At 63.7% G+C, this 115,343-nt stretch carries 95 protein-coding genes, 9 tRNA genes, 1 other RNA gene and 1 pseudogene (2 of these 106 only partly in view); 45 read left to right on the forward strand and 61 right to left on the reverse strand.

Going from position 1 to position 115,343, the window contains the following annotated elements; all coding sequences use genetic code 11:
* The 8 genes from AOG28_RS05660 to AOG28_RS18115 form a co-directional block, all read left to right on the forward strand.
* A protein-coding gene (locus AOG28_RS05660) for an NAD(P)/FAD-dependent oxidoreductase (protein ID WP_082388326.1) crosses the window boundary here: on the forward strand, positions 1-912 show its 3' portion. It extends 480 nt beyond the left edge of the window; the window shows 912 of its 1,392 coding nt (coding positions 481-1,392); the start codon falls outside the window, past its left edge; it ends in the stop codon at positions 910-912.
* Positions 913-921: 9 nt separating this feature from the next.
* Positions 922-1,674, forward strand: coding sequence for a DUF3261 domain-containing protein (locus AOG28_RS05665; protein ID WP_082388328.1), 753 nt, complete (start codon positions 922-924; stop codon positions 1,672-1,674).
* A complete protein-coding gene (locus AOG28_RS05670; RefSeq protein ID WP_082388330.1) occupies positions 1,667-2,986 on the forward strand; it encodes a beta-ketoacyl-ACP synthase in 1,320 nt (439 codons plus the stop codon). Before AOG28_RS05665 ends, AOG28_RS05670 begins: the two co-directional genes overlap by 8 nt.
* Positions 2,980-3,588: an ApeP family dehydratase gene (locus AOG28_RS05675; protein WP_200906739.1), complete on the forward strand. Its 609-nt coding sequence runs from the start codon at positions 2,980-2,982 to the stop codon at positions 3,586-3,588. The genes AOG28_RS05670 and AOG28_RS05675 overlap by 7 nt, the downstream gene beginning before the upstream one ends.
* Entirely contained in the window at positions 3,588-4,361 is a 774-nt protein-coding gene (fabG, locus tag AOG28_RS05680; RefSeq protein ID WP_054555606.1) for a 3-oxoacyl-ACP reductase FabG, read from the forward strand. Before AOG28_RS05675 ends, fabG begins: the two co-directional genes overlap by 1 nt.
* A complete protein-coding gene (locus AOG28_RS05685) occupies positions 4,361-5,620 on the forward strand; it encodes a beta-ketoacyl-ACP synthase (RefSeq protein ID WP_054555607.1) in 1,260 nt (419 codons plus the stop codon). The genes fabG and AOG28_RS05685 overlap by 1 nt, the downstream gene beginning before the upstream one ends.
* Positions 5,621-5,834: 214 nt before the next feature.
* A complete protein-coding gene (locus tag AOG28_RS05690; RefSeq protein ID WP_235506954.1) occupies positions 5,835-6,374 on the forward strand; it encodes a heavy metal-binding domain-containing protein in 540 nt (179 codons plus the stop codon).
* 9 nt (positions 6,375-6,383) lie between these two features.
* A complete protein-coding gene (locus AOG28_RS18115; RefSeq protein ID WP_152965340.1) occupies positions 6,384-7,280 on the forward strand; it encodes a 4'-phosphopantetheinyl transferase family protein in 897 nt (298 codons plus the stop codon).
* 27 nt (positions 7,281-7,307) lie between these two features.
* Here the strand turns inward: AOG28_RS18115 and AOG28_RS17620 are convergent, their stop codons facing one another.
* From AOG28_RS17620 to AOG28_RS05745, 11 genes are all read right to left on the reverse strand, one after another.
* The gene (locus AOG28_RS17620) at positions 7,308-8,219 is read right to left on the reverse strand and encodes a Kiwa anti-phage protein KwaB-like domain-containing protein (RefSeq protein ID WP_082388332.1); all 912 of its coding nucleotides are present in this window, start codon (positions 8,217-8,219) and stop codon (positions 7,308-7,310) included.
* A gap of 691 nt (positions 8,220-8,910) precedes the next feature.
* A complete protein-coding gene (locus tag AOG28_RS05695; protein ID WP_043331456.1) occupies positions 8,911-9,267 on the reverse strand; it encodes a RidA family protein in 357 nt (118 codons plus the stop codon).
* Between the two features lie 408 nt (positions 9,268-9,675).
* Entirely contained in the window at positions 9,676-10,566 is an 891-nt protein-coding gene (locus tag AOG28_RS05705) for a universal stress protein (RefSeq protein WP_054555609.1), read from the reverse strand.
* Positions 10,567-10,745: 179 nt separating this feature from the next.
* A complete protein-coding gene (locus AOG28_RS05710; RefSeq protein WP_054555610.1) occupies positions 10,746-12,233 on the reverse strand; it encodes a SulP family inorganic anion transporter in 1,488 nt (495 codons plus the stop codon).
* Between the two features lie 264 nt (positions 12,234-12,497).
* Positions 12,498-13,547: a DMT family transporter gene (locus tag AOG28_RS05715; protein WP_082388336.1), complete on the reverse strand. Its 1,050-nt coding sequence runs from the start codon at positions 13,545-13,547 to the stop codon at positions 12,498-12,500.
* A gap of 6 nt (positions 13,548-13,553) precedes the next feature.
* Positions 13,554-14,414, reverse strand: coding sequence for an HAD family hydrolase (locus AOG28_RS05720; protein WP_054555611.1), 861 nt, complete (start codon positions 14,412-14,414; stop codon positions 13,554-13,556).
* Positions 14,415-14,548: 134 nt separating this feature from the next.
* A complete protein-coding gene (locus AOG28_RS05725; RefSeq protein WP_235506955.1) occupies positions 14,549-15,562 on the reverse strand; it encodes a cyclodeaminase in 1,014 nt (337 codons plus the stop codon).
* Positions 15,563-15,619: 57 nt separating this feature from the next.
* Complete coding sequence (locus tag AOG28_RS05730; protein WP_235506956.1) at positions 15,620-16,723, reverse strand: pyridoxal-phosphate dependent enzyme; 1,104 nt, start codon at positions 16,721-16,723, stop codon at positions 15,620-15,622.
* A 9-nt stretch (positions 16,724-16,732) separates the two neighbouring features.
* A complete protein-coding gene (locus tag AOG28_RS05735) occupies positions 16,733-18,223 on the reverse strand; it encodes an aminotransferase (RefSeq protein ID WP_054555613.1) in 1,491 nt (496 codons plus the stop codon).
* 96 nt (positions 18,224-18,319) lie between these two features.
* Positions 18,320-19,873, reverse strand: coding sequence for an NAD-dependent succinate-semialdehyde dehydrogenase (locus tag AOG28_RS05740; protein ID WP_082388338.1), 1,554 nt, complete (start codon positions 19,871-19,873; stop codon positions 18,320-18,322).
* Positions 19,874-20,155: 282 nt separating this feature from the next.
* Positions 20,156-20,704 carry a hemerythrin domain-containing protein gene (locus AOG28_RS05745; protein ID WP_043331576.1) on the reverse strand — a complete coding sequence of 183 codons (549 nt, stop codon included), beginning with the start codon at positions 20,702-20,704 and terminating at the stop codon, positions 20,156-20,158.
* Positions 20,705-21,016: 312 nt separating this feature from the next.
* Between AOG28_RS05745 and AOG28_RS05750 the strand changes: the two genes are divergently transcribed.
* A complete protein-coding gene (locus AOG28_RS05750; RefSeq protein ID WP_054555614.1) occupies positions 21,017-22,384 on the forward strand; it encodes a replication-associated recombination protein A in 1,368 nt (455 codons plus the stop codon).
* A gap of 131 nt (positions 22,385-22,515) precedes the next feature.
* On the opposite strand, the gene lolA is transcribed toward AOG28_RS05750, so the two are convergent.
* Together lolA and AOG28_RS18860 are read right to left on the reverse strand one after the other, a co-directional pair.
* Positions 22,516-23,184: an outer membrane lipoprotein chaperone LolA gene (gene lolA, locus AOG28_RS05755; protein ID WP_054555615.1), complete on the reverse strand. Its 669-nt coding sequence runs from the start codon at positions 23,182-23,184 to the stop codon at positions 22,516-22,518.
* A gap of 200 nt (positions 23,185-23,384) precedes the next feature.
* Positions 23,385-27,455: a DNA translocase FtsK gene (locus AOG28_RS18860; RefSeq protein WP_326998954.1), complete on the reverse strand. Its 4,071-nt coding sequence runs from the start codon at positions 27,453-27,455 to the stop codon at positions 23,385-23,387.
* A 170-nt stretch (positions 27,456-27,625) separates the two neighbouring features.
* Here AOG28_RS18860 and aat point away from each other — a divergent pair, with 170 nt between their 5' ends.
* From aat to infA, 3 genes are all read left to right on the forward strand, one after another.
* Positions 27,626-28,342, forward strand: coding sequence for a leucyl/phenylalanyl-tRNA--protein transferase (aat, locus tag AOG28_RS05765; protein WP_043333849.1), 717 nt, complete (start codon positions 27,626-27,628; stop codon positions 28,340-28,342).
* Between the two features lie 36 nt (positions 28,343-28,378).
* A complete protein-coding gene (locus AOG28_RS05770; RefSeq protein WP_054555616.1) occupies positions 28,379-29,182 on the forward strand; it encodes an arginyltransferase in 804 nt (267 codons plus the stop codon).
* Positions 29,183-29,550: 368 nt separating this feature from the next.
* Entirely contained in the window at positions 29,551-29,769 is a 219-nt protein-coding gene (gene infA / locus AOG28_RS05775; RefSeq protein ID WP_024953359.1) for a translation initiation factor IF-1, read from the forward strand.
* A gap of 574 nt (positions 29,770-30,343) precedes the next feature.
* Here the strand turns inward: infA and clpA are convergent.
* The 3 genes from clpA to icd all read right to left on the reverse strand — a co-directional run bounded on the left by clpA (position 30,344) and on the right by icd (position 34,804).
* Entirely contained in the window at positions 30,344-32,608 is a 2,265-nt protein-coding gene (gene clpA / locus AOG28_RS05780; RefSeq protein WP_043333850.1) for an ATP-dependent Clp protease ATP-binding subunit ClpA, read from the reverse strand.
* 33 nt (positions 32,609-32,641) lie between these two features.
* Complete coding sequence (gene clpS, locus AOG28_RS05785) at positions 32,642-33,043, reverse strand: ATP-dependent Clp protease adapter ClpS (RefSeq protein ID WP_082388342.1); 402 nt, start codon at positions 33,041-33,043, stop codon at positions 32,642-32,644.
* A gap of 498 nt (positions 33,044-33,541) precedes the next feature.
* Positions 33,542-34,804 carry an NADP-dependent isocitrate dehydrogenase gene (gene icd / locus AOG28_RS05790; RefSeq protein ID WP_043333852.1) on the reverse strand — a complete coding sequence of 421 codons (1,263 nt, stop codon included), beginning with the start codon at positions 34,802-34,804 and terminating at the stop codon, positions 33,542-33,544.
* A gap of 100 nt (positions 34,805-34,904) precedes the next feature.
* Between icd and AOG28_RS05795 the strand changes: the two are divergent.
* The 12 genes and pseudogenes from AOG28_RS05795 to AOG28_RS05845 form a co-directional block, all read left to right on the forward strand.
* Positions 34,905-35,519: pseudogene (locus AOG28_RS05795) on the forward strand (pseudouridine synthase); the annotation flags it as partial.
* Between the two features lie 188 nt (positions 35,520-35,707).
* On the forward strand, positions 35,708-36,157 hold the full coding sequence (locus AOG28_RS05800) for an NUDIX domain-containing protein (RefSeq protein ID WP_043333853.1): 450 nt from the start codon (positions 35,708-35,710) through the stop codon (positions 36,155-36,157).
* A gap of 201 nt (positions 36,158-36,358) precedes the next feature.
* Positions 36,359-37,540, forward strand: a complete 1,182-nt coding sequence (gene mnmA, locus AOG28_RS05805) for a tRNA 2-thiouridine(34) synthase MnmA (protein WP_054555617.1) — start codon at positions 36,359-36,361, stop codon at positions 37,538-37,540.
* Positions 37,537-38,172 (forward strand): high frequency lysogenization protein HflD, encoded by a 636-nt coding sequence (hflD, locus tag AOG28_RS05810; protein ID WP_043333854.1) that lies wholly within the window; start codon positions 37,537-37,539, stop codon positions 38,170-38,172. Before mnmA ends, hflD begins: the two co-directional genes overlap by 4 nt.
* A gap of 143 nt (positions 38,173-38,315) precedes the next feature.
* Positions 38,316-39,683 (forward strand): adenylosuccinate lyase, encoded by a 1,368-nt coding sequence (gene purB, locus AOG28_RS05815; protein ID WP_054555753.1) that lies wholly within the window; start codon positions 38,316-38,318, stop codon positions 39,681-39,683.
* 270 nt (positions 39,684-39,953) lie between these two features.
* Positions 39,954-41,198 (forward strand): cupin domain-containing protein, encoded by a 1,245-nt coding sequence (locus AOG28_RS05820; RefSeq protein ID WP_054555618.1) that lies wholly within the window; start codon positions 39,954-39,956, stop codon positions 41,196-41,198.
* Positions 41,195-41,626 (forward strand): GNAT family N-acetyltransferase, encoded by a 432-nt coding sequence (locus tag AOG28_RS05825; RefSeq protein ID WP_054555619.1) that lies wholly within the window; start codon positions 41,195-41,197, stop codon positions 41,624-41,626. Before AOG28_RS05820 ends, AOG28_RS05825 begins: the two co-directional genes overlap by 4 nt.
* A 337-nt stretch (positions 41,627-41,963) precedes the next feature.
* On the forward strand, positions 41,964-42,734 hold the full coding sequence (locus AOG28_RS05830) for a hypothetical protein (RefSeq protein ID WP_054555620.1): 771 nt from the start codon (positions 41,964-41,966) through the stop codon (positions 42,732-42,734).
* A gap of 197 nt (positions 42,735-42,931) precedes the next feature.
* On the forward strand, positions 42,932-44,242 hold the full coding sequence (aceA, locus tag AOG28_RS05835; RefSeq protein ID WP_054555621.1) for an isocitrate lyase: 1,311 nt from the start codon (positions 42,932-42,934) through the stop codon (positions 44,240-44,242).
* A gap of 332 nt (positions 44,243-44,574) precedes the next feature.
* A complete protein-coding gene (locus AOG28_RS18415; RefSeq protein WP_153636430.1) occupies positions 44,575-44,748 on the forward strand; it encodes a hypothetical protein in 174 nt (57 codons plus the stop codon).
* Complete coding sequence (locus AOG28_RS05840) at positions 44,745-45,248, forward strand: glycine zipper 2TM domain-containing protein (RefSeq protein ID WP_052384587.1); 504 nt, start codon at positions 44,745-44,747, stop codon at positions 45,246-45,248. Before AOG28_RS18415 ends, AOG28_RS05840 begins: the two co-directional genes overlap by 4 nt.
* Before the next feature lie 564 nt (positions 45,249-45,812).
* Positions 45,813-46,790: a lipid A deacylase LpxR family protein gene (locus AOG28_RS05845; protein ID WP_107336769.1), complete on the forward strand. Its 978-nt coding sequence runs from the start codon at positions 45,813-45,815 to the stop codon at positions 46,788-46,790.
* A 172-nt stretch (positions 46,791-46,962) separates the two neighbouring features.
* On the opposite strand, the gene AOG28_RS05850 is transcribed toward AOG28_RS05845, so the two are convergent.
* Positions 46,963-47,247 (reverse strand): hypothetical protein, encoded by a 285-nt coding sequence (locus AOG28_RS05850; RefSeq protein ID WP_043333859.1) that lies wholly within the window; start codon positions 47,245-47,247, stop codon positions 46,963-46,965.
* A 493-nt stretch (positions 47,248-47,740) separates the two neighbouring features.
* Here AOG28_RS05850 and AOG28_RS05855 point away from each other — a divergent pair, with 493 nt between their 5' ends.
* The gene (locus AOG28_RS05855) at positions 47,741-48,223 is read left to right on the forward strand and encodes an FKBP-type peptidyl-prolyl cis-trans isomerase (protein ID WP_043333860.1); all 483 of its coding nucleotides are present in this window, start codon (positions 47,741-47,743) and stop codon (positions 48,221-48,223) included.
* 190 nt (positions 48,224-48,413) lie between these two features.
* Here the strand turns inward: AOG28_RS05855 and AOG28_RS05860 are convergent, their stop codons facing one another.
* From AOG28_RS05860 to AOG28_RS05880, 5 genes are all read right to left on the reverse strand, one after another.
* Positions 48,414-49,112: a DUF3047 domain-containing protein gene (locus AOG28_RS05860; RefSeq protein ID WP_054555623.1), complete on the reverse strand. Its 699-nt coding sequence runs from the start codon at positions 49,110-49,112 to the stop codon at positions 48,414-48,416.
* 95 nt (positions 49,113-49,207) lie between these two features.
* The gene (locus AOG28_RS05865; RefSeq protein ID WP_054555624.1) at positions 49,208-49,855 is read right to left on the reverse strand and encodes a CDP-alcohol phosphatidyltransferase family protein; all 648 of its coding nucleotides are present in this window, start codon (positions 49,853-49,855) and stop codon (positions 49,208-49,210) included.
* A gap of 59 nt (positions 49,856-49,914) precedes the next feature.
* Positions 49,915-51,678, reverse strand: a complete 1,764-nt coding sequence (locus AOG28_RS05870) for an ABC transporter permease (RefSeq protein WP_054555625.1) — start codon at positions 51,676-51,678, stop codon at positions 49,915-49,917.
* On the reverse strand, positions 51,654-52,937 hold the full coding sequence (locus AOG28_RS05875) for an ABC transporter substrate-binding protein (protein WP_054555626.1): 1,284 nt from the start codon (positions 52,935-52,937) through the stop codon (positions 51,654-51,656). Before AOG28_RS05875 ends, AOG28_RS05870 begins: the two co-directional genes overlap by 25 nt.
* 67 nt (positions 52,938-53,004) lie before the next feature.
* Positions 53,005-55,227: an FAD-dependent oxidoreductase gene (locus AOG28_RS05880; RefSeq protein ID WP_054555627.1), complete on the reverse strand. Its 2,223-nt coding sequence runs from the start codon at positions 55,225-55,227 to the stop codon at positions 53,005-53,007.
* A gap of 297 nt (positions 55,228-55,524) precedes the next feature.
* Here AOG28_RS05880 and msrA point away from each other — a divergent pair, with 297 nt between their 5' ends.
* Positions 55,525-56,202, forward strand: coding sequence for a peptide-methionine (S)-S-oxide reductase MsrA (gene msrA, locus AOG28_RS05885; RefSeq protein ID WP_054555628.1), 678 nt, complete (start codon positions 55,525-55,527; stop codon positions 56,200-56,202).
* A gap of 88 nt (positions 56,203-56,290) precedes the next feature.
* Here the strand turns inward: msrA and AOG28_RS05890 are convergent, their stop codons facing one another.
* Positions 56,291-57,610 (reverse strand): MFS transporter, encoded by a 1,320-nt coding sequence (locus tag AOG28_RS05890; protein WP_082388346.1) that lies wholly within the window; start codon positions 57,608-57,610, stop codon positions 56,291-56,293.
* 225 nt (positions 57,611-57,835) lie between these two features.
* On the opposite strand from AOG28_RS05890, the gene AOG28_RS05895 reads away from it, so the two are divergent.
* Entirely contained in the window at positions 57,836-58,810 is a 975-nt protein-coding gene (locus AOG28_RS05895; protein ID WP_082388348.1) for a LysR family transcriptional regulator, read from the forward strand.
* A gap of 103 nt (positions 58,811-58,913) precedes the next feature.
* Here AOG28_RS05895 and AOG28_RS05900 read toward each other — a convergent pair whose 3' ends face one another.
* The 13 genes from AOG28_RS05900 to AOG28_RS05955 form a co-directional block, all read right to left on the reverse strand.
* Positions 58,914-59,513 (reverse strand): C40 family peptidase, encoded by a 600-nt coding sequence (locus tag AOG28_RS05900; protein WP_082388350.1) that lies wholly within the window; start codon positions 59,511-59,513, stop codon positions 58,914-58,916.
* Between the two features lie 308 nt (positions 59,514-59,821).
* The gene (locus AOG28_RS05905; protein ID WP_054555629.1) at positions 59,822-62,449 is read right to left on the reverse strand and encodes a DUF1266 domain-containing protein; all 2,628 of its coding nucleotides are present in this window, start codon (positions 62,447-62,449) and stop codon (positions 59,822-59,824) included.
* A gap of 228 nt (positions 62,450-62,677) precedes the next feature.
* Positions 62,678-65,761: an efflux RND transporter permease subunit gene (locus tag AOG28_RS05910; protein ID WP_054555630.1), complete on the reverse strand. Its 3,084-nt coding sequence runs from the start codon at positions 65,759-65,761 to the stop codon at positions 62,678-62,680.
* Between the two features lie 3 nt (positions 65,762-65,764).
* Positions 65,765-67,033 (reverse strand): efflux RND transporter periplasmic adaptor subunit, encoded by a 1,269-nt coding sequence (locus AOG28_RS05915; RefSeq protein ID WP_054555631.1) that lies wholly within the window; start codon positions 67,031-67,033, stop codon positions 65,765-65,767.
* An 84-nt stretch (positions 67,034-67,117) separates the two neighbouring features.
* The gene (locus tag AOG28_RS05920; RefSeq protein WP_054555632.1) at positions 67,118-67,744 is read right to left on the reverse strand and encodes a TetR/AcrR family transcriptional regulator; all 627 of its coding nucleotides are present in this window, start codon (positions 67,742-67,744) and stop codon (positions 67,118-67,120) included.
* A gap of 451 nt (positions 67,745-68,195) precedes the next feature.
* Positions 68,196-68,675 carry a YcgN family cysteine cluster protein gene (locus AOG28_RS05925; protein WP_054555633.1) on the reverse strand — a complete coding sequence of 160 codons (480 nt, stop codon included), beginning with the start codon at positions 68,673-68,675 and terminating at the stop codon, positions 68,196-68,198.
* A gap of 69 nt (positions 68,676-68,744) precedes the next feature.
* A complete protein-coding gene (locus AOG28_RS05930; RefSeq protein ID WP_235506957.1) occupies positions 68,745-69,101 on the reverse strand; it encodes a YcgL domain-containing protein in 357 nt (118 codons plus the stop codon).
* 116 nt (positions 69,102-69,217) lie between these two features.
* Complete coding sequence (gene rnd, locus AOG28_RS05935; RefSeq protein WP_054555756.1) at positions 69,218-70,399, reverse strand: ribonuclease D; 1,182 nt, start codon at positions 70,397-70,399, stop codon at positions 69,218-69,220.
* A gap of 217 nt (positions 70,400-70,616) precedes the next feature.
* A complete protein-coding gene (recR, locus tag AOG28_RS05940; RefSeq protein ID WP_043333870.1) occupies positions 70,617-71,243 on the reverse strand; it encodes a recombination mediator RecR in 627 nt (208 codons plus the stop codon).
* Positions 71,243-71,575, reverse strand: coding sequence for a YbaB/EbfC family nucleoid-associated protein (locus AOG28_RS05945; protein ID WP_043333871.1), 333 nt, complete (start codon positions 71,573-71,575; stop codon positions 71,243-71,245). Before AOG28_RS05945 ends, recR begins: the two co-directional genes overlap by 1 nt.
* A 181-nt stretch (positions 71,576-71,756) precedes the next feature.
* On the reverse strand, positions 71,757-73,898 hold the full coding sequence (gene dnaX / locus AOG28_RS05950) for a DNA polymerase III subunit gamma/tau (RefSeq protein ID WP_054555634.1): 2,142 nt from the start codon (positions 73,896-73,898) through the stop codon (positions 71,757-71,759).
* Between the two features lie 425 nt (positions 73,899-74,323).
* An RNA gene (ffs, locus tag AOG28_RS17530) (signal recognition particle sRNA small type) lies at positions 74,324-74,420 on the reverse strand.
* A 129-nt stretch (positions 74,421-74,549) separates the two neighbouring features.
* The gene (locus AOG28_RS05955; protein ID WP_082388408.1) at positions 74,550-75,659 is read right to left on the reverse strand and encodes an AbrB family transcriptional regulator; all 1,110 of its coding nucleotides are present in this window, start codon (positions 75,657-75,659) and stop codon (positions 74,550-74,552) included.
* 179 nt (positions 75,660-75,838) lie between these two features.
* On the opposite strand from AOG28_RS05955, the gene AOG28_RS05960 reads away from it, so the two are divergent.
* The 3 genes from AOG28_RS05960 to AOG28_RS05970 all read left to right on the forward strand — a co-directional run bounded on the left by AOG28_RS05960 (position 75,839) and on the right by AOG28_RS05970 (position 79,745).
* Complete coding sequence (locus AOG28_RS05960; RefSeq protein ID WP_082388352.1) at positions 75,839-76,657, forward strand: response regulator transcription factor; 819 nt, start codon at positions 75,839-75,841, stop codon at positions 76,655-76,657.
* Positions 76,654-78,378, forward strand: coding sequence for a sensor histidine kinase (locus tag AOG28_RS05965; RefSeq protein WP_235506958.1), 1,725 nt, complete (start codon positions 76,654-76,656; stop codon positions 78,376-78,378). Before AOG28_RS05960 ends, AOG28_RS05965 begins: the two co-directional genes overlap by 4 nt.
* A 128-nt stretch (positions 78,379-78,506) precedes the next feature.
* Positions 78,507-79,745 (forward strand): ABC transporter substrate-binding protein, encoded by a 1,239-nt coding sequence (locus tag AOG28_RS05970; RefSeq protein ID WP_054555635.1) that lies wholly within the window; start codon positions 78,507-78,509, stop codon positions 79,743-79,745.
* A gap of 136 nt (positions 79,746-79,881) precedes the next feature.
* Here the strand turns inward: AOG28_RS05970 and mscK are convergent, their stop codons facing one another.
* Positions 79,882-83,427, reverse strand: a complete 3,546-nt coding sequence (gene mscK, locus AOG28_RS05975) for a mechanosensitive channel MscK (RefSeq protein ID WP_235506959.1) — start codon at positions 83,425-83,427, stop codon at positions 79,882-79,884.
* 425 nt (positions 83,428-83,852) lie between these two features.
* Between mscK and AOG28_RS05980 the strand changes: the two genes are divergently transcribed.
* The 4 genes from AOG28_RS05980 (at position 83,853) to AOG28_RS05995 (ending at position 86,669) form a co-directional block, all read left to right on the forward strand.
* Positions 83,853-85,067, forward strand: coding sequence for a phospholipase A (locus AOG28_RS05980; RefSeq protein WP_234368106.1), 1,215 nt, complete (start codon positions 83,853-83,855; stop codon positions 85,065-85,067).
* A gap of 456 nt (positions 85,068-85,523) precedes the next feature.
* Positions 85,524-85,862, forward strand: a complete 339-nt coding sequence (locus AOG28_RS05985; protein WP_082388358.1) for a DUF883 family protein — start codon at positions 85,524-85,526, stop codon at positions 85,860-85,862.
* On the forward strand, positions 85,862-86,284 hold the full coding sequence (locus AOG28_RS05990) for a phage holin family protein (protein ID WP_043333873.1): 423 nt from the start codon (positions 85,862-85,864) through the stop codon (positions 86,282-86,284). Before AOG28_RS05985 ends, AOG28_RS05990 begins: the two co-directional genes overlap by 1 nt.
* Positions 86,285-86,318: 34 nt before the next feature.
* The gene (locus AOG28_RS05995; RefSeq protein WP_054555637.1) at positions 86,319-86,669 is read left to right on the forward strand and encodes a YqjK-like family protein; all 351 of its coding nucleotides are present in this window, start codon (positions 86,319-86,321) and stop codon (positions 86,667-86,669) included.
* A 94-nt stretch (positions 86,670-86,763) separates the two neighbouring features.
* Here the strand turns inward: AOG28_RS05995 and AOG28_RS06000 are convergent, their stop codons facing one another.
* Positions 86,764-87,960, reverse strand: a complete 1,197-nt coding sequence (locus AOG28_RS06000) for an MFS transporter (protein WP_082388362.1) — start codon at positions 87,958-87,960, stop codon at positions 86,764-86,766.
* Between the two features lie 262 nt (positions 87,961-88,222).
* Between AOG28_RS06000 and AOG28_RS06005 the strand changes: the two genes are divergently transcribed.
* Positions 88,223-89,131, forward strand: a complete 909-nt coding sequence (locus AOG28_RS06005; protein WP_054555638.1) for a LysR family transcriptional regulator — start codon at positions 88,223-88,225, stop codon at positions 89,129-89,131.
* Between the two features lie 27 nt (positions 89,132-89,158).
* Here the strand turns inward: AOG28_RS06005 and AOG28_RS06010 are convergent, their stop codons facing one another.
* The 17 genes from AOG28_RS06010 to AOG28_RS06090 all read right to left on the reverse strand — a co-directional run bounded on the left by AOG28_RS06010 (position 89,159) and on the right by AOG28_RS06090 (position 98,591).
* Positions 89,159-90,355 (reverse strand): NAD(P)/FAD-dependent oxidoreductase, encoded by a 1,197-nt coding sequence (locus tag AOG28_RS06010; protein ID WP_054555639.1) that lies wholly within the window; start codon positions 90,353-90,355, stop codon positions 89,159-89,161.
* A gap of 181 nt (positions 90,356-90,536) precedes the next feature.
* A complete protein-coding gene (locus AOG28_RS06015; RefSeq protein ID WP_043333876.1) occupies positions 90,537-92,126 on the reverse strand; it encodes an ABC-F family ATPase in 1,590 nt (529 codons plus the stop codon).
* 94 nt (positions 92,127-92,220) lie between these two features.
* Complete coding sequence (locus tag AOG28_RS06020) at positions 92,221-92,502, reverse strand: peptidylprolyl isomerase (protein WP_043333877.1); 282 nt, start codon at positions 92,500-92,502, stop codon at positions 92,221-92,223.
* A 276-nt stretch (positions 92,503-92,778) separates the two neighbouring features.
* Positions 92,779-92,866 (reverse strand) — tRNA-Ser (locus AOG28_RS06025).
* Between the two features lie 189 nt (positions 92,867-93,055).
* Positions 93,056-93,643, reverse strand: coding sequence for a YiiD C-terminal domain-containing protein (locus tag AOG28_RS06030; RefSeq protein ID WP_235506960.1), 588 nt, complete (start codon positions 93,641-93,643; stop codon positions 93,056-93,058).
* Positions 93,644-93,737: 94 nt separating this feature from the next.
* Positions 93,738-94,298: an NAD(P)H nitroreductase gene (locus AOG28_RS06035; protein ID WP_054555640.1), complete on the reverse strand. Its 561-nt coding sequence runs from the start codon at positions 94,296-94,298 to the stop codon at positions 93,738-93,740.
* Between the two features lie 131 nt (positions 94,299-94,429).
* Entirely contained in the window at positions 94,430-95,308 is an 879-nt protein-coding gene (queF, locus tag AOG28_RS06040; protein ID WP_054555641.1) for an NADPH-dependent 7-cyano-7-deazaguanine reductase QueF, read from the reverse strand.
* A 133-nt stretch (positions 95,309-95,441) separates the two neighbouring features.
* Positions 95,442-96,215, reverse strand: a complete 774-nt coding sequence (locus AOG28_RS06045) for an ABC transporter permease (RefSeq protein WP_043333883.1) — start codon at positions 96,213-96,215, stop codon at positions 95,442-95,444.
* Complete coding sequence (locus tag AOG28_RS06050; protein ID WP_054555642.1) at positions 96,212-97,180, reverse strand: ABC transporter ATP-binding protein; 969 nt, start codon at positions 97,178-97,180, stop codon at positions 96,212-96,214. The genes AOG28_RS06045 and AOG28_RS06050 overlap by 4 nt, the downstream gene beginning before the upstream one ends.
* 435 nt (positions 97,181-97,615) lie before the next feature.
* A tRNA-Gly gene (locus tag AOG28_RS06055) sits at positions 97,616-97,690 on the reverse strand.
* 35 nt (positions 97,691-97,725) lie between these two features.
* Positions 97,726-97,801: transfer RNA gene (locus AOG28_RS06060), tRNA-Glu, on the reverse strand.
* Positions 97,802-97,970: 169 nt separating this feature from the next.
* Positions 97,971-98,045: transfer RNA gene (locus AOG28_RS06065), tRNA-Gly, on the reverse strand.
* A gap of 70 nt (positions 98,046-98,115) precedes the next feature.
* Positions 98,116-98,191, reverse strand: a tRNA-Glu gene (locus AOG28_RS06070).
* A 4-nt stretch (positions 98,192-98,195) separates the two neighbouring features.
* A tRNA-Gly gene (locus tag AOG28_RS06075) sits at positions 98,196-98,270 on the reverse strand.
* 37 nt (positions 98,271-98,307) lie between these two features.
* Positions 98,308-98,383: transfer RNA gene (locus tag AOG28_RS06080), tRNA-Glu, on the reverse strand.
* Between the two features lie 31 nt (positions 98,384-98,414).
* Positions 98,415-98,489: transfer RNA gene (locus AOG28_RS06085), tRNA-Gly, on the reverse strand.
* A 26-nt stretch (positions 98,490-98,515) separates the two neighbouring features.
* Positions 98,516-98,591: transfer RNA gene (locus AOG28_RS06090), tRNA-Glu, on the reverse strand.
* Between the two features lie 268 nt (positions 98,592-98,859).
* Between AOG28_RS06090 and msrB the strand changes: the two genes are divergently transcribed.
* The 4 genes from msrB (at position 98,860) to htpX (ending at position 103,064) form a co-directional block, all read left to right on the forward strand.
* Entirely contained in the window at positions 98,860-99,282 is a 423-nt protein-coding gene (gene msrB, locus AOG28_RS06095) for a peptide-methionine (R)-S-oxide reductase MsrB (RefSeq protein WP_043334292.1), read from the forward strand.
* A 232-nt stretch (positions 99,283-99,514) separates the two neighbouring features.
* Entirely contained in the window at positions 99,515-100,492 is a 978-nt protein-coding gene (gene ylqF / locus AOG28_RS06100; RefSeq protein WP_043334293.1) for a ribosome biogenesis GTPase YlqF, read from the forward strand.
* Between the two features lie 238 nt (positions 100,493-100,730).
* Entirely contained in the window at positions 100,731-101,969 is a 1,239-nt protein-coding gene (locus AOG28_RS06105) for a pyridoxal phosphate-dependent aminotransferase (RefSeq protein ID WP_043334294.1), read from the forward strand.
* A 195-nt stretch (positions 101,970-102,164) separates the two neighbouring features.
* Positions 102,165-103,064, forward strand: a complete 900-nt coding sequence (gene htpX, locus AOG28_RS06110; RefSeq protein ID WP_054555643.1) for a protease HtpX — start codon at positions 102,165-102,167, stop codon at positions 103,062-103,064.
* Between the two features lie 111 nt (positions 103,065-103,175).
* Here the strand turns inward: htpX and AOG28_RS06115 are convergent, their stop codons facing one another.
* Both AOG28_RS06115 and AOG28_RS06120 read right to left on the reverse strand, forming a co-directional pair.
* Entirely contained in the window at positions 103,176-103,799 is a 624-nt protein-coding gene (locus tag AOG28_RS06115; protein WP_043334296.1) for a TetR/AcrR family transcriptional regulator, read from the reverse strand.
* 10 nt (positions 103,800-103,809) lie between these two features.
* A complete protein-coding gene (locus AOG28_RS06120) occupies positions 103,810-104,703 on the reverse strand; it encodes a dimethylarginine dimethylaminohydrolase family protein (protein ID WP_082388364.1) in 894 nt (297 codons plus the stop codon).
* A gap of 189 nt (positions 104,704-104,892) precedes the next feature.
* Here AOG28_RS06120 and AOG28_RS06125 point away from each other — a divergent pair, with 189 nt between their 5' ends.
* The 5 genes from AOG28_RS06125 (at position 104,893) to argE (ending at position 109,158) form a co-directional block, all read left to right on the forward strand.
* Positions 104,893-105,669 (forward strand): ATP-binding cassette domain-containing protein, encoded by a 777-nt coding sequence (locus AOG28_RS06125; protein ID WP_054555644.1) that lies wholly within the window; start codon positions 104,893-104,895, stop codon positions 105,667-105,669.
* An 18-nt stretch (positions 105,670-105,687) separates the two neighbouring features.
* Complete coding sequence (locus tag AOG28_RS06130) at positions 105,688-106,461, forward strand: transporter substrate-binding domain-containing protein (RefSeq protein ID WP_054555645.1); 774 nt, start codon at positions 105,688-105,690, stop codon at positions 106,459-106,461.
* Between the two features lie 44 nt (positions 106,462-106,505).
* A complete protein-coding gene (locus AOG28_RS06135) occupies positions 106,506-107,231 on the forward strand; it encodes an ABC transporter permease (RefSeq protein ID WP_043334300.1) in 726 nt (241 codons plus the stop codon).
* On the forward strand, positions 107,224-107,988 hold the full coding sequence (locus AOG28_RS06140) for an ABC transporter permease (RefSeq protein ID WP_054555646.1): 765 nt from the start codon (positions 107,224-107,226) through the stop codon (positions 107,986-107,988). The genes AOG28_RS06135 and AOG28_RS06140 overlap by 8 nt, the downstream gene beginning before the upstream one ends.
* Before the next feature lie 141 nt (positions 107,989-108,129).
* Positions 108,130-109,158 (forward strand): acetylornithine deacetylase, encoded by a 1,029-nt coding sequence (gene argE / locus AOG28_RS06145; protein ID WP_054555647.1) that lies wholly within the window; start codon positions 108,130-108,132, stop codon positions 109,156-109,158.
* Positions 109,159-109,256: 98 nt separating this feature from the next.
* Here argE and nhaC read toward each other — a convergent pair whose 3' ends face one another.
* Positions 109,257-110,813, reverse strand: coding sequence for a Na+/H+ antiporter NhaC (nhaC, locus tag AOG28_RS06150; RefSeq protein ID WP_082388366.1), 1,557 nt, complete (start codon positions 110,811-110,813; stop codon positions 109,257-109,259).
* 302 nt (positions 110,814-111,115) lie between these two features.
* A complete protein-coding gene (pdxB, locus tag AOG28_RS06155) occupies positions 111,116-112,294 on the reverse strand; it encodes a 4-phosphoerythronate dehydrogenase PdxB (protein WP_043334303.1) in 1,179 nt (392 codons plus the stop codon).
* Positions 112,295-112,505: 211 nt separating this feature from the next.
* Between pdxB and AOG28_RS06160 the strand changes: the two genes are divergently transcribed.
* Positions 112,506-112,784: a WGR domain-containing protein gene (locus AOG28_RS06160; protein WP_043334304.1), complete on the forward strand. Its 279-nt coding sequence runs from the start codon at positions 112,506-112,508 to the stop codon at positions 112,782-112,784.
* Positions 112,785-112,877: 93 nt separating this feature from the next.
* Here the strand turns inward: AOG28_RS06160 and AOG28_RS06165 are convergent, their stop codons facing one another.
* Positions 112,878-113,228, reverse strand: a complete 351-nt coding sequence (locus AOG28_RS06165) for a glutaredoxin family protein (RefSeq protein ID WP_054555648.1) — start codon at positions 113,226-113,228, stop codon at positions 112,878-112,880.
* A gap of 3 nt (positions 113,229-113,231) precedes the next feature.
* Positions 113,232-115,343: the 3' portion of a bifunctional 23S rRNA (guanine(2069)-N(7))-methyltransferase RlmK/23S rRNA (guanine(2445)-N(2))-methyltransferase RlmL gene (gene rlmKL / locus AOG28_RS06170; RefSeq protein ID WP_054555649.1), read on the reverse strand. 105 nt of this gene lie beyond the right edge of the window; only the last 2,112 of its 2,217 coding nucleotides appear in the window; its start codon lies off the right edge, out of view; the stop codon is at positions 113,232-113,234.

Genomic DNA, 115,343 nt, shown 5'->3' on the forward strand with positions numbered 1-115,343 from the left:
GCCGATGGCCGCGAGCTTCAGGCCGCCTTCGTGCTGGATGCCAGCGGCTATGGCCGCGTGCTGGCACGGCTCGAGGCGCTTGAGCGTGACCCGCGTCTGGAGCCGCGCATGGCGCTGTTCGGCCATGTCCACGATGGCATCGCCGACCTCGCGCCGCCCGCCGAGGGCTATCGTCGCGACACTATCCTGATCGCCTCGCACCCGGGGCATCCGGATGTCTGGTACTGGCTGATTCCCTTCGCCAATGGCCGCGCCTCGCTGGGCGTGGTCGGCCCTCGGGAGCTGATCGAGCCTGCCGCCGAGGACGATGTGCAGACACGCCTGTGGCAGTGGGTGATGGAAGAACCGCGCCTGGCGGAGCTGCTGCGCGATGCCACTCCCGCCAATGCCGTGCAGTCGCTGGGCGGTTACAGCGCCGATGTCAGCCGCCTGCACGGCCCGGGCTATGCGCTGCTCGGCAATGCCGGCGAGTTTCTGGACCCGGTGTTCTCCTCCGGCGTGACCATCGCGCTGGAATCCGCCCTGCGCGCCGCGCCGCTGGTCGCGCGCGAACTGACCGCGACCCGTGATGAGCAGCGCCCGGACTGGGCCAGCGAATACGAGCAGCCGCTGCGCCGTGGCATCGAGGTCTTCCGCGAATTCGTCACCGCCTGGTACGACAGCCGTCTGGCCGACATCATCTATCATCCCGAGCCGCATGCGCGGATTCGCCAGATGATCAGCGCGGTGCTCGCCGGTTACGCCTGGGACACGGCCAACCCCTTCGTCAGCGCCAGTCGCCGCCGCCTGACGGCCCTTGCCAGACTGACCGCGCCCGAGCAGACACTCGCGCCTGACGCGGTGCAGGAAAGCGACTCGGTCGCTGGCCTCAGCGCCTTCGGCCGCGCAGCAAGCGTCGGCGAGAACAGGTAAAGTAGCGTCATGAAAAACATGTCTTTCGCCTCTCACGCTGATTCTACTGGGCTGCGCAGCCGCCTCAGGCTGGCCAGCCTCACCGTGGCCGCCACGCTGCTGTTGAGCGGCTGCAGCCTGCTCGCCCCAAAGCCGCTGGAGGCTGCCAGCCCGATGCCGGCGCTTGCGAATCTCGAGCAGACCAGTACCCAACGTCTGATTCTGCGTGTGGCGCGTATAGAGAGTGATGACAGCGCACAGCGTGTTGCCAATGTTGATGCCAGTGCCAGGGCCGAGGCTGACGAGAGTGCGCAGGAGCACAACCTGCCGCCTCTCATCGGCGTGCTGCGCCAATCGCCCGAGGCCATGCGGCTGGTCATGCTCAGCGTTCAGGGCCAACGCCTGCTGACGCTGGTGCATGACGCCGACGGCAGCCGTTTCGAGAAGGCACGCCCCGAGGTGCTCGAGAAGCTGCCCTTCAGCGCCGACTGGCTGGCGCGGCGTATCGCCTGGGTGCACTGGCCGCAGGGAGCGATCGATACCGCCTTTGCGAACACAGGCTGGCAGCTGGTACAACGCGGCGACTGGCAACAAGGTCGCCAGCCCGCGCAGCGCATCATCACGCAAGATGGTGTCACCATCGCCGAACTGACCCGCGATGCCAGCGGCCGCGTGACCCTGCGCGACCCGGCAGCCGACATGCAGCTGACGCTGGAACCGCTGGCAGCGCCCAGCACACAGAACGCCCCTGACGACTCACCGGAAGCTCCCGCGCATGACTGAATCTGTTGCAACCGTGGCCACCGCTACCCCCAAGGGCCGCGACACTGGCAACGCCTGTCGCCTGTCACGCCCCGGCATCGTCTGTCCGCTGGGCGCAGACCACGGCCTGATCAGCAGTGCGCTGTTCAGCGCCAGCCGTGGCCTGCGTGTCAGTGATGACTTCAGCCCCGGCACGCCGCTGTCACTGGGGCGCGTCACCGCGCGGCTGGTGGATGACAGCGACTGGCCGGCCCCGCTGCGCTCACGCAACAACCGCCTGCTGGCCACCGCGCTGGAGCAGCTGGCACCGGAGCTTGAAGCCCTCAAGCGCCAGGGCATCGCGCCGGAGCGCATCGGCGTGGTGCTCGGCACCAGCACCTCCGGCATCGGGGAAACGGAAGCCGCGATGGACGCCCAGCGCGCCGCCGTCGCCCAGGGCACGCCGAGCGCCGACAGCTGGCCGCAAAGCTTTGAATATCGTCGTCAGGAACTGGGCGCACCCGCCGAGTGTGTCGCCTGGCTGAGCGGCGCGCGTGGGCCGATCTACACCCTCTCCACCGCCTGCACCTCCAGCGCCAAGGCCCTGGCCAGTGCACGTCGTCTGCTGGCCTCCGGCCAGTGCGATGCGGTGATCGCCGGTGGCGCCGACAGCCTGTGCCACATGACGGTGAAAGGGTTCATGAGTCTGGAGGCCGTCAGCCGCAAGCAGAGCCAGCCGCTGGGGGCCGAGCGCGATGGCATCAATCTGGGCGAGGCCGCGGTGCTGTTCGTGGTCACGCCGGAGCGCGGCGGCGTACAGCTGACCGGCGTCGGTGAATCCAGCGATGCCCACCATATTTCCGCGCCCTGCCCCGATGGCAGCGGCGCCGAGGCCGCCATGCGCGGCGCGCTCGCCAGTGCCGGCCGCGCCCCCGGCGAGATCGACTACATCAACCTGCACGGCACCGCCACGCCGCTGAATGATGCGATGGAAAGCCTCGCCATCAGCCGCCTGTTCGGTACAGTTGCCGGTTCTGATGCCGGTGCTGATACCGACGAGCCCCGTCTGCCCGCCGTCAGCTCGACCAAGGCACTCACCGGCCATACGCTGGGGGCCTGCGGGGCACTGGAAGCCGCCTTCTGCTGGCTGGCGCTGGAACATGGCCGCCTGCCGCCGCATGCCACGCCGCGTGAAGCGCTGGACCCGGCGCTGCCTGCGCTCAACATCGTCTATCGTGACCGCCCCGAGACCCCGCCGCTGCGGGTGATGAGCAATGCCTTCGCCTTCGGCGGCAACAACATCTCGCTGGTGCTGGAGCGCCACACCACCGACCCGGAGTCCTCTGCATGCTGACCCCGAGCACCGACTCAGTTTCCCCTGCTGGCGCTGAGGTGCAGCCCCGTGAGGCGCGCTATCCCGCCATGCCCTGTGCCATCGGCCCCTATGTGCCCCATGATGCGGGCATGTGTCTGCTGGATAGCGTGCTGCGCTGTGACGAGCATTCGCTGAGCGCCGACATCACCCCGACGCCAGACAATCTGTTCGCCGAGCCGGACGCCGACGGCCAGGCCGTGATTCCCGCCTGGGTCGGGCTTGAGTGGATGGCGCAGGCCATCGCCGCCTGGTCGGGCCTGCAGGCCGCGCGCAGCGGCCAGCCGCCACGGGTCGGCTTTCTGCTCGGGAGTCGCCGCTATGAGAGCGAAGTCGCCGCCTTTTCCTGCGATTGTCGCTGGCAGATTCATGTTCAGCTCGACTATCGCGCCGACAACGGTCTGGGCGCCTTCGAGGCCACCATCAGCGACGAGCACGGCGCCACTGTCGCGCGTGCCGGCGTCAATGTCTTCGAGCCGGCGCCCGAGGCGCTGCCCTCCGCGGCGTCTACCCAAGAGACCGCACAAGAATCCTCACCCGGACAGCAGGATGCTGCCGGTGCCTCATCGCAAGGTAATGTCTGATGTCTGTCACACCCCCCGCTACTGAAACTGCCACCGCCGCCCCTGAAGCGCGCGAGTGGATTCTGGTCACCGGCTCCAGCCGTGGTATCGGCCGCGCCATCGCGCTGCGTCTGGCCCGCGAAGGCTACAACCTGGTGCTGCATTGTCGCTCGCGCCGTGACGCCGCCGAGGAAGTCGCGCGCGAGATCAGCGCCCTGGGCGGCGAATCGCGCATCCTGAGCTTCGATGTCGCCGACCGTGAGGCCGCACGCAGTGCACTGGAAGCCGATATCGAGGCCCACGGCTGCTACTACGGGGTGGTCTGCAATGCCGGTATCCATGCCGACAACGCCTTCCCGGCGCTCACCGATGAAGACTGGGACAGCGTGATCCGCACCAACCTCGATGGCTTCTACAACGTCATCAAGCCGCTTTCCATGCCGCTGGTACGCCGCCGCAAGCCGGGGCGCATCATCGTGATGTCCTCGGTGTCGGGCATGATGGGCAATCGGGGGCAGGTCAACTATTCCGCCGCCAAGGCGGGGTTGATCGGCGCGGTCAAGGCGCTGGCGGTGGAGCTGGCCAAGCGCCGTATCACCGTCAATGCCGTCGCACCGGGCGTCATCGCCACCGAGATGACCGAAGGCGTCGAGATGGAAGATGCGCTGAAGATGATTCCCATGCGTCGCGCGGGGGAAGCCGAGGAAGTCGCCGCCACCGTGGCTTTCCTGTGCTCGAAGGACGCCGGCTACATCACCCGCCAGACCATCGCGGTGAACGGGGGGATGTTCTGATGACGACTTCCTCTCACGCACTGCGCGGCAGACGTGTCGTGGTCACCGGCATGCATGGCTTCTCGCCCATCGGCAATGACTGGCCGACCCTGCGCGCCAACCTGGCCGCCGGGCGCACCGGCATCCGCTATATCGAGGACTGGGACAAGTACGACGGCCTCAACACCCGCCTCGGCGCGCCGGTCAACGATTTCGAGCTGCCCAGTCACTACAACCGTCGCGCGCTGCGCAGCATGGGCCGTGTGGCGCAGCTGGCAACCCGCTCCAGCGAGCTGGCGCTGGAAGCGGCTGGCCTGAGTGACAGCCCGCTCAAGGCGAGCGGCCAGATGGGCATCGCCTACGGTGCCTCGGCCGGTGAGCCGGACGCGGTGGCCGACTTCGGCAACATGCTGATCAACCACTCTACCGACGGGCTCAGCGCCAACTCCTATATCCGCATGATGGCGCACACCGCGCCGGTCAATATCGGCGTCTTCCTCGGCATCAAGGGGCGAATCCACACCACCTCCAGCGCCTGCACCTCAGGCAGTCAGGGCATCGGTTACGCCTATGAGGCGATCCGCTTCGGCCGCCAGACCGCGATGGTCGCCGGTGGCTGCGAGGAGCTGTCCGCCGCCGATGCCGCCGTGTTCGATACCCTGTTCGCCACCAGTACCTGCAATGAGCGCCCGGACCTGTCACCGCGGCCCTTCGATGCCGAACGTGATGGCCTGGTGATCGGTGAAGGCGCCGGCACGCTGATTCTGGAAGAGCTGGAGCACGCCCTGGCGCGCGGCGCGACCATCCACGCCGAGATTCTCGGCTTCGGCACCAACTCCGATGGCCGTCACGTCACCCAGCCGGACGCCAACATGATGGAGGCCGCGATGCGCATGGCGCTGGAGGATGCCGGTGTCGAGGCCTCAGAGATCGGCTATGTCAGCGCCCATGGCACCGCCACCGAGCGCGGCGATATCGCCGAGAGCCACGCCACCCATGCGGTGTTTGGCGATTCCACGCCGATCAGCGCCTTCAAGAGTTACACCGGCCATACCCTGGGCGCCTGTGGCGCGCTGGAGGCCTGGATCGCCATCGAGATGATGCGCGATGGCTGGTTCCACGGTACCGCCAATCTCACCAGTCTCGACCCACGCTGTGCGCAGCTCGACTATCTCACCGGCGCAGGCCGCGAGATCGAGACGGACACAGTGATGAGCAACAACTTCGCCTTCGGTGGCATCAATACCTCGCTGATTCTGCGTCGCTGGCAGGGTGAGTGAGTCACTGGCAATCTGATCTGGCGCCAGTCACCACGCTTCGCGCTGACGCCTTTGCAGGGTGTCGCCAACGTACGACTTTGCAGCGGGTCGGATCTGGCGCAAGATACGCGCCCGCTGCATGGTCTATGGTGTGATTGGCTCACGCCCCTGGCTGGCTGACGGCGATATTCACTGGCGTCGCGCCAGTCAATCACCCTGTTAGGAGAGGTCTCAGATGGCGTCATGTTCTGCTCAGTCGCTCGCATCCTCGAAACGTTCCGCGGCACCTGCCACGCGCGCTCACTCGGGTCGCGCTTCGCGTGTGCTGACTCTGGTATCTGCGCTGCTGCTCGGCTCTGCGGGGCTTGTGGCCTCCGCGCCGGCGGTGGCGCGGGACACGCAGCACTTCCTGCCGATCATGCCGGTGATGGCCAGCACCGCGGCCAGTCAGCGACTGGGCAAGGACGTGGCCTTCTTCTTCGGTGACAAGCAGCCCTACGAGCGGATCGAGAAGCGCGGCTGGGCGCGGGTGAACCCGAAGACCAACGCCACCAACAAGAGCGATGCGGAAGCCTGTCGCTGGGTGTTCCTGTCGGCGCTGCGTGAGCTGCAGGAAAAGGCGCGCGAATACGGGGCCAATGCGGTCATCAACATTCGCAGCGACTATGACAAGGTGCCCTACTCCAGCAGCGAGAAGTACGAGTGCCATGCGGGCAATATCGTCGCGGGCGTCGCGTTGCGTGGGGATCTGGTGATCCTGCATCCGAAGAACTGATTCGCCATCATGACAGCCAGGCAAGGCAGTGGAATAAGCGAGACAAGCGAGCCGGTTGAGGATAACTCGGCAATCGAGCCTGCGGTGCGCCCGACCGATCACCCCGCCTACCGCTGCGTGGTGCTGGGGCATGCTGCAGCGGATGGCTCCGCTTCGCCGAGCACGGGCTCGCTGAGCGCTGGTTCGCTTAGCACTGGCTTGCTTAACAACGAGCCGCCAAGCTCCGAGCCGCTGATCTCGCATGATCCCCACGCCCTCGCCGCTTCACTGGCATCTGCGACTGGTGGCGCTGCCCGTGTCTTGCCGAATCACTGCTCTGCATCATCCTCTCGGCCAGCCCGCCTGTGGCTGGCCGAGGCCTGTGTGCTGCCAGCATCCTGTGCTGATTCGGCTAATTCCTCTGCCAGCCCCTCCACTGAAGCCTCAAGCCATCGCTCGCTGCACGCACGCCAGCCGGATGTGGATAACGCGGACACCCCCGTGTCATCTGCCAAGGCCCGCCGTCGCCAGCAACGTGAAGCCGAATCGCACCTCGCCCGCCTTCTGCTTGGCGAACTCGCCGCTGCCCAAGGCATTGCGCTACCACTGGCCGACTGGTCGCCGCGTGGCCAGGCACCCCATCACCCTGCGCTACCGGCAGGCTTTCACGTCTCCATCGCCCACCGCCACGGCCATGTACTCGTCGGCCTCGCCACCGCCCCGCTCGGGCTGGACCTCGAATACCACAACCCCCGCCACGCCCACGACCTCGACGCCCGCATCGCCATGCTGCCTACAGACGCACGCGAACGCCTCGCTGAAGCATCACACCTCAGCGAGACAGAACGACTGGACGTATTTTATCGAGAGTGGGTGAGATATGAGGCGTCAGTAAAAAATTGCATAACTCACTTATCAACCCAATAACATCAAAAGCAGCTGAAAAATTAATAATTACACAGCTACAGCATCTGGCACATCATAAGTTGTATTTGTAAGCAGACTTTGTAGTCGATGATCGAGCAATACCTGGACTATTAATTTAGCTGTATCTTCACATGGTATTATCTGACCTGCTTCATCAAAATTCATCCCCCACCCTTTAGCATCGCTAACCTCTCGCAACTTAGTTAAAAAGCCCGGCTGACTATATATAGCTTTGTTCTCTACTACAGCCATTCTTCTGAGGTGCATTGAATTACTACCAACATAATTTACAATTGGCTCCATAGTAGTAAATAGAGAATTAAAGCTTTGACTTTGCTGTAGGTCATCAAATGCTTTTGCATAGGCTTCCCTGTGCTGCAAAAGTGTCTCAAACCCCCGTTTATTCAGCATAAAAACAGAATCATTTACCACAAAAAAATCAAAATCCTTGTTTATACTAAAAGTATCGTCTTCTATAGCAGACAGCTCTCCTCTTTGAAATATTATATTAATGAACTTATTATTATATGCAGTCTTCCAGCTAGATGTAGAACGCCTAACGCCATAGACTCTAACGCCTGCATTATTATCGAACTTGACGACATAGCCTTTAGAGTTTTTTAGCTCTCGACGATCATCAATCTTATGCTCATCCTCAACTCGGTCTACTACCGCCTCTAACAAGGGAAACCTGGTATTAACCTTATCAATACTCAAACAACTACATTCATTATTCTCTGCTAAATATGTATAAGCTTGTACTTCAGTCACCTTTTCAACATTATCATTAGCGAATTCTTTTATACTATCTGCAAGATCATCCGAGGTTTGCACGTAGCATGCTTTATAGGCAACACTACTTTTACTTTGTTTAAATACCCACAAGTGAGCAGTGGCATTCTGAAAATCAAAGTTTCTCAAAACATTAAAATCACTCATCCCCCGCAGCTCCTTATAATATAAAATCCCTGCACTTTCTGCGCTGAATAATTACTCAACTGTACACTTCCCTTACTGAGAGCCTTAACGACTCTCTTCTCATTATTTATTAAAATTTCTAGCTCATATACTTTCCACCCTAATATCAGCAACAATGGATTCATTAGAACTTGTCCTGACTTATAAGTAATGGCAAACATCCAAGAAAGGAATACTAAAAACCCAATAAGTTTATTGGGTACGTCATAGCTTATACCCATGAAAGATACCACATATGGAAAGACATAATTTATAATGTCGTTCGGCACTTCCTTAAACGCTTTCACCTCGATATTAAATGGGTAAGATATTCTTCTGAAAACCATGACTGATAGCAGTACAGAGAGGCTAGTAATGACTACAAATGACACAGAAAGCCATGGGTTAGAAAATGGGTTAAAGGTACACGTAGTTATATCTCTCACATTACATAAAGAACGCGCCCACCAATTTACGGGTATATCCTGCACAGCCAGTATTATAGCCAATGGAAGATATGAGCCTATAAAAACAAGAAAAGCTGAAAAAACTCTAAATTGCATTAAAGTCCACCATTCTAGGCATGAGGCGTCATTTTAAAACAAACTCTAATTTACCATATAAAAGCCCGCCAGAGAAAACTCTGACGGGCTTAGAAAAACCATACTGCGAGTTACTTAACGGCGGCGACCACGGTAATTTCACACAGCAGTTCCGGGCTGGCCATGGCGGCTTGTACACAGGCGCGGGCGGGGGCGTGGCCTTGTGGTACCCAGGTGTCCCAGATGTCGTTGAAGGTCTTGAAGTCGTCCATTGTCTTGAGATAGACGGTGGCGGAGAGCAGGTGCTCGCGGTCGGTGCCGACTTCTTCCAGCAGCGCATCGACACGCGCGAGCATGCTGTTGGCCTGGTCCGTGATATTCCCGAAGCGATGGTCCGGACCGGCGACCTGGCCACACAGGTAGATGGTGTTGTTGTGGATCACGGCGCGGCTCATGCGCGGCTTGGTGTCATGGCGTTGGATGTTCATCGAGAGTGTCCTTGTGCTGTTCTTCTTGGGTAGTGGAAAAATGCCCCCAGCGGCGCTGATACAGAAAAGACCGCTGGCGAAGCAGGGTGAGGTCAGTCCTTCAGCGTTCCAGATTCGCGCGAGCGGCGCAACGCGACCTGCGGAGAGTATTACCCTGTACCAGAAGAACCTGTGGTTTCAGTTATGGGGTCTCTTGTGGTGGCTCTTGTGGTGACACCTTTTGTTTCACGCGTGCTGCCGGTGATGCAGGAAAGCGTGCGTGAATTCTAGACTGCCGGTATACGAAGACACCCGCCAGACAGCAAGACGCCGCGCCCGAGAAATTACGGATGCGCGGCGTCACGGCAATGATGGAACGGCTCGCTCATCAGCCAATGCTCAGAGCCGCACAAGCGACTCAGGAGCGGCTCAGCGCAGGATCAGCAGCGGCACCGTGGCGTTGCGAATCATCTCGGTGGTGGTGCTGCCGACCAGCAGCTGACGGATACGCGAGTGGCCATAGGCGCCCATCACAAGCATGTCGATGGCGTGTTCCTTGGCATATTCGCGCAGGCAGGCTTCCACCTCCCCTGCTCTGAAGCTGGCCTGCACGCTGAAACCTGCCGCGGCGAGGGTGTCGCGCGCGGCGTCCAGCGGGGCCTGATGCTCCACCGACTCCGCGCCGACCATCACCAGATGCAGCTCCGCGCCTTGCAACAGCGGGCTTGCCGCCAATACCTCGACGGCGCGCTTGATGGTGGTGCTGCAATCGAACGCGATCAGCACCCGCGTCGGCTGATTGAACTCGCCCGGCACCACCAGCACCGGACGATGCAGGCTGCGAATCACGCGCTCCAGATTGCTGCCCAGGTGCTCGCTGGCCTGCTCCGCCCCTTCGCCGCGCTTGCCGATCACCAGCAGGCGAATCTCGTCTTCCAGCTCCGCGAGGGTCTCGACCAGCTCGCCATTGCGCTGGCGTGGGCGCGGCTCCGCGATACCCGCCTGCACGGCGCGCTCGTAGGCGGCCTCCAGCATCAGGCGGCCCTGCTCCTGGGCGATACGCCCGCGCTGCTCATCCAGGGTGGCGAGCTCTTCCAGCAGGTGCTCGCGCGCGCCGAGCCCGATGCTGCCGGAGAGATCACTGTTGGTCTCGCCCGCCCCTTCCTGGCGGTCGATCACATGCAGGAAGCTCAGCGGCGCTGAGAGACGTTGGCTTGCCCATACGGCGGCATCACACACGGAGACGGCAAAGGCGGAGCCGTCAATGCAGGCGGTGACCTTGTCATGGCCTGTCAGGGCACTGGCAGAGGATTGGCTCATGGCGTGCTTCCTTATGCTGACGATCAAGGTGGCGCTTCAGGCGCCTGTTTCGAGATTACCACTTTCCGACCCCACCAACGCAAACGGCGGGCAGCCCGTGAAGGACTGCCCGCCGTCTTTACGCATCAATCACGCTGCTGGCGCCGCCGCCCTCGTTCAGGCGGGTGGCACCAACGGGATCAATGACCCATCAGTTTCTCGACCGCATCCGGCTTGTCATGCACCGCGAAGCGATCCACCAGCGTGGCGCTGGCTTCGTTGAGGCCACGCACCTCGACCTCGGTACCCTCGCGGCGGAACTTGACCACCACGGTGTCCAGCGCGCCGATGGCGGTGATGTCCCAGAAGTGCGCACGGCTGACGTCGATGACGACGCGCTCGACGGTCTCCTTGAGGTCAAAACCGGCCTGGAACTGCTCGCTGGAGGCGAAGAACACCTGACCGACCACACGGTATTCGCGGGTACGACCATCGGCATTCATGTCGCTGCCGATATGCAGCACCTGACCGATCTTGTTGGCGAAGAACAGCGCCGAGAGCAGCACGCCGACCAGCACGCCGATCGCCAGGTTGTGGGTCGCGACCACGACGGCCACGGTGCCCAGCATGACGATGTTGGTGGACATCGGGTGGGTCTTGAGGTCACGGATCGACTGCCAGGAGAAGGTGCCGATGGAGACCATGATCATCACCGCGACCAGAGCGGCCATCGGAATCTGCGAGACCCACGGGCCGAGGAACACGACCAGGATCAGCAGCACGACACCCGCCACCATGGTGGAGAGACGCGTACGACCGCCGGACTTCACGTTGATCATCGTCTGGCCGATCATCGCGCAACCCGCCATGCCGCCGAGGAAGCCGGTGACGACGTTGGCTGCGCCCTGGCCCTTGCACTCACGGTTCTTGTCGGACGGCGTATCGGTCAGGTCATCGACCAGAGTGGCCGTCATCAGGGATTCCAGCAGACCCACGACCGCCAGCGGCAGCGAGTACGGCAGGATGATCCACAGGGTTTCCAGATTGAAGGGGATGTCCGGAATCAGGAACACCGGCAGGCTGTCCGGCAGCTCGCCCATGTCTCCGACGGTACGGATATCCAGACCGACGACCATGGCGAAGATGGTCAGCACGATGATGCAGACCAGCGGCGACGGCAGCAGCTTGCCGACCTTCGGCACCAGCGGCAGCAGGTAGATGATGCCGAGACCGGCCGCCGTCATGGCGTAGACGTGCCAGGTGACGTTGGTCAGCTCCGGCAGCTGGGCCATGAAGATCAGGATCGCCAGCGCATTCACGAAGCCGGTGACCACCGAGCGCGACACGAAGCGCATCAGCGAGCCGAGCTTGAAGTAGCCGAAGATGATCTGGATCACGCCGGTCAGCACGGTGGCGGCCAGCAGGTATTCCAGGCCGTGGTCCTTGACCAGGTCGACCATCAGCAGTGCCATGGCACCGGTGGCGGCGGAGATCATGCCCGGACGGCCACCGGCGATGGCGGTCACCACGGCGATGGAGAAGGAGGCATACAGGCCGACCTTGGGGTCGACACCGGCAATGATGGAAAAGGCGATGGCTTCGGGGATCAGGGCCAACGCCACCACCAGGCCGGACAGGATGTCGGGCCGGAGGTTGGAGAGCCACTGCTGTTTGAGGCTGCTTGTCATCGAGTCGTCCGCAACAGGTTGGGGAAGGTGGTGTGCGTGCTGAATCCTGGCGCTGTCGAGTCAGTCTGGCGTCCGGTTGTTGCAATCTTCATCACTGCCGTCAGGGGCAGTGCCGCTCGCGCCTGGCTCGCGTCGTGAAGTCGCCGTCGTTTCCGGTCGCCCTGTGGCTTTCTTCGCGCCATGAGCTATTCGCTCCGGTCGCCGTGAGGCGTCCAGAGGGCTGTCATTTGACAGTGAATAAACTCGGGGATGGGCGGGATTGTATCAGTTGCCGCCCGCAGACGCATCCGCAGAAGGCGTACGCGTGGCCTGCAGGTGACGCAGGCGGCGGTCGATCAGGCTCTTGATCAGCATCGCGCCCAGCACCATGGCGCCGCCTACCCAGCCGCGCACGGTCAGCGACTCGTCCAGCACCCACCACACCCACAGGATGCCGAACACGCTTTCCAGCAGCATCAGCAGCGCCACCTCGGCGGACGGCAGGTACAGCGGGCCGCGCTGGATCAGCGTGAAGCCCAGCGGCGAGAGCACCAGACACAGCAGCACCAGCCAGCCGGCGCGCTGGGCGAAATCATCACTGTGCGAGGGCCATAGCTGGGTGAGCACGCTCTCGAGGACCTCTCCTGCACCCTCTCCTACCCCAGAGACTGCCAACCACGTGCAGGACAGCAGGCCGCACAGCGCGGTCAGAAGCCCCGACAGTGTCAGCATCGGACTCATGTCGAGCCCCGGGCGCGTACGGCACAGCGTGAAGTTGCCCGCCAGTGACAGGCTGCAGCCCAGCGCGAGCAGATTGCCGGTCAGCGAGCCGCTGCCCGCCTCATCCATCACCAGCAGCGTGATACCCGCCAGCGAGACCAGAATCGCGCCCCATACATGGCGCGGCTGGCGCTCGCCCAGCCATAGCCGCGACATAAGCGCCGCGAACAGCGGACTGGCAGCGAGGATGATCAGCACATTGCCGGCGCGGGTGTATTGATTGGCGAGCACGAAGCCCAGCGTGGAGCCGGTGAACAGCAGCGCGACCCATAGCCCCGTGCGCCCGCAGCCACGCATGCGCGCCAGCGCACTGGCGAAGCGCTGGGCAGGCCCGCCGCGCTGGGTGAGCAGCAGAATCAGCGCAAAGCCGATGGCCGTCAGCAACCCCCGCCAGAACACCAGCGGGCCATCGGCGACATCGGCGAGGCGCAGCAACAGCGCATCCGGCGAGATCAGCAGCACGCCCAGCGCCGTCAGCGCGACGCCACGCGCCTGCAGGGCTCTGGCATCCGGGCTGTGATCACGGGAAAGGTGGGAGTCAGTCGACGGCTTCATGCACGCTCAGTCCGATTCGATGGACAGGTGCGACTGGCGCCAGTCGACCACCGGCCAGCCACGCGCTTCGGCGAACTGGCGCAGCGGCGCATCCGGCTGGGTGGCGTGGGGATGATCAACCCGCTCGAGCAGCGGCAGGTCGTTGTGGGAATCGGAGTAGCCCCACAGTGCCTGCGGCGCACGCTTTAGCTGGCTGGCGTCTTCCAGCCAGGCATCCAGCGCCGCCAGCTTGCCTTCGCGGAAGGTGACGATGCCGGTGGTCTCGCCGGTGAAGCGGCCCTGATCATCGAAGGCAGGATGGGTGGCCAGCGCGCCATCGGCGGTCAGGCGACTGGCGATGGGGCCGACAAGATGATGCATGGAGGCGGAGATGATCAGGGTGCGATGGCCCGCCTCGCCGTGTTCGGCCAGCCGTGCGATGCCGCCTTCCAGCAGACGCGGCATCACCATTTCTTCCACGAAATCATCGACTTCACGACGCACCTCATCGCGATGCCGTCCGATGAGCGGGCTGAGCAGATGGCCGGTGTGCTCGTGGATATCCAGGGTGCCGGCGTGATACTCGCTCTGGTGGCGCTCGCCGATGGCCATGAAGGCCTCGACATCCTCGATCCAGCCACAGGCTGCCATCCAGCGCATCCACATGCCGGTGCAGTCGCCATCGAGCAGGGTATCGTCGAGATCGAACACCGCCAGCGGAGAATCCAGCTGGCAGAAATGGCGCAGATACCCCTCACCCGGCGGGGATAACGGTGGCAGCAGCGTCACGGCATCGCAGTCGGCACAGAGGTCCGCCAGCGGCGAGCGGCGGACCTCTACCCCGGGGGCAGCATTGAGGGCGCGCGGCGCAGCAGAGGGTGAGGGCATGGTTCGAGTCACGACAGGCTCCGAGTGGACGAGGGAGTCAACGGCTTCCTGCCGTTACTGCGTGACCCTCGCATGCGGCGCCGCGCTGGGCAAGTCCGTCGCGCCTTCATGACCCGCTGTCGCTGCGTGCGGCGCTAGCGCTGGGCGAGTCGAGCGAGCGCCAGGCTGGCAATCGCGGTGTCCTGCACGCCGGTGCCGGTAAGGTCTGCCACCGTGATGAGAGTATCAGTGGCGGTTTCAGCCTGTTCACCGCTGTTCTGGTCACCCTCACGCAGACGACGTCCATCGGCCAGCAGCTTGCCCAGCTCGTAGACCTCGCATGCCTTGGCCTGGTCTTCATCCAGCCCCTTCAGCTCGCCATTGATTTCCGACTGGGCGCGGCTGTCACACACGAAGTAGTCGCAATCGGTCAGCACATCGGCTTCCAGCTCACGCTTCTCGGGGCTGTCGGAGCCCATCGCGGTGACATGCACGCCTTCCGGCAGCATCGAGTAATCCAGCAGCGGCGTGTGGGACGGCGTGGCGGTGATGATGATATCGGCGTTCTGACACACCGCATGCAGGCTGTCATGGCTGCGCACGGTGAGGCCCAGGCGCTGCTCGGTGTCGCGTGCGAAGCGCTCGCCGCGCTCCTTGTCACGCGCCCAGACATCGACACTCTCGATGTCGCGCACCAGCCGCAGCGCCTCCAGCTGCAGGCTCGCCTGCTCACCGGCGCCGATCAACGCGACACGCTTGCTGTCGGGGCGTGACAAGGCCTCTGCCGCCACGGCACCGGCCAGTGCGGTGCGAATGGCGGTGAGATAGCCGCCGTCATCCAGCAGGGCCTTGGCCAGCCCCGTCTCGGCGGAGAACACCACCATCAGGCCATTGAGGCTTGGCAGGCCACGAGCGGGATTGTTGAAGAAGCCGGGGCTGATCTTGATCGCGAAGTGCTTGAGCCCCTGGATATGGGCGGTCTTGACGTCCACCTCGCCGTTGGCCTCCTCGATGGCCATCGACAGGATCGGCGGCTGCACCACCTTGCCTTGGCCCAGCGCGATGAAGGCATCGCGAATGGTGCCCAGTGCCGTGGCGTCCAGCCCCACGACCTGCTCGATCTGTTCACGGGAATACGTCTGCATGCTTTCTTGAGTCGGTTCCGTCATGCGCCCTCCTCCTGGTGTGCCGTCATCTGTCTCACGCTTTGAGCCATGGGCGAAAAATCACTGCTGAGCGTCCGCCAGCAGCGCTCGGGCCTGATCGAAGGTCTCCAGACTGACACCATTGCCGCTGATGATCAGCGCGACACGCTGGCCGCGGATCGACTCGGCCAGCGCGGAGTCGGTCTCGCCCAGCCGCGAGGCTTCGAGTGCGGCAAGCCCGACCACGGCGGCGCCCTCGACCAGCAGCTTCTCCTCTTCCAGCAACATCAGCATGGCGCGGGCGATGGCGCGCTCGCTGACCTGATGGTGTTCATCCATCACGCGGTGCACCAGCGGCAGCGTGGTGTGATTGCCAAGCCCGATGCCGCCGCCCAGCGAATCGGCGAGGCTGGCGACCTCTTCCACCTCCACCGGTGTGCCCGCCTGCAGGCTATGCCACATGGCCGCGCCTTCGGTGAGGCTGATGCCATGCACCTGCGTCTCGGGGCGAATCGCCTTGAGCGCCGCCCCGATGCCGCCGAGCAGGCCGCCGCCGGACAGTCCGATCAGTACCTGATCGAGCTGCGGGCAATCCTCCATCAACTCAAGCCCGATGGTGCCCTGACCGGCCGCGATCAGCGGGTTATCGAAGGGTGGCACCGCCAGCATGCCCTCCTCCTCGACCAGCCGATTGACCTCGTGGAAGGCCTCGTCCTGGCTGCGCCCGACCCGACGTACCTCGACACTGCCGCCAGTGGCACCGCCCAGCTCACCCAGCGCTTCGATGGCACGCACCTTGTTGGCGGGCACCTGCTCGGAGAGACAGATGACCGCTCTGAGGCCACGGCGCATCGCGGCGTAGGCCAGCGCACGACCATGATTGCCGGTGGAGGCGGTGGTCACGCCGCGCTGGAGGCGCTCGAAGGCCTCGCCGGAGGCCTGCTCCGCCACGGCGGCCAGCAGATTGCTGGCCCCACGCAGCTTGAAGGCACCGGTGGGCTGGCGGGTCTCCAGCTTGAGCAGAATCTCGGCATCGAAGCGTCGCGACAACGCCGGTGAAGGCACCAGCGCCGTGCGTTCGACGCCCGTGGCCGTCGATGAATGAAACAGCCGCTGGCGCGCGGCATAGATATCGGCCAGCGCCAGCGGCGTTTCCCGTGTGCTCTTGAGCGGGGGTAGGGTCAATGCCATAACCTACTTGTCACCAGAAGCGGGGTCACCAGAGGCGGGATCACTGGAAGAGAGATCGCCATTGTCGACAAGCTCCTGATGCACCTTGTCCACGGCGCGACGCGCGCGGGCGACGATGTCATCGATTTCCTCGGGGGTGACCACCAGCGGCGGCGCAAAGCCGAGGATGTCGCCCTGCGGCATGGCGCGAGCGACCAGGCCTTCCTCGAGGGCTGCCGCGGAGATGCGCGGGCCGACCTTGAGCGCTGAGTCGAACGCCTTGCGCTGTGACGGCTGCGGCGAGAACTCCAGCGCCGCCAACAGGCCGATGCCACGCACATTGCCGACGATGGGATGATCGGCGAAAGCTGCCTGCATGGCGTTCTGCAGATAGGCGCCGGTATCACGGGCGTTGTCGACCAGGCCCTCGCGGCGGATGATCTCCAGGTTGGCGACACCGGCGGCGGCGCCCAGCGCATGGCCGGAGTAGGTCCAACCGTGGCCGATGGGGCCGAATTCGCCGGTGCCCTGCTCCAGCACCTTCCACACGCGGTCGCCGACGATGACCCCGGACAGCGGCTGATAGGCGCTGGTCAGGCCCTTGGCGATGGTGACCAGGTCCGGCTTGATGCCGAAGTGCTGGTAGCCGAACTGGCTGCCGATGCGCCCGAAGCCGCACACCACCTCATCGCAGATCAACAGGATGTCGTGGCGCTTGAGCACGGCCTGGATGGCCTCCCAGTAGCCCTCCGGCGGCGGCACGATGCCACCGGTGCCCAGCACCGGCTCGCCGATGAAGGCGCCGACGGTCTCCGGCCCTTCGGCCTGGATCATCGCCTCGAGCTTCTCGGCGCACCAGGTGGAGAATTCGCGCTCGCTCATCTCGGCGCACTCGGCGGGACGCCGGTAATAATCCGGCGCCTCGGTGTGCAGGATGCCGGGAATCGGCAGATCGAAGTGATCATGGAAGGCCGCCAGCCCGGTCAGCGAGCCTGAGGCGATGCCGGAGCCGTGATAGCCGCGCCAGCGCGAGATGACCTTCTTCTTCTCCGGCTTGCCGATCACGTTGTGGTAATAGCGCACCAGCTTGAGCTGGGTCTCGTTGGCATCACTGCCGGACATGCCGTAATAGACCCTGGACATGTCGGGGCCGGCCAGTTCGAGAATCTTCTCGGACAGCGCGATCTGCGGCTCGTTCGAGTGGCCGACATAGGTGTGGTAGTAGCTGAGCTTGAGGGCCTGCTCGTGGATGGCATCGGCGACTTCCGTGCGCCCGTAACCGATGTTGACGCAGTAGAGGCCGGCGAAGCCGTCGATCAGCTCGCGCCCGTCACGCTCACGGATGCGGATGCCTTCGCCACCGGTGATTACGCGGCCCGGTGCATCGCCCTGAGCGTAATCGCGCAGGTGGGTCGAGGCATGGAAGGTGACCTTGCGATCACGGCGAATCAGCTCATCTGTCGAGGTCGCGTCGTCGAAGCTGGCGGCCTGACTCAGGGTGTTATCGGTGCTCATGTGACTCTCCGAATGCTCAACTAGGGGCGATCGACCGGCGGTGCTCAATGGCCACCGGTCGCCATGATCGACATGTGACAGTGAAGGATGTCCGTCTCAACTTCCGGAGGCGCTTTCCAGTCCACCCAGACAGTAGTACTTGATATCGAGATATTCCTCGAGCCCCTGACGGCCACCTTCGCGACCCAGGCCGGATTGCTTGACGCCGCCGAAGGGAATCGGCGCGCCGGTCATCTTGACGGAATTGACCGAGACCATGCCGAAGCGCAGGCCACGCATCAGTTGCCAGATGCGGCGCACATCGTGGGTATAGACGTAGGCGGCGAGGCCGTATTCGGTGTCGTTGGCCATCGCGATCACCTCTTCCTCATCGTGCCAGGCGGTGATGCCGGCCACCGGCGAGAAGGTTTCCTCGCGCCAGACGCGCATGTCAGGCGTGATGTCGGCCAGCAGCACCGGCATGAAGAAGTTGGGGCCCGGCGCCATGCTCTGGTCGCCGTGGATCAGCCGCGCGCCGCGCTCGACGGCGTCATCGACGATGGTCTGCGCCTTGGCGACGGCGTCGCGGTGGATCAGCGGGCCAAGGTCGATTCCCTTCACCTGACCATTGCCGACCTTGAGCTGCTTCATGATGCGCGCGAAGTGGCTCAGGAAGTCCTCGTAGAGGCTGTCGTGGACCAGGATACGGTCGGCCGCGAGGCAGTCCTGACCGGAGGTCTGGAACTTGGCATCGACGGCGGCGCGCGCAGCCTCTTCGGGATCCATGTCCGGCCCGACGATGAAGGGCGCATTGCCGCCCAGTTCCAGCGAGACACGCTTGACGCTGTCGGCGCACTGTTTCAGCAGCAGACGCCCGACCCGGGTGGAGCCGGTGAATGACAGCCCGGCGACGCGCGGGTCATCACACAGCTGCCTGGAGACCTCGGAGGCCTCGCCGGTGATGACGCTGAAGACACCGGCGGGAATGCCGGCACGCTCGGCCAGCTCCGCCAGCGCCAGCGCCGAGAACGGCGTCTCGCCGGCCGGCTTGACCAGCACCGTGCAGCCCGCCGCCAGCGCGGCCGCGGCCTTGCGGGTGATCATCGCCAGCGGGAAGTTCCATGGCGTGATCAGCGCCGCGACACCGATAGGCTCACGCACGGTGCCCAGCGCGGCATTCGGGATATGGCTGGGAATGGTCTCGCCGAAGGCACGATTGCCCTCCTCGGCGAACCAGTGAACGAAGCTGGCGCCGTATTCCACCTCGCCGCGCCCATCGTCGAGCGACTTGCCCTGCTCACGCGTCATCAGCATGGCCAGGTCTTCCTTGTGGGCGCGGATGAGGTCGTACCAGGCATCCAGCAGCTCGCCGCGCTGGTCGACGCGCAGCTTGCGCCATTCACGCTGGGCCGCATCGGCGGTGGCGATGGCGGCGTCGATCTGCGCCTCCTCGAGCCACGGCACCTGACCGAGACGCTCGCCGGTGGCGGGGTCGAAGACCGCCTCCTCACGCCCGCTTTCGCCATGTACCCAGCAACCATTCACGTAGGCGAGCTGGCGAAACAGGCGCGGGTCTTCCAAGGCAATGCCTTGGCTGGCGAACTGGGTGGGCTCGGACGTCGCTCCGTCTTGGGAAGTTGCCCACTGTCGTGCAAGAGATTGAGCACTCATCGCTTGTCTCCCGGGCCGCACGGCCGTCATCTGAGAAGGCGGAACACCGCCAAAGACAACGCCCACCGAAACGCGGCGGGCGTCATGTGATGACCTCAGTGTGGGGGAGATGGGACGTGGAGACTTTCGGAATACCCGCCAACGACTTGGCGTTCTTTCTGTTGTGGCGGGCAAAGTGCGGATTCTTTCTGTGTGGCGAGTTCCTGACTAGACCGTTATAGATCAGAGCGGCATGGCTCATAACATCAAGAGTCAGAACGTCACTGATCGGACCGACGTGGCTCAGGCGGTCACGACATCACTCTCGGTCAGCTCGGCGTAGAGTTCCGGGTAGGCTTCCTGAAGGCGCTCAAGCTCGGTGCGCGCATGCGGGATGGCATCGGTCAGCTGCTGCCATTCCTCGTCACTGAGGTTGTCGCGCATCAGCGGGAACAGCTCCTGGCGCTCGGCACGTAGATAGTCACGGTGTGCCTCCACATACTCGCGCAGGTCGGCATTGAACTGATCCATCGGGATGATCTGGTCCATCAGGATGCTGTCGAGATTGTCGGACAGCTTGTCCAGACGCTCGTGCAGGGTGCGATATTGCTGGATGAGGCGCTGACAGAGTGGCGCGGCGTCTTCGGAGCGTTCGCACAGCATCTGGGTGCATTGACGCTCCAGCGGAATGATGAAGCCCTGCATGTAATCGAGAATGTAATCCACCACCTCACGCATCATGCGAAAGTCGGGACGCTCACCACTGACGAGCGTCTTGTGGCGGTGCGAAAGCACGTGCAGCAGACGGGCCATGTTGGCGTGGTCCTGGCGCAGCTGAGTCACATTGGGCATGACTTCCTCCTCCTTACGGAACAGGTGGCCGATGCTGGCAGACAGCGCTGCCGCCTCGGGCATTGCTACCGAATGTAGCAATGTCGTCACCTAGAAGTGTAGGACACATCCCCCGAGCGCCAGTTAGACGTTGGGTGGGATTGCCTAAATGAGCGTGTCATGCTGTCAGGAAAACATGACAGTCTGGTGCAATGTCACGCGCGGCCTGAGGCCGCTGACTGACCGCGCCGCCCCTGCTGATTTGTACAGTCCTGCAGGATCGGCCATGATGAGCGCAATACTGCCCCACGCCTGCCGGAGCCAGACTCGCCGATGGATCTTTTTGCCGATACCGCCTCGAATTCCCATGCGCCACTGGCCTTCCGCATGCGTCCCCGCACCCTGGATGACTACATCGGACAGACAGCGTTGGTCGGGCCTGACATGCCGCTGCGCCAGATGGTGGCCTCCGGCGTGGTGCGCTCGATGATCCTGTGGGGGCCGCCGGGGGTCGGCAAGACGACGCTGGCCGAGATTCTCGCCAAGGGCTGTGATGCCCATCTGGAGCAGCTCTCGGCGGTGATGGCCGGCGTCAAGGACATCCGCGAGGTGGTGGAGCGCGCCAGACACTTCCAGGCCAGCGATCGCCAGACGGTGATGTTTCTCGATGAGATCCACCGCCTCAACAAGAGCCAGCAGGACGCCCTGTTGCCGCACGTGGAATCCGGCCTGCTGACGCTGATCGGCGCGACCACCGAGAACCCGTCCTTCGAGGTCAACTCGGCCTTGCTGTCACGGGCGCGGGTCTATGTGCTCAAGGCCCTGGAGACGGACGACCTGATCGAGGTACTGACGCGCGCCCTGCAGGATGAGGTCAACGGCCTCGGCAAGCGTCACATCGAAGCCAGCCGCGAGACGCTGACCCGCATCGCGCGCTCGGCCTCCGGCGATGCACGCCGTGCCCTCGGCCTACTGGAGACCGCCTGTGACTTCGTGCGTCGTGAGCCAGACGCCCAGGGGGGAACGCGCGAGATACTCGAGGACAGCTCGCTGGAAGCCGTGCTGGGCCATCAGGCCTCGAGCTTCGACAAGCAGGGCGATGACTATTACGACCTGCTGTCGGCGATCCACAAGTCGATACGCTCCTCGCGGCCCGACGCGGCGCTGTTGTACATGGCGCGCTTCATGGATGGCGGCGGCGACCCGCTCGATGTCGTGCGGCGTCTGACGGCGATTGCCTCCGAGGATGTCGGCAACGCCGACCCACGCGCCCTGCCGCTGACCATCGCCGCCTGGGACGCCTATCTGCGCCTCGGCGACTACGAGGGCCAGCGCGCCATCGCGCATGCGGCAATCCATCTGGCCATCGCGCCCAAGAGCAATGCCATCGAGGTGGCCTGGAAGGAAGCCAAGGCCTTCGTGCGCCAGCAGCCCCACTTCGGGGTGCCGGTCTACCTGCGCAATGCCCCGACCACGCTGATGAAGGAGCTTGGCATGGGCGAAGGCTATCGCTATGCCCACAACGAGCCCAATGGCTATCCGGCCGGCAGCTCCCACGATGCCTGGCCAGAAGAGCTGCCGACCCAGCAGTTCTACCGCCCGACCCAGCATGGTGGTGAGAAGCGCTTCGCCGAGATTGAGCGCTGGCGCCGCGAGCAGGACGCCGCCGCAGACCGTGGCGAGACGCCCGGACAGAGCTGATCAGCGGCGAATCCTGCGCGCACATGATTGCCATGTCGCGACTGGCACAGACAAGAACGCCCGGACCATCTGGTCCGGGCGTTCCTGTCTGGCCAAGCGTATTCAGGATTTGCGCTGCACCTTGGGTGTGATCACTGCTCGCGAATGACGTCGGCGCCTTGCGGGATCTGGAACACGAAACGGCTATCCTGCAGCGACGGGTTGTACTGCACGTTGCTGAAGTCGATCGCCGTGCGCTGGCCGGTGGAATCCGCCATCTGCAGCATGTCGAGCTGCTCGCTGTCGAAGGTCAGCTTGAGGCTTTCAAACAGCGTATCGGCCTGTTTGGGCGTCAGCGTGAAGGTCTCACGTGCGCCCTGCTGCTGACGCTTGACCGCATAGTTGGCGGTCAGCTCACTGGCACGACCGGACAGCAACAGCGCCGGCGTATGGGTGACACGCTCATCCAGCGGCTGCACGGTGACCTGCTCGAGGTCCGGATCATGCAGATAGACTTCCTTGCCATCCGACACCACTTCCTGACGGTACGGCGCATCGACGCTCCAGCGGAACTTGCCCGGGCGCGACAGCCACATCTTGCCCTTGGCTTCCTGCAGACGCTGACCGGAGGCATCGAGGATCTGCTGATCGAAGTCGGCAGCATAGGTCTTGAGCGGCTCCAGCAGGCGCGACAGACGATCGCCTGCCGATTCCTCGGCGTGCGCTGGCAGAGCGGCCATGCCCAACATCAGCGCGGCGCCCAGCCCCTTGGCCAGACGAGCGGTCAACGAAGAAGCGAAAGAACGGGACAATGTCTTCATGAAACTCCTTGCGATGAGGAAGATCAGTGGCAAGCCTCGGCACCGAGGCCCTGCAGCTGACCATCACCATTTCAGCGATTCAGGATGATTGCTGCCAACAGCCTGCTGGCAGTGATCTGTTATCTGACGTCTTTGACACGAAGGGGAGCAAAAAGCTCCCCTTCGTGTGTTCCAGCGTGCAGCGACCAGGCCTGCGGCGGCTAGCCGCTGTGGTTGGGCGCGATCACTTCCCGCGAGCCATTGGTGCCCATCGCGGAGACGACACCGGCCATCTCCATCGCCTCGACCAGACGCGCGGCGCGGTTGTACCCGATCTTGAAGCGACGCTGCACGGCAGAGATGGAGGCACGACGCGACTCGACCACATAGGCCACGGCCTCATCGTAGAGCGCATCCTGCTCGGCATCGCTGTCCTCGCCTTCAGCCTCGAGGCCGGCCAGCGCATCGGCCTGCACGCCACCGGTGAGGATCTCCTCGATGTACTCCGGCGAGCCGCGACGCTTCCAGTCGTCGACCACGCGGTGAACCTCGTCATCATCGACGAAGGCGCCGTGAACGCGCGTCGGCATGCCGGCACCGGCCGGCAGGTAGAGCATGTCACCGTGGCCCAGCAGGTCCTCGGCGCCGCCCTGATCGAGGATGGTGCGCGAGTCGATCTTGGAGGAGACCTGGAAGGCCATGCGCGTCGGGATGTTGGCCTTGATCAGGCCGGTCACGACGTCCACCGACGGACGCTGGGTGGCCAGAATCAGGTGAATCCCCGCGGCACGCGCCTTCTGGGCCAGACGTGCGATCAGCTCCTCGACCTTCTTGCCGACGATCATGAACATGTCGGCGAACTCGTCGATCACCACCACGATGTAGGGCAGCTTGGCGAGCACCGGCGGATGCTGGTGCATCTCCCAGGGCTGCGGCTCCCACAGCGGGTCAGCGATCTGGGCACCATGTGCCTCGGCTTCATCGATCTTGGCATTGAAGCCGGCCAGGTTGCGCACGCCCATGGCGGCCATCAGCTTGTAGCGACGCTCCATCTCGGCGACACACCAGCGCAGGGCGTTGGCGGCCTCCTTCATGTCGGTCACCACCGGCGCCAGCAGGTGCGGAATGCCGTCATAGACCGACAGTTCCAGCATCTTGGGGTCGACCATGATCATGCGCACTTCATCCGGCGTGGCCTTGAGCAGCATCGAGATCAGCATCGAGTTGATGCCGACTGACTTGCCCGAACCGGTGGTACCGGCGACCAGCAGGTGTGGCATCTTGCCGAGGTTGGCCACGACAGGCGCGCCACCGATGTCCTGCCCCAGCGCCAGGGTGACCGGGGATTCCGCCAGCTGATAGGCATCGGAATCGAACACTTCACGCAGGCGAATCATGGCGCGGTTGGGGTTGGGAATCTCGATGCCGACCGTCGGACGACCCGGAATCACCTCGACCACACGCACGCTCTTGACCAGCAGTGAACGCGCCAGGTCCGTCGACAGGTTGGAGATCTTGGACGCCTTGACGCCCGGCGCCGGCTGAATCTCGAAGCGCGTGATGACCGGCCCCGGCCAGACATCCGCCACCTCGGCCTTGACGCCATACTCGCGCAGACGCACCACCAGCAGCTCGGCCATCTGGTCGAGCTCTTCTTCGCTGTAGTTGGGCTTCTGGGCATCCGGCGGCGTCAGCAGGCTCAGCTGCGGCAGGTCCCCTTCCGGCTCGTCCTCGTGATCGGCGCCTTCATGGCGCTGACTCTGCATGTGCTCCACGGTCCACAGGGTCGGGCCGGAGGGATCACTGGCAGCCGCCTGTGCATCCTCCGCCGTCGCCAGACGACCGCCGCCCGGCACCATGCCGGACTCATCGCCGTCATAGGCCCAGGAAGGACGCTCGGCCGGTGTGGGTGTCGCTTCCGGCGTGGCTGTCGGCGCCTCGAAAGGCGGCACATGCTCGGCCCGAGGCGCCACGGAATCGGGCTCCGCTGGCGCGACCGGCTCGGCCGGTTGATGAGGCGCTGCAGGCTGACGCGACTCAGGGGCATGCTGCTGCGGTGTGGCAGACGGGCTGCTCGGCGCCGCAGGCGCGTCTGCCGGTGTCGGCGTGTTGCCCTTCGGTTGCTCGAAGGCATCATCCCAGGAGACGACCGCCTTGCGAGCGGGAATCTCGGAAGAGGCCGCCGCGACACCGGCCGCCATCACACCCGCACCGGCAGCCAGCCCTGCGGCCGTGGCGAATTGACCACCGCTGCCGGGCAGGGGCGCATCATCGTCGTCCCTGGGCTCCGGTGGCTGATTGCGGCTATCCGACGCGGCATCGCTGCGCTCGCGCGCAAGTTGCGCGTCGCGCTCACGCTGTGCCTCTTTCTCGAGCTGCGCCTGCTTTTCAAGCTGCGCTTGACGCTCTGCCGCTTGCTGCTCGGCTGCGCGCTGCGCTTTCTGTTCTGCTTCGCGCTGCGCCTCCTGCTCTGCCAAGCGCTGCGCTTCCTGATCAGCCAAGCGCTGCGCTTCCTGCTCGCGAGCCAGCTCCTGAGCCTGAACCTGAGCCTGAGCTTGTGCCTTGTGAGCTTCGGCCTCGCTCTGCGCCTGAGCGTCTTGCGCCGTCTCGTGACGGGCAGTCTCATGACGAGCCGTGTCGTGACGAGCGGTCGGCGCAAAGGCAGAGGCGGCGTCCCAGGCAGTAGGGGCAGCCGTGCTGTCGGAGGCTGGTGCCGTGTCTTCGGCGGCAGGGCCTGGCGTCGCCGCCTTGGGAGCCTGCGTCGTGACTGAGGCGTCAGCATGACGCTGGCGCTCGGCCTCAATGGCAGCGGCTTGCGGCAGACGGGAGCGCGTGACATCGGCATGCGCGACACGCGGCGCGGAGGCGGCCTCTGCCGCCACGGCGGTCTTCAGGGCCGCAGCCAGATCAACCCCTTCAATGCTGACATTGGCGCTCTGCACCGTCATGCGCTCGGTGTAGGCAGCGCCCGGCACCTTGGCGGAAGGCGTGGTTTCAGCGGTCTGCCACGGAATGTCGGTGCTGCGGTCGTCCGCGAAGTCATCGCGAGCGCTGATGGCCTCGTCCGTACCGCCATCCAGAGACGGCTCGACACGGCGCTGGCCGCGCGGCTCGGCGGCGATGCCTTCTGCCTCCTGACGGCGACCAAGCAGAATCTCGTCGCTGTCCTCGTCCCACTCCTCCTCGCGGGTACGGCGGCCCGGCAGCAGACGCTGCCACCAGCTCAGTCTGGGGGCCGGGTCGCGATCCGAGTCATCCTCTTCGCCGTCCTCGTGCGTCAGCGACTCTTCGGCGTAGGCTGCCTCGTCATCGTAGCCGTCCTGATCGTCGCGGCGGCTGTTGAAGCGCTCGGCGAACCAACCGGACACCCGCATGCAGCCATTGCCCAGCTCATCCATGACCGTCAGCCACGACATGCCGGTAAACAGCGTGAAGCCACACAGGAAGCTGGCCATCGCGACCAGCACAGTCCCGCCCATGCCGATCAATGGCGTCAGTGCCCCGGCGATGCCCTTTCCGAGAATGCCGCCTGCGCCGTTGGTCAGCTGGCTATCGGGGCTGTAGAACTGGATATCACCGATGACGCAGGTCGCCATGATCAGCAGGAACAGCCCGCCAGCGCGCACCGCGATGGTCGTCGGGTCCCACACCAGCTCTGTACTGGGCTGACGCATCAGACGCCAGGCACCGAAGCCCAGCATCGCCGGCCACCACAGGGCACTGCCGCCGAACAGAGAATACAGCACGTCTGACAGCCAGGCGCCGATGCTGCCCATCCAGTTGCTGGGCGTCAGCTCAGGGCCGCTGTAGGACCAGCCGGGGTCCGTCGGCGCATAGCTGAACAACGCCAGCAGCATGAAGACACAGAGGCTGAGCATGAGAATGACCACGCCTTCACGGCTGACGCCCTGCAGGGTGGTGGTCAGGCGTGACGGTGGTCGCGCTGCCTTCTCCGCACGCTGCTCGGCGCGGATGGCCTGGCGTTCGGCGCGTTCGGCCTGACGCTCGGCGCGACGCTGGGCTGCAGGACTCTCTTCCTGCACGCGCGGCTTGTTTCTGGCCTTGGTAGCAGGCTGGCCGCTGGCGTCCTTCCTCGCGGGCTTGCCCGAGACGCGCGGCGTCTTGCGTGCCGGGCTGGACTCAGTGGCCGAAGCACCGCGCAGACGCGCGAAGAAGCCCGGCGAGTCCGCTTTCTGACGGGCACGCTTCCTGGGTGTTGCTGCCGCACGGCGGCTACGGGTTTCAGGCTTGGCCTGTTCCCGACTTGTCTTTCTGGCACTCTTGGCAGTCAAGTCGCCATCCCCCTTGCACCTTGTGGGCGATTTTCCATGTACCTTCAGCCGGTTATCATAACCATTCGATGGCAGTGACGTCATAATTGCCGATTCACGTCTGCTCATGACGCCAAGGCGCCAGGAGCCCATTGCTCCGTGCATGTTCCCGAACCGACAAGAGGCTGCCCATGCTTCCCTGGCTTCCCCCTGCCCCTGTCCGCTTTCCGCATGCTTCCACCGCCCTGAGCGAGCCCGATGGCCTGCTGTGTGCGGGGGGCGAACTCAGTCCCGAGTGGCTGCTGGCGGCCTACCCCCGCGGCATATTTCCCTGGTTCAGTCCGGGTGACCCCATCCTGTGGTGGTCACCGGACCCACGCATGGTGCTCAAGCCAGAGGAAGTCCGTGTACGCCGCAGTCTGGCCAAGCGCCTGCGCAATGCAGGCCTGAGCTACAGTATCGACCGCGACTTTACCGGTGTGATCAATGCCTGTGCCAGCATTCCTCGCGATGGCCAGGCAGGCACGTGGATATTGCCAGAAATGCAGCAGGCCTACATCGCCCTGCATGCCATGGGACATGCCCACAGCGTTGAAGTCTGGCAGGGCGATTCTCTGGTGGGCGGCCTGTATGGCGTCGCCTGTGGACGCATCTTCTTCGGCGAGTCGATGTTCTCGCGCGTGCCCGATGCCTCGAAACTGGCGCTGGTGATCCTGTGCCAGGAATTGAAGGCACGGGATTTTCCGTTGATCGACTGTCAGATGCATACTCCGCACCTGGCAAGTCTTGGCGCCCGCAGCATCGCCCGCAGCGATTTCATCAGCTATCTTGACCAGTATGCCACTGGCCAAGGGCATGAGGGCAAGTGGTCACTGACATCCTGGCCCACGCAGCACGCCCGGGAATGATGGCCACGGCAATTCCAAGAGGGAGATGATGCAACGGTGAGCAGCAATACCCCCAAGCAACCGCAACGCGATCTGCGCTTCTTTCTGACGGTACCGCACGCCTGCAGCTATCTGGAAGGCCGCCAGGCGACCACGCTGTTTCTCGATCCGCAGGAAGCGCCCAATTCCGGTGTCTATGACGCCCTTGCCCTGCTCGGCTTTCGTCGCAGCGGCTCTCATCTCTATCGTCCGCATTGCGGTGATTGCCGTGCCTGCATTTCCGTACGCGTGCCGATCGCCGACTTCACGCCCAACCGCACCCAGAAGCGTCTGGTGCGTCGCAATGCCGACCTGGTCATCGAAGAGGGACCCGCACTCTTCGACCCCGAGCATTATCGCCTCTACGCCCATTACATCCGCAGCCGTCATGCGGATGGCGACATGTTCCCGCCCAGTCATGAGCAGTATCGCACCTTCCTCACCTCCCGCGATGACTATGCCCGCCTGGTGAGCTTTCGCCTCGATGGCCGTCTGGTGGCCGTCGCCGCCATGGACCGCATGAGTCATGGCCTTTCCGCCATCTATACCTTCTACGATCCGGATGAGTCACTGAATCAGCGCTCGCTGGGGACCTACGCGGTGCTGTGGCAGATTGAGCAGGCACGCCGCGAAGGCCTGACCCACCTCTATCTGGGCTACTGGATCCGCGATTGCCGCAAGATGAACTACAAGCAGCATTTCCAGCCGCTCGAGTATCTGGATGGCAGCCACTGGCGGCGACGCATACCGGCCAACCATACCGACAGTCATCTGCCACTGAGCCTGGTCAAGCAAGGCGCGTCAGTGACATCCGGCGAGTGACGCGCTGAGCTCATTACATGGGCTCATTCCCATAGGCTCTTTCGACGCGCTCTCCAGGCGCCCTCTCGACGCAAGCGCTCTGACAACGCTAAGGTGACGCAACACTCAGCTGGCAGGGGCTCATCAGACAGCGCCGAGTGCCGACCAACCGCCTGCCGTGAGTTGCCCCGGCGCCAGATGCCGATTTTTATCTTCCTCCTGAGCTGCCCACAGGCGCTCAAGGAGCGTACAATCGCGCTTCGACTTTGCCTTGCCGCCGCCCTTACGGCACAATATCGCGTATCGAAGTCCCGAATCGGGCACTTTTTGTGCTGAGGCGGCTCGGAACTACCAGCAGTATTCCCTGTAATAAGTGAGGATCAGCCTATATGGCGCGTGAAGATCATATTGAAATGGAAGGCGTCATCGTCGACACCCTTCCGAACACCACTTTCCGTGTTGAACTGGAAAACGGCCACATCGTGACCGCTCACATCTCCGGCAAGATGCGCAAGAACTACATCCGCATCCTGACTGGCGACAAGGTCAAGGTTGAGCTGACTCCGTACGACCTGTCCAAGGGCCGTATCGTCTACCGTTCGCGCTAAGCACGGTCAGACTGCCCTGCCGGTTGCCATGCCATCGATCACTCTGCACGTCCTGGACCTGCATGCGATCATCATGACACCGGCTGGCTGAACCGGTCGCTCCCGGCACCTCAGGCACCAGCGTCACCTCCGCCTGAACCCTCCGCCCGGACCCGGAACGCATCGAGGTTGCAAGACTTGCCCTTCGCGGCGAGACACCCGCCACCTCGATGGCGTATGCCTGAGTATTCCGATGATGCCGCCTTGTCCCATGAATGCGTCTTGAGCCCGAACGCCAATCTGGTCTTCGCTCCCATTCAATGATGACAGGCGGCTCATCCCCGCTGGGCATCTTCTCCACCAGTGCGCATTCGCTCCCCCCGATACGCATTCGCCTCCTCCTGTACTCATCCAACTCCCCGCCCTTCCCTCGAGGATGGCGAGCCCCTTGGCGTGCGCGCGTGTCCAGCTTGAGCAATCGACGTCATGCTCGCTACGTGCGGACAGCTTGCTGACTGACAGGCATAAAAAACGGCCAGTGCTTGAGCACTGACCGTTCATGTCGCCCCTTCAGGGCAGCAAGCTTAGCGTCAGATCACGCCATTTCCGCTTCCGTTTCCAGGTGCAGCTCGCCGTTGTCGACCGTGACATGCACGATGCCGCCCGACTCGGACAGGTCGCCAAACAGGATCATCTCTGCCAGCGGCTTCTTGAGCTTCTCCTGAATCACGCGTGCCATCGGGCGAGCACCCATTGCCGGGTCATACCCGAGAGTCGCCAGCAAGTCGCGCGCCTCGTCAGCGACATCCAGCTGCACGCGCTTCTCATCCAGCTGCGCCTGCAGTTCGACCAGGAACTTGTCGACCACATTGCGTACCACGGCGAGATCCAGCGCGCCGAACTGGATGATGCCATCCAGACGGTTGCGGAATTCCGGCGAGAACGTCTTGCGGATGACTTCCATGGCGTCGGTGGAGTGATCCTGGTGCTTGAAGCCGATGGAGCGACGCGCCACCTGCTCGGCACCCGCATTGGAGGTCATCACCAGAATGACGTTGCGGAAGTCCGCTTCGCGACCGTTGTTGTCGGTCAGGCGGCCGTGGTCCATCACCTGCAGCAGCAGGTTGAAGACTTCCGGGTGTGCCTTCTCGATCTCATCCAGCAACAGCACGCAGTGCGGCTGCTTGGTGATGGCTTCGGTCAACAGACCACCCTGGTCATAACCGACGTAGCCCGGCGGTGCCCCGATGAGGCGCGAGACGGTGTGACGCTCCATGTACTCGGACATGTCGAAGCGCACCAGCTCGATACCCATCAGCGCCGCCAGCTGACGAGCGACCTCGGTCTTACCGACGCCTGTCGGGCCAGCGAACAGGAAGCTGCCCACCGGCTTGTCCGGCGCCTTGAGGCCTGCACGCGACAGCTTGATCGCCGCGGACAGCCCGGTGATGGCGTCGTCCTGCCCGAACACCAGCATCTTGAGATCGCGCTCGAGATTGGACAGCAGCTTCTTGTCGGAGCTGGAGACCGTCTTCGGCGGAATGCGGGCGATGGAGGCGACGATCGCCTCGACCTGCTCGGTATCGATGGTATCGACGCGGATGCTCTCCGGCAGCAGGCGCTGGTGGGCACCGGCCTCGTCGATCACGTCGATGGCCTTGTCCGGCAGCTGACGGTCGTTGATGTAGCGGTCCGCCAGACGCACTGCCGTTTCCAGCGAGGCATCGGTGTACTTGATGGCATGGTGCTCCTCGAAGCGACCACGCAGCCCCTTGAGGATGCGGATGGTGTCATCCACCGACGGCTCCATGACATCGACCTTCTGGAAGCGACGCGCCAGGGCGCGGTCCTTCTCGAAGATGCCACGGAATTCCTGGAAGGTGGTGGAACCGATGCAACGCAGCTCGCCGGAAGACAGCAGCGGCTTGAGCAGGTTGGAGGCATCCATCACGCCACCGGACGCGGCACCCGCACCGATGACGGTGTGGATCTCGTCGATGAACAGGATCGAGTTCGGTTCCTTGCGCAGCTCCGCCAGCAGCGACTTGAGACGCTTCTCGAAGTCACCGCGGTACTTGGTGCCGGCCAGCAGCGCCCCGAGATCCAGCGAGTAGACCACGGCTTCCTTGATGACGTCCGGCACGTCCTCCTCGACGATGCGCTTGGCGAGACCTTCCGCGATGGCGGTCTTGCCGACACCGGCCTCACCGACCAGCAGCGGGTTGTTCTTGCGGCGGCGCACCAGAATCTGCACCACACGCTCGAGCTCGCCATCGCGGCCAATCAGCGGGTCGATCTTGCCAAGACGCGCCTGCTCGTTGAGGTTGGTGGCGTAGTTGGTCAGCGGGTTGTTGCCGCCTTCGCTGCTCGCCTCTTCGCTCTCTTCATTCTCGACCGACGCCTGGGGCGTCTGGGTGTGACCCGCGACCTTGGAGATGCCATGCGCGATGTAATTGACCGCATCCACACGCGCGACATTCTGCTGCTTGAGGAAGTAGACGGCCTGACTTTCCTGCTCGGAGAAGATGGCCACCAGCACGTTGGCGCCGGTCACTTCACTCTTGCCGGAAGATTGCACGTGGAAGACGGCACGCTGCAGGACGCGCTGGAAGCCCAGCGTCGGCTGCGTCTCGCGGTCTTCCTGCTCTTCCGGAATCAGCGGGGTGGTGGAATTGATGAAGTCCTGAAGGTCGACTCGCAGCTTGTCCAGGTTGGCACCACAGGCGCGCAGGACATCGGCAGCGGAGGCATTGTCCAGCAGTGCCAGCAGGAGGTGTTCCACGGTCATGAATTCGTGGCGTTTGGAACGTGCCACGGTGAAGGCCGTGTTCAGGGTCAGTTCAAGTTCTTTGCTCAACATGGCAAGTCCCCTCTAGGCCGCGTCTTGGACGGATCACTCCGCCCGGTCGATGTCGCACAGCAGCGGATGCTGGCACTCTCGAGCATATTGATTGACTTGGTGGCATTTCGTTTCCGCGATGTCGCGACTGAAGATGCCACAGGTTCCTTTTCCCTGATGATGGACAGCGAGCATGATCTGTACTGCCTGCTCCTGATCCTTGTTGAAAAAGGTGGTCAGCACCTCCACGACGAAGTCCATCGGCGTGAAGTCATCATTGTGCAGAACAACCTTGTACATGGGCGGTGGAGCCAGTTCAGGCTCAGCGGTCTCGAATGCCAGATCACCTTCGTGGTCTTCCTGGTATCCGGGTTCCTGAGCCGACGGGGCCTGATTGCTGATCGACAGTGTCTCCAGAAAGGGAGGACTGCCGCGCGATGTCTCTGTCTTGAACATAAGGGGCTGATCCGGTGAACACAAGCCGTGACGAAGCAGATTGCCTCAACGCGCCGCGGAGAAGGTCAAGCGCTGCCACGTCGTCTCAATGTGGGTGTGATAAGGAAAAGATGGGGGCTTGTCGATCTGGTTGCAAGCTTTAGTCGCGCACGCCTGAGCGTACACGTTCATGCCTGCATCGCGAAGCTCTGACATGAATGCGGACATTTGCATGCATTTTCGCTCACATACGCGACAGACACCTCTCGACAGGCGTCGCCAACTGGCGACCCATTCAAGCGTCTCGCTGCTCAATGAAACCCGGAATGCTACCGCACAGCCCCCCGCGCGGAACGCTCCACGCAGAACGCACAGGAGTGGCAATTGTTGGCAGCCGTCTGGGCGCGCAACCGAGGAGCTTCCATCTCAAACGCAAGAAGGCCCCCGGACATGTCCGGGGGCCTTCTGCTGAAACCTGTCACGCAACCTGATGCCTGGGCATCAGATCAACGCAGGGTCTCAGGCATCCATGTTGTCAGCAACAGCCTGACCGAACTCGGAGCACTTCAGCAGCTTGGCATCGTCCATCAGGCGATGGAAGTCATAGGTGACTTCGCCCTTGGCGATGGCCTTCTCGACGCCTTTCAGCACGAGATCAGCCGCTTCGACCCAACCCATGTGACGCAGCATCATCTCGGCTGAGAGGATGACGGAGCCCGGGTTGACCTTGTCCTGGCCAGCGTACTTCGGTGCAGTACCGTGAGTCGCTTCGAACATGGCGACGGTGTCGGACAGGTTGGCACCCGGCGCGATACCGATACCACCCACTTCCGCCGCCAGAGCGTCGGACAGGTAGTCACCGTTCAGGTTCAGGGTGGCGATGACGTCATATTCCGCCGGACGCAGCAGGATCTGCTGGAGCATGGCGTCAGCGATGACGTCCTTGACCACGATGTCCTTGCCGTTGTTCGGGTTCTTGAAGGTCATCCACGGGCCGCCATCCAGCAGCTCGCCGCCGAACTCGTCCTTGACGATTTCGTAGCCCCAGTCCTTGAAGGCACCTTCGGTGAACTTCATGATGTTGCCCTTGTGCACCAGGGTCAGCGACTCACGGTCGTTGTCGATGGTGTACTGGACAGCCTGACGGACCAGACGCTTGGTGCCTTCTTCGGAGACCGGCTTGACGCCGATACCGCAGTTCTCCGGGAAGCGGATGTTGGTGACACCCATCTCTTCACGCAGGAACTTGATGACCTTGTCGGCTTCCGGCGTTCCCGCTTTCCATTCGACACCGGCATAGATGTCTTCGGAGTTTTCGCGGAAAATGACCATGTCGACGTCAGCCGGCTTCTTGACCGGGCTCGGCACACCAGTGAACCAGCGCACCGGGCGCAGGCAGGTGTACAGATCCAGCTTCTGACGCAGAGCGACGTTCAGGGAGCGAATACCACCGCCCACCGGAGTGGTCAGCGGACCCTTGATGGAAACGATGTAATCCTTGACAGCCTCGAGAGTCTCTTCCGGCAGCCAGGTGTCAGCATCATAAACGTGAGTGGCTTTTTCACCGGCGTAGACTTCCATCCAGTGAATCTTGCGCTCGCCGCCATAGGCCTTGTCGACAGCAGCGTCGATGGCAATCTTCATGGCCGGAGTCACGTCCACACCGATACCATCGCCTTCGATGAACGGGATGATCGGATTATTCGGAACGTTGAGGGTATTGTCGGAATTTGCGGTGATCTTGGCACCGCCTTCCGGGACGACAATCTTCTGGAACCCCATTGATAACTCCCCTGTCATGGATTCAGTGGAGGCGCGAGTATAGCACCCGTGCCGCTTCTCACAGTAGGCTTATACGGCAGCCGCGACAAAAGTCTAAACCATGTCTCTCATATATCTGCTTCACAAGCCTTACCGCGTCCTGACCCAGTTCACCGACCGCGATCAGGGCCGCCAGACACTCGCTGACTTCATCGATGTGCCGGATGTCTATGCCGCCGGGCGCCTCGACTATGACTCCGAGGGACTGCTGCTGCTCACCAGTGATGGCGCGCTCTCCCACCAGATCGCGCACCCGAAGAAGAAACAGCCCAAGACCTACTGGGTGCAGGTGGAAGGTGCCCCTGACGAGCAGGCCATCGCCGCGCTGCGTGCCGGCGTCGAGCTCAAGGATGGCATGACGCGCCCAGCCAAAGTGCGGCGCATCGAGCCCCCCGAGTTGCTAGACAGGCAACCCCCTGTGCGCTTCCGTGCGAGCATTCCGACCCACTGGCTGGAGATCATCATCAGCGAAGGTCGCAATCGCCAGGTGCGCCGCATGACCGCCCATGTCGGCCTGCCGACCCTGCGTTTGATCCGCGCGGCCATCGGGCCATGGAAGCTCGACGGCCTTGCCCCCGGTGAATGGCGCAGCGAGGAAGTCGAGATGCCAGCAGTACCTCGACGCGAGTCCCGCTCGCCACGCCACAAGGGCGCGACTGGCAAGCCGGGCGAGCGCCGCACCGGCAACGCTGGCCCCCGGGGCAGTGGCGATAGAGGCAACAGCGCGGGCAAGAGCGGCAAGGGCTCAGGTCGGGGTTCCAGTCGGAGTTCTGGCCAGACTGAAGGCAAGGGTTCAGGCAAGCCCCCCGGCGCCCGCGCCCCCTCTCGTCGTCCCTCATCCCCCAAGAAAGGAAGGAAATCCTGATGGCTGCTCGCTGGACCCCGAATGTCACCGTCGCCTGTGTCGTCGAACGCGCCGGGCGCTACCTGATCGTCGAGGAAGACAAGGGCGGGCCCTGCACGGTGTTCAACCAGCCGGCCGGCCATCTCGAACCGCATGAGCGCATCATCGACGGCGTACAACGCGAAGTCCGCGAGGAAACCGCCTGGCGCATCCTGCTGACCGGCTATCTCGGCCTCTATGTGCACGTGGCCGAGGATGGCACCCACTTCCACTCCCACAGTTTCGAGGCCGCCGCCCTTGAGCACCTGTGCACGCCGCTGGACCCTGACATCGTCAGAACGCACTGGCTGTCGCTTGAGGAGATCGAGCAGCTCGAGGACATGGGCCGCCTGCGCAGCCCGCTGGTGACCCGGCGTATTCGCGATAGCCAGCGTGGCAAGCGTTTCCCGCTGGATGTGCTGCACGATTGAGCGATTGCGCGCGCCGGAAGTCCGCCGCCAGGCGTGCTGTCGAGCGGCGCTTGCGGCCCAGTGCGGCAGACGGCGCAGGCGGGGTGAATCCCACCCCCGCATTCAGGTATAATCCCGCCCATTCAAGCGGCGCCAGAATGACGGGTCTGCCGCCTCCCCTGTTTGTGACAACCCGCGGCCATGCGGGTGACGAGAGAACTGATGACCGCTGAAACCGGTACCGGAACCAAGGTCATCGTCGGCATGTCCGGCGGTGTCGACTCCTCCGTCTCTGCCCTGTTGTTGATGGAGCAGGGCTACCACGTCGAAGGCCTGTTCATGAAGAACTGGGACGAAGACGACGGTAGCGAATACTGCACCGCCCTCGAAGACCTGGCCGATGCCCAGGCCGTGTGCGACAAGCTCGGCATCAAGCTGCACACCGCCAACTTCGCCGCAGAGTACTGGGATAACGTCTTCGAGCACTTCCTGGCCGAATACAAGGCCGGTCGCACGCCGAATCCCGACATCCTGTGCAACCGCGAGATCAAGTTCAAGGTCTTCCTCGAATATGCCGAGATGCTGGGCGCCGAGCTGATCGCCACCGGTCACTACGTGCGTGGCGGCGTGCGTGATGGTCTCCCGCGCCTTCTCAAGGGCCTGGACACCAACAAGGACCAGAGCTACTTCCTGCATGCCGTGCCGCAGGCGGCCATCGCGCGCACCCTGTTCCCGGTCGGCGAGCTCGAGAAGCACGAAGTGCGCGCCATCGCCGAGAAGCATGAGCTGATCACCGCGCGCAAGAAGGATTCCACCGGCATCTGCTTCATCGGCGAGCGGCGTTTCGCCGACTTCCTCAAGCAGTACCTGCCCGCTCAGCCCGGCAAGATCGAGACCCCCGATGGCGATGTCATCGGCGAGCACATGGGCCTGATGTACTACACCCTGGGCCAGCGCCAGGGGCTGGGAATCGGTGGCCTCAAGCGCTATCCGGACGCGCCCTGGTTCGTGTGTGCCAAGGATCTGGAGCGCAACGTGCTGATCGCCGTGCAGGGCAAGCACCACGACCTGCTCTACACTCAGGCGTTGAGCACCGAATCCGTCGACTGGGTCGCCGGCGAGCCGCCGCAGACCGATGCCAATGGCGAGCTGCGCATTCGCTGCAAGAACCGCTATCGCCAGGAAGATCAGGCCGCGACCTTGATCGTCAATGACGGCCAGCGTGTCGAGGTGCGTTTCGATGAACCGCAACGCGCCGTCACGCCCGGCCAGTCTGCCGTCTTCTATCTCGGCGACATCTGTCTGGGCGGCGGCGTGATCGATGCCGCCTGGAAACTTCCGGCGGCGGACGCCAGCGCTTCCACCGCCCCGCTCTCTGGCCCCGAGGAGTCCGCCGCGCAATGACCAGCGTGCCGATCCGTCCCGTCACTGATACCACTACCCGCCAGGCACTTTCGCTGGCGGGCGTCTTCCAGGCAGCCGCGCTGGTCGATGAGCTGGCCCGCCACGGCCAGTGCGATGAGCGCGCCTGGGAAACCCTGGTCAATGCCACGCTGGATACCAATCCGGAAAGCTTCGAAGCCATCTACGGCGGGCACCATAACCGCCTGCGGCTCGGCATCGACACCGTCAGTGCGGTGATGGAACGTCGCCAGGTCTCGCCCGTGGTGATGCGTTACGGCTTCTCGCTGGTGATGCTGATGAGCAAGCTCAAGAAGGACCCGGACATGCTGGACAAGCTGGGGGCAGGACTGACGCGTATTCAGGGCCAGGCCGAGCACTTCGGGCCGACCCACGAGAACGTGATCGCAAGCCTCGGCGAGCTCTACCAGCAGACCCTCTCCACTTTCCGTTACCGGATCGTGGTGCAGGGCGATCCCGGTCTGCTGCAGCAACGCATGATGCCAGAGCGCATCCGTTGCGCCCTGCTGGCCGGCGTACGCTTCGCGCTGCTGTGGGACCAGCAGGGTGGCCGTCGCTGGAAGCTGGTCTTCCAGCGCAGCGCGCTCAAGAAGTCATTGCAGCAGCTGGGCTGAGCCCGCCTACGCGCTCGCGCGTCACCTGACGCACCAGATTCACACCCGAATTCGCTTCAACAACGCTGGAGCCCATGAACCGGGCTCCGAGACACTTGAACCGGCAGCGCGATATGTCCTGCCACCATCGGAAGATTCTCATCATGCAGCTGTCCGCCCTCACCGCCCTGTCTCCCGTCGATGGCCGCTATGGCGCCAAGACCGAGGCCCTGCGCGAGCACTTCAGTGAATTCGGCCTGATCCGTGCCCGCGTCATCGTCGAGGTGCGCTGGTTGCAACGCCTGGCCGCCCACGCCGAGATCGCTGAAGTGCCGGCCTTCTCCGCGGATGCCAACGCCGTGCTGGATAGCATCGTCAATGAATTCAGTGTCGAGGATGCCCAGCGCATCAAGGACATCGAACGCACCACCAACCACGACGTGAAGGCGGTCGAGTACTTCCTGAAGGAAAAGGTCGAGAGCAACGCCGAACTCAACGCCGTCACCGAGTTCATCCACTTCGCCTGCACCAGTGAAGACATCAACAACCTGTCTCACGCCCTGATGCTGCGTGGTGGCCTGGACAACGTGCTGCTGCCGCAGATGCGTGAAGTGACCGAAGCGATCGTCGCGCTGGCCCACCAGCACGCCGAACAGCCGATGCTGTCGCGCACCCACGGCCAGACGGCCAGCCCGACCACTCTCGGCAAGGAAATGGCCAACGTCGCCGCGCGCCTGCGTCGTCAGCTGGCGCAGATCGAACGCATCGAGATGCTCGGCAAGATCAACGGTGCCGTGGGCAATTACAACGCCCACCTGACCACCTATCCGGCCATCGACTGGGCGGCCAACGCCGAAACCTTCGTCGAGAGCCTCGGGCTGACCTTCAACCCGTACACCACCCAGATCGAGCCGCACGACTACATCGCCGAGCTGTTCGATGCCATCTGCCGCTTCAACACCATCCTGATCGACTTCGATCGTGACGTCTGGGGCTACATCTCGCTGGGTTACTTCAAGCAGCGTACCGTGGCCGGCGAGATCGGCTCTTCCACCATGCCGCACAAGGTCAACCCGATCGACTTCGAGAACTCCGAAGGCAATCTGGGCATCGCCAACGCCGTGCTGGGCCATCTGGCACAGAAGCTGCCGATCTCCCGCTGGCAGCGTGACCTGACCGACTCCACCGTGCTGCGCAACCTGGGCACCGGCCTGGCGCAGGGTCTGATCGCCTATCAAGCGACCCTGAAAGGCATCAGCAAGCTGGAAGCCAACCCGGAGCGCCTGAACGCAGACCTGGACAACAGCTGGGAAGTGCTGGCCGAGCCGATCCAGACCGTCATGCGTCGTTACGGCATCGAGAAGCCCTACGAGAAGCTCAAGGAGCTGACCCGTGGCAAGCGTATCGACCAGGCCGGTTTCGCCGCCTTCATCGAGACGCTGGAACTGCCGGAAGACGTCAAGACCGAGCTGAAGGCACTGAGCCCGGCCAGCTACATCGGCAACGCCATTGCACAGGCCAAGGCGCTCTAAGCGGCGCAGGTCACTGCAAGTCTCAAGACGCCGGGGCCTCTGCTCCGGCGTCATGCATTGCGCATTAGACAGCATGCAGCACGCAGCACGCTGAACGACACACTGGATTCACGACCACTGACGCTCTCCGTCAGTGGGCACGACATGCCACGCTCTCAAGGCTCGGCATGGAACGCATCGCCGTCTGCCATCCGGCAAAACGGCTTCAACGACGTCATCGCGAGACCGCCGCCCCCTGACAGGCTGCCGTTCGCGTTCGAGAGGTTCTGCATGAGCACATCCCCCGCCCCCCGCGACACCGACACGCCACTGGCACTGTTGGGCGGCCTGAGCATCCGTGAATTCCTGCGCGATTACTGGCAGCAGAAGCCGCTGCTGATCCGCGGAGCCTTCGCAGACTTCGAGACGCCGCTGGAAGCCGATGAACTGGCCGGTCTGGCCTGTGAAGATGGCATCGAAGCCCGTCTGGTCGAGGAAAACGGCCCGGACAAGGCCTGGCAGGTCAGCCACGGCCCCTTCGATGAGGCGACCTTCGCGCGTCTCGACGCCAAGGACGACAGCCAGTGGAGCCTGCTGGTGCAGGCGGTGGACCATTACGTCCCCGACGTCGCCGCGCTGTTCGAGCCCTTCACCTTCCTGCCGCGCTGGCGCCTCGATGACATCATGATCAGCTACGCGCCGACCGGCGGCAGCGTCGGCCCGCACCTGGACAACTACGATGTCTTCCTGCTGCAGGCCCAGGGCCAGCGTCATTGGCAGCTGGGCGGCATGCATGGTGACGACGCCGAGATCATCGATGGTATCGACCTGCGCATCCTCAAGCACTTCGAGGTCACCCCGGGCGAGGACTGGGTGCTGGAACCCGGCGACATGCTCTACGTGCCGCCGCGCCTGGCGCACCACGGCGTCAGCCAGTCCGATGACTGCATGACCATCTCCGTCGGCTTCCGTGCGCCTTCCGCCGATGAAGTCGTCACCTCCTACGCCGACTATCTGGGTGCCAGCCTGCCGGAATCGCTGCGCTACCGTGACCAGGGCATGGCACCGGTCGCCAATGCCGGCGAGCTGGACGACGCCTCGCTCGAGCGCGTGCGTGAATTGCTGCTCAGCACGCTGGACAACCCGACCCAGCTGGCGCAGTGGTTCGGGCGCTACATGACCCAGCCCAAGTATCTGGAGCAGCTCGCCGCCCGCGAGCCGGCCCTCAAGACCCATGAGCTGGTCGAGTATCTGGAAGATGAAGGCGTACTGGTGCGCTCCCTGGGCTCACGCTTCGCCTTCCGTCACGGCGAGAATGGCACCAGCACGCTGTTCGTCGATGGCGATGGCATCCTGGCCCCTCAGCCGCTGGCGGAAGCGCTGGCCTCCGATCAGCGCCTTACCGCGGTGTTGCTTGACTACACCACGGCAGACCTTGATCGCAGTGCCGTGGTCAGCCTGCTGACGGCGCTGATCAACCGCGGCAGCCTGATACTGGAATGTGACCTTCAGGACGAAGAGGACGATGAAGAATGAGTGACGCCATGATCAGCCTGGAACGGGGCGACTGGCAGACGTTGGGCAACGAGGCCAACGAGATCCGCCGCGTCGTGTTCATCGAGGAACAGCAGGTGCCGCAGGAGGAGGAGTGGGACGGGCGCGATGACGCCTGCGAACACTTCCTCGTGCATCTGGATGGCCGCACCGTCGGCACGGCCCGTCTGTTGCCGGACGGCCATGTCGGCCGCGTCGCCATCCTCTCCGAAGCGCGCGGGCTGGGGCTTGGCCAACGCCTGATGGAAGCGGTCATCCATGCTGCGCGCCAGGCTGGCCATGCTGAAGTGCTACTGGATGCTCAGACCCATGCGCTGGAATTCTATCAACGCCTCGGCTTCACGGCTTACGGCGACGAGTTTCTCGATGCCGGCATACCGCACCGCAGCATGCGCTTGATTCTGAACTGAATTTTAGCTTAAGCCTTACGAAAACCGGCCCCAATTGGGCCGGTTTTTTTGTGCCTGTAAGTTTCTTGTAGTCTGGCTACAACCCGCTCCTTGACCAAGTCATCATTCCCCAAGGCCCATGAATACTGACATCATGACGTCATTGAGAAATATTAAAACGACTGTTTGCCAGCAGGAATTTCACAACGTTGAAACTGGTATAAAACGAGCGTTTTAATGCGACCAAGGAATGAAAGACAGCACTCAATTTCGGAGCGATGCTAGAGATCAGGTCATTTACGCTGCACTGCGACATGACACGCTGCCCGATCCGGCACCGCCTTCAGGAGATTCGCCCATGCTCACCTCAGACTCACGAACGCAGACCACCCTGATGGGCGGTAGAGGCGACCAGGTACTCGGGCAGCCTGAGGATGCCGCTCTGGCCGAGCAATGGCACAACGCCGAGATCCGCACGCGGATTCTCAAGCTGGCACGTCCCCTCAAGGACCTGCTGCCACCGCAGACAGCGGAGTCGGTGGCGGCACAGGCGCAGACGATCTGCCATCTGAGTCGCGACCAGCGCTGGCAACTTCCCGGCGAGCAGTGGCAACTGCGCTCACAGGGCAGCGGCTGGCAGCTGAAGTGCAATGGGCAGCTGAAGTGCAGTGTGCAGCCGGCAACCGCTGGCGAGACGCAGGACGCGCCTGACCAGCTGGCGCTTGCCGGCCTCACCGATGACGTGACGGGGATGCAGCTGGGCAACCGCCCGCTCCCCCGGGCCCTCTGGACCCTGGCCGCCGCGCGGCATCGCGGCGAACGTCATTCGGTGCTGGCCATTGCCCAGATCAGCAGCGTGCGCGAAGCGCTGTGCTGGGGAGAGCTGATCTCACGGCTGCGTGCGCCGGACGGCAGGCCGCCACGCATCGCCCTCACCCTCAGCCACTGCACGTTACCCACGCTGGAAGCCAGCCTGTACTTCCTGATGCCCTGGTTGGACAGCATCACGCTGACAGCGGCACCCGGCCTGGAAACTGCCTGCCTTGGCGTGATCAAGGCTCGCTTCAGACTTGCTGAGCCAGCGGAGCTCGACAACGCCACCGACGACGCCTTCTGTCGCACGGCGTGACCCCACTGGTAACGCCTGAAAGATCAATAACAACAACAAACTGTCATGCAGCAACTCAAGACGCAGAGCACCGACACTCCCATTTCACGCGTCGCTCTCGCGTCGACCGCCAGACGATAGACAAGCGAACAGACACAAGACACGGACAACACGCCAGGGGCTGAGCCCCGACGACGAAGCCATCAGGAGATGCCACCATGAGTCACACACGTGCCGATCAGATTGCCGCGCTCGAGAAGGACTGGGCCGAGAATCCGCGCTGGAAAGGGGTCACTCGCCCCTATTCCGCCGAGGATGTGGTGCGCCTGCGCGGTTCCGTTCCGGAAGCCAATACCCTGGCGACCCGCGGTGCCGAGAAGCTCTGGAAACTGGTCAATGGTGATGCCAGGAAGGGCTACGTCAACTGTCTGGGCGCCCTGACCGGTGGCCAGGCCATGCAACAGGTGAAGGCCGGTATCGAGGCCATCTACCTGTCCGGCTGGCAGGTCGCCGCCGACAACAACACCAGTGAAGCCATGTACCCGGATCAGTCGCTCTATCCGGTCGATTCCGTGCCGACCGTGGTCAAGCGCATCAACAACACCTTCCGCCGCGCCGACCAGATCCAGTGGCAGAAAGGGGCCAATCCGGGCGATGCCGGCTTCGTCGATTACTTCGCGCCTATCGTGGCGGATGCCGAGGCCGGTTTCGGTGGCGTGCTCAACGGCTACGAGCTGATGACCGCCATGATCCGTGCGGGTGCCTCCGGCGTGCACTTCGAGGACCAGCTGGCCTCGGTCAAGAAGTGTGGCCACATGGGCGGCAAGGTACTGGTGCCGACCCAGGAAGCGGTGCAGAAGCTGGTGGCCGCTCGCCTGGCTGCCGACGTGGCGGGTGTCCCGACCCTGGTCATCGCGCGTACCGATGCCAATGCCGCTGACCTGATCACCTCCGATGTCGACGACTACGACAAGCCGTTCCTGACCGGTGAGCGCTCCGACGAAGGCTTCTATCGCGTCAATGCCGGCCTGGATCAAGCCATTGCCCGCGGCCTGGCCTACGCGCCCTACTCCGACCTGATCTGGTGTGAAACCGCCAAGCCGGACCTCGAGGAGGCGCGCCGCTTCGCCGAAGCGATCAAGAAGGAATACCCGGACCAGCTGCTGGCCTACAACTGCTCGCCTTCCTTCAACTGGAAGAAGAACCTCGACGACGCCACCATCGCCAAGTTCCAGCAGGAACTGTCGGACATGGGCTACAAGTACCAGTTCATCACCCTGGCCGGTATCCACAACATGTGGTTCAACATGTTCGATCTTGCCTACGACTATGCGCAGGGCGAAGGCATGAAGCACTATGTCGAGAAGGTGCAGGAAGCCGAATTCGCCGCAGCCGAGAAGGGCTACACCTTCGTGGCGCACCAGCAGGAAGTCGGCACCGGTTACTTCGATGACATGACCAACGTCATTCAGGGCGGCAACTCCTCCGTCACCGCACTGACGGGCTCCACGGAAGAAGACCAGTTCTAGACCGCTGACATCGCGGTATGGCACCTCGACATGACAGGATTGCGCGAGGTGCCACCCGCAGACTGACCGAAGCCCGCTCACGCGGGCTTTTTCGTGCTTTACGCCTTGAATGCCCGCCGTGGATGCCCGCCGCGAATGCCAACCAACGTCGACGGATGCCCTGCCACTGACATTCACGCGGCATGGCTCAAGAAGAAGTGCTCACGCGGAAGTACTTACGTGGCAGCACTCATGCACCGGTACTCACGTGGTCGGTACTCACGTGGTAGCACTCACGCGACAGGGAAGTGCAGAAGTTGCGTCACCTCAGCGTTTCAGGTCGGGAACCCGTCATGGTCGACGTGGTCTATAATGTTAAGAAACAGTGTTCTCGCACGCCCGTCGTGACAAGAACCTGCTGGCGGCCCAAGGAAGTGATCGCCTACCTGAGCCTTGCTCTCTCAGCACTCAGCATTCTCCATCACAACCTCAAGCTGCACCGCATCATGCGAGGAGACACACCATGACACTCTCACTGACTCACAAACGATCGACTGGCGCACGCCGCTGGCTGCCCGTGATCGCACTCGGCGTGCTGACGCTTGGCGGCTGCGCGAACAGCGACATCTACTCCGGCAACGTCTACACCGGCGATCAGGCCAAGCGCGCACAGTCCGTCAGCTACGGCACCATCACCTCGCTGCGCCCGGTGCAGATCCAGGCACAGGATGAAGGCAGCGGCGTGCTCGGTGGCCTGGGTGGCGCGGTCGTCGGCGGCCTGCTCGGCAGCCAGATCGGCGGCGGCTCCGGTCGTGCGATCGCCACCGCCGCAGGTGCCATCGGCGGCAGCGTGGCCGGCAAGTCGATCGCTGACAATGTCGACCAGATCGACGCCTACGAGATTGAAGTCCGCCGCGATGCCGGCGACAGCCTCATCGTCGTCCAGAAAGCCGACACCGCCTTCTCGGTTGGCCAACGTGTCCGCTTGGTCGGCTACGGCGCCAACCTGAGCGTCGCGCCTTACTGAGTCTCTCGACGGCTGGCACTCCCTTGCCGGGGTGCCAGCCGCTTTGTTTCTGCGCCCTTCAGCGGCGCCTGTCGCATCCCTGCGCGGGAAACGCCACCACGCTCTCCCCCATCTCGCCTGGCTCACGCATCCCCGCGTCTCTCGCGTCTCTCGCGTCTCTCGCGTTTCTCACACCTCTCGCGCTCCTGCATCTCCCACACGCCCCACCCCCTCGCTTCGCATCCCCTCCCTCGATCTCACACAGGCACGGCTCGCTGCAGCGGGGATATGCAGACTGCCTATTGATTAACAGGCTATGAAATCGGGATTTTTTGTGCAAAGTTATACGCCTGCAGCCTAACTTGACTCTGTACACAACTACCCGTCCCAGGAGTTGCGATGCGTCCCGTCACTGCCCGTCCGCCAGGTTCTCGCCCAGGCACCCGCAAGCTGTCTTGTGTCACGTCATCTTCAAGAAACTCCCCCCGCGCTTACCCCAGTCCAGTCAATGACAGTCCCGGCGGTACCGCCGCCTCAAGCCATGCCCCGCAGATGGCGCCGGCCTTCTCGACCCGGCGCCTGGGCATGGCATTGATCATGCTGGGCGCGGTGGCATTGGCCCCCATGGTGGAGGCAGCCGAGGACGAGGGTGGCGTGCTGTCATTGAAGGTCGAGAACGACATTCTCACCTCCGGCGATGATGGCCATTACACCAACGGCTTTGCGCTGAGCTACACCTTCAAGACACCAGAGCAGCACTGGTCACGCTCATTCGCGGACTGGGTGCCCGGCTTCAGCGCGGCGCGACTGGACGCCACGGCCTATCGCTTCGGACAGCAGATCTATACCCCCAATGACATCAAGCGCGAGCAACCGGATCAGGATGACCGCCCCTACGCGGGCTACCTGTTCGGTGGCGTCTCGCTGTTCGCCGGTGAAGAGGGAGATGACTGGCGACGGGTGGATACCTTCAATCTGGATCTCGGCATCGTCGGCCCGGCCTCGGGCGCCAAGGATGCTCAGAAGGCGGTACACAAGCTGACCGGCAGTGATGAGCCGGAGGGTTGGGATCACCAGCTGCACAACGAGCCGGTGATCAGCACCGGCTGGCAGACGCAGCTATGGCTGCCGGCCAGGGCCGCAGGACTGGAGGTGGAGTACGGCCCCTCGGCTTCCGTGGCGCTGGGCAATCTCTACACCTATGCGGGCGTCGGTGGCGGGGTACGCATCGGCCAGGGGCTGACCCGCAGCTACGGGATACCGACAGTGGCGCCGGCCCAGGGCGGCCGTCAGTACTTCCATCCCGACGGTGACTTCGCCTGGTACCTGTTCGCCAATATCGAGGGCCGCGCGATGGCCTACAACATGCTGCTGGATGGCAATGGCTTCGAGGACAGCGCCTCGGTGGACCGTCGCCCACTGGTCGGCGACCTGCAGCTGGGCTTCGCGCTCAGCTGGCAACGCTGGCAGCTGGCGTTCGTCAACGTGTGGCGCACCCACGAATTCGAGACGCAGCAGGAGAGCGATCAATTCGGCTCGCTGACGCTCTCGACCTGGCTATGACTCGGCACTGAGCTGCAGGCGGCACTGACAAGACGCGACTGATGAGCAGAGTCTAATGAGCAGAGCTTGATGAGAAGAGTCTGATGAGCAGAAACAGAAAGGCCGGGCAGATAGCCCGGCCTTTCTGTCTGCGGGAAACGTCATGCTTCCCGGAAGGTTGCTGCGGGTGAGATCAGTGCATCTTGACCTTGCTCATGCCCCAGCAGATCAGCTTGCCGCCGATCAGAACGATCAGCGCCAGCACGATCAATGCCATCAGCATGGAGACGGGATTGACGATGAAGGTCGCACCCAGAATACCCAGGGCCACACCCCAGACGTAGCGGTCACCGCTATCGATGCTCAGAGCCTCCGGCAGGACACGCTTGACGGTGGCACCCAGCGAGCCTTCCCAGCGGTTCAAGCACAGCATGAAGATCGCAGCGAAGCTCACCAGCCAGATCAATGTCACGGTCATCGAAATTCTCTCCTGAAAAATAGGGTCGCATGGCGCCTGAGTTATCATTTCCCGTCAGGCGACGGGACAGAGTGTGCAGAGCGAGGCCACCTCGGGCCGCGCGTCAGAATCCGCAATATCCGAGTAGGCAGAGTAACCAGACCCTGTGGCCCTCGCAAGCCATCGCCCCAACCTTGTATGGCCGCCAGCAGCAAGGCCGCTGTGCGCTGACAGGGCAACCCCGCCAGACACTTGATAATCCAACCGTTTTGCCCCTTTATTCACCGATGGCGTCGGGGGTGAGAAAAAACCCTGTTTCAGGGTTGAAATGCACGCCTGCGAGCGTCACCTATACTTTCAAGACAAGGTAACGTGCGCTGGATTGCCTCTCAGGCAATGTCATCAGCGGGCCAGGAGCCACGTGATACGCGGCTTTTTTCCAGTTTCCCCCCTGACAGTCACCTCAGGGGCACGTTACCATTGACGTTCATATACCTATCGAAAGGCTCTCATCATGCAAATCGCCCAGAATGCCGTCGTATCCTTCCACTACACCCTGACCAACAACGAAGGGGAAGTGCTGGATAGCTCCGAAGGTCGCGAGCCGCTGGCCTACATCCACGGCGCTGGCAACATCGTCCCGGGCCTCGAGAAGGAACTCGACGGCAAGACTTCCGGCGACGAGCTGAAAGTTGCCGTCTCTCCGGAAGAAGGTTACGGCGAAGTCCAGGAAGCCCTGGTCCAGGAAGTGCCGCGTGAAGCCTTCCAGGGTGTCGAAGACATCGAAGCTGGCATGCAGTTCCAGGCACAGACCCAGGGCGGCCCGCTGATGGTCACCGTCACCAAGGTCGAAGGCGACACTGTCACTGTCGATGGCAACCACCCGCTAGCCGGCGAAACCCTGAACTTCGACGTGCAGATCACCAACGTGCGTGAAGCTTCTGCCGAAGAGCTGGAACACGGCCACGTTCACGGCGAAGGCGGCGTGGAGCACTAAGCTCCGCCTCTTCCCTCATCTGAGGCATCGCCCCGGATGAGCGCCTCCCACTCTGTGGGAGGCCGGAACCGAAAGCCCCGCGACTGAGTCATCAGTCGCGGGGCTTTTTCGTGTCTGGCTTCGTGTCGGCCTGACTGGCTTGGCGCGCTTGTCAGCCCATTACACCCAGCTCTCTACCCAGGCTCCCGGATCAGGCACCGCAGCTGGGCGGCGTGGCATCGCTGGAAAGGCTCAGACCACGAAACAGCGCCGTGGCATCACCGCCGGCATTGTCACCGTCAGCCATCAGCGCCAGTCCGGCAATCTCGCTCGGCTTGCTGCTAAACAGTGACGCGTAATCAGCACGCAGATCACGCACCTCCGCCACCCACTGCCCCACCTTCTCATCACCGGATTCAACGGCCAGCAGCACGGCACGATCCGTGAAGGCATTGTCCCAGTGGCTGCCTTTGGCTTCATTGCTGGACCAGACGTAATTGATGGCCTCGACCTGCCACGGCAGGATACCGGTCTTGTTGACCACGTAGAGACGCGCCGGATAGTCATCGCCGCCCTTGGTCTTCTCGTTCACGCTCGGGTAGATGCTGTCCACCTGCCAGCACCATTTCAGGTAGGGCGTCTCTTCCAGCGAGATATCCTGCTCCAGATAGCGTGCGGACGCCTGGCCCCGGGCGCGCACCTCGAGCGCAGGTCTGCCATCGCGCTCCACCACGCGATAGGCCGTCTGGCCTTCGAAGGTCTTCTCGCCCCAGGCAAGGATCTGTGCAGGCGAGAAACTCCTGTCAGCCGCGTGGGTCACCGAGGGCAGTAGCGCCGCCAGCAGGCCGCTGGAGGCGACTGCCGCGAACAGGGGCAGGAATGATGGCAACTGACGGGAAGCAATCTTCATTGGCAGGACTCCGAGGCGCCCGAGCAAGGCAAGTGAGCAAGGCGAGTAAGAAAGGTAACGAGCCGTATCATCAGCAAGGCCAGGTTCGCAGCGCATCATTCTTGGTCGATGCTGTGATGCTCATTCTGATCCTGGGCTCGCAAGGTGACATACCCTCCCCATACGCGCGTCAGCGTGGTCAGGATGCATGCCGCGGCGAAGATCCATGCCAACCACGCGAAATACTGTGGCATCAGGCAGGCCAGAACGAAGAAGGCGATGGTCTCGGTGCCCTCGGTCAGGCCATCCAGATAATAGAAGGCCTTGCGCGTGAAATTGGGTCGCTCCAGCTGATGCTTGGCCGCCATGATGGCAAAGGCCAGAAAGCTCGAGCCCGTGCCGACGAAGGCGAACAGCAATGCCACCGCCGCCATCGCATTGGTGGCAGGGTCTGCCAGAGCGAAGCCCACCACCACGGCGGCGTAGAACAGGAAATCGAGACAGATATCCAGAAAGCCACCGGCATCGGAGCTCAGGCCGGCGTGCCGCGCCAGCGCGCCATCCAGCCCGTCCACCACCCGATTGATCAGGATCGCGATCAGCGCGAGCCCGAAATGCCCATAAGCCAGCAACGGCAACGCCAGCATGCCGATGGCGAAGCCTGCGAGGGTCAGCTGATCCGGATGCAGACCGCGCGCCGCCGCACTTTTCGCAAGACGTTTCAGAGGCGGCTGTACCCAGCGTGAGGTCCACTTGTCCAGCATGTTGCATCTACTCCCATGAGATCGTTGAGGTCATCGTCATTCCAGCGCCTGACAGGCGCTCAACCGCGCGTCGGCGAGACCGAGCGCCCGGCAGGTACCGCACGCGCCAGCAGGTAGACCAGCAGCGGCAGACAGGCCTGCAGGCAGGCAGCCACCGCGGTCAGGCGCGGGTCGGCCCCCGTCGCCAGCGCCAGGGTTTCGGTGGTCAGGGTCGGGACACGCCCGCCCCCCAGCACCACCGTCGGCACGTACTGCGCGATACTGACCGCGAAGGCCACTGCCCAGCTGATGGCCAGCGGCCTGAGCATCAGACGCAGGCGGATACCGATCAGCACCTCGAGGCGTGAATGCCCCAGCAGGCGTGCCGCCTGCTCGAGTCGGGTATCGAAGCGTGCCCAGGGGCCGGCCAGCGTCAGCCAGGCGTAAGGCAAGGCGAACAGCAGATGTCCGATCACCACTCCCGCCCAACCGGGGCTGGCCCCCAGGCTCAACCAGCCGACCTGAAAACCGAACAGGAAGCTGGCCTGCGGCAGCAGCAATGGCAGATAGAGGCAGACCACGAAGCCGCGCAGGCGGCCACTTTCCCGCTCACGCTCGAACACCGCCACGCTGAGGATGACGGCCAGCGTCGCCACCAGCAGTGCCAGCCACAGGCTGTTGCTGAAGGCATCCCCCAGGCCAGCGAGGGCCTGGTGCCAGCTCTCCCAGCCCCAGCGAGACGGCAACAGCGCAGGGAAGAACCAGCTTCTGGCCACCGATTGCACGCCGATCACCACGAAGGCGAGCAATGAGATCAGCGTGACCACGCCCAGCACTCCGCGCGCGACACGCCCGAACAGGGCTTCGCTCGCCAGCGCCAGACGGCTTGTGCGCGCCGGGTGATGGCTCAGTACCCAGTCACGATGCCAGGCGAGCAGAGCGCGTCCCAGCGCCGCGCCAAGCGCCATCATCCCGATCACCAGCAGGGCCAGCATCAGGGCGCCGACACTCGCCGGCAGGCGCGCCGACGGGTCACTGTCGCGCCACAGCTCGATCAGGCGCACCGCCAGCGTCGGCGTACGCGTCGGCCCCAGCACCTGCGCCACATCCACCACCGCCAGCGAGTAGGCCAGCACCGCGCCGATGGGCAAGGCGATGGCGCGCATCACCTGTGGCATCAGAATGCGCCAGCGCAGCTGAGGGATGCTGTAGCCGAGCGCCTGCCCTGCCTGCAGCTGCGCCGTGACCGGCAGGCGTGACAGCGCCGTCTGCGCCATCAGCATCAAGAATGGCGCCTCCTTGAGCGCCAGACCGACCGCCAGCGAGATGCCGTGGGCATCCGGCAACGGATACTGCGGCGGTACCAGCACTTCGAAGGGCGCCAGCAGCAGGCGCATCAGCACGCCACTCGGGGCGGCCAGCCACAGCAGCCCCAGTGCGAGCGCCAGATGCGGCATCGCCAGTATCGGGGCCAGCAGGCGCTCCATGCGCTCGCCGAAACGAGTCCCGGCGGCCGCCGAGACCCACCCCATGGTCAGCAGCACCGCCAGCAGCGTACCCCCGAGGCCACTGACCAGCGTCAGTCGAAAGCCCTCCGCCAGCCCGGGCAAGGCCCACCAACGTTGCCAGGCGACCGCCGAGACCTCATCGAAGCCCAGCGTCGGCCACAGCCCGAAGGCCGGCGCGACCAGTCCAGCCAGCCCCAGCGCCGTCGGGCCGAGCAGCAACAGCAAGACGCCCCAGCGCAGCACGCGAGCGGGCGTCAGCGGCGCATGACCAGTGGCGGGCGCGACACGCCAGCGATCAGCGACCCATTGCGTCAGTTGCGATAGCGTCGCGCCCACTCGGCCTCCAACGCATCGGTCCAGCTCGGGTGTGGCTCACTGAGCAGTGTGCCCAACGCTTCGGGCGACATGCTGCCGGGCAGCTGTGGCAAGGCCCCGAAGGCGGCGCGTTCTTGTGGCGGCAAGCGGGCGACATCCAGCACCGTGTCATCGCCCCAGCGTGAGGGGTCGGCCTTGGCGGCCTGGGCCTCGGCGGACATCAACTGATTGATCCACACCAGTGCTGCGGCCTTGTGCGGTGCACTGGCCGGAATCGCCAGATAGTGCACATTGCCGAGAGTGCCGCTGTCATGGATATACGGCTCGATGGTCGGTGGCAGCCGCCCCTCCTGACGGGCATTGGCCACTTCCTGGGGCACGAAGGTCAGCGCGATCCACACGCTGCGCTGAGCGAGCAACTTCATCTGCTCTTCGGCACCGGCTGGCTGACGCTCGCCCTGCGCCCACATCAAGGGATGCAGCGCATCGAGATAGTCCCACAGCGGTGCGGTCACCTCAGCGAACTGAGCATCACTCGCCACGGGAGATGCCAGCACCTCGCGCTGCTCCACTGGCATCAATTCAATCAAGGCCTGCTTGAGGAAGGTGGTGCCGTGGAAGCTGGGCGGCTGTGGATAGGTCACGCGTCCGGGATGCTCTCTGGCCACCTCCAGCAACGCCTGCATCGAGCGCGGCGGCGATTCCAGCAGCGCGGTGTCATACATGAAGATCAGCTGCGCACGCCCCCAGGGCGCCTCCAGACCATCGGTGGCGAGTCCGAAATCACGCGCGCCGATCTCCTCGAGCAGATAGTCGCTGTTGGGCAGACGCTCGACGAAGGGCCCCCACACCAGCTCGGCCTGCTTGAGCGCACGGAAGTTCTCGCCGTTGATCCAGATCACATCGATGCTGCCATCGCGGCGCCCGGCCGCCTTCTCGGCCAGCAGGGTCGAGACGCTCTCGGCGGTATCGGCGATCTTGACGTGGCGCACCTCGATACCATGCCGCGCCGCCGCTGTCTCGGCCTGGTCGCGCAGATAGGCGTTGGTCGCCTCACTGCCGCCCCAGGCATGAAAGTCGATACGTTGACCGCGCGCACGTTCGGCGATCACCTGCCACTCGAGCGAGGCGAGCTCAGGGATCGGGCGCCCGGCCTGCGCGTCGGCGGCATACGCCAGAGAAGCGGCCCAGGGACTGGCAGTGACGCCGGCCAGCAAGACCAGCGAGCCACCCATCAGCGCCAGGGCACGACGGCGACCCGCCAGATGATTCGTCTTCATGAAGGGCTTCTCCTGATGGAAAAATGCCGCGACCCTGCACCTGCAGGCCCGCGGCATGATTCAGCAATTACTGTTTTTCGACAGCCACGGTCCGCTCGGCAGCGTTTGCCTTGAGGGTCTTGGTCGGCTCGAAGCGGCCGTTGCGGCGCCAGGTGAAGTAACGGTCGAGTACCTTGAGCACGCCTTCCGGCTTGTGGGCATTCTTCCACATGCCCGCCGCGGCCTTGTTGGCCTCGGACAGTGTCGGATACGGATGGATGGTGGACAGGATCTTGTTGAGACCGATGCCATGCTTCATCGCCATGGTGAATTCCGCCAGCCATTCCCCCGCATAGGCACCGACCAGCGTCACGCCGAGGATACGATCGCGTCCCTTCTCGGTCAGTACCTTGACGAAGCCTTCCGTCGCACGCTCGGCCAGCGCGCGATCGCTCTCGCCCATTTCGTAATGCGTGACTTCGTACTCGTAACCCTGGGCCTTGGCTTCGGTTTCGTTGAGGCCGACACGTGCCACTTCCGGCTCGGTGTAGGTGACCATCGGCATGATACGGTAGTCGACCTTGAAGGTCTTCAGGCCACCGAACAGCGCGTTGACCGCCGCGTGCCACGCCTGGTGACCCGCCGCATGGGTGAACTGATAGGGGCCGGCCACATCGCCACATGCCCAGATGTTCGGCTGCAGCGTCTGCAGCGACTCGGAGACATCGATGGTGCCGCGCTCGGAGACCGCGATGCCCAGATCTTCCAGACCGAAGCCTTCGACGTTGGCTTCGCGCCCGATGGCCACCAGCAGCTCATCGAACTCGATCCAGCTCTCCTCGCCGTCGGGAGAACTCACGACCAGATGGCGCATCGGCTGACTGTCCTTGTCCTTGAGCACCTCGATGCGCGTGGCGGTGGAATTGATGCGCAGGTCGACGCCCTCACCGGCCAGCTGCTCGTGCATCAGCGCGCTGACTTCTTCGTCTTCACGCGGCATCACCCGCGGGGCACCCTCGATGATGGTGACGTGACTGCCCAGGCGCGCGAAGCTCTGACCCAGTTCCATGCCGATGGGGCCGGAACCCAGCACCACCAGACGCTTGGGCTGCACCTTGAGGTCCCACAGGTTCTCGGAGGTCAGCGGCGTGATCAATTCCATGCCCGGGATGGCTGGCACACGCGGACGGGCACCGGTAGCGATCACTACGTTGCGCGTGGTCAGCACGCGACCATCGACTTCCACTTCCCAGGGCGTCCTGAGTCTGGCGTTGCCGGTATGCACTTCCACGCCCAAACTCTCGTAACGCTCGATGCTGTCATGCGGTTCGACACTCTCGACCACGTCCTTCACATGGCCCATCACCTTGGCGAAATCGATTTCCGGCTCGTTGGCGGTGATCCCGAAGCGCTGGGACTGACGAATCTCATGAGCCGCACGCCCGGCACGAATCAGCGCCTTGGAGGGCACGCAGCCGGTATTGAGGCAGTCACCGCCCATCTTGTGGCGCTCGATCAGCGCGACACGCGCATTCACGGCAGAGGCGATATAGCTGGTGACCAGCCCGGCGGAACCGGCACCGATGACGACCATGTCGTAATCAAAGGTCTTCGGCTTGTCGAAGGCCGCCTGCTGCTTGCGCTTGCGCAGCACGCCGACGATCTTCTTGGCGATCAGCGGGAAGAGGCCCAGCGCGATGAATGAGGCGATCAGCCCCGGCGAGAGAATGCCGGACAGCGACTCCAGCTGGCCCAGCTCGCGACCGGCATTCACGTAGATGGCGGTACCGGCGAGCATGCCCAGCTGGCTTGCCACGTAGAAGGTGACCACACGCATGCGGGTCAGGCCCATCACCAGATTGACGATGAAGAACGGGAAGACCGGCACCAGGCGCAGCGTGAACAGATAGAAGCCGCCTTCGCGCTCGACGCCACGGTTAAGGGATTCCAGCTGACGGCGGAAGCGCTTCTCGATGCTCTCGCGCAGCAGAGTGCGGGAAATCAGGAAGGCCAGCGTCGCACCGATGGTGCTGGCGAAGGAGATCAGCAACAGCCCCCAGCCGAAGCCGAACAGCGCCCCACCCAGCAACGTCAGCAGTGCTGCACCGGGCAGTGAAAGCGCCGCCATCGCCACGTAGACGACGAAGAAAGTGCCCGCGACCTTGTACGGTGATTCCGCGAACAACGCCTGGAATTCCGCCTGGCTGGCCTTGAGGCTCTGCAGGGTGAAGTAATCCTGCGCCCCGCTGGCAAAGAACACCACGATGGCAGCGACGATGGCGCCTAGAAGCAGTAACTTGCGTTTATTCACTGGCGATTTCCTTTTCGATTCCTGCCGTCATGGGCATGTCATTGGGATGTACCGTGTCCTTACGAGGCATGTCGCTGACTGGATGCACTGATTCGCGTAGCGGGGTGAATGGCAGTGGCTTGATCACGACAACGGTAACGTTTCATTCTGCATGTTCGCATCCATCCCACGTTTATTCGCGTAGAAACCTGATACAGGCAGTGAGGAATCAACAGCGCCAGTCACCTCACGGCTCACCGAGACATGGAGATTTCCGTGTACTCACCTCGAAGGAATGACGCCTTTCCCGGAGATACCATGACCCGATACACGCGAATCCCCTTCCCTGCGCTCAGACGCCTCACGCCACTGGCAAGCCTCCTCGGCGGCCTGCTGCTTGCCGGCCACGCCAATGCCTTCGACCCGCAGACAGCGCCCAAGGGCGTCGCCGAGGGGGTCGCTCAGGGCCAGGAAGTCGCCATCTTCGCCGGTGGCTGCTTCTGGTGCATGGAAGGCCCCTTCGACAAGCTTGAGGGTGTGATCTCGACCACCTCCGGCTATACCGCCGGCGAACAGGACAACCCGACCTACAAGCAGGTTTCCTCGGGCGGCACCGGGCATACCGAAGCGGTCAAAGTGGTCTACGAGCCGGAAAAGGTCAGCTACGACACCCTGCTGGAGGTCTTCTGGCACAACATCGACCCGGTCGCGGTGGACCGCCAGTTTTGTGATGCCGGCACCCAGTACCGCAGCGGCATCTATCCCCTCGATGAGGCCCAGCGTGACGCCGCCGAAGCCAGTCGCGATGCGCTGAAGGACAGGTTCCCCGACGGCATCGCCACCGAGATCGAGGCGGCAGGGCCCTGGTATGCGGCCGAGGACTACCATCAGGACTTCTACAAGAAGAACCCGGTGCGCTATCGCTTCTACCGCGCTGGCTGTGGCCGCGATGATCGTCTGGAGGAGATCTGGGGTGACGACGCGCCCGCGCACTGATTCCGCCCTCCAGGCCCTCTACGACAACGGCTCGCCAGATGGCGAGCCGTTGTCGTAGAGGGCCTTGGTGTCTGTGCTGCTCTCAGGCTCAATACTGCGTGGTGGCCCGGCGCCAGCACAGGATTGCCAGCGAGAAGGTCACCGCCAGCACCAGTACGCTGGCCGCCACCACCCCGGGCCAGCCGGCAGCCTGCCAGAAGGGTTCCAGCCAGAAGCCGCCGAGACTCGCGCCCAGATAGTAGGCGGTCAGATACAGCGCACTGGCACTGGCCCGCGCGCCTTCGGCATTGCGTCCGACCCAGGCCGAGGCAGTGGCATGCGCGAGGAAGAAGCCGAAGGCATTCAGGCTCAGACCGATCAGCATGCCGATGAGAGAGTGACTCAGCGTCAGCAGCGTTCCGAGCATCACGATGCCGGTGCCCAGCATCATGGTCAGCGCCTGACCGCGTCGCTGAGCGATGGCCAGCGCGGCCTCACCATCCTCAGCCGCACCTCCCGGTACCAGACGCCGTGCCAGCCGGCCAGACCGGGAGGCGCCGAAGGTGCCCGCCAGATAGGTCAGGAACAACAGCCCCAGCCATTGACTGCTGAGCGACCAGGGCGCCTCACTCAGCCGGAAGGTCATGTAGCTGTAGAGGTTGACGAAGATGAAGAAATTCAGCCCGCCGAGCAGGAACACCGGCCACAGCCGAGGATTGCGCAGATGGCGGCCCAGACCTGCCAGCATGCTGCTCAGCTTGAGCGGCTGGGCGACGAAGCGTCTCTGGCGCGGCAGCAGCTGCCATAACGCCCCCAGCACCAGCAGGCTGACGCCGCCGATGGCGGCGAAGCTGGCCTGCCAGCCCCAGTGCTCCGCGATCACGCCCCCCGCGACCCGCCCCGAGATGCCGCCCAGCGAATTGGCACTGATGTAGAGCCCCACCGCCACCATCAAGGCGGGTTGCTCCATCTCGTCACTCATGTACGCCACTGCCACCGCCGGCAGGCCGCCGAGCAGAAAGCCCTGCAGCGCGCGCACCGCCAGCAGCGACCAGAAGCCCTCGGCGAACAGTGCCAGCCCTGAACAGGCCACCCCGCCGGCCAGGGTCCACAGCAGAATGCGCCGCCGCCCCAGCGCATCGGACAGCGGGCCGAACACCAGCAATGCCATAGCCAGCGTCAGGGTGCTCACCGACAGGGACAGACTCGCCTGCAGCGAGCTCAGGCCCAGATCCGTCGCCAGCAGCGGCAGCAGCGGTTGCACCAGATAGAGGTTGATGAAGACCACGAAGGAGCCCAGACACAGTGCCTGGGTCATGCGCCGCCAGTCACGCCCGCGCGCCTTGAGCGGCTCGGGCAGTTCGGACTGCGCGGTAGAGACCGAGGCGGCGGAATCGGGGGAAGAAGACGCGGAAAGCGATGAAGCCATCAGGTACCTGCACTCAATCAAGCATGGGGATGGCGCCAGTCTGCGCCGCGCGCCCGCATCAGTAAAATAGCTCGACATGATGCTGGCCATCAGCAAAGCTGATGGCAAAGGCGACACAGGGATGTCGCAAACTGCGCCGAGAAGGAAGCTGCGCTGATAAAGGACTCCGCGATGAGATTAAGAACCTCGCACTGAAAAGCACCTCACGATCAAAAGGACTCCGCGATGAAACTGCCCTTCGATCTGCGCGCACTGGAGATTTTCGTCAGTGTCGTCGAGCACCAGAGCTTCACCACTGCCGCTCAGTCACTCAGCCTGGCCCAGTCAGCGGTCAGCCAGTCGATCGCCGGGCTCGAAAGCCGGCTGGGCACGCAACTGCTGGTCAGGGGCTCACGCGGTCTGCGCCTGACACCGGCCGGCGATACGCTGCTCGAGCATGCCCGCCCCCTGCTGCAACAGGCACAGCGCGCGGCACTGGCGATGGCGGAGCTCGAGGGGCTGGTCAAGGGCGAGGTGCGCATCGGCGTCTCCTCGATGCTCGGCTCCTACTACTTCCCGCCGCTGTTGATGGCATTCAAGGCACGCTATCCCGACATCAAGCTCAGCGTGATCGAGGGCGGCACCCTGAGCCTGCGCCGGATGATCGACAATGCCGAGCTGGACCTGGGCGTCATCGTCGAGGATCAGCTCGGCACCGACACCCATGGCCTGATTCGACGCCACTTCCTGAGCGAGGAAATGGTGGTCTGCCTGGCGAACGATCATCCGCTGGCCGCTCGCGCGCAGATCAGCGTCGAGGAGTTCTTCGCCGAGGAGCTGGTGGTCTTCAAGCGCGGCTACTTCCATCGCGACTTCATCGAGCGCCTGGCCAGTCAGCATGGTCTCGCGCCGAGCATCGCCTTCGAATCGAACTTGATCGCCCTCAACAAGGCGATCGTCGCGCGTGGCTTCGGGATCACCACCTTCCTCAAGCGTGTGGTCGAGGACGACCGTGAAGAGAACAACCTGACCGCCGTATCCTTCGATGAGCCCGCCTGGCTTGAGCTGTCACTCGCCTGGCGCCGCGAGCGCGGCCTGTCACGCGCCGAGCAGGCGCTGGTCGATTTCGTCATTGAACACTCGGCGGCCGGGAGGCCCACCCAGGATGCCTTGAGCGCTGATGATCAGGCCGACAGCATTGTGCTGGAGCCCCCTTCCTGAGCAGTGGCTGACATTTGCCGGGGCTCAGAAACGACATCACCCGGCCAGGGCCGGGTGATGTCGAACAAGACACTTGTCTGTTTCAGTGCGACGCGAGATCGGCTCACTGGCTGCGCATGGCCAGCTTCATCTGCATGGCCTCGTAGGGCATCGGGCGACGCGACTGCCAGTAGTGCTGGGACCAATAGACGTTGTCGAGCCGCGACAGCTTCACGCCTCGCGAGGTGGAGGCATGCAGGAAGTAGCCGTTGCCGACGTAGACACCCACATGGTTGTAACGACGCGAGGGACGGAAGAAGACCAGATCACCCGGCTTGAGCTGCGACTTGTCGATGCGCTTGCCACGCTTCACCTGGTCGGTGGTGGTGCGCGGCAGATCGATGCCGAAGCCATCACTGAAGACATGCTGCATCAGGGCGGAGCAATCGATGCCGCGGGTGTTGGTTCCCCCCAGACGATAGGGCGTCCCGGCCCAGCGGTCATGCTCTTCCAGCAGGACATCGCGGATGCTGGGCCCTGACATGGCGTAGTCCTGCGACTCGGCGGCCGGCTGGGACGCGGACTGGCGATAGCGCTTGAGCTTCGGCAGTTCCGGCAGGTCCACATCGTAATAGGCTACATCATTGGACGGTGTTGAGTGACTGGCACAGCCTGCCACACCCAGTGGCAGGATCAGAAAACAGCATAATAACGCGTGGCGCATCCAGCATTCCTCGTCGTGGGCCCGGCGCTGGAAGGGTGAAGGTGAGCAGCGCTTGCGGACGGCGATAACCATTGATGCATGACGATGATCGTTGATCGATCAGGGATATTACGGCGACTATCTGACAAGGTGGGCCGGATCAGGCAGCACACCTTGCAACACGATGACGACAGTCAGATGACAAACTCGAGTCGTTCGCAGGATAGTAGTTCATGTTTCCGCAAACCGTATGCCATTGCCGCACAAGTTAGACCAAAGCATCAGAGGAAGTGCCCTCTGCCGCTCACCCAACCTGAATTGAATCCCGCTCAGTGCAACGTGCGAGCGTCTCCGCTCAGCACATCCAGATGCAACGCCGGCCAATGCCCCGGGCGCGCGCCCGGGAAATCGAGACTCGACCAGGCACCCGCCAGCGGTGGCGCCGCCGTCAACCACTGGATGAGCGCATCGCGGAAGCCGCGCAGGAAGCTGTCACGCTGGTCGGTGTCGCCCATGAAGAAGGCATAGCCGGCGAACAGCCCTCGGGCATATTCCTTCCAGCTGCCGTAGTGGTCACGCGCCATCGCATAGGCGCTGTCCAGATAGGCGGTGAAGGTCGCATCGTCCAGCCAGCCCAGCTGTCGCCCGGCAATCGCAAGATCCACCATCTGGGCGATGTCCCACGCCGCCATGTCCAGCTCGTTGCAGCGCGCCTCGTTGTCCCTGACGCGACGCAGACGGTCCAGATGCACCTGCTCATCATCGCCGCGCTCGGCGCTTTCCAGCACGTCGATCTCATTGTCGAGGCGGGCGCGATTGAGGGTGTAGGGGCCGTAATTGATCTGGTATTCGTCCCGATCACCGGCATCGCGCAGGAAGTCGAGGAAGCCCTTGAGCGCCTCCGCATTGGCGAGGCCGTAATGGCCTTCGAGCCAGCCGCTGAGTTCCTCGACGCCCCGCCCGTACTCGACCATCGGCTCACCCCAGCACGGCGTATTGAGCGGACCGCTCAGCGCCAGCGCCGTGAAACGATCCAGACTCGGACGCAGCCCCGGCTCCTGCCAGTCGCTGGCGCGCCAGTCGAGCCAATGGAACAGGCTGCCGGGGTCATCGAGATGCCAGCGGATCTCGTTGACCAGCGGATGATCCTCGAGTTCCGGCACCGCGGATTCCCACACCGCCCAGGCTTCCAGCAGACGCATGGCGTCCGGATAGTAGCGGCACAGGGCACTGCGCAGACGCTCGGCACACAGGGCCAGCTCATCGGCCGGGAAATCACCGCTGTCCTGGACCATCAGCAAGTAGAAGGCGTACTTCTCGGCCATCACCACACTGGCGGGATAGCGATGACAGACGGCCAGACGCTGACGTCGTTCCAGCTCGACGGCATCGGCACGCCCGAAGGGCGTCTGGGGGTCGGGCAAGGCACCACGCGCGGCATCGGCGGCCAGCTGGTTGAGATGATGCGCCTGCGCCGGCAGCCAGAAGCGCGCCATGCCCTGCACGCCATCGCGGGTGTCCAGCGCCAGTGTCTCGTTGAGATATTGGCGTGCCTCTTCGCGGCGCGCCGCATCGACCTCGGCGACAAGCCCCTGACGATAGAGCAGGTCCGGCTCGCGGATACTGGCGATGGCCAGCACCCAGTGGCGGCTGTCATTGCGCCAGGCGCGAATCGCCGCGCGGCAGCGCTCACGCTGGGCAGCAGGCAGCAGCGCATGCAGCTCGCAACGCAGCGGCGTCAGCGGCGACGCCATCAGCGGACGCCAGTCACTCTCGGTGTCGCGGGTCAGATCGACACCCTCGAACAGACTGCGACCGCGCTGATAGGCGCGGGCCACGCCCTGCCAGTCAGCATAGCGGCGCACCAGCAGGTCGATGCCGTGGGCGGCGAAGTCCTCGCCCTCCTCACGACTCAGCCAGCCGGCACATAGCCCGGCGAAGGCGAGATCGACCAGACGCAGCCAGTCCCAGGCGGCGAATTCCAGCGGCTCGCCACGATCGAGATACTGCAGCAGCAGCTCACCGTAGGCCGTCGGTGACGGGGGCTTTTCCAGCCCGCCATCGGCGACGTCGATGCTGGAGGAGGCATGCGCGGGGGCGCCCTTGCGCCCTTCCGTCTTGCGTTCGGCCTCTTCCTGAGCCGCATCCGCTTCCAGCTCATCCAGCCACTTGGCACGCTCGCTGTCGCTGGCCGTCATCAGGCGTGCGCTGTCGATGTCCCAGCCATAGCGATGCCCCTGCGAGGCCAGCCACAGCAGCAGTCGAATCAGCTCATCACGCCCGGTGATCGCCCAGGTCTCGGCCAGCCAGCGCGTGACGTCCGGCCAGTGCGCCGCGGCGTCAAAACCGCTGACACCGTCTTCGTGCGGGCCGGTGTCATCGGTGGTCAATATCTGACCGCCGAGCCACGGCGAGAAGATGGCGCGCGCCATCCAGACCCGGTCGCGCTCGCCCTGAGGCCAGAGCTCAGTAACCGCCACCGGAGGCTGTGCCTCCAGTGCCTCCTGCAGACGCGGCCAGGTGACGCCGGCGTCTTCGTGCTCCAACTGGGACAGCGCGAGGCTGGCCTCGAAGAAGCCATCATCGCCTCGCGTCCAGCCGGCATCGCTGCGTGAATGGGCCAGGGCCTTGAGCCAGTCATCCAGCGAGGTGAAACGCCCGCCGATCGCCGTGAGCAGACGTATCAGCCAGGCACGCGTGCGCGCCTCTGACAGCCAGCCGGCAGTACGTGCCAGCGCCAGCAATTCCAACGCCTCCAGCTGGTGCAGCGGGTCCGGAGTGTCATTGGGGAAGGCCTCCAGCAGACGCCATCCCAACTCGCCCGCATCCGGGACTTCCTGGGCCTTCAGACGCGCGCACGCCTGGGCCGGTGTCCACACCGTTTCCGGCGCTGCACTGAAACCCCAACCGCACAACACCAGCTGTTGCCCCCACCAGGCACTCAGGGGTTCGACCAAGGCACACCTCACGACTCGATAGGATTCGACTGACGCAACACTTGCGACCGGGCAACTTGCAACCGGCGGCGCATAGTGTAACGGAAAGGGGCTTGCGGCGATGCCCCACACGCAGGATAGCGCGCACGAACCACACCATGACGCCCGATGACAATGGCACTGTCATCGGGCGTCATGGTGTGGGTGGCCGCAGACAGCACAGACCAAGATTACCGCATTATCATCACATCAGGATGTCTTCATGGACTTGTTGCCGGTCGGGATGCGGAAGAAGGCGCAGTACGCCACCGGCAGCACCACCAGCGTCAGCAGGGTCGCCACGCCCAGCCCGAACACGATCACCACCGCCATGCTCGAGAAGAAGGCATCCGGGAACAGCGGAATCATGCCCAGCATGGTGGTGATGGCCGCCATCGACACCGGCCGCACACGACTGACGGCCGCCTGCACCACCGCCTGGAAGCGATCCTCCTGCTCATCGAGCTGCACGTTGATCTCCTCCACCAGCACGATGGCGTTCTTGAGCACCATGCCGATCAGACTCAAGGTGCCGAGCAGCGCCATGAAGGTGAACGGCGCGCCGAACACGATCAGGCCACTGACGATACCGATCAGCGTCAGCGGCACGATGGACCAGATGGCCAGCGCCTGACGCAGGTTGGAGAACAGCAGCACCGTGATCACGAACATGCCCAGCAGCCCCATCGGCAGCGAGGAGAACAGCGCCTCCTGAGCCTCGGATGAGGTTTCGTACTCGCCGCCCCACTCCAGGTGATAGCCCTCGGGCAGCTCGATGGCCTCGATCTTGGGACGGATACGCCCCAGCACGCTGGCGGCCGTTTCGCCGGACAGCGGCATCGGCTCTGCGTAGACCGCCAGCATGCGCTGACGATCGCGACGCTTGATCAGCGGATCGCGCAGCTCGGTCTCGAGCGGCCCCATCACCGAGCCCGCCGGCACGTAGGTCTCCTGCTCATCGCTCCAGACGTTGAGGCTCGCCAGGGTGTCGAGGTCGAAGCGCTGACGCTCTTCACCGCGCAGCAGAATCGGGATCAGCTCGGAGCCTTCGCGATAGACACCGACGCTCTCGCCGTCGCTGTTGATCAGCAGCGCCTGATGCAGCGAGTCACGTGTCACGCCGACACGCCGCGCCTGATCATCCAGGAATTCGGGCTCGATGCGATTGACGCGATTGCGCCATGACAGACGGATGCTGTCGGCCAGCGGCTCCTCCTCGAAGACGCTACGCACCTTGCCCGCCAGCTGACGCAGCACTGCGGGGTCTTCGCCGTAGAGGCGCGCCTCGAGACTCGCCTTGGCCGAGGGCCCGACCTGCAACGCCTGCACCTTGTATTCGACTTCAGGATACTCGGCGCGCACCAGGCGTATCACCTTCTCCATGCGCGCTTCGCGACTGGCCCGGTCCTGGGTCTCGACGATCAGCTGCCCGAAGCTTGCATAGCTGTCTTCCGGCGAGTAGGTCAGCGTGAAGCGCTGGGCGCCCCCGCCGGTGACGCTGGTGACATGATTGACCTTGTCCATCTTGAGCACCTGCTGCTCAAGGTCGGCGATGCGCGCTTCCGTCGCCAGCACATCGGTGCCTTCCGGCATCCAGACATCGACGAAGAACAGCGGTGTCGAGGCATCCGGGAAGAAGGCATTCTTGACCTGCCCGAAGCTCATCACGGCCGCCACCAGCAACGCCACCGCGCCCCCCAGGGTCAGCCAGCGCAGGCGAATCGCCCAGCTCAGCAGGCTGCGGAAGCCACGGAAGATGACACCACGATAGGGGTCTTCCTCCTGATTCTCATCCGTGTCGCTGCCTGCCGTCTCCCGCGCTTCGCGGAAGAACATGTCGAAGAAGAACGGTGTCAGCGTCAGGGCGGTGATCCAGCTCAACAGCAACGAGTAGCACAGCACCCAGAACAATGACCCGACGAACTCGCCGGTGGCATCCGGCGACAGACCGATGGGCGCGAAGGCAGTGATCGCGATCACCGTGGCCCCCAGCAGCGGCATGCGGTTCTGATTGACGACCTCGAAGGCGGCCTGGCGTTTGGTCTTGCCGCGCTTGAGGCCGATCAACATGCCCTCGGTGACCACGATGGCGTTATCCACCAGCATGCCCAGCGCGATGATCAAGGCCCCCAGCGAGATCTTCTGCAGCTCGATGCCATGAATCGACATCATCACGAAGGTGCCGAGAATGGTGATCAACAGCACCAGCCCCATCAGCACGCCGCTCTTGACGCCCATGAATACCAGCAGCACCAGAATCACGATGCCGACGGCCTCGGCCAGGTTGATCAAGAAGCCGGACACCGCCTCATCCACCACCTGGGGCTGGTGGTAGACCGTGGTCAGCTCCATGCCCAGCGGCATGCGCGACTCAAGCTCGCCAAGACGCTTGTCGACCAGCGCACCGACCTCGACCACATTGACGCCAGAGGCGAACGAGATGCCCAGCGACAGCGCCGTCTCACCATCGGTGTGATAGAGGCGCGACGGCGATTCGGTGTACTCGCGGCTGACCGAGGCGATATCGCCGAGACGAATCAGGCCACCATTGCCGGGACGCCCGACCACCAGACGCTCCAGGTCCTGCACGCTCTGGAACTCGCCGCTTGGCTGAAGTTCCAGCGACAGGCCGTTCTGACGGATCCGCCCGGCGTCGCCGACCACGTTCTGGGCATTGAGCAGGTTGGCGAGCTGATCCGGCGAGATGTTCAGCGCCTGCATGCGATCACGATCCAGCGCGACGATGACCTGCTCGCTGCGCGCGCCGACGATGGAGACCTTCTTGACCCCCTCCACCAACGTCAGCTCGCGCTGCAGGAAGTCGGCCTGGTCCTCGAGGTCATGCGCCGAATAGCCCTTGCCGCTCAGGTTGTAGAGCAGCCCGAACACATCGCCGAAGTCGTCATTGACGATCGAGGAACCACTGCCGGGCGGCAGGCTCGACTGGGCGTCATTGATCTTGCGGCGCAGCAGGTCCCAGTACTGCTGCATCTCGTCTTCGCGCACGCTGCTCTCGAGTTCCAGCGTGATCTGGGAAAGACCGGAGCTGTTGACCGAGCTGACGCGCTTGAGATTGGGAATCTGCTGGATCGCCTTCTCCAGCGGCAGCGTGACTTCCTCTTCCACCTGCTTGGGCGTCGCGCCCGGGTACTGGGTAATCACCACCGCGTTGCGGATGGTGAACTCGGGAAATTCCAGCTGGCCGAGGCCGAAGAAGGAGGTCACGCCACCCACCGACAGCAGCAACACGACCATCCAGCTGATGACCTTGTGTCTCAGGAAATAATCGACCATGGATCAGAGCCCCGCTTCCTTGACCCAGGGACGCACAGGCTCCCCGGCTTCCATGCGACTGGCACCCGCCGTGACCAGACGGTCACCGGCACTCAGTTCTCCCGTGATCACCAGCCCTTCGCCGGTGGCCTGCAGTACCGTGACCGGCACGGCCTCGACGGTGCCCTGGGCGCCAGCTTCCTGCTGCTTGCCCTCGCTCTTGCCCTCGCTCTTGCCGTCGTCTGAGCCGGCGTCCGTGGTGGTGTCATTGTTGATCGATGCGCTCGCCTGGGTGTCACCGCCCTTGGGCACATAGCGCCACACCACGGCCTGGTTCGGGCTTTCCTCCTTAGTGACCACCGCCTCGATCGGCACGCGCCACTGGCCCTGGGTCGCCGCCGTCAGCTGCTGCATGTCCAGTTCCACGGTGGCGCTCATGCCCGACAGCACGGTGATGTCCTGCGGCTCCGGCAGCGTCAGGGTGACTTCATAGCTCAGCGAGCCCTCGCTGGCGCTGGTGTCGTGCTCCTTGTAGCGGGCCGGGTAGCGCGACTCGCCACTGCCGAAGCGCACCCAGGCCAGGGCGGCGTCCTCAAGGCGCCCGGCCTCGGCACGCTCACGATCGATGGCGCGCACCTGACGCTCCGGCATGTTGAAGATCACGTCGATCTGCCCCGGCTGCTGCAGCACGGCGATGGTTTCCTGGGCGGCGACCACCTGATAGTTGTCCACCGGCACGCGCGCGATCACCCCGTCATAGGGCGCCTTGAGATAGGTGTAGCTGAGCTGGTCCTGCGCCTGGGAATACTGGGCCTGCGCCGACTGGAATTCGGCCTGCGCCTCATCGAAGCGTGCCCGACTGATGGCGCCCTTCTCCACCGAGTACTTCATGCGCTTGTAGGTCGCCTGCGCCAGATTGAAGCTGGAGCGGGCATTGTTGAGCTCGCTTCTGGCATCGCGATCATCCAGGCGCGCGATCAGCTCGCCCTTCTCGACCTCCTGACCGGCCTGGACCTTGAGTTCGCGCAGCTCACCGCCGATGCGGAACGACAGGTTGGAGCGCTCCGAGGCCTCGACCACGCCGGGGTAGCGCTGGATGACACCGCCGCCTTCATCCGACAGCGACAGCAACTTGACCGGATGCACCTTCTGCTTCTCCAGCGGCGCCTCTTCCTCGCTGCAGGCCGCAAGCCCGAAGGCCAGCACGAGTCCGGCGAACAGCTGAAGGACGCGGCCTCCCCGCCAGGCGAAAGGAGTACGCAGGTGTGGCTTGGCACCAGGTCGAAGTTTCATCAGCGGGCCCTTGAGTCGTTGGAATAAAATGGCACAAGCGAAAATCTGTCATCTGTCCGGCGTGCGCTGCGGGGCTGGCTGCCCTCACTGGCGAAGCGCGATCGCGTCCCAGGCCATCTCGAAGGCCTGGTCGAAGCTGGCATCACTGATGGCCGGCAACTGGCAACTGGAGCCCTGCAGCAGGCTGTAGATCGACCGAAACATGAACACCTCGATGAGGGCGAGATCGATCTGCTTGAGGATGCCGGACTGCTGGCCCAGCGCGAAGGCGTCCAGCAAGGGCGCGGCGCGCTCCTGATTGGCCACCCTCAGGGCGTCCTGCATATGGGAAGAGTGCAGAAACTGATCGTGAAAGAGGAACAACGCAGGCTGACGGCGACCCAGCGACACCAGGGCATTCCACACCCGACACAGTGCCGACTTCAGCTGCTGGGCGGCCGGCGACAGCGTTGACGGCTCGGCCTCGAATGCCTCTGCCGGCTCGGCCTGGAAGGCCTCGATGGCGACCGCGATGATGCGCCGGCTGACCTCACGAAAGGTCGCCTCCAGCAGGTCATCCTTGTCGCGGTAATAGAGATAGAGCGTGCCGGGCGACATGCCAGCGGCACGCGCGATGCGCGCCACGGAGGTCACGGCAAAACCATGCTCGGCCACCTCATGCAGCGTGGCTTCCAGCAACGCCTGCTGCTTGTGTTCATCACGATGGCGCATGGCCCGTCTGCCTCTAGTCTGTTCTGGTCAGTTCTGATCTGGTCTTGAGCGAATCCCCACAAAATAAATGAACGTTCATTTATTTACAACCAGACATTGCGCGGCCGAGTGCATGCACGCGCCTCGCCATGCAATTCAGCTCATGCAAATCAGCTCATGCAAATCAGCTCATGCAAATCAGCTCATGCAAATCAGCTCATGCAAATCAGCTCATGCAAATCAGCTCATGCAAATCAGCTCATGCAAATTATCTTATCCAGCAGATCAAGCCGTGACTGAGGGTCAGAGGCGTCAAATACAAGGCCAGTGAATACCTGACTCGAAATGCCTGACTCGAAATGTCAGGCACGGAATGCCAGATACAGAATGTCAGAAACAAGAAAGCGCAGCTCATCGAGCTGCGCTTTCTAAAGGCATCCACCTGAAATCTGACACGCGCCCGCGGCGCGCCTCAGCTCTCGGGATCGATGATCGCGATGATGTGGTCTTCCAGGTCCTGCTGGCGCACCGATACCTCGGAGACGGCAAAGCGTGACACCGAGACCCCGGCGCGCTTGACGCTCTTGGCATCGCCGGTCAACAGCGGGTGCCATTCGGGCAGCTCACGGCCTTCATTCAGGCGACGATAGCCGCAGGTTTCCGGCAGCCAGCGCAGCTTGCCCACCGTCTCGACATCCAGCGGAATGCAGCCCGGCACGCGCGTGGCGCGATTGGGATAATCGCGGCAGCTGACCTTGCGCACATCCAGCAGGCGACAGGCGACATCGAGTACCGCGATATCGCCACTGTCTTCATCCTCGAACTTGAGCAGGCAGCATTGGCCACAGCCATCGCACAGCGCCTCCCACTCGGCGGTATTCAGCTCCGAGAGTGCGTGGCGCTCCCAGAAACGCTCACGCTTTCCGCCGTCAGGCTGCGGAACATCGCTCATCTTGCTCTCCTCGCCCTGCCGGGCAGCAGGGTCGTTTCATCAGTACGGTCTTGTCTGCCGGACAGGGCGTCAGTAATGCGTTTCCGGCGGCGTCACGCCAATCTCCTTGAGGAGATTTTCCTTAACCGGCGGCATCTGCAGATAGAAGCCCTGCTCGCGAATCTTCTCGAGCACCGTGGTGCTGGCAACGCGCGCCAGCGGCTTGTCGGCACGAATCAGCAGTGTCATCAAAGGTGTCGGCGTGCCGAAGATGCCCAGCAGGGATTCCGGCACATCCTTGAGACCACGCGCCTTCTCGACGTAGAGATACATCTCGTCCTTCTTGGCGCTCTTGTAGATCTCGCAGATCATCTTGTCGTCTGTCATCGGGCTACCCATCATCTTGCAGCGCTTGCGCGCATCAGCGGGCTCTCGCGTCACGGGCATGATCCGAGAGCTCACTACCGGTTTCTGGCCTGTTTCTGACCTGTATTGCTGGCAGGCCAGGCTGCGCGAGTCTTGCACATGCCCCCTTGCAGTCTGGCCCACGAAAGCGGCGAGCGTCAGCTCTCGAGCGCCTTGGCCAGGCGCGCGGCCAGCAGCTCACCACGCCAGCCCTGCGGCAAGGGCAGCGGCTCGCCCTCGTAATCGGCGATCACCAGCGCTTCCATGTCACGGCGCTTGCCGAGAATCTCAGGCTTGAGCTGCTGTGTCTCGGCCACCGCATTGACCTCACGCTTGAGGCGCTTCATGCAGTTCTTCCACTCCGGCGCCAACGGCGACGGCGGCACGCGCGGCAGCTGACTGTCATCGATCATCGCCACGTCCTTGAGCAACGTCAGCACGGTGTCCCCGTGGCGCTTGATCTGCGGCGGATGCATGCCATCGACCTTGGCCAGCTCGAAGCGATTGGTCGGCAGTCGCTCGCAGATACCGAACAGCTGCGCATCGGCCAGCAGGCGTGAACGCGGCACGTCGCGCAGACGAATCTGCTCCTCGCGCCAGTCGCACAGCACCTGCCAGGCGGCCAGGCCACGCGGCGAGAGCTTCCACAGGCTGCGATGACGCTTCCAGTACTCCGGGTCCGGCGTGGCACCGCCGCTGCTGCCCGGGTCCCGGCAATCCTCTTCAAGCCACGCCATGCGGTCCAGCTCGAGCAATGCATCACGCTGCTCGGACCACACCTGCGGCAGGAACAGCACGTCCAGCGCGGCGTAATCGCACTGCGCCTGACTCAAGGGGCGCTTGAGCCAGTTGGAACGCGTCTCTTCCTTGGGCACGGTGACGCCCACCACGCGCTCGACCAGACGCTGATAGCCCATCGAGGCTTCGCCGCCGGTCAGGCCTTCGGCGATCTGGGTATCGATCAGCGGCGTCGGCGCCACGCCCGCCCAGCGCAGGAAGACTTCCATGTCCTCGCCACAGGCGTGCAGCAGCTTGAGCGGACCCTCTGCCCCCAGCAGACGCTTGAGTGCCTCGCTGGCCGGCACCACCGTGGGGTCGATCAGGAAGATGCGCGGCGTCTTGCCATCCGCACCGGGCAGCTCGCCGTCACGGGCGGCCATCAGCTGCACCAGTGCCGGAATCGGGAAGAAGGTCGACTCGCGGATGAATTCGGTGTCCAACGCCAGCCAATCGGCGCCTTCCAGTTCTGCACAGGCAGCGGCCAGCGCCTCGGGGGTCTCGACCCAGACGGCCTCGAAATCGAGTTCTGACAGCAGTGCGGTGGCGGGTTGATCACTCATCAGCAAGGAAATCTCGTGGTGACAGGCTTGCCCGGGCAAGCGGAAATTGAAGGTGACGGGCACTCGCCAGACACCGGGCGGTAAACGACCGCGGGCGTGGTGGTTCCTGACCACCACGCCCGCAGACGTGCTGCTGTAGTTGCTTTGCTACCGAAGCTGCCTTGAAGCCGAAGCTGCCTTGATGCCGGTGCCGAACAGCGTCGGCACCGGCATCGCATCAGATCTCGCCGAGGGTGAACGGCAGACGGCCGCTGAAGGCACGACTGAGCGTGCCGCCATCGACGTATTCAAGCTCGCCGCCCATCGGCACGCCATAGGCCAGACGCGTCAGCTTGAGCGGCTGCCCACCGTGCTGCACATCGCGAAGCTGCTCGGCGATGTAATGTGCGGTGGCCTCGCCCTCGACCGTCGGGTTGGTGGCCAGCACCAGCTCCTCGATCTGGCTCTCGCGGACGCGGGTTTCCAGCGCATCCAGCCCGATATCCTCGGGCCCGATACCATCCAGCGGCGACAGATGGCCGTGCAGCACGAAATAGCGCCCCACATAGCCACCCGCGCCCTCGATGGCGAGCTGGTCGGCGGGCGATTCCACCACGCACAGCACGCGCTCATCACGCCGCGGACTCAGGCACAGCTGACAGACCTCTTCCTCGGTCAGCGTGCGGCAGCGCGCGCAATAGCCGACGCGCTCCAGCGCCTCGCCCAGCACGCCGACCAGACGGTCGGCACCCATGCGATCACGCTCCAGCAGATGCAGCGCCATGCGCTGTGCCGTTCGCGGGCCAACGCCCGGCAGCACGCGCAAGGCATCCAGCAACTGATCTACCAGCGGCGAAAATCCCATCAGAACGGCATCTTGAAGCCGGCCGGAAGGTTCATGCCAGCAGTCGCCTCTTCCATCTGCTTCTTGGAATTGACTTCGACCTTGCGCACCGCGTCATTGACGGCGGCCGCCAGCAGATCTTCCAGCAGCTCCTTGTCTTCTTCCATCAGGCTCGGATCGATCTCGACGCGCGCGACGTCATGACGACCGTTCATGGTGACCTTGACCATGCCCGCGCCGGATTCGCCCTGGACTTCCGCCTTGGCGGCTTCTTCCTGGACCTTCTGCATGCGCTCCTGCATTTCCTGCGCCTGCTTCATGATGTTACCCATACCGCCTTTTCCACCGAACATGGCTCACCTCATCAATAACGTGTTGAACATGACCTAACGATAAATGCTGTCTGCCGGACGTGCCATGTCGTGGCACCTCCGGCCTGTGGTGTGCGTGCCTTGCCGGCACACGTACCGCGAATCCGGGAAAGCGTCAGCAATGCCCGGCACCGCCGACACTCGGTCGAAACTGCCCAGAGCGTCAGAAATCGTCCGGCTCGAAGGAGTTGACGCTTTCCTCGATCAGACGCGCGCCCAGCTGTTGCTCCATGGACTGGATATGCGGGTCAGCACGCAAGGCTTCAACCGCGCGCACATGACGTTCGCCCAGCAGACGGATGCGACGACTGTGCGGCGTTTCCAAACCTTCCGGCAGCGGCGCGACGCTGATCTCCAGCACACGCTCCACGCCCTGGCCCGCCAGCGCCTTGCGAATGCGATCCTGATGGACTTCGGCCATCATCGCCGACTGGGCGGGGTCCAGCCTCAACTTGAGGTGGGTGCCGTCATCGTGCTCGACCAGGCAATGCGCGCCGATATTGCGCGTGATGCCGCCCAGCCCCAGTGAGGGGAACAGCTCCAGCCACGCGGCGTGATTCAAGCGACCATCGGCACTCGGGGCGCTCGGCGCCGGCGTGGGAGCAGCCGCGGGTGCCGGCTCCGGTGCGGGAGCAGGCTCCGGCAGCGGTTGCGCTGCCACGGCTGGCTCGCTGGCGACCGGCTCGTTTGCGACAGGCTCAGACACGACCGGCTCAGCCGCCGGCGATGCAGCGGGCTCGGGCTGTGCTGGCGGTGAGTACTCAGCGGGCTCTAGCGCTGCTGGTACAGCTTCAGCGGGCTGCGGCGCTGTCATTTCAGCCGGCTGCAGGGCCGATGACTCAGCAGCCTCTGGCTGTGTCGGCGCGGAACCGAAGGCGGCACTCAGGCGTGACATCGCTGAACTTGGCGCAGCGGGCGCCTGTGCAGAAGCTGCTGCCTGTTCTGGCGCTGGCGCCGACACTGGCGCGGCCGCTGGCTGGGGCGCGTCTTGCGCTATGTCGCGAAAGCCGGCATCCCGGGCGTCCTGCGGAACGTCCTCCGTCGCCCACGGGGGCGGCTCGTCGGCCATCGGCGGCTGTGCTTCAGCCGCTGGCGCGGCCACTGGTGCAGCAGGCTGGGGCGCGGGCGCCATCGGGGCCACCGGCGCTTGCTGAGGCTGGGCCGGGGCTGCCTGAACAGGAGTTTGCTGAGCCGGAGCTGCTTGAACAGGAGCCTGCTGAACCGGGGCTTCTTGAACAGGAGCCTGCTGAGCCGGAGCTTGCTGGACAGGCGCCTGGGCTTGAGCGCCAGGCGCGTTCACCCCCTCCGCCTGGCCGGTCATCGGCAGCGGCGTCTGCGCCGGGCGCGGCACGCCCTGCGGGCGGAAGGCCAGCATGCGCAGCAGCGTCATTTCCAGCGCGGTGCGCGCATCCGGGGCGTTGGCCATGTCGCCACGCCCCTGCAGGGCGATCTGGTAATAGAGCTGCACGTCTTCGCCGGTGAAGCGGCTGGCCAGGGTCGCGACCTCCGCCAGCAGACTCGCGGCATCCAGCGAAGCCAGACACTCCAGCAGCGCCAGCACGTGGCGGTGATCCAGCGTGCCGAGCATGGCGGCGACATCTTCGCGCCGCACCTGGCCATGGCCGAAGGCGATCGCCTGATCGGTCAGACTCATGGCGTCACGCATCGAACCATCAGCGGCCTTGCCGAGCAGCCACAGCGCGTCTTCCTCGAAGCTGACTTCCTCGCGGGCGAGAATGTCAGACAGGTGCTCGACCACGCGCACCGGCGGCATGTTCTTGAGCGTGAACTGCAGGCAGCGCGACAGGATGGTAACCGGCAGCTTCTGCGGATCAGTGGTCGCGAGCAGGAACTTCACATGGGGCGGCGGCTCTTCCAGCGTCTTGAGCAGCGCATTGAAGCTGTGGGTCGACAGCATGTGCACCTCATCGATGAGGTACACCTTGTAGCGGCCCTGGGTCGGCGCGTACTGGACGTTGTCCAGCAGCTCACGCGTGTCCTCGACCTTGGTCCGCGAGGCGGCGTCGACTTCGATCAGGTCGACGAAGCGGCCCTCATCGACCTCGCGACAGGTGCCACACACGCCACACGGCCTGGAGCTGACGCCCTCTTCACAGTTCAGGCACTTGGCCAGAATGCGCGCCAGCGTCGTCTTGCCGACACCGCGGGTCCCGGTGAACAGATAGGCATGGTGCAGGCGCCCCTGATCGAGGGCATTGACCAGCGCACGGCTGACATGCTCCTGACCGATCAGTTCGTGAAAATTGCGCGGGCGCCACTTGCGCGCCAATACCTGATAGCTCATTGAGCGGGGCATTCCTTGGGCGATCTGAAACATGAGCTGAAACCTGCACGACCCGGCTGGGCTTCACCCCCGACGGTCGACAGACGGAGACCGATGACGGGCCTCGCTGAGAATGCGCTCATTCTAGCGACTTGCCGTGTGGCTTCAAAGCGCGATGCCACTTGCGCAGCAGGATTGAGGGCGCGAGGCCGGATGACAGGCGTGGTGCTTGGCCTGAATTGCGGGCATGACGAAACGCCAAGCGGGGCTCGGGTCAGGCAGGAGATGACAGGTTCAGACAGCGAGGGCGTGGCGAAAGGCTTCAGGCAGCGTGAAGCGAAGTCTTGCAGGGGCTTGCGAGAGCTTGAGGTAGAGCATTGCACAGCAGACGGGATGATGCGGACATTTCACGAGCAGCCACTTTCAGTGCCCTGAAATGGAGGCGGCCCCATCAGCCACATCCCGGCACACGCGTCAGCCACTACCGTTGCTCCCTTCCGGGCCTGGCGGGGTTTGCAGCCTAGCATTGCGGGAGGACCGACAGGGCCACCACAAATATGATCATTCGGTGAACTACCGAGCCAATCGCTTGAACTTCAAGCACTTGGCGTGATCAAGGCGCACACTATAACAGCGCATCGCCGCCCTCACAAGGGGAGATCACGCCGCGGGCTATTGCGTCGCCTCACGCGCTCGGCGGTGACGGAAATGACGCGCCATCACCGGTAGCAACAGCATCAGGACGATCAGGCGCAGAAGGTGATGGAAGGCGACGAAGATCGGGTCGAGATCGAGCGCCACCGCCAATAGCGCCATCTCGCCGATACCGCCGGGCGCCAGGGCGAGGAAAGCCACGTCACGCGGCACGCCCATCAGCTGATGGATCAGCTCGGCAAAGCAGCCCAGCACCGACAGCGAGATCAGGGTCGCCACGCCCGACTGGCCCATCACCCCGACCAGCACCCGCGGCGTAAGGCCCTTGAAGCGTGCCCCGATGGCGCAACCCAGCACCAGCTGCATGACATCGGTGCCCCATACCGGTGGCGAGAAACGCACCACGTCGCCAAGCGACAGCACCAGCGCCAGCAACAGCGGCGCCAGCAGCGAGGCATTGGGAATGCGCAGTCGCCTGGCCAGGGGCAGCAGAATTGGCAACACCGCGATCAGCCACAAGCCGCTTACCGCCACATCGCTGCCGATGCCGGGCGTGCCCGCCGCGCCTTCGAGCACCCAATAGAGCGGCGGCAGAATCATGATCACCAGCAGCACCCGCAACGATTGCGCCACCGCGATGCGCTGTGGATCACCACCGATGCGCTCGCCGATCACCACCATCGCCGTCAGCGCGCCGGGCACCGAGGAGAACCACGCACTGGTGGCGTCAAAACCACAGCGGCGATACCAGGCGGCGCAGGCCAGCGTCGAGGCCCACACCCCCGCCAGCAACAGCAACGCCGACAACCACCAGCTGGAGAGGTGCGAGACCAGCTCCGGCGAGACGCGCGCGCCCAGCGTCAGACCCAACACCCCCAGAAACAGGTTGCGCAGCCGGTCCGGCACACCAAGCTTCAGCCCGGCCATCGCGCCCAGCAGGTTGGCGACCAGCGGCCCCAGCATCCACGCCAGCGGCATGCCGGTGAGCTGGAACAGCCAGCCGCCCACCACGCCCAGCGCCAGCGAGGTCAGCAGCGGTCTGAGCGGCGTGACAGCCGTGAGCCAATGGGCTGGCGAGAGACGAGAGGCGCGCGCCTTGAGGCGCTGCAATAGCGGAACGGATGGCATGCTGGCTTCCTTGTCAGCGACACGAAACAGGCCACCAATGATACGCTGGCGCAAGCGCCATTGGCTGCCTGTTTGAGGCAATATTGCGCCTTCAAGTGGCCATTGCAGGTCGCAGACCGGCCCTATGCCTGACTCTCACCACTATTGTCGCGTACCTGACGCGCCCTTGCGGAGCCCGGATGACTTCTCCCGACTCACTCCCCTCAGCGGCTGACGATTCAGCGGCTGACGCTTCAGCACATGGCCCAGCCACCGCACCGCCCCCGGCCCTGCTGCTGGTCGAGGACGACGCCCTGCTGTCCAGCACACTGTGCAGCGTCTTTTCCGCCGAGGGCCTTGCGGTCACCCACCTGGCCGACGGCGCCGCGGCGCTTGCCCGCCTGGCGACCCACCACGATCACGGCTTCGCGCTGATCGTGCTCGACCTCAACCTGCCCGGCGCTTCCGGGCTCGAGATTCTCGCCGCGCTGCGCCAGCACGACCGCCAGACCCCGGTGCTGATTCTCACCGCGCGCGGCGCCATCGAAGATCGCGTGCGCGGGCTCGACCTGGGCGCCGATGACTATCTTGCCAAGCCCTTCGTGCTCGATGAGCTGGAAGCCCGCGTGCGCGCCCTGCTGCGCCGCCATGCCACTCTTCAGGCCAGTCAGCAGGCCAGCCAGCAGCCGGCGCCCTCGTCTGGCATCGCCCCACGCCTGACCCTGGGCAGCCTGGCCTTCGAGCCACTCAATGCACGCTTTCTGCTCGCCGATGCCCCGCTGGCGCTGCCGCCCCGCGAACAGCGCCTGCTGGGTTGTCTGATCCAGCATGCCGGCGAGCCGGTGGACAAGGCGCGCCTGACCCGCGAGGCCTTCGGCGAGGAGGAAGCCGTGGGCGACAACGCCATCGAGGTCTATGTGCACCGCCTGCGCAAGCGCCTGGAAGGCAGCGACGTCAATCTGCGTACCATCCGGGGCCTTGGCTATCTACTGGAACAGACCACGGACGGCAGCGCTTGAATTCCGCACCCTCACCACGCCCACAGACAGAGGCAAAACGCAGCATCAGCCTCTATCGGCGCCTGCTGAGCTGGCTGCTGCTGCCCCTGCTGGCGCTGGGCACCCTGCTGCTGGTGCAGGCCTTCCTGTCGGCGCGCGAGGCAGCGGACCGCGCCTACGACCGGCTGCTGGAAGCCTCGCTGGTCACCATCGCGGAGCAGGTCAAATGGCAGGACGGCCAGCTGTGGCTCGATCTGCCGCCCGCCGCGCTCGAGATGCTGGCCACCGACGCCCAGGAACGCGTCTTCTACAGCCTGGTGGACGCCGATGGCGAGCAGGTCACCGGCAATACCCACCTGCCGGATGCCAATCGCGCCGCCGAGGGTCGCCTGGCCCCACAGGAATCGCTCGGACGCAGCGGCGAGCTGTCATTTCGCGATATCGCCTGGCAGGGACAGGCGCTGCGACTGGGCAGCCTCGATACCCGGCTGGGCGGCTGGGGCGATGACCCGCGCCACGGCCAGCGCTACAGCATTCGCGTCGCCCATACCCGCGAAGGGCGAGACACCCTGACGCGTGAGCTGTTCAGTGGCTCGCTGGTGCGTCTGGCGGGCATGGCCACGCTGGCACTGCTGGTGGTGCTGATCGGTGTACGGCTGGCGCTGTCGCCGCTGACCCGCCTGCGGCGCGCCATTCGCGAACGCGACTCGCGCAGTCTGGCGCCGCTCAACCTGCCCCTGCCGCGCGAGCTCGAGGAACTCAAGCACACCATCAATGACCTGCTGGCGCGCATGCGCCGCGTGCGCGCCAATCAGGAGCGCTTCATCGGTGATGCCTCGCACCAGTTGCGCACCCCGCTGGCGGGACTCTCCGCTCACGCCGAGCTGGCACTGCGCCAACAGGACCCCAGCGCCTGGCATGCCGCGCTGGGCCAGATGCAGGCCACCGCCAGCCATACCGCCCATCTGGCCAATCAACTGCTGTCGCTGACACGCCTCAACAACCCGGAGGTGCAGCCGCCGCGCGTGCCGCTGGAGCTGTCGGCGCTGGCGCGCGCCACCGTCAGCCGCCTGTTCCTGCGCTGTGATCGCGCCGGGGTGGACCTCGGCCTCGAGATCGCCCCGGACATCGATGGCGCCGCCTGGACGCTGGGCGTCGAGTGGCAGCTCGAGGAGGCACTGGCCAACCTGATCGACAATGCCTGCAAGCACGGCGCGCGCACCGTCACACTCACCCTGAGCCGGATGACGGCGCCAAGCGATGCCACGTTCACGCAACCGGACAGCGCCGCACTGGCGGGCCGCTGGCGGCTGAGTGTCGAGGATGACGGCCCGGGCATCGACGCCGAGCGGCGCCTGCTGGTACTGCGCCCCTTCCACCGCAACACCCAGCCCGACAGTCATGATCAGGCGCCGGCGCAGCAGCCCGATGAGCTCAAGCATCACGAGGGAGCCGGACTGGGGCTGGCGATCGTCGATGGCATCGCGCGACATCACGATGCGCGCCTGACGCTCAGCGACGCGACAGCACGCAGCGTGACGCAGGCTGCTGATCCTGCCTCCCGCACGGACGATGCAATCCTCGTAGCCGACGCAAACGACGCAGAGGAGACAGGCGCGTCCTGCGGGCTATGCGTCAGTCTGCATCTGGCGCCCTGTGCAGCGCCTGAGGTGAGAGTGGATGGGGAGGATGAATCAGCACAGGCCGGCAAGCCTGCGAAGACAGGAGGCACAGCATGCTAACGAGACGACCGCCAACCGGGCGGCAGCGTCCTGACAAACGCTGTTCTGACAATCACGGTCCTGACAATCACCGCCCGGATCATCACCGCCCGGGCAGACAGCGATCTGGACGGCTGACGGTCTGCCTCGTGCTGGCCGTGCTTGTGAGCCCCTTTAGTCAGGCGGCAACCAAGGCGGCGTTCGATCCGCTGCTCGAAGAGCACCAATCGCTGTGGTTGCAGGGTGGCCAGCCAGTCACGCCGCCCGCGCCTGACAGTGCTGCCAGCCACGCGGCCGACCTGACGATTCACGCCGCCCTGGACCTGCCCGAGATTCGCCCGCTGCTGCTGCGTTACAGCCGCCAGCATCCTGAGCGAGTGCTGCACTACGTCAATCGCTCCGCCTTGGGGCTTGAAGCACAGTACCTGCAGGCGCCGCTGACACCGCAGGCCGATCTGATGATTTCCTCGGCCATGGGGCTGCAGTACCGACTCGCCAATCAGGGCCACGCCCTGGCACTCGAGGCCCCCAATCTGGCCGCCTGGCCGGCCAACTCACGCTGGCGCAATGAGCTGTATGCGATGAGCTTCGAGCCGATCGTGATGGTGGCGCGACGTGATGCGCTCAAGCGTCTGGCGGACCTCGACGGCCTGCGCAATCCCCGCGATGTGCTGCGCAGCCATCGCGACTTCTGGCACCTGCTCGAGACGCGCCGCGAGCAGCTGCGCGGCCGCATCATCAGCTACGACCCGCGCCGCAGCGGCTCCGGCTTCACCTATGCCGTGTCCGACGCCCGTCAATCACCGCGCTACTGGACGCTGGTGCGCGCCATGGGTCAGGCCGATGCCAGGCTGGTCAGCACCACCGGCGCCATGCTCGAGGCGCTGGCCAGCGGCGAGGTGGACATCGCCTACAACCTGGTCGGCCCCTACGCGGTAACCTTTGCCCGCGCCCATCCGGAGCTGGTGGTGATCGTGCCGGAAGACTACGTGCTGATTCAGCGCCGGCTGGCCTTCGTCCCCCAGCAGGCGCCTCATCCCGAGGCCGGTGAAGCCTTTCTCGACTGGTGGCTGAGTCTGCAAGGCCAGCAGGCGGTGGCCAGCGACAGCCAGCTGGGCGCGCTGCACCCCGAGGTGCGTGGCGAGGGCAGCGCTCAGCATATGCGCGAGCAGCTGGGCGATGCGCTACGCCCGATCGAGATCGGCCCTGGCCTGTTGGCGACACTCGACCGCCTCAAGCAGGCCAGTTTCCTGAGTCGCTGGGTGCTGGAATTCGAGGCCCCTGCTCCCTTTGCCGGTGAGACGAGCCAGGGTCAGGGGCAGGGGCAGATTCAGGGTCAGGAGCAGGGGCAGGCCCCGTCAGCCACGCAGCCCGAATTGAACCAGTGATGCGTGGCGTCAGGGCTGGCTAGCCCCTCCCGTTCTGTAAACGCACTGGAGAGCCCATCACGCACAAGGCGCCCCGCGGGGCGCCTTGTGCGTGATGCCATGCGGCATTCAATGAGATGAGCGAGAGGGTTCAGCGTCAACGACCGCCGGCATCTCCGCCGCCGTCACCGCCATCGGCGTCCGGTGCGGCCTCGCGCAGCCCGGCGTCCTCACGGCCTGCCAGACCCTCGGCGGGCTTGCGACGTGCGATCAGCGCACCACCTTCCCGGTGCTCGCTGCTCTGATACTCCGTGCTTTCCCCCTCGCTGCTTTCCGGTGAGCCGCTGGCGGGGCGCAACGGCTCCGCCGAGGCGCTGCGCTGCTCGACGAGACGCTCGGTGCCATCGTCGCGATGCAGCCAGACATCCATCTGCTGGAAGGCAACCTTGAGGCCATGCTCACGGAAGCGTGCATCTACCCAGCGATTGATCTCATCGGTGGCGTAGAGGCGATCGGTCAGGTCATTGACGTAGATGCGCAGCTCGAAACCGAAGTTGTCCTGGTTGTAGGTCAGGCAGAACACCAGCGGCTCCGGGTCCTTGAGCACCCGCCTGTTTTCCTGGGCGGCCTGCATCAGCAGACGATGCGCCAGATCCAGATCACTGCCATGGGCGACACCGAAATTGAGCACCACCCGCGTGACGTTGTCCGACAGCGACCAGTTGATCAGCTGGTCGGTGACGAACACCTTGTTGGGGATGATGATCTCCTTGCGATCGAAATCCGTCACCGTGGTGGCGCGGATCCGGATGCGATTGACCGTGCCATGCAGGTTGCCGATGGTGATGGTGTCGCCGATGCGCACCGGGCGCTCGAACAGGATGATCAGACCCGAGATGAAGTTGGCGAAGATCTCCTGCAGACCGAAGCCCAGCCCGACACTCAACGCCGCCACCAGCCACTGCAGCTTGTCCCAGCTGACGCCCATGCTGCCCAATGTCATCACGAAGCCGGTGGCCATGATCACGTAGGACAGCAGCGAGGTGATCGCGTAGCTGGAACCCTGCTTGAGCTCGAGCCGCGACAGGATCGAGACCTCCAGCAGGCCCGGCAGGTTGCGCGCCATCATCACCGCCACGGCGAGGGTGATCATGCCCGCGATCAGGTCCGCCAGCGAGATGGGCGTCGCCGAATCGCCCTCGACGGAAGCGGCGATTTCCCACACCACCACGCTGTCGAGATAGCTGAGCACATTGAGCAGATCGGCCCACACCACATAGAAGATCGACAGGAAGCTGATGACCAGGATCAGCTTCGAGAGACGCAGTGACTGGGAGTTGACCTGCTCCATGTCCAGCGGCGGCTCTTCCACCACCTCGACACCGCCTTCGGCGCCCTCCTGCACCTGGGCGCGGCGACGCGCCACGGCGCGACGATAGGCCAGACGCCGCGCGGCGACTGCCAGCCCGCGCACCACGGTGGCTTCCACCAGAATCCAGGCCCCGAACAGGAAGATGGTGGTGATGAAGCGGCCACACAGACGCAGCGCGGTGTACTCGTAGCCGAGGCAGATCAGCACGCCCAGCGCCACCGGCACCAGCGCCATCGCAAGGCCCAGAATCAGTCGGAACAGCTTGAGGCCGAAGAAGGGGACATGCGCCAGAATCAGTCGCGACAGGCAGAAGCTCATCGCCATCAGGCCCACGAACAGAATGGCCAGCCCCAACGGGCGCTCGAGCAGATTGAGGTCCGCCTCGCTGATGATGTTGGTGGTCAGCACCACCGGCAGCAGCGCGAAGCCCAGCCACCAGATATGGCGACGCAGCTCCGCCACGTAGTTGGCCGGCCACTGGAAGTGACGCTCGGCGACGCCGTCCTTGACCAGCAGGCGGCGGAAGATGGCGAAGATGCCCCACGCCAGCGACAGCTTCAACAGCGCCTGACCCAGCGCCCACAGCATGATGCCCTCGCCCAGCGACAGCACGCCGCCAATCAAGGCCAGTGCCAGCGCGCCGGGGATGGCCAGCAGGACGTTGAGCAGAATGGCACGCGGCGTATGCAGCTGGGTGTCCTGCTTCAGGCGCCCTATCTGGGCGTGCAGGTCCGCCAGGCGCGCACGGATGCGCGAACGCTTCCAGGTGATGAAGATCAGCAGCAGCAAGCCCGGCAGCGCCACCCACAGGTCACTGAGCTGAAAGCCCTTGGACAGCCCCGCCACCACGCCACGCCAGACGTTGGGCCTGAGCTCCTCGGCGAGCATTTCCGGGGTACGCGACAGCCAGTCGAGATCCAGCGGCTTGCCGTTGGCGACCCAGAACAGCTGCTCCTCGATGGTCTGGCGCAGACGCCCTGACACTTCCAGCAGCTGCTGCTGGTTGAGCTGCAGGTCGATGGCGCGTGCCAGCAGGCTGTCGTATTCCTTGTCGAGCTTGTCGACCAGCTCCTTGCGCGCCTCAAGCTGACCGATCAACGCCTGACGCAGCTCGGCGCTGATCTGGCTGACATCGGCATTGCCGCCGGGGCGTTCCAGCGCCGCGGCCTCGCCCAGCACATACGAATTGAGATAGCCCGGAATATCGGCGAGCTGCTCACGCACCTTGTTGAGTTCGAACTGCTTGAGGCGCAGGTCGGCGATCTCTTCCTTCAAGTCCTTGCGCACATCGACCTGCGGCAGGCGACTCTGCTGCTCGCGCAGGATACGCGCCAGCAGGACGCTGCCCTTGATGGCCTCGATCTGCTCGCTCATGGTGCGCTCGACCTGGGTGACGCGATCAAGCTGGGTGCGCACCTCCAGCCCGTCGCGAATCACGGCGTTGACGCGATCGGTGATCGCCAGCAGCTGGCTGCTGAGCTCGCGGTTGCGGTTGAGCACCTGCTGGAAGATGGGGTTGTCGGCCAGCGCGGCATTCTCGCCACTGGTGGCATCGGCGATGGTCTGCTCGGACTGGTTGCGGCGCTTGTCGTTGACCAGCGTCTGGACCTGCTCCAGGTCCTGCTCCAGATTGGCGATCTGGCGGCTGTAGAGGGTCTTGCGCACCTGGGCCAGCTCACGCAGCAGGGAGCTTGAATTGAGCTCTGAATGGCTCAGCTCGCCACGCGTCTCGGCCAGCGCCAAGCGGGCCTCGATCAGATCACGCCCGGTGCCGGACAGGTCGGCATCGCCGCTGCCACCCAGCTGGGTCTGCAGGCGCTGCACCTGCTGCTGTGCATCGGCCAGGGTCGAGCGCGAACGCTCCGGGAGGCTCTGGGCATTGATCAGGCGCCGGTTGGTATCGGCCAGCTTGTCCTGCAGGTTCTGCAGCGAGTCGAGAATCGAGGTCATGCGCTTGTCCAGCGCCTCGACCGACTCGTCTTCCAGCGACGCGATGCTAGGCGGGGTGTAGTCCTGAGGCAGGCGCGCCAGCTCGGCCTGCGCCTTCGCCAACTCCGCCGGCGCCTCCTTGACCTCACTCTTGAGGGAATTCAGGCTGCTGGTGGCCTCGGCGAGGTCGTCGAGCACCGTCAGGGTATCCTTGAGGTCCGCGATGCGCTGACGGGTGTCGGCATCCGGTTTCTCGACGCTCTGCAGGTCTTCAAGCTGAGTCTGGACATCAGCACGCTTCGGGGCGTCCGCACTGGCCGTGGCCGGCACCCAGGCCAGCAGCACCATCAGCAGCAAGGCGCCTGCCAACATCATCAGTCTCAAGGACTTGTTACCTGTCACAGCTGTCTCCTCAATGGTCACCACCGCGCTTCTTCATCGGCTCTGCTGCCCCGCCAGGCCGCCGTCAGCCATGCAGGATGGCATCGTGACCGGCCGCAAACGCGGGCAAGGGCCGCATTGTCGACTGGCGCTGCATCCCACGCAATCCTTGTCGGCAAACGTCCGCCGGCGGCCGCTCAGCAAAGGATGAAGTGAAGATTGAACTAGAGAGTGAAGTGGAGAATGAAGCAAAGAGTGACGGGGCGAGAAAGCGGTGCTTGCAGGCCAGCGTGAGCGACATGCATCGTCGCATCGAGGCGACGCACCTGTCGGAATCTTCGTGCTGGAACCGGACACTGCGCCGCCAGTAGAATGGCAGACATGTCATGAACATTGCTCCATAATGCGCTGCTCCCCCGCCGCGGTGTAACCGACAGGATATTTCCATGCCCCTCCGCCTTGCCTCCATCGGATTCCGGTCCGTCCCTGCACGCCTCTCGGGAGTGCTGGCCACAGTACTGCTGGGTGCCGCCGCACCGGCAGCGGCCGACGTGCCCTACACCATGGATGCCGAAGGACGCGTGGTACTGGCCAACGGCAAGCGCTTCGCCCCCGAAGCACTGGGCATGACTGCCGCCCAGGCCCGCGCGGGTGCCATGAGCCAGGCTGACTGGCGCGAGCTGGCGGCCTCTGCACCGGGCACGGCGGACAGCGTCGAGAGTGACCCGCGTACCGAGCAGGTCTTCCTCTCCAATCGCGAAGACGCGGATTACGAGCGCTACTCGGCGGAAGCGGCCGAGACCGAGCAGGCACAAGGCCAGAGCGTCGATGCGCCCCTCGATGAAAGCCTGGCCCAGCAGCGCGCCAAGGAGCGTGTCGTGCTGGAGAACGACGCCGAGAAGAATCCGCTGGCCATCACCGCCTACAAGCGCAATTACCTGCTGCCCTGGGCCTACAACACCAACCCGGATGCCAACGGCTTTGCCGAAGTCACCCAGGAAGGCGAGGTGGACAAGACCGAGGTGAAATACCAGCTCAGCCTCAAGGTCGAGCTGATGGATGACATCTTCGGTGACAATGGCGATCTGTTCTTCGCCTATACCCAACGCAGCTGGTGGCAGGCCTACAACTCCGATGCCTCGGCGCCGTTCCGCGAGACCAATTACGAGCCGGAAGCCTTCCTGCAGTTCGACAATCGTTATGAGCTGTTCGGCTGGACCAATACCCGCAACCGCATCGGTTTCGCGCATCAGTCCAACGGCCGTTCCGACCCGCTGTCGCGCAGCTGGAACCGTGTCTACGCCGACATGATGTTCCAGAACGGCGACTGGGCCATCGCGGTCACGCCGCACTGGCGCGTGCCGGAGGAGTCCGACGAGGACGACAACCCGGACCTCTACAACTACATCGGCTACGGCGACATCACGGTCGGCTATACCTCCGATCAGCACGAAGTCACCTGGATGGTGCGTGGCAACCCCTCCAAGGGCAACTACGGCAACCAGCTCGACTACTCCTTCCCGCTGTTCGGCAAGGTACGTGGCTACGTGCAGTACTACCACGGCTACGGTGAGAGCTTGATCGACTACGACCACAGCGTGAATCGCTTTGGCCTTGGCTTCTCGATCAATACCTTCTTCGCCGGCTCGCCCGAGACCTGATCAAAGAGCTCTGATCAAAAAGTTCTGATGCAAGAGCTCTGATGACAGAACTCGCACGACCCTCCCGCAACGGGCAGCCCAGGCTGCCCGTCTTGCCATCTGCCCTCCGTATGCACCGCCCTCATGTGGACTGCCCATGTGGACTGCCCATGTGGACAAGGTGGCACGTCCATGATCCAGATCATGCCTCCCGCACGTGACATGGCGATATCGTGCTCTGTGCGTGTCTTGCCCTTGTGTTTGTCGCGTTCGACCCCCACGACTTGTGCATGACCACGCAAGACGCGTCATGACGACGTGCTGACGATGCTTGCAGAGAGTCTCGTGCAAGTGGATTCAGGTCATGCCCTGCCGCCTGCGGCGCCCCAGGGAAGAGAGAGTTCGAGAGTCAAGCGCAGACAACACCGCGCTCACCATTCGCGAAATCTGATTCGACATACGGGAAGGAGTTACACCATGGCTATGCAAAAGATCGGCGATCACACCACTTCCGCGACCGGTGCCAACACCGACCAGCTGAAGGAAGATCTGCGCCATCTGTCCCAGACCGTCGAGGAACTGCTGCACGCCTCGGCTGAAGATTCCCGCGAGAGCATGAAGGAAGCCCGCGCCCGCGCCCAGACTCGCCTGGAAGCCACCCGCGCCCGCCTCAGCGCCCAGGGCGATCGCCTCGCCGCTGGCGCGCGTGAATCCGTGGACTGCGCTGACCGCTACGTGCACGACAACCCGTGGACCAGTGTCGGTATCGGCGCGGCCGCCGGTGTCGTCGTCGGCATGCTGCTTGGCCGTCGCTGATGCAGGAGCAAGGGCCGGTTGAACGCGTACTTGGCGCCATCCGACGTCTGACTGCGAGCCTGGTCGAGAGTGGCGAGACGCGCTTGCGTCTCGCCGTGCTGGAGCTCGAGGAAGAGCGCGAACGGCTGTTCGTGATGCTGCTGCTGTCGGGTATCGCCCTGATGCTGATCTGCTTCGGCATCGGCTTGGCGATCCTGCTGGTGGTCGTGGCCTTCTGGGATACCCACCGCCTGCTGGCCATCGCCCTGAGCGGCGGTATCCTGCTGGCATTGGGGGGATTGATCGCCTGGCGCGTCAAGGTGATCGCTTCTCAGCGCAGCCTGCTGCGTTCCACGCTCAGCAACCTGAGCCGTGACAGCGACAGCCTCAAGGATGTGCGTGCCGACGCACTGGAACGCCAGCGCCAACGCGAAAACCTTTGATGCCCCGCCTGCCAGTGCCTGCCAAGGAGGCGAGATGAGTTCTTCCAGACAGTCCCTCGCGCGACGCGAGCCGGCGCTGCCCCCCGTAAAGGGGAGCGGACGCCGGTCAGCACATCCGCGTGACGCTCGGCGTGCGGAACTCGAAGCACGCATCAGTCAGCAGCGCCTCGATGTCAGCCATGCGCTGCGCGAACTCAAGGAGGCCACCGCCCCCATAGACCGCGGCTGGGCCAAGGTCCAGCAATACCGCGGCCCGTTGGTGCTGGTGGGCGGCCTGATCGCAGCGCGGGGCGGGTTCCGGCCAAAGAAGGGCCTGAGCCTGCTCAAGCGCGGGCTGATGAGCTGGGTGATGATTCGCCGTCTGAGAATATTGTTCGACAAATGATCGCGGCATTACAGCGAAAGCCCCGCCCCCTGAGAGTCAGGTGACGGGGCTTTTTTTGTCGCTGCGACGTGCAGCTCCGTGAACCCTGCCGCGATCAGGCGCTGCGGCTGTCACGCTTGAGCAGATACACGCCCAGATAGAGCACCGCGAAGATCAGCCCCAGCACGGCGGCGGCGCCGAAGACGTTGCTGCCGTCACCGGGCAGGAATTCCAGGAAGGACGTCAGGAACTGTCCCAGGAAGATCGCCATCGTCAGGTAGGAGAGATTGCGTCCGCGCACCGAGGTGTGGCTGCGCTCCACCGTCATGTGGTTGAGCAAGGGGATCGAGAAGCCGAAGCCCATGCCGGACAACACGGCACCGACGCTCATCAGCGTCATGTTCTCGGCCTGCTGGAAGAGGAACAGGCTGCCGGCATAGAGCAGGAAGGCCAGCACCAGCGTCGGCATCTCACCCAGGGCACGCGACACCTTCGGCATCAGCATCGCCGCGACCACCGCGACCAGCGAAATGCCCGCCAGGAAGATACCGGTGGCCGCTTCGTCCAGCCCCAGCAGATTCAAGCGCATCGGCAGCATGACGATGGCGGTGAAGAACAGCGTCAACGAGATGGCCGCGGCCAGGTAGACGCTGGTCAGCGAGGAGGACAAGGCCTCACCGCCGGCATTTCCGCTCTCCTCGGCAGGCGCTTCAGGCGACTGCTTCGGCACCATCATCCACAGCATGACCAGCAGTACCCAGGCCAGCAGATAGAGGGCGAAGGGCCACTGCCAGGCGATACCCGCCAGCACACCACTGACGAACAGGAAGATCACCCCGCCAAGCTCGATGGACATGCCCTGCTGGGCGATCATCGCCAGACGCGCATGGCCGTGATACCACTCGGAGATCAGCGTGGTGCCGCCCGCCATCACCACGGCGGTCACGCCGCCGAGCAGAATGCGATCGGCGAACACGACGACGGTGCCTTCCAGCAGTGCGCCGCCCGCGCCCAGCACGCCATACAGGAACAGCCCGCCCACCAGCGAGCGATAGGCACCGACACGATCGATCATGCGCCCGGCGATGGGCGCGAACAGCACGGCGCCCAGCGATGGCAGGGTAATCAGCCAGCTGGCATGGCTCTCCACCTCAAGCGCCGAGGCGATGCTCAGAAGCCCCGGCGCGACCACGGTACCCACCATGATGGTCAGACAGGCGATGGCCAGCAGCGTGAAACGGCCGCCGGCAGAAAGCGGTGGTGAGGGTCCGCGCGTATCCTGCGCGGCCACTCCACTCGTTGATGTCGTCATATTGGCTCCACTCGAATTCAGAACCCTCCTGTCAGCCGCTACGCGCCCCGCCTGCTCGCTTGCTTGCGTGCTTGCGTGCTTGCGTGCTTGCGAGGCCAAGCCAGCGGCAAGCAGCAAGAGACAGGAGACAAGGCGAGACGGCAGAGACTGACGAAGGGAGGTTTGGCAGGCCTTCAGACTAGCGAGTGCAGGCTTATAATAGAAATGACAATACTTGATATAACTTATACTGACTGAACATCAATCAGCCACGAGGGCCGGCATGGAACTCCGCACACTGAAAACCTTCGTCTCGGTGGCGACGCACAGAAGCTTCTCGGCCGCCGCCCGCGAGCTGCATACCGTGCAACCCGCCATCAGCCGCCAGATCGCCGATCTCGAAGCCGAGCTGGGCGTCAGCCTGCTATGGCGCAATACGCGAGAAGTGAAGGTGACGGCACCGGGGGAGGCATTGCTGGAAGAAGCGCAGCGCATGCTGGCGCTGGAGGCACAGGCACGCAAGCGCGTGGCGATGGCTGCCAGCGGCCAGACCGGCACACTGCGCATCGGCTACATGAGCTCGGCCTGCGCAAGCTTCGTGCCCGGACTGATGCGCGACTTCGCCAGCAACCATCCCGAGGTCAGCCTGTCATTGCATGAGATGAGCGCCCAGCAGCAGCTGGATGCCTTCGCGCGTGACGAAATCGACATCGGGCTGTCGCGCCCGCTTCCCGGCGAGCAGCGTGACAGCCTGACCGCCCTGGCGGTCTACGAGGATAGGCTGATGGCGGTGGTGCCCGAGGGGCATCGTCTGGCGCACCGCAAGCGACTCGCCCTCAGCGAGCTTGCGCAGGAAGATTTCGTGCTGTTTCAGCGCGGGCAGGCGACGGGGCTGTTCGATCAGATCATCAGTGCCTGCGGCGATGCCGGCTTCTCGCCGCGCATCCAGCGCCAACCGGCCTTGATGCAGACACTGCTCAGTGAGGTGGCGGCGGGACTGGGAGTCGCCATCGCGCCCGGCTGCATTCGCCGCCTGCAACGTGATGGCTGCCAGTTCATTCCCCTGCGCCCGGCACTCGGAGCCGTACCGCTGGAGCTGCACTACCCGACCACACCGGTCCGTCCGGTGATCGAGGCCTTCGTCGCGCTGGTCGAGCAGCGCCTGCCCGCCATCCGCCAGCAGATGGCGTGAGCGCGAGTAGTGGCGAGAAGGTGCTGGTCAGCAGTTCAGGCCGCAGGCCACCGCCGAGGACCACGCCCACTGGAAGTTGTAGCCGCCAAGCTCCCCGGTGACATCCAGCACCTCGCCGATGAAGGCCAGCTGCGGCAGATCGCGCACGCTGAAGTCCTTCTGCGAGATGGCATCGGTGACCACGCCACCCATGGTGACCTCGGCGGTGCGCCAGCCTTCGGTGCCCGCCGGCTTGAGCTGCCAGTGATTGAGCGCCTTGGCCAGCTGCTCGAGACGCGCGTTGGAAAGCTCGGCGAGACTGCGCTCGCTGATGCGACCGGCGTCGGCGTCCTGCCACTCGACCAGCGACTGGGCGAGACGCTTGGGCAGGCGCTCGCCAAGCCAGGGGCCGATCTGGCGCTTGGGATGCTGCTCGCGCAGGGCAAGCAGCTCGGCATAGGCATCGACGCCCGGCAGCAGGTCGATGTCCAGCGGCTGACCGGGTGTCCACCAGCTGGAAGCCTGCAGCATCGCCGGACCGGAAAGCCCGCGATGGGTAATCAGCATCGGTTCGCGATAGTGGCCCTTGCCGGCGGTGACGCTGACGTCACAGGCAAGCCCCGACAACGGCGACAGACGCTCCTTCCACTGCGAGGTCAGCGTGAATGGCACCAGCGCGGCGTAGGTATCGGTGACCTCGAGCCCGAACTGGCGCGCGATGTCGTAGCCGAAGCCGGTCGCGCCCAGCGTCGGAATCGACATGCCGCCGGTGGCTACCACCACGCGCCCCGCCGTGTGCGTGCCATTGCTGGTCTCGACGCGCATGCCCTCGCCCGCGCGCTCCAGCGAGGTGATGCGCGTACTCAGACGAATCTCCGCCCCGGCCCATTCACACTCCGTCAGCAGGATTGCCAGCAGGTCCTTGGCGGAATCAGCACAGAACAGCTGTCCCGGCTTCTTCTCGACGTGCTCCAGCCCATGGCGCTCCACCAGTTCCAGGAAATGGTGCGGCGTGTAGCGCTTGAGCGCCGAGATGCAGAAATACGGATTGCGTGAAAAGAAGTTGGCTGGTCCGGCATCCAGATTGGTGAAGTTGCAGCGCCCACCGCCGGACATCAGGATCTTCTTTCCGGCCTTGTTGGCGTGGTCCAGCACCAGCACGCGCTTGCCCTGATAGCCTGCCGTGGCGGCACACATCAGGCCTGCCGCGCCTGCGCCGATGATGATGACGTCATATGTGGCCATGCGGGACACTCCGTGAAGCGAAGAAAGGAAAGGAAATCGGCTGTGCAGACACACGCGGGCCGGCATTCTACCAGAAGCCTGCCGCAGCCAGCGGCCGGAGATGGGAAACAAGACACCCCCACCGTCAGAGACGATGAGGGTGTCTTGTCAGACCGGACAGACTAGCCAGTCACGGCGCGTCTCAGACGATGACGCCCTGGCTGCGCAGGTAGTCGTCGTAGGTGCCGGAGAAGTCGACCACGCCATCGGCCTTCAGCTCGATGATGCGGGTGGCCAGCGAGCCGACGAATTCGCGGTCGTGGCTGACGAAGATCAGGGTGCCCGGGTAGTTTTCCAGCGCGAGGTTGAGTGCCTCGATGGATTCCATGTCCAGGTGGTTGGTCGGCTCATCCATCACCAGCACGTTGGGCTGCTTGAGGATCAGCTTGCCGAACAGCATGCGGCCCTGCTCACCACCGGAAATGACCTTGACCGACTTCTGGATGTCATCATTGGAGAACAGCATGCGCCCCAGGGTGCCACGCACGACCTGCTCGCCGCCGCCGGTCCACTGCGCCATCCAGTCATAGAGGCTCATGTCGTTGGCGAAGTCATGGGCGTGGTCCTGCGCGTAGTAGCCGACGTCCGCGGCATCGGTCCACTTCACTTCACCGGCGTCCGGGTGCATCTCGCCGACCAGGGTGCGCAGCAGCGTGGTCTTGCCGATGCCGTTCGGGCCGATGATGGCGACACGCTCACCGGCGGCGACCGTGAAGCTGAAGTTCTCGAACAGGGTGTTGCCGTCGAAGCCCTTGGAGAGCTTGTCGATCATCACCGCATTGTTGTGGACCTTCTTGGTCTGCTCGAAGCGGATGAACGGGCTGACGCGTGAGGACGGCTTGATCTCGTTGAGCTGGATCTTGTCGATCTGCTTGGCACGCGAGGTCGCCTGCTTGGCCTTGGAGGCGTTGGCGGAGAAGCGGCTGACGAAGGACTGCAGCTCGGCGATCTGCGCCTTCTTCTTGGCGTTGTCGGCCTGCAGCTGTTCACGCGCCTGGGTGGCAGCGGTCATGTACTCGTCGTAATTGCCCGGGAACAGACGCAGCTCACCGTAATCCAGGTCCGCCATGTGGGTGCAGACACTGTTCAGGAAGTGACGGTCGTGCGAGATGATGATCATGGTGCTGGAACGCGCGGTCAGCACGCCTTCCAACCAGCGGATGGTGTTGATGTCCAGGTGGTTGGTCGGCTCATCGAGCAGCAGGACGTCAGGATCGGAGAACAGCGCCTGTGCCAGCAGCACGCGCAGCTTCCAGCCCGGCGCGACTTCGCTCATCGGCCCCAGGTGCTGCTCGATGGGGATGTCGAGGCCCATCAGCAGCTCACCGGCACGCGCTTCAGCGGTGTAGCCGTCCAGCTCGGCGAATTCGACCTCGAGGTCGGCGACCTTCATGCCGTCTTCCTCGCTCATCTCCGGCAGCGAGTAGATGCGGTCACGCTCGGCCTTGACCACGGCCAGACGCTCGTGGCCCATGATGACGGTGTCGAGCACCGTGTATTCCTCATAGGCGAACTGGTCCTGACGCAGCTTGCCCAGACGGATGTTGGGCTCGAGCATGACGTGACCACCGGACGGCTCCAGATCGCCACCGAGAATCTTCATCATGGTCGACTTGCCGCAGCCGTTGGCGCCGATCAGGCCGTAGCGATTGCCACGCCCGAACTTGGCGGAGACGTCTTCAAACAGCGGCTTGGCACCGAACTGCATGGTGAGATTGGCGGTAGAGATCACGAGGGAATATCCGTTTGAAATGAAAAAGGTGGGCGGTGATGAAGTGTCACGCTGGCGCCGGGAAATACGGGGAGCCGCAAAGGCCTGGCAGGCATCAGCCGCGGAAGAAGACTTCCAGCAGGTGATAGCCGAACTTGCTCTTCAGCGGCCCCTGCAGGGTATTGAGCGGCCCCTTGAAGATGGCGCGATCAATGCCGCCGACCATCTGGCCGGGGCGCACTTCGCCCAGGTCACCGCCCTGCTTGCCGGAGGGACAGGTGGAGTGCTTCTTGGCCAGTTTCTCGAACGGCTGGCCGCGCTCCAGTGACTGCTTGAGACGCTGCGCCTCGGCCTCGGTCTTCACCAGAATGTGGCGTGCCATGGCAATACGAGCCATCTCATGTCCTCTTGCAGGCGGAATCGGTCTTGCCTCACGCCATCTCGTGCCCCGGGCATCCCGTAGGCGGGCCCGACGTCATCCGAGCACGCCCCTGACGACATGACAGCCGTCATGACGCGAGATCAGGCGTTCGGGGAAGGTTCGACAGGCGATGGGGTGAGTCTGAAGGCGGGCATGATAACAGCTCAGGATGACAGACGCTGTAGTGCAAGCTCGATAGCTCGCTCAGAAACGCGAAAAGCCCGCATCGTGAGATGCGGGCTTTTCTGAATCTGGTGGAGGAGGAGGGATTCGAACCCTCGAAGCCTTTCGACTTACACACTTTCCAGGCGTGCTCCTTCGACCACTCGGACACCCCTCCAGATCAGTGCTCTCATTGGTCACCCGACTGCGTCGTGTTTCCCTTGAGAACGCGGCGTATATTATCGATAACCTTCGAGTGGCGCAAGCCTTTTTTCCAAAAACTTTCAGATAGATAGCGTCAGCGCTCTCGCCCTACGCTCCACCCTGTGCCCTCAACCTGCGCACTGGGCCGAGACCGCACTCGTCGTCACGGCCCCAGCACCACGTAATCGCCACGGGCCTCGAAACACAGTCGCGGAGCGGACTGCCCTTCGACCTGACACCACAGCTGTTGGGTCAGCGACAGTCGTGCTCGCCGCCCTGCCGCCAGGCGCTCGCCCACCTCGTCCAGCGCTGCCATGTCATCCGGCGCGCAGATGATGTGATAGTCGCCACTGACCGGGGCCAGAAACTGCTGACTGGCCTGTGACACCACGATATCGCGCTGGATACCGCGAGCACGCAGCCAGAGCGTCAGCCAGCTCCAGCCACACAGGGTCGCCTCGAGACTCATGGCGCCGCCGAAGGCAGTGCCCTTGTCGTTGAGATTGGGCGGCAGACGCAGGTGCCAGCTCAGCTGACCCGTCGAGCGTTCGGGCTCTGACCACTGCATCTCGACAAGCCCCAGGTGAGCGGCCAGCGGGATCGCCTGCGTCAACCAGCCACGAAACCGTGGCAGGTCGTCGCTGACCGGCGCCGCGAGACTGCCCAGCTGCCCCTGCGCATCACGCGGCAGGGGCAACGGTGGCCAAGCCTCACCACTCAGGCGCGACGGCTCATTTCGCGTCTCACTCACTCAGCGTCTCTCTCATCAAGGGCTTCGCTCAGCGCCTCTCTCATTCAGGCCCTCGCTCAGCGCTTCTCATCAAGGGCCTCGCTCATGCAGCATTTCACTGCCAGCGTTCGACGAAGTCGGCACTGTTGCGGTTCGGCAATGGCTTGAGGCGCCCTCCCGGGGTGCCGAGATAGAGGAAGCCGACCAGCTCATCCTGCTCGCCCATGCCGAGCCCTGCGTGCACGATGGGGTCAAAGGCGTAGCCACCGGTGCGCCACATGCCACCGAGCCCCTGGGCCTGAGCGGCATACAGCATGGCGTGAGCGGCACAGCCGGCACTGACCACCTGTTCGACACGCGGCACCTTGGGGTGGTCCGGCGTGACCCTGGCGATCACCGCGATCACCATCGGCGCACGCAGCGGCTTCTTGCTGGCGGCGGCCTGGGCGGCCTCGTCACCGGCCGGCGACTTGTTGCGCTCCGCCTCGGCGAACAGCTCACCGAGGCGCTCAAGCCCGCCACCCGTGAATTCGATGAAGCGCCAGGGCGTCAGCTCGGCGTGGTCCGGCGCGCGCAGGGCGGCCTGGTAGATGGCCTCCATCTGCTCAGCGCTCGGGGCCGGCGCCATCAACTTGCCCATGGAATTGCGTTCATGCAGTAACGTCAGCGCGTCCATCGTCTCTCCTGTCACAGACTTAAGATAAGAATTATTCTCACACTAGCATGTCGCCGGTACGCCGTCTCATCACTCGCTGCTATCTACCTGATTGGCAAGGCGCTATCTGGTTGGCGAGGTGACAGAGACGACTACTGCCGGGAGAGACGCAGCGGCAGACTGGCGCGGGCCTCGGCCTCGAGATCCGCCGTGGCGCGCCACGGGCTGATATCCAGGCCGCCACGCCGCACGTAGCGCGCCATCACCAGCAGAGACTCAGGCTTCACGCGCGCCATCAGGTCGACGAACAGGTGCTCGACGCAGTGCTCATGGAAATCCTGGTGCTGGCGATAGCTGATCAGATAGGCCAGCAGGCGCTCGCGATCGATACGCGGGCCGCGATAACGGATCCACACGCTGCCCCAGTCCGGCTGGCCGGTGACCGGGCAGTTGGACTTGAGCAGGTGGCTGTGCAGGTCTTCGCTGACGATGTCGGCGTCATCGGCGCTGAGCAGCTCCGGCGACGGCGTGTAGTGCTCGACGCTGATCGGCAAGTCATCGAGGCACTCTCCCGGCAGGCGCCCGACGTCCAACTCGCTATCGTCCAGTCCCAGCAGACGCACCTCGACCGGCGCACCGGCCGCGGCGGCGAGGTCACGCTCCAGCGTTGCCTTCACCGCTGCCTGATCGGAGAAACGACTCTGATTGAGACTGTTGAGATAGAGCTTCCAGGACTTGGATTCGATCAGGTTCGGCGAGGCTGCCGGCAGGCGAAAACGGGCCACGCGCACCCACGGCTTGCCGGCCTCATCCAGCCAGGAGACTTCAAAGGCGTGCCACTCATCCTCACCGACGAACGGCAGCGCCGCGTCATCGATACCGATGGGGCCACGATTGGCTGCCCGCGCGATGGGGAACAGCAGGCTGGCATCGTAGTGCTCGGGATAGGCGGACTCTCGCCCGAGCGGGGCATCCTTGAGGGTCTCGGGACGCGCCTCGTCGGGCACGTTGACGGCAGTGGGGTGAGCCATGACAGCACTCCAGTGAAATAGGCCAATAAAGCATCGATATCAGGGGCGCAGACAGCAGAACGCCGGCAGAAGCCGGCGTTGCATGCACTGGCGCGATAGCGCGCATCTTACCATCATCGTCTGGGCGACATCTTCAGCTGCGGATGCCCTTGCCACGCTCCAGCAGCCACAGCGCGAAGGCGAACAGGCCGATGATGAAGGCCACGATGGCCGCCATCGCCGGGCCGACGCTGATGTCAGAGACGCCCAGAATGCCATAGCGGAAGGTGTTGACCATGTAGAGGATCGGGTTGGCCAGCGACACCGTCTGCCAGAATTCCGGCAGCATGTGGATGGAATAGAAGACGCCCCCCAGGTAGGTCAGCGGCGTGAGCACGAAGGTCGGAATGATCGAGATGTCATCGAACTTGCGCGCGAACAGCGCATTGATGAAGCCACCGATGGAGAACAGCAGCGCCGTCAGCACCACGACCATGATGGTCAGGAAGGGGTGATGGATATCGAGGTCCGTGAACAGGAAGGCCACGGCGGTCACGATGATGCCGACCCCCAGCCCGCGCACGGCGCCACCGATGATGTAGCCGAGCAGGATGATCCACGAGGGCAGCGGCGAGACCATCAGCTCCTCGATGCTGCGCTGGAACTTGTTGGAGAAGAATGACGAGGCCACGTTGGAATACGAATTGGTGATCACCGACATCATGATCAGCCCCGGCACGATGTAATCCATGTAGCTGATGCCATCCATGGTGCCGATGCGCGAGCCGATGAGATTGCCGAAGATGACGAAATAGAGCGTCATGGTGATGGAAGGCGGCAACAGCGTCTGCGGCCAGATACGCGTGAAACGACGGACTTCCTTGACGACGATGGTGACCAGAGCCACCCATAGCTGACGGGGGTTCACTGCGTGATCTCCTTGGCAACATTGGAGGCGATACCGCTTTCGGCGTTGGAACGCTCGACCAGGTCGACGAACAGCTCCTCGAGACGATTGGCACGATTGCGCATCGACACCACGGTGATACCGGCACGATCCAGCGCCGCGAAGGCGGTATTGATCGACTGGCCCTTGCGCACGGCGAGCGCCAGCTGCTGAGGGTCACTCAAGGAAACCTCGAACCCGGCAATCACCGGCGCCTTGGTCAGCGGCTCACGAATGTCGAGCAGGAAGGTTTCCGCATCCAGCTTCTTGAGCAGCTCACGCATGCTGGTGTTATGCACGATCTCGCCATGGTTGATGATGGCGATGTTGCGGCACAGGCTCTCGGCCTCTTCCAGGTAATGCGTGGTGAGGATGATGGTGGTGCCCTCCTCCCGATTGATGCGGCGCATGAACTCCCACATCGAGCGGCGCAATTCGATATCCACACCGGCCGTCGGCTCATCGAGAATCAACAGACGCGGCTTGTGAATCAGCGCACGGGCAATCATCAGACGACGCTTCATGCCACCGGACAGCATGCGTGACGGGGTGTCGCGCTTGTCCCACAGCCCGAGGTCCCTGAGCAGGCGCTCGGCACGCGGGCGCGCTTCCTTCATCGGCATGCCGTAATAACCCGCCTGGGTCATCACGATGTCCTGCACCTTCTCGAACTGATTGAAGTTGAACTCCTGCGGCACGACGCCGAGGTGATACTTGGCCTTCGAGAAGTCCTTGTCGATATCGATTCCGTAGATCTCGACCTTGCCTGCGGTCTTCTGCACCAGCGAACTCACCACGCCGAGGGTCGTGGACTTGCCGGCCCCATTGGGGCCCAGCAGCGCGAAGAAATCGCCCTCGGGGACGTCAAGATCAATCCCCTTGAGCGCCTCAAAACCGTTGCCGTAGACCTTGGTCAGGCCACGGATAGACAAGGCAGGTCGTGACATCGGACACCTGTAATCGATTGACGCTGTCAGCCAGCACAGCAGAAAAGACGCATCTGAGAACAATTGCGCAACAGTGATGGCACCGTTTCGCCGTCCGCGAACATGAAAATCAGACGCAAGATATTGGATGCGCATGGTAACGCATTCGGCGCTGCCACATCAGACACACGGCAGAAAGGCATTAGTGCGCCACGGGAAACAAGCAGAGGGAGAAAATCACGCGGGGACAGCACCAGAGAGCGGCACAGAACAGGGTGGAGAGGAATTCCAGGCACAAAAAAATCGCCAGTGACGTAACACGATGATCGTGTCTGTCAGGCGATGGCGTACTGCTATGTCATGCTTCAGCTTGCAACGTCACATTCGACTGGAGCGGGAAACGAGATTCGATCGGACTGGCGTTCCAGATCGCGACCTATCATTGCGCTTTTCGACTGGAGCGGGAAACGAGATTCGAACTCGCGACCCCAACCTTGGCAAGGTTGTGCTCTACCACTGAGCTATTCCCGCCTGTCGAAACACAAAAACTGCGGCGTAAAACAGAATGGCGTCCCATAGGGGGTTCGAACCCCTGTTACCGCCGTGAAAGGGCGGTGTCCTGGACCACTAGACGAATGGGACACACGTTAGAAAAAGCCATGCTTAATCTAAATGGAGCGGGAAACGAGAATCGATCGGACTGGCGAACCAGCTCGCGACCTTGTCGCATTGCCTTTTCCTCTGGAGCGAGAGATGAGATTCGACCGGGCTGACGTTCAGCTCGCGACCTTGTCGCATCACTTGTTCCGAATGGAGCGGGAAACGAGATTCGAACTCGCGACCCCAACCTTGGCAAGGTTGTGCTCTACCACTGAGCTATTCCCGCACCGGGTGTCATGAACCTGTGCTCACGACATCTGTCTTACTGCTGGCTTGCCACACCATCATGCTCTGCATGGCGTCCCATAGGGGGTTCGAACCCCTGTTACCGCCGTGAAAGGGCGGTGTCCTGGACCACTAGACGAATGGGACGTACTGGAGCGGGAAACGAGATTCGAACTCGCGACCCCAACCTTGGCAAGGTTGTGCTCTACCACTGAGCTATTCCCGCAACACAAGCAGATCATGCGACCACATAAGACCGAAGATGGCGTCCCATAGGGGGTTCGAACCCCTGTTACCGCCGTGAAAGGGCGGTGTCCTGGACCACTAGACGAATGGGACACACGTTAGAACAAGACATGCCTGATCTAAATGGAGCGGGAAACGAGATTCGAACTCGCGACCCCAACCTTGGCAAGGTTGTGCTCTACCACTGAGCTATTCCCGCACTCCGGTCTCTACGCTGCAAGAAAGTGGCGTCCCATAGGGGGTTCGAACCCCTGTTACCGCCGTGAAAGGGCGGTGTCCTGGACCACTAGACGAATGGGACGTAACGTTCTTGCCTCGTCGAGGTGGCGCGTATATTACAAAGACCCTCCCCCTTCGTCAACCCCCTGCTTCAACAGGATTTTTCCGGCGTTGGCCAAGTGCATCCACCACATGCTTGTGGTCACGCCCTGACGCCCGCATTCTTGGGGTATGTACCGGGTTTCGCGTGAAGACCGTCAGTCACTCTTTTCGAATTGCCGCGCAGGAGAACTTGCTTGCAGGTTCACACGAGCGCCATTCGAGAAACGCATAGATAGAGAGAAGAGATCATGAGCGAACAAGACCCGCAGACTCAGGACAAGTTGATTCGCAGTGAAGAGGAGTGGCGCAAGCGCCTGACGCCGGAGCAATACCGGGTGACGCGCGAGGCAGGGACCGAGCGCCCCTTCACTGGCGATCACGAAGTCAGCCCGACGCCGGGTACCTATCACTGCATCGCCTGTGACGCCAAGCTGTTCGACAACGACACCAAGTTCGACTCCGGCTGTGGCTGGCCGAGCTTCGACCGCCCCTATGCCGATGCCGCCGTCGAGGAGCACTTCGATACCAGCCATGGCATGCGTCGCGTGGAAGTGCGCTGTCGCCGCTGCGAATCTCATCTGGGGCACGTCTTCCCGGATGGCCCGACTGACACCGGTCAGCGCTACTGCATCAACTCCGTCGCGCTGCGCTTCAAGCCGATACGCGCCTGACGCCCGGGACATGGAGAGTTGATAGAGCGCTGGGTAGTGATGACCGGATAGCGCGCCACCATGGCCAGGCCGCCTCTGATAGAATGCGTCGCCATACGCGTCCCCTCCTCTCCCGCATGCCATGTAGCGCCATCCCTGATGGATGAGCGCCTTCCCGGGCATGCGGGAAGAAGGAGGCAGGACAGAGGTGACAGAACAACCGTCATACCCCTGACGGCAGGAGAGAAGCGACATGCTGGGCTGGTATCCGGGACATATGCACAAGGCACGCCGTCAGATAAAGGACGCGCTGCCCGAGATCGACGTGGTCATCGAAGTCCTCGATGCCCGCCTCCCCTACTCCAGCACCAATCCGGTGCTGTCCGAACTGACCCGCCACAAGCCGGTACTCAAGCTGCTGTCTCGCGCCGATCTGGCGGACCCGGCACGCACCCGCGAATGGGTCGAGTATTTCGATGCCCTGCCCAACACCCGTGCACTGGCGATCACCACGCTTGAGGCGCGTGACCTCAAGCAGATTCCGCGCCTGTGTCGCGAGATGGCCGGACATATCCGCGTCGATCGCGATGCGCGAGTGATGGTGATGGGCATCCCCAACGTCGGCAAGTCGACGCTGATCAATGGCCTGGCCGGTCGCAAGATCGCCAAGACCGGCAACGAGCCCGCCGTCACCAAGCGCCAGCAGAAGATTCGCATCGACGGTGGCATCGCCCTGATCGATACCCCCGGGGTGATGTGGCCGAAGATCGAGGACCAGGCCAGTGCCTATCGCCTGGCCGGCAGTGGCGCGATCCGTGACACCGCCATCGATTACACCGATGTGGCGGTGATCGTCGCGGCGGAGCTGGCCAAGCGCTACCCCACGGAGCTGACCGCACGCTACAAGCTGAAGTCACTGCCGGCCTACAGCGCCAACCCTGACGCCGAGCGAGTCGAGAGTGATGGCCCGCGCAAGGTCGATCTGATGGCGCTGTCCGGCTTCAATGGAGTCGCGATTCTGGAAGAGATCGCCAGCAAGCGCGGTGGCCTGCGTGCCGGTGGCATCATCGACCTGCACCGCGGTGCTGAGGTGCTGCTGCATGAACTGCGCGACGGCAAGCTTGGGCGCCTGACACTGGAAACACCCGCCGACATTCCTGCTGAGCCGGTGCCGGAAGCCAGTGGCGAGACAGAAGATGGAGCCGAAACGCGTGAGCAAGAGAGCGAATAACGCTACCAGAACAAGGCGCTAACGCGACTCTCGCCTGGCTCCCGCCCGCGGGAGATGCTTGAACGCCAGTTGAAAATCCCGCCAGAAAACCTCTGGCGGGATTTTTTTCTGCCTGAACATCTCAAACCACAAATTTAACCACGCTATTGGCCCTTGGCCGTGGCGCGGCAGGCCAGCGGCGCGATATGCTGGACGCTCGCCCCTACACCTTACGTGACGGAGATCTACGGAAAGCATCATGGATACCGAGCAAAGAAAGCCCCGCGAAATTCGCAAGTCACACAAGCTGGACAACGTCTGCTATGACATTCGCGGGCCGGTTCTCGAACACGCCAAGCGTCTCGAGGACGAGGGCCATCGCATTCTCAAGCTCAATATCGGCAACCCGGCGCCCTTCGGCTTCGAGGCACCGGAAGAGATTCTGCAGGACGTGATGCGCAACCTGCCGACAGCGCAGGGCTATTGTGATTCCAAGGGGCTTTACTCTGCGCGCAAGGCGATCATGCAGGAGTGCCAGCGCAAGGATATCCAGGGTGTCGGGATCGAGGACATCTACGTCGGCAACGGCGTCTCGGAGCTGATCGTGCTGGCCATGCAGGCATTGCTCGATGATGGTGACGAGCTGCTGGTACCGGCGCCGGATTACCCGCTATGGACCGCAGCCGCCAACCTGGCCGGTGGTCGCGCCGTGCACTATCTGTGTGACGAAGCGCAGGACTGGGCACCCTCCATCGAGGACATCCGCGCCAAGGTGACCAGCCACACCAAGGGCATCGTGCTGATCAACCCGAACAACCCGACCGGCGCGGTCTATCCGCCCGCGGTGGTGAAGGACATTCTGCAGGTCGCGCGCGAATTCGGTCTGGTGGTGTTCTCTGACGAGATCTACGACAAGATCCTCTACGACGGCACCGAGCACGTCTCCACCGGCGCGCTGGCCGATGATCTGCTGGTCGTGACCATGAACGGCCTGTCCAAGAGCTACCGCTGCGCCGGCTTCCGCTCCGGCTGGATGATTCTCTCCGGCGACAAGCGTCCGGCGGCCGACTTCATCTCCGGCCTCGACATGCTGGCCAGCATGCGCCTGTGCGCCAATGTGCCGGCGCAGCACGCCATCCAGACGGCGCTCGGCGGCTATCAGTCGATCAATGACCTGGTACTGCCGGGCGGACGCTTGCTGGCCCAGCGTGACGCGGCCTGGAAGAAGCTCAACGAGATTCCCGGCGTCAGCTGCGTGAAGCCCAAGGGCGCGCTCTACATGTTCCCGCGGCTCGACCCCGAGATGTATCCCTTCGAGGACGACCAGCAGATGGTGCTGGAGCTGTTGCTGGAAGAGAAGATGCTGCTGGTGCAGGGCACCGCCTTCAACTGGCCGAATCCGGACCACCTGCGCATCGTCACCCTGCCCTACGCCGACCAGCTGGAAGAAGCCATCGAGCGCCTCGGCCGTTTCCTGGCGCGACGTCGCAAGGCCTGACGTCGGCCCAGCCCCCGCAATCAAGGGGCTACGCAGGTCGCCTCCAGTGGTGATACCTTGCTGTCCTTGCAGACCGTCCTTGCAGACTGTCGACGCAAATTCTGCCCGCGCCACCGCCAGTGATTCATCTCACTGTCAGTATCGCGGGCAGATAATTGCGCCCTACCGATATATTGGCATTGGAGACCTGACCCCATGATGCGGATAGCCCTTTTTCTGATCACCAACCTGGCGGTGGTGCTGCTGGCCAGTGTCACGCTGCGCCTGCTGGGCTTCGATGGCTACATGGAAGCCAACGGCATCAACTACACGGCGCTGCTGATCTTCTGCTTCATCATCGGCATGGCCGGTTCCGTGATCTCGCTGTTCCTGTCCAAGACGATGGCCAAGTCCTCGACCGGCACCGTGATCATCGAACAGCCGCAGAACGACACCGAGCGCTGGCTGCTGGACACCGTCGGAGAACTGGCGCGCGACGCTGGCATCAAGATGCCGGAAGTCGGCATCTTCCCGGCGCAGCAATCCAATGCCTTCGCCACCGGCTGGAACCGCAATGATGCGCTGGTCGCTGTCTCGGCCGGCCTGCTCAATCGCATGCGTCCCGAGGAAGTGCGCGCCGTGCTGGCGCACGAGATCGGCCACGTCGCCAACGGCGACATGGTGACGCTGACGCTGATCCAGGGCGTGGTGAACACCTTCGTGATGTTCTTCGCGCGTATCGCCGCACACGCCATCGACGCCTTCCTCAAGCGCGATGACGAGAACGGCGGCCTGGGCTTCTTCGGCTACATGGCGGTCGTGTTCGTGCTGGAAATGGTGCTGGGCCTGGTGGCCTCGATGATCGTCGCCTGGTTCTCGCGCTGGCGCGAATACCGTGCCGATGCCGCAGGCGCAGGCCTGGCGGGCAGCGGCTCGATGATCAATGCCCTGGCTCGCCTCAAGCAGGAACATGAGCTGCCGGACCAGATGCCCGACACCATGACCGCCTTCGCCATCACCACCGGCAAGAGCCGCAAGCTGATGGAGCAACTGTTCGCCAGCCACCCGCCGCTGGCTGACCGTATCGCCGCGCTCAAGGCCGCTGCCTACAAGTAAGCTCCGCCAATCCTGCACGGCCTGATTGGCCCCTGCAGACAGCAAAAAGCCCGCCACGTGATCCACGTGGCGGGCTTTTCTGTCAGTGGGCGCCGCTCGACATGCCGCCCCTCACGCCAACGCTTCCCACCCCGACAGCCCCAGCAGATTCACGGCAGCGTCGAGGCCGATCTGTTGCATCTCGCCCACGTTCAGCGAGTCACCCCGCAGGGCGCCCTCGATCCACAGGCCATCGACCAGCCCGTTGAGCGCGATGGTCAGATGCTGCAGCCGGGTCTCGTCTTCCTGACGCCCTTCCGCCACCAGAACGTCCTCCACCAGATGACGGAACAGCTCGGTCGTTTCGCGATAGGCCTCGCGGCGAATCTCCGCCATGCGAGGGTCGCCATAGGTGAGCGGCAGAAAGTTGGCCCACAGCAACAACGTCTGCGGCGTCACGATCGGCGGTGACAGATTGGCCTCAAGAAAGGCCTTCAACCTCGCATGAGGTGCCAGCTCTCGCCCTTCTATCGTGTCGGAGGCATCGGACAGCAGGCGCTCCAGAAAGCGGCGATAGGCCGCGTAGAGCATGTTGTCCTTGCCTTCGAAATAGAAGCGGATCAACCCATTCGAGACACCGGCATATTCGGCGACACGCCGCACTGTCGTGCGCGAGATCCCCTCGCTGGCAATGCAGGTCAGGGTCGCTTCGATCAGGTCATCCTCTCGGGCATTGTTGTCTCGACGACTGGCCATGGAACGTGAATTACCCCTCGCGCAGAATCGGATTGGTCAGGCAGGTGGGGCCACCTTCGCATGCCATGCACAGGGCGTCACCTTCAAAAGTGCGCACACGCACGCCGGCGGCTTCCATCACGGCACGCGTGCCGGGGAAGCCATCGATCATCACGCAATCATTCGGTGCCAACGGCATGACATTGAGGCTCAGGCCCAGCGACTGGTGGAACTCCTCTTCCGGGGCAATCACGAAGCGAATACCGCGCGCTTTCATCAAGGTCCAGAGTGCAGCAGGGATCAACTTGGGATGTACCAGATAGGTGTCATCCGCCAGCGGCGAGATAACCGACATCAGATGCAGGCAGGCCGCCTCGCCCTCCCAGACGGGCAGATCGAAGCCCAGCACCTCGATCCCGTGCGGATTGAGCAGCGCGTTGAGCTGACGCACGCCCTCCCGATTGGAGCGGAAGCCCATGCCGACGACAAGGGTGTTCTCATCCAGCCACAGGGTGTCGCCCCCCTCGATGGCCGCCTCACCTTCCAGGCGACCGATGACCGGAATGCCGGCCTGCTCATAGACCTGACCATGCCGGTTCGGTTCGTCCTTGCGCAGCGGCTTGCCCATCTGGAACAGCACGGCGCCGGCACGCGTCACCACCGAGGCATCGCGGGTGAACATGGCATCTGACAGCCCGTCATTGGTGTCCTCCATCCAGACGATCTCGGCACCGCTCTCCTCCACCATCTCGACCAGAGCCTGGTACTGACTGATGGCTTTCTCGGCATTGAAGTAGTGGTTGTAATGCCAGACCGCCGGATCGGCATTGCGCAGGCTGTCGCCAGGACGACGCATCAGGACACGCGTCATTCGAGCGGCCATTGAGTGGCAACCGAACCGGGAGGAGGCGGGGGTATTCGACATGGAGGAAACCTCATTTTGATGGTCTGTCAGTCGCAATTGACTCGAATGTTATACAGATGCATAACTTTTATACAGATGCATAGTTTTATACAGGCACATGACTTTATGCAACTGCATAGTCAGTAGCCGAGTGCATAACAACAAGATCAATCAGAGGACTCGCGCGTGCCTCACTCTCCTGCCACCCCGATGACCGATACGAATGACGATGCCGTCATCGACATTCGCGGACTCTGGAAATCCTTTTCTGGACGCGAAGTCCTCAAGGGCATCGACCTCACCGCCCAGCGTGGTGACGTGATCTCACTGATCGGCAGCAGCGGCTCGGGCAAGTCCACCCTGCTGCGCTGCATCAACCTGCTCGAGACACCCAGTGATGGGTCCTTGCGTCTGCTGGGCGAGGACGTGGCGCTGCGGCGGCGTGGTCAGCGACTCGAACCCGTCAATCGCCGACAGCTGCGTCTGCTGCGAGCTCGCCTGGCGATGGTCTTCCAGAACTTCAATCTCTGGCCTCACATGAGCCTCGAAGCGAACCTCATGGAAGCGCCGATGCAGGTGCTCGGTCAGTCCCGCGCAGAAGCTCGGGAGCATGCTCACCAGCTGCTGGAGCGCGTCGGGCTGTACTCCCACCGCCAGGCCAACCCGAGAACGCTTTCCGGCGGCCAGCAGCAACGTGGCGCCATCGCCAGAGCCCTGGCCATGTCGCCGGAGGTACTGCTCTTCGATGAACCGACCTCGGCACTGGACCCCGAACTTGTCGGCGAGGTGCTCGAGGTGATGCGCGACCTGGCTGCCGAAGGACGCACCATGGTCATCGTCACCCATGAGATGAAGTTCGCCGCTGATGTCGCGAACAAGGTCATCTTCCTCGACCAGGGCAACATCGAGGCCCAGGGCACCCCCGACCAGATATTCCGCTCCCCCTCTTCCGAGCGCCTCAAGCAGTTCATCGGCTCGATTACCTGAACCAGGAGAAGACCAACAATGAAAACCCTGTCCGCTATCGCATCTCTCGGGGCCATCGCCCTGACCCTGAGCACCGTAGCCCAGGCCGACGTCGTACGTGTCGGCTTCGCCAGCGAGCCCTACCCGCCGTTCGCCACCCTGCAGTCCGATGGCAGCGTGACCGGCTGGGAAGTCGATATCGCCAATGCCGTCTGCGCCTCGGCAGAGCTTGAGTGCGAGATTGTCACCTCCTCCTGGGATGGCCTGATTCCGGCGCTGACCACGCGCAAGATCGATGCGATCGCCGCTTCACTCTCCATCACCGAGCAGCGCCGCAAGGTCATCGACTTCTCGGACAAGTACTACCAGACCAGCGCTGCCATCATGGGTGCCAAGGGCGACGAGATCACACCGACGCCAGAAGGACTGGCCGGCAAGACACTGGGTGTGCAGTCGGCCTCCATTCATCAGACCTATGCCAAGCGCCACTTCCCCGGCACTCGAGTGCGTGAATACCAGACCCAGGATGAGGCCAATCAGGACCTGTTCGCCGGACGCATCGATGCCACCCTGGCCGACATCCTCGTGCTGGATGACTATCTCGCGAGCGACGATGGCGAACTGTGCTGTGACATGAAGGGCAATGTCGCGCACGACGAGAGCATCCTGGGGTCCGGCGTTGGATTCGGCGTACGCAAGGGCGACAACGAGCTGCTGGAGCGCCTGAATGCCGGTATCGCCGAGATTCGTGCCAGCGGGCGTTATGACGAGATCAGCAAGCAGTACTTCGACTTCGACATCTACGGAGATTGAAGCCGCCCTCGTCTCGACTTCGCCATACCGCATGAGGAAATTGCATGGCTGACTATCGCAACATGAGCATCGGCGAGCTGCTGTCGCTGACGCCGCCGGGCTGGGGAGGCGCTCTGCTGGATGGTCTGGTGCTATCGCTGCAGGTAGCGGCGAGCGGCTATCTGATTGGCCTGGTGATCGGCATGGCGGGCGCTGCGGGCAAGATCTCGGGTGGCCCCGTCACCCGCGATCTGCTCACCGGCTATACGACGGTGATACGCGCGGTCCCCGAGCTGGTACTGATCCTGCTGGTGTATTTCGCGGCGCCGGATGCCCTGAACCATCTGGCGAGCGCCGTCGGCCTCGGCCCCCTCGAGATCAGCCCCTTCGTCGCCGGGGTGGCCGTCATCGCTCTGGTGCAGGGCGCCTATGCCACCGAAGTCATCCGCGGCGCCATCAATGCCATCCCCAAGGGAATGCATGAGGCCGCACTGGCGCATGGCATGGCACCCTTCACCATCCTGCGCCGCATCACGCTGCCATTGTTGCTGCCAGGCGCCCTGCCGGGCCTCTCCAATCTATGGCTGATCGCGACCAAGGACACGGCACTGCTGGCGGTCGTGGGCTTCACGGAACTGACACTGGCCTCGCGTCAGGCGGCCGGTTCCACCCGCCATTACCTGCTATTTCTCGGCGCCGCGGGGGTGCTCTACCTGATCGTATCGCTTGCCTCCAACCTGCTGTTCAAGACACTGGAGCGTCGCATGGACAAGGGGGCCCACCATGGCTGAGCCCAGACTTCCGCCCCATCGCCACATCCTGATCGCGATTGTCGTCGCCATCCTGGTGGCGATCGGCACCCAGATGCACTGGGACTGGGTCGCCCAGTACCGCGGCGAGATCGGCAAAGGCATACTGCTGACGCTCTTGCTGCTGGTCTCCACCAGTGTGGCGGGCTTCCTGCTGGCCATCCCGCTGGGGCTGGCGCAGGCACGTGGGCCGCGTCCGCTGGCGTGGCTGGCGCGAGGGTTCTGCAATCTGATTCGCGGTACCCCGTTGTTGCTGCAGCTGTGGATTCTCTACTACGGACTGGGGTCTCTGTTTCCGTATATCCCCGGCTTGCGTGGCAGCTGGTTGTGGCCGGTGCTGGCAGATCCGTGGATCTACGCCTTCTGTGCCTTGACCCTGTCGTTCGCAGGCTATGAAGGCGAGATCATGCGCGGCGCCTTTGCCGGCGTACCGCGCGGCGAACTTGAAGCGGCTCGCTCGCTGGGCATGTCTCCCTTCAGCATTCTCCGGCGCATCTGGCTGCCCAGAGCCGTACAACGGGTATTGCCCACGCTGAATGGCGAGCTGATCATCCAGCTCAAGGCGACGCCACTGGTCGCGACCATTTCCGCCATCGATACCTATGCCGTCTTCGGGCGTATCCGCCAGGAAACCTATATCGTCTACGAGCCGCTGCTGCTGATGGCCTTGATCTATCTCGTCATCGCGGGACTGATCACCCTCGGCTTTCGCACACTCGAGAAACGCCACGCTTCATGAGGCCTGACATGCAACGCACCCTCGATATCCTCACTCGCCTCATCACCTTCGATACCACGTCGGACCGCTCCAATCTGGCGTTGATCCACTTCGTGCGTGACCTGCTGGCCGAGCACGGCATCCAGGCGACCGTGCTGCCGAATGCCGAATGCCGAGGGCGACAAGGCCTCACTGCTGGCGACGATAGGGCCGCCTGCCGCCGGGGGCGTGGTGCTTTCCGGTCACACCGACACCGTGCCCGTCACGGGGCAGACCTGGTCTCAGGACCCGTACCAAGCCACGCTCAAGGAGGGGCGCCTGTACGGTCGCGGCTCGGTGGACATGAAGGGCTTCATCGGCCTTTGCCTGGCGATGGTGCCGCAGTTTCTCGCATCGCCCCTCAAGCGGCCGATCCATCTCGCCTTCTCCTATGACGAAGAAAGCACCTGCATGGGCTGCCTGCCGCTGATCGACCACATGCGCGAGACACTGCCCGAAGTCGCCGCCGTCATCATCGGCGAGCCGACGCAAGGCCGCGTGGTGTCAGCGCACAAGGGCGTGCACTCCTGGCGCACGGAGGTGACGGGCGTCCCGGCCCATTCGAGCCGGCCAGACCTTGGCATCTCGGCCACCTTCTACGCCGCGCGCATCATCTCGGAACTCGAGCGCACGGCAAACGAGCTGCGCACCAATGCCACCCGGGGAGAGCTGTTCGAGCCGCCCTATTCCACCCTGCACGTCAGCGCCATGCAGGGCGGCAATGCCCCCAATATCATCGCCAAGGACGCTCGTCTGCATTGGGAGCTGCGCAATCTGCCCAGTGATCCGCCTGACGCGGTGCGTGCACGCTTCGATGACTTCACCGCACAACTGGCGCGCGAGATGCAGCAGCATTCAGCCGACTGCCGCATCCAGACACTGGAGGACTATGCCTCGGTGCCGGCACTCACCCCGGAACCCGACGGCAAGGCAGAGGCGCTGGCCTTCACCCTGACGGGACAGAGTGAGCGCTGTGGCGTCGGCTTCTGCTCGGAAGCGGGCTGGTTCCAGGATCGCGGCTTCTCCACCGTCGTGTGTGGGCCCGGCTCCATCGCACAGGCTCACAAGGCAGACGAATACATCGAGATGGCGGAACTTGAGCGATACCGTGACTTCCTCGCGCGTCTCATGCAGCACCAGTGCGCGGATTGAGCGCTGAGAAGAACGAATTTGCCGCGCCTGTGAGCCGTAAAAAAGCCCGCCACGTGATCCACGTGGCGGGCTTTTTTTGTCTATCCCTCAGGATCGAGTCAGCGTGACTCCGAGGTCTCGTGGGGCGTATCCAGCACCAGCGACTCGGCCAGCGGCGTCGGCTCCACGCCTTCAGCTCCCTCACCCTCTTCAAGGCGCTCCAGCTTGAAGCCGACCATGGCGTAGGCCACCGCCAGCGCCAGATTGATCAGGTTGAACAGCGCAAAGGGCAGGTAGCTCAAGGTCGCAACGCCCAGGGTGGCCGCCATGTAGGCGCCACAGCTGTTCCAGGGGATCAGCGGCGAGGTGATGGTGCCGGAGTCTTCCAGCGCGCGTGACAGGTTGACCGGTGCCAAACGGCGGCGACGGAACTCGGCGCGATACATGCGCCCCGGCAGGATAACCGAGATGTACTGATCGCCGGTCACCACGTTGGAGGCCAGGCAGGTGCCCAGCGTGGTGATGACCAGCGAACCGGCATTGCGTGTCGCGCCCAGAAGGCTCTGCACCAGTCGCTCCAGCAGGCCGAGACGCTCGATCACGCCGCCGAAGGTCATCGCCGACAGGATCAGCCACACGGTGTTGAGCATGCTGCTCATGCCGCCCTTGGAGAGCAGCGAGTCGATCACCTCATCACCGCTGTGGGAGACATAGCCATCGAACATCGACATCCACACGCCCTTGAGCAGCGCCATGGCGGTGGACATATCGGTGACGCTTGCCAGCCCCACCACCGCCTGCGGCTGGAAGATGACCGCGAAGACGGCGCCCAGCGCCGCGCCGATGAAGATCGCCGGGAAGGCGGGCATCTGACGCACGGCCATCACCAGCAGCACCAGGAGCGGAATCAGCAGGTGCAGGCCGATGTTGAACTGCTCGCCCAGCTGGGCACGCAGATTGGCGACCTGTTCCGGCGTCTGCAGGCTGGAGACGGAGTCGTGGCCGAGCCACAGAAAGCCTGCCAGCGCGAGCAGGATGCTGGGCACGGTCGTCCACAGCATGTGACGAATATGCGCGAACAGCGTGGTGCCGGCCGCTGCCGGCGCCAGATTGGTGGTATCGGACAGCGGCGAGAGCTTGTCACCGAAGTAGGCCCCGGAAATCACCGCGCCGGCGGTGATCGCCTCGGACAGCCCCAGGCCATCAGCAATACCGATCAGGCCGATGCCGATGGTACCGGCGACCGTCCACGAGCTGCCCACCGACAGCGCCACCAGCGCGCACAGCAGACAGGCGGAGGCATAGAAATACTGTGGCGCGATCACGTCCAGGCCGTAGTAGATCATCGCCGGCACGGTGCCGCCGAGAATCCAGGTGCCGATCATCGCGCCGACCGCCAGCAGGATCAGGATCGCGCCCAGCGAGATCTGGATGCCCTTGTTGACCCCCTCCTCAATATCGCTCCAGCGATAGCCGTTCTTGAGACCGATCAGGCCCGCGATCATCGCGCCGGACAGCAGCGCGACCTGATTGGGCCCCCAGGAGGCATCGGCACCGAACAGCACCACCGCCAGCACCAGCATGGCGATGACCAGCACGATGGGAATCAGGGCATCCAGCAGAGAAGGCGGACGATAGCCGCTGTCCTCAGCAGAGTTATCAGGGTGTTGTTGCATTCAAGACACCATCTTCAAGAAATGAGGACGCCGACACGCCGCGTGGTGACGGGCATGGCAGAAGACACGGAGAATGGGGAGCAACGCCGCAACGTCAGGCGGGGCATGCCGTCAAGGCCAGCCCCGGCGCGTGTCGCCAGACGATCTGGGGCGCATTATATCGACCAAGGTCGAAGACCGAAACGGTCAGGGTTTCAGGCATGCAGCAAGGTCATCGTCCATCAAGCGACATACCAACGCGAACGCCCCCGCCAGCAGGGCTGACAGGGGCGTTCCAGGGGGCCTTGCGAATCACGCCGTGATCATTTGCTGACCAGCTTGACGCGGGAGAAGCCGAAGCCCTCCAGCACCTCACGCAGTTCGCGGGCATTCTTCTTGAGCTCGACGCGCAGCGTGGAGAACTCGCGACGCAGCGGATATTCCCGTCGATAACGCACGAAGCCCTCGGCATTGCCGAAACGACGCTGATAGCGACGCAGGCCCAGCGCATCGCGACGCACGTCATAGCAGGCGCGTACGCAGAGCCCCAGCGCCTCTTCCGGCGGTGCCCAGCCCGTCAGCACCAGCTTGCGCAGCCATGGGTCCGGCTTGAGCTGACCCAGCTTGCGGCGCGCCGGCAGCCCGAAGTGACGACAGGCCTGCTGATAGATGATCTCGGTACCCTGCATCTTGCCATCCAGGCTATGCCCGGCGATGTGCGGCGTGGCGATGTCCACCAGTGCGGCCAGCTCGGCATCGATATCCGGCTCGTTTTCCCACACATCCAGCACGGTCAGCAGATCAGCCTGCTCCTTGAGGCGCTGCTTGAGCGCCGCAGTATCGACACAGCCACCGCGGCCGGCACTCAGCAGCACGCTGCCGGGCTTCATGGCGCGGATACGCTCGGCATTGATCAGATGATGGGTCGGATGCTCGCCACCGGTGACCATCGGGGTGTGCACGCAGATGACATCACACTCGGCGACCAGCTCATCGAGGTCCACGAAGCGGGACTTCTCGGGGCGCTCATCGCTCTGGCCCTCAAGCGCGGCACGCGGCGGGTCACAGACCAGCACCTCGGCACCCAGAGACTCGAGACGCTTGACCAGTCGTGACCCGACCTGACCGGCCCCGACCACGCCGAAGCGGCGGTCCAGCTGCAGGTCCAGCCCTTCCTGCTCGGCCAGATGCCACAGCGACGACAGCACGTAATCCACCACCGAGTCGGCATTGCAGCCCGGCGCGTTGGTGAAGTGGATATCGTTGGCCGCGAGCCATTCGAGATCGGCATGGTCGGTGCCGATGATCGGCGAGCCGACGAAGCGCACCCGCGTTCCTTCCAACAGCGCCTGATCCACGCGCAAGGTAGAGCGACAGATCAGCATGTCGACGTCCTTGAGGACGGCATTGGTGATCTCGCGAGTCGGCATGCAGGTCACCTCTCCCAGTTCGGAGAAGAATTCCTCTGCCAGAGGGACGTTATCGTCCACGATGATGTGCATCTGTTGCCTTTCCTTGCTGTGGCAATGAGTGTCGCTGCGGGTTCACGGGCCAGCATGAGCGCCTGAGTGACTTCACACCTTGCCGCAAGGCACGTGAAGATTACAATGGTATGCTTGCTTGCCCGCCGCCGTGCCATCTTAGGCGCACGCAACGGGCGTCACAAGCTCATGATTGAGTCCAGCCACCATCGTTTCGCCTCGGGAGTCACGCGTGATCATCCGCTGGGAAAGCCACCACGATTACGTTCTGGTCCATGTGCATCAGGACATGTTCGGCGACTGGATCGTCAGCCGCTCATGGGGCCAGATCGGCACCCAGTTCGGCGGATTGAAGCACGATCTCGCCGAAAGCCACGAGCAGGCCATGACCTGGGTCAGCGACCTCGCCCACATCCAGGCCTCACGCGGCTACACCAAGGTGCTGGAGGCCACGGCCGATAGCCCGGAAGCCGAAGACGCCATGCGCCAGATGTCGCTGCTGGAGAGCTAGTACGCAGCACGGTGCCGGACACGAAAAGACCGCCGCTACTCTGAGGTAGCGGCGGTCTTTTTGCACCAGCTTATAGCGACACGTCTGCGCCGCTCAGCGCAGAAAGCGACGCCCGTTGCGCAGGGCGGGGCTCTGCGGCTCAGTGGCTGAGTCGTGCTCGGCCGGGGGCGTGATTTCGACACCCTGCTCGAGGCGCTGCTCGACGCCCTGCGCGCGCAACCACTCCGGCAACACCTCTTCGCCATCGGCCAGCGAATACTCCGCCCCCGATGCGCTCGCCAGTACAGGGATGCGGGTCGCGTAACGCTCGCTCAGCTGCGTGTCGAAGGCGATCTCGACCCGCGTGAGCGTGACATCCGCCCCCAGCGCGTGCAGCGTGGCTTCCAGCCGAGCACACAGATGACAGCCCGCCGTGGTGTAGAGCCACAGCGGGACGCTGGCCATCGCTCAGCCCTTCACATCGCTGGCGCGACGGATGCGGAAGACGTGGTGGATATCCGGACGACGCTTGAAGTCCGGGTCCAGCAGCTTGCGCGACAGGTCTTCCACCACATGGTGCTGGCTGACGCTGTCATCCATCACGAAGCGACGATGGTTGTTGGAGAAGATCAGCGTGCCGCCCGGCGCCAGACTGGCCATCGCCAGGTCGATCAGGCGCGCGTGATCACGCTGGATATCCAGGGTGCCTTCCATCTTCTTGGAGTTGGAGAAGGTCGGCGGGTCGAGGAAGATCAGGTCGAACTCCTCGCGGGAGCGCTCCAGCCACTTCAGGCAGTCAGCCCGCACCAATTGATGGCGCTTGTCGCTGATGCCGTTGAGCTTGAAGTTCTCGCGCCCCCAGTCCAGATAGGTATTGGACATGTCGACGCTGACGCTCTCGCTGGCGCCGCCCAGCACCGCATGCACGGTGGCCGTCGCGGTATAGCAGAACAGGTTGAGCACCCGCTTGCCGTCCGCTTCCTTGCCCAGCAGCTTGCGCACCGGACGGTGATCCAGGAACAGGCCGGTATCCAGGTAGTCCTTGAGATTCACCCACAGCCTGGCATCGCCTTCCTGCACCTCGATACGCTGACCGGAGCTGTCCTGACGCGTGTACTGCGCCTTGCCCGCCTGACGCGTGCGTTGCTTGATATGGATATCGTTGGGCGAGCAGCCCAGCACCTGCGGGATCGCCGCCAGTGCATCCATCAGGCGGCGCTGCGCCTGACTGGCATCCACGGACTTGGGCGGCGTGTATTCCTGCACGTGCACGTGACGGCCATAGATATCGATGGCCAGCGCGTACTCCGGCATGTCGGCATCGTAGAGGCGATAGCAGGTAGTTCCGCTCTGCTTGAGCCAGCGCGCCAGTGACTTCTGGTTCTTCTTGAGGCGATTGGCGAACATCTGGCCGCCCTCGCTCAGCGCGGGCTGACTGCGGGCATCTTCGGCCACACTGTCTTCATCGACCGCACGCTCTCGCGCCGCCACGTCGATCATCAACAGCTTGCAGTCAAGCTGACCGTTGCGGAAGGCGTACTGGCGATGCGCACGCAGGCCGAGGCGGTGGCCGAGATCCGGATTGCCGGTGAACATGCCCAGCGTCCAGCCGCCGAAGTGACGCTTCATGCGCTCACCGAGGCTTGCGTAGAGCGGCACCAGTGCCGGCAGCTCACCCAGACGCTCACCGTAGGGCGGGTTGGTCATCACCAGGCCCGTGGTGGCGCCCTCGGGGCAGGTCAGCTCGGCGACGGAGGCACCTTCCAGCTCGATCAGCGCCGGAATACCGGCACGCATGGCGTTGGAGCGCGCGGCAGAAATCGCCTGCGGACTGTGATCGCGACCGAACAGACGTGCGGTGACCTTGCGGCGCCCGGCAATGGCACGCTGCTCCATCTCTTCCCACAGGCCCTTCCAGATGCGCTCGTCATGGCGCCCCCAGTGGCGGCAGGCGAACTCCTGGTTCAGCGACTGCGGCGCGATATCCGCCGCCATCAAGGCCGCTTCGATCAGCAGCGTGCCGGAGCCGCACATCGGGTCGACCAGGCTCTCGCCACGCGCCGCACGCGCCGGCCAGTCGGCCCGCATCAGCAGGGCCGCCGCCAGGTTTTCCTTCAGCGGAGCATGCGCGAGATCAGGACGGTAGCCACGCTGGTGAAGACTGCGCCCCACGAGGTCGATGCCCAGGGTGATGTAGCCATTGTGCAGGTGCGCGTAGATGCGCAGGTCTGCATTCTTGCCATCGACGGTCGGCTTGTTGCGGCCTTCCTCGAACATCGCCTCGACGATGCCGTCCTTGACGGTCTGGGCACCGAAGAAGGTGTGGCGAATGTCTTTCCATGTTCCGTGGAAATCGACGGCGATGGACGCACGATCCGGCAATTCCATCGCCCAATCGACACCCGCACTCGCCTTGCGCAGTTGCTCGCCGGTGTCGACGCCACCCACGCGAGTGAGCAGACGAATGATGCGGTTGGCCAGTCGCGACCACAGGATGGTGCGGTAGGCGGTTTCCTGGCTACCGTTGAAGTGTACGCCAGCGACGGTCGTGCCAGTCACCTCGGCACCCAGAGCCGTCAG

Origin of the sequence: Cobetia sp. UCD-24C (assembly GCF_001306765.1) — a bacterium.
GTDB lineage: Bacteria > Pseudomonadota > Gammaproteobacteria > Pseudomonadales > Halomonadaceae > Cobetia > Cobetia amphilecti.

Bases quoted from the DNA above. Each gene is read 5' to 3' on its own strand.
- AOG28_RS05710 (WP_054555610.1), bottom strand. From the start codon at position 12,233: ATGACAAGCAGCCTCAAACAGCAGTGGCTCTCCAACCTCCGGCCCGAC.
- AOG28_RS05860 (WP_054555623.1), bottom strand. From the start codon at position 49,112: ATGAAGATTGCTTCCCGTCAGTTGCCATCATTCCTGCCCCTGTTCGCG.
- nhaC (WP_082388366.1), bottom strand. From the start codon at position 110,813: ATGCAACAACACCCTGATAACTCTGCTGAGGACAGCGGCTATCGTCCG.
- aat (WP_043333849.1), top strand. From the start codon at position 27,626: ATGCTTCCCTGGCTTCCCCCTGCCCCTGTCCGCTTTCCGCATGCTTCC.
- AOG28_RS05840 (WP_052384587.1), top strand. From the start codon at position 44,745: ATGACACTCTCACTGACTCACAAACGATCGACTGGCGCACGCCGCTGG.
- AOG28_RS05830 (WP_054555620.1), top strand. From the start codon at position 41,964: ATGCTCACCTCAGACTCACGAACGCAGACCACCCTGATGGGCGGTAGA.
- AOG28_RS05735 (WP_054555613.1), bottom strand. From the start codon at position 18,223: ATGAGCACCGATAACACCCTGAGTCAGGCCGCCAGCTTCGACGACGCG.
- mnmA (WP_054555617.1), top strand. From the start codon at position 36,359: ATGACCGCTGAAACCGGTACCGGAACCAAGGTCATCGTCGGCATGTCC.
- AOG28_RS06120 (WP_082388364.1), bottom strand. From the start codon at position 104,703: ATGTCGAATACCCCCGCCTCCTCCCGGTTCGGTTGCCACTCAATGGCC.
- AOG28_RS05960 (WP_082388352.1), top strand. From the start codon at position 75,839: ATGACTTCTCCCGACTCACTCCCCTCAGCGGCTGACGATTCAGCGGCT.
- AOG28_RS05675 (WP_200906739.1), top strand. From the start codon at position 2,980: ATGCTGACCCCGAGCACCGACTCAGTTTCCCCTGCTGGCGCTGAGGTG.
- clpA (WP_043333850.1), bottom strand. From the start codon at position 32,608: ATGTTGAGCAAAGAACTTGAACTGACCCTGAACACGGCCTTCACCGTG.
- AOG28_RS05930 (WP_235506957.1), bottom strand. From the start codon at position 69,101: ATGCCCGTGACGCGAGAGCCCGCTGATGCGCGCAAGCGCTGCAAGATG.
- pdxB (WP_043334303.1), bottom strand. From the start codon at position 112,294: ATGCACATCATCGTGGACGATAACGTCCCTCTGGCAGAGGAATTCTTC.
- AOG28_RS05705 (WP_054555609.1), bottom strand. From the start codon at position 10,566: ATGAGCCAATCCTCTGCCAGTGCCCTGACAGGCCATGACAAGGTCACC.
- AOG28_RS05725 (WP_235506955.1), bottom strand. From the start codon at position 15,562: ATGACGGAACCGACTCAAGAAAGCATGCAGACGTATTCCCGTGAACAG.
- AOG28_RS18115 (WP_152965340.1), top strand. From the start codon at position 6,384: ATGACAGCCAGGCAAGGCAGTGGAATAAGCGAGACAAGCGAGCCGGTT.
- fabG (WP_054555606.1), top strand. From the start codon at position 3,588: ATGTCTGTCACACCCCCCGCTACTGAAACTGCCACCGCCGCCCCTGAA.
- AOG28_RS05985 (WP_082388358.1), top strand. From the start codon at position 85,524: ATGGCTATGCAAAAGATCGGCGATCACACCACTTCCGCGACCGGTGCC.
- AOG28_RS05900 (WP_082388350.1), bottom strand. From the start codon at position 59,513: ATGCGCCACGCGTTATTATGCTGTTTTCTGATCCTGCCACTGGGTGTG.
- AOG28_RS05855 (WP_043333860.1), top strand. From the start codon at position 47,741: ATGCAAATCGCCCAGAATGCCGTCGTATCCTTCCACTACACCCTGACC.
- AOG28_RS05925 (WP_054555633.1), bottom strand. From the start codon at position 68,675: ATGAGCGATGTTCCGCAGCCTGACGGCGGAAAGCGTGAGCGTTTCTGG.
- AOG28_RS05955 (WP_082388408.1), bottom strand. From the start codon at position 75,659: ATGCCATCCGTTCCGCTATTGCAGCGCCTCAAGGCGCGCGCCTCTCGT.
- AOG28_RS06165 (WP_054555648.1), bottom strand. From the start codon at position 113,228: ATGGCCAGCGTCCCGCTGTGGCTCTACACCACGGCGGGCTGTCATCTG.
- AOG28_RS05845 (WP_107336769.1), top strand. From the start codon at position 45,813: ATGGCATTGATCATGCTGGGCGCGGTGGCATTGGCCCCCATGGTGGAG.
- AOG28_RS05800 (WP_043333853.1), top strand. From the start codon at position 35,708: ATGGCTGCTCGCTGGACCCCGAATGTCACCGTCGCCTGTGTCGTCGAA.
- msrA (WP_054555628.1), top strand. From the start codon at position 55,525: ATGACCCGATACACGCGAATCCCCTTCCCTGCGCTCAGACGCCTCACG.
- AOG28_RS17620 (WP_082388332.1), bottom strand. From the start codon at position 8,219: ATGAGTGATTTTAATGTTTTGAGAAACTTTGATTTTCAGAATGCCACT.
- AOG28_RS05685 (WP_054555607.1), top strand. From the start codon at position 4,361: ATGACGACTTCCTCTCACGCACTGCGCGGCAGACGTGTCGTGGTCACC.
- rnd (WP_054555756.1), bottom strand. From the start codon at position 70,399: ATGAGTGATCAACCCGCCACCGCACTGCTGTCAGAACTCGATTTCGAG.
- AOG28_RS05995 (WP_054555637.1), top strand. From the start codon at position 86,319: ATGAGTTCTTCCAGACAGTCCCTCGCGCGACGCGAGCCGGCGCTGCCC.
- hflD (WP_043333854.1), top strand. From the start codon at position 37,537: ATGACCAGCGTGCCGATCCGTCCCGTCACTGATACCACTACCCGCCAG.
- AOG28_RS05820 (WP_054555618.1), top strand. From the start codon at position 39,954: ATGAGCACATCCCCCGCCCCCCGCGACACCGACACGCCACTGGCACTG.
- AOG28_RS05740 (WP_082388338.1), bottom strand. From the start codon at position 19,873: ATGAGTGCTCAATCTCTTGCACGACAGTGGGCAACTTCCCAAGACGGA.
- AOG28_RS05865 (WP_054555624.1), bottom strand. From the start codon at position 49,855: ATGCTGGACAAGTGGACCTCACGCTGGGTACAGCCGCCTCTGAAACGT.
- AOG28_RS05750 (WP_054555614.1), top strand. From the start codon at position 21,017: ATGGATCTTTTTGCCGATACCGCCTCGAATTCCCATGCGCCACTGGCC.
- AOG28_RS05670 (WP_082388330.1), top strand. From the start codon at position 1,667: ATGACTGAATCTGTTGCAACCGTGGCCACCGCTACCCCCAAGGGCCGC.
- AOG28_RS05910 (WP_054555630.1), bottom strand. From the start codon at position 65,761: ATGGTCGATTATTTCCTGAGACACAAGGTCATCAGCTGGATGGTCGTG.
- AOG28_RS05890 (WP_082388346.1), bottom strand. From the start codon at position 57,610: ATGGCTTCATCGCTTTCCGCGTCTTCTTCCCCCGATTCCGCCGCCTCG.
- AOG28_RS05920 (WP_054555632.1), bottom strand. From the start codon at position 67,744: ATGCGCCATCGTGATGAACACAAGCAGCAGGCGTTGCTGGAAGCCACG.
- AOG28_RS05915 (WP_054555631.1), bottom strand. From the start codon at position 67,033: ATGAAACTTCGACCTGGTGCCAAGCCACACCTGCGTACTCCTTTCGCC.
- AOG28_RS05665 (WP_082388328.1), top strand. From the start codon at position 922: ATGAAAAACATGTCTTTCGCCTCTCACGCTGATTCTACTGGGCTGCGC.
- AOG28_RS06035 (WP_054555640.1), bottom strand. From the start codon at position 94,298: ATGGACGCGCTGACGTTACTGCATGAACGCAATTCCATGGGCAAGTTG.
- argE (WP_054555647.1), top strand. From the start codon at position 108,130: ATGCCGAATGCCGAGGGCGACAAGGCCTCACTGCTGGCGACGATAGGG.
- AOG28_RS05895 (WP_082388348.1), top strand. From the start codon at position 57,836: ATGAAACTGCCCTTCGATCTGCGCGCACTGGAGATTTTCGTCAGTGTC.
- AOG28_RS05945 (WP_043333871.1), bottom strand. From the start codon at position 71,575: ATGTTCGGTGGAAAAGGCGGTATGGGTAACATCATGAAGCAGGCGCAG.
- AOG28_RS06130 (WP_054555645.1), top strand. From the start codon at position 105,688: ATGAAAACCCTGTCCGCTATCGCATCTCTCGGGGCCATCGCCCTGACC.
- AOG28_RS06125 (WP_054555644.1), top strand. From the start codon at position 104,893: ATGACCGATACGAATGACGATGCCGTCATCGACATTCGCGGACTCTGG.
- AOG28_RS05825 (WP_054555619.1), top strand. From the start codon at position 41,195: ATGAGTGACGCCATGATCAGCCTGGAACGGGGCGACTGGCAGACGTTG.
- infA (WP_024953359.1), top strand. From the start codon at position 29,551: ATGGCGCGTGAAGATCATATTGAAATGGAAGGCGTCATCGTCGACACC.
- lolA (WP_054555615.1), bottom strand. From the start codon at position 23,184: ATGAAGACATTGTCCCGTTCTTTCGCTTCTTCGTTGACCGCTCGTCTG.
- purB (WP_054555753.1), top strand. From the start codon at position 38,316: ATGCAGCTGTCCGCCCTCACCGCCCTGTCTCCCGTCGATGGCCGCTAT.
- AOG28_RS06050 (WP_054555642.1), bottom strand. From the start codon at position 97,180: ATGTCACGACCTGCCTTGTCTATCCGTGGCCTGACCAAGGTCTACGGC.
- AOG28_RS05745 (WP_043331576.1), bottom strand. From the start codon at position 20,704: ATGCCCAATGTGACTCAGCTGCGCCAGGACCACGCCAACATGGCCCGT.
- aceA (WP_054555621.1), top strand. From the start codon at position 42,932: ATGAGTCACACACGTGCCGATCAGATTGCCGCGCTCGAGAAGGACTGG.
- AOG28_RS05990 (WP_043333873.1), top strand. From the start codon at position 85,862: ATGCAGGAGCAAGGGCCGGTTGAACGCGTACTTGGCGCCATCCGACGT.
- AOG28_RS05695 (WP_043331456.1), bottom strand. From the start codon at position 9,267: ATGAACATCCAACGCCATGACACCAAGCCGCGCATGAGCCGCGCCGTG.
- AOG28_RS05720 (WP_054555611.1), bottom strand. From the start codon at position 14,414: ATGCCCTCACCCTCTGCTGCGCCGCGCGCCCTCAATGCTGCCCCCGGG.
- AOG28_RS06135 (WP_043334300.1), top strand. From the start codon at position 106,506: ATGGCTGACTATCGCAACATGAGCATCGGCGAGCTGCTGTCGCTGACG.
- AOG28_RS18415 (WP_153636430.1), top strand. From the start codon at position 44,575: ATGGTCGACGTGGTCTATAATGTTAAGAAACAGTGTTCTCGCACGCCC.
- icd (WP_043333852.1), bottom strand. From the start codon at position 34,804: ATGGGGTTCCAGAAGATTGTCGTCCCGGAAGGCGGTGCCAAGATCACC.
- htpX (WP_054555643.1), top strand. From the start codon at position 102,165: ATGATGCGGATAGCCCTTTTTCTGATCACCAACCTGGCGGTGGTGCTG.
- AOG28_RS06140 (WP_054555646.1), top strand. From the start codon at position 107,224: ATGGCTGAGCCCAGACTTCCGCCCCATCGCCACATCCTGATCGCGATT.
- AOG28_RS05690 (WP_235506954.1), top strand. From the start codon at position 5,835: ATGGCGTCATGTTCTGCTCAGTCGCTCGCATCCTCGAAACGTTCCGCG.
- AOG28_RS05715 (WP_082388336.1), bottom strand. From the start codon at position 13,547: ATGAAGCCGTCGACTGACTCCCACCTTTCCCGTGATCACAGCCCGGAT.
- AOG28_RS05850 (WP_043333859.1), bottom strand. From the start codon at position 47,247: ATGACCGTGACATTGATCTGGCTGGTGAGCTTCGCTGCGATCTTCATG.
- AOG28_RS06000 (WP_082388362.1), bottom strand. From the start codon at position 87,960: ATGACGACATCAACGAGTGGAGTGGCCGCGCAGGATACGCGCGGACCC.
- recR (WP_043333870.1), bottom strand. From the start codon at position 71,243: ATGGGATTTTCGCCGCTGGTAGATCAGTTGCTGGATGCCTTGCGCGTG.
- clpS (WP_082388342.1), bottom strand. From the start codon at position 33,043: ATGTTCAAGACAGAGACATCGCGCGGCAGTCCTCCCTTTCTGGAGACA.
- AOG28_RS06105 (WP_043334294.1), top strand. From the start codon at position 100,731: ATGGATACCGAGCAAAGAAAGCCCCGCGAAATTCGCAAGTCACACAAG.
- msrB (WP_043334292.1), top strand. From the start codon at position 98,860: ATGAGCGAACAAGACCCGCAGACTCAGGACAAGTTGATTCGCAGTGAA.
- queF (WP_054555641.1), bottom strand. From the start codon at position 95,308: ATGGCTCACCCCACTGCCGTCAACGTGCCCGACGAGGCGCGTCCCGAG.
- AOG28_RS06020 (WP_043333877.1), bottom strand. From the start codon at position 92,502: ATGGCTCGTATTGCCATGGCACGCCACATTCTGGTGAAGACCGAGGCC.
- AOG28_RS05875 (WP_054555626.1), bottom strand. From the start codon at position 52,937: ATGAAGACGAATCATCTGGCGGGTCGCCGTCGTGCCCTGGCGCTGATG.
- AOG28_RS06115 (WP_043334296.1), bottom strand. From the start codon at position 103,799: ATGGCCAGTCGTCGAGACAACAATGCCCGAGAGGATGACCTGATCGAA.
- AOG28_RS06005 (WP_054555638.1), top strand. From the start codon at position 88,223: ATGGAACTCCGCACACTGAAAACCTTCGTCTCGGTGGCGACGCACAGA.
- dnaX (WP_054555634.1), bottom strand. From the start codon at position 73,898: ATGAGCTATCAGGTATTGGCGCGCAAGTGGCGCCCGCGCAATTTTCAC.
- AOG28_RS06010 (WP_054555639.1), bottom strand. From the start codon at position 90,355: ATGGCCACATATGACGTCATCATCATCGGCGCAGGCGCGGCAGGCCTG.
- ylqF (WP_043334293.1), top strand. From the start codon at position 99,515: ATGCTGGGCTGGTATCCGGGACATATGCACAAGGCACGCCGTCAGATA.
- AOG28_RS05980 (WP_234368106.1), top strand. From the start codon at position 83,853: ATGCCCCTCCGCCTTGCCTCCATCGGATTCCGGTCCGTCCCTGCACGC.